Below are 110,612 nucleotides of genomic sequence, written 5' to 3'. Positions count from 1 at the left end.
CGTGGGCTTTTAATCCGTAGGTTCTGGGTTCGAGCCCCAGGCGGCCCACTCTTTCGAACATCCCCGCTGACCAGCCCGTCAGGCGAGGCGTGCCCGGTAGGCGGCGAGCACGGCCGGCAGTGGCTGGTAGAAGCTGACCCGGCTGTTCCCGCCGGACAGCACCCCGTAGCCGGTGGCGCCGGAGAACAGCGGGCCGCCGCTGTCGCCGCTCTCGATGGGGATGTCGGTGGCGATCGTGCCGATGACCTGCTTGCCGTCGCCGTAGTTCACGGTCTGGTTGAGGCCGAGGACCTTCCCGCACGTCTTCTTGGTGCTCATGCCGCTCTTGCACACTTCCTGCCCCACCCGCGGGGTGCCCGCGCGCAGGATCCGCTGGGTGCGGCCGTCGTAGAGGTCGACCCGGCCGGCCCCGGAGCCGGAGACGTCCCGGAGGCGCCCGTAGTCGGTGACCGGGAAGTGGGTGTCCACGTTGGGACCGATGTCCTTCCAGTCGAGCCCGTGCTCGGTGCAGTGCCCCGCCGTGAGGATGTAGCGGACGCTCTCGACGACGATCGCGAATCCCGCCGAGCAGTAGTACGGTTCGCGGCCGGGTCCCGGCGAGACGGTGTACATCGCGTCGCCACCGTTCACTGTGGACTGTGGTTCCGCTCCGGCTCTGGGCGAGGCCGACGCGATCGGGCCGGCCGGCAAAGTGACCGTGGCCAAGGAAAGCAGTACTGCGACCAGCCTGCGACCCGAGCGGTCGAACATGGGTATGTCCCTCCGTCGTGCGTGAGATCCGCTGTACCCGGACCAGTCCAGCCGCAGTCGGCGGTCGGCACAACGGGAGTCAGCCTGGTGAGTGACCCGATCGGTGCCGTTCGGCGAGCCGCTTGAAGTTGAGCAACTGCCGTCGCGCCATGACCAGGTCGCCGACGGAAACCCCGACGGCCACCAAGCGGTTGGTGCGCATGACGACCTTCAGCAGCAGCCGCGAAGTGTCGCGATCCCGCGGCACGACCACGTAGGACATGAAGGCGCCCATGATGGCGCCCGTCAACTGTTCCCCGGATGCGACCGAGACGATCCGGCCGAGTTCGCGCCCGCCGGCGGCGGTGAACTTGTCGCCGGCCTGAGGTTCGGGAAGGTCTCTGAGCTCGCGAGGTGAGCGGCGGCCGAGGTTGTCGATCCAGTCGTACGAATACGGCGCGAGCCTCAGTTGCACGACCCACGGCCACACGGCCTCGGCGGGCGCCTCGATGCTCACGCCCCGCCAGGCCCGAAGGGTGGGTGAGGTGACGAAGTCGTCGCACGGGTAGGGGCGCGCGATCTCGTCGTCGCTCACGCCCCAGCGGTCACCGATCATGCGCCCATTCTCCCGAAACCGCTGCCTTGACTTGGTCATAATATAACTAGTAATTTCATGACTATCAGGATCACTGGCTGACGACAGCGCAAAGATCCTTCGAAGGGGGAGACGCATGGCGGACGACGAACGGGTTCCGGTCTTGGTGGTGGGCGGCGGCCTGGTCGGGTTGGCGACCACCTTGTTCCTGGCTGAACAGGGTGTTCGTGCCTTGCTGGTCGACCGGCATCCGGGTGTTTCGATCCAGGGCCGGGCGCGGGGGATCAACCAGCGGACCATGGAGATCTACCGCGCGCTGGGTCTGGAGAAGGCCATCCGGGAGGTCGGCAAGCCCTTCGAGGACGACTGGGGCGTCGCCCGCTGCGAGACACTGGCGGGCGAATGGCATTGGCTGTTCGGTGACGCCGTGCCGCGGAGCTGGCCCGATCTCAGCCCCGGCGAGTTCTGCCAGGCCGACCAGAACGCGGTCGAGCCGATCCTGATCGCCGCCGCTCGTGAGCTGGGTGCCAGGCACCGCTTCGGCACCGAACTGGTCTCTCTCGCCACCGAAGACGACGGCGTGATCGCAGTCGTCCGCGACCGGGCGACGGGCGTCGAGCAGACCGTGCGGGCCGACTACGTCGTCGCCGCGGACGGGCACCGCAGCCCGATCCGGGAGCGGCTCGGCATCCACCGCACCGGCCCCGGCGTGATCCAGCATTCGGTGAGCATCGTCTTCCGCGCCGACCTGTCGGAGTTCGTGCCGAAGCCGGCGCTGTTCTGGATCGTCGTGAACGAGAAAGTCGGGGCCGGCCTGGTGACTACGGCCGAAAAGAACCGCTGGGGAATGAGCGTCGGTTACGAGCCGGCGGCGGGCGAGTCGATCGCCGACTTCACCACCGAGCGCTGTGTCGCGGACGTCCGGGCCGCGGTCGGCCGGGACGACCTGGCGGTGGAGATCGAAGACGTGGCCGCTTGGGAACAGGCCATCGGCATCGCCGACCGGTACCGCGACGGCCGCGTGTTCCTCGCGGGCGACGCCGCGCACGTGTGGCCGCCCGCGGGTGCGATGGGCGCCAACACCGGGGTGCAGGACGGCTACAACCTGGCGTGGAAGATCGCCGGCGTGGTGCACGGCTGGGCGGGCGAGGGCCTGCTCGACACCTACCACGACGAGCGGCACACCGTCGCCGTCGAACTGTCGGACCTCGTGGTGCACAGGCAGATGAAGCGCACCGGCGCCGAGAGCGAGGACGACGCCACGGACGATCGGCTGTGGACGCTGGGGCAGCGCTACTGGTCCTCGGCGGTCGTCGGCCCCGGGCACGACACCGCGTTCGGTGACACGCTGTGCAAGATGGCGGAGCCGGGGGTGCGCGCGCCACACCTGTGGGTGGAGCGCGACGGTACGCGGCTGTCGACGCACGACCTGTTCGGCCGTGGCTTCGTCCTGTTCGCCGGCGCGGACGGCGCCGCGTGGGTCGAGGCCGCGGGTGAGGTCTCGGATCGGCTTTCCGTCCCGCTCCAGGCGTTCCGGATCGGTGTGGCCGCCGACCTCACCGATCTGGAGAACTCCTGGGGCGAGCGCTATCCGGTCGGTGCGGGCGGTGCCGCGCTGATCCGTCCCGACGGCTATGTGGCGTGGCTGAGTCCGGCGACAGCCCGGCCTTCGGAGGCGCTGACCCAGGCGTTTCGCGCGATCCTGCGGAGAGGCTGAAATGATTACTTCGTGACCGGACAACCGAACGACGAGGAGACGGACACGGCGACCGTCCGCCGTTCTCCGTTGGCCATGGCCGTCCTGCTTCTCCTCGCCGTCGAACCCAAGCACCCGTACGGGCTGCGCCGGCGGATCGTCGAATGGGACAAGGACCGTGTCATCAATGTCAGTCAGCGAAACGCGATCTATCAGACGATGCGACGGCTGGAGCGAGACGGGCTGATCGCCGTGCACGAGACGGCCAAGGACGAGAACCGTCCGGAGCGCACCGTCTTCCGCACCACCGAGCGCGGTGTCCAGGTGTCCAGGGAATGGGTGCGCGACATGCTGCGTGTCCCCGCCATGGAGTATCCGGAGTTCCCCGCGGCGCTGGCGTTCCTGGCTTCGATCTCGAGATCCGACGCGGTGGCCGTGTTGCGCGAACGGCTCGAAACCCGCGAACGGAGCCTCGCCGGATTCGAGACCGAGATCGACGCCCGGCTGGCCGATTTCGACGGGCCGGTGGACCCGATCCACCTCGTCGACGCGGACTACCAGCGGGCCATGGCGAGCGCCGAGATCACCTGGTTGCGACGGACGCTCGAAAAGCTGGAAGCCGATCAGCTGAAAGGTTTCGCCGGCGGCACCTGATCGGTGAACAACCTTCGCGGCGGCCGGAACGTCTCTTGATCATGGACGTGAAGAACGCAGTTCGCCGTGTCGTCGCCCTGTCGGCCGCTCTCGGAGCCGCGACGGTGGTGGTCGCCGCGCCGGCGTCCGCTGCCGACGACCAGGTGGTGACGACGGTGAGCGAGGCCGACCGGGCGGCGGCGCTGGCGCACTGGACGCCGGAGCGGATGCGTCAGTGGGTGGGTGACGAGAACTTGCCGCCCGCGGAGAAGATCGGCCGCGAATGGGAGGGGCCGGTGCCCGCGGGGGTCGGACGGCTGTTCTTCACCGCCCAGCCCGGGGTCGACGGCTCCTGCACGGCGACGGTGGTTCCCAGCTCCAGCAAGGACGTGGCCTTCACCGCCGGGCACTGCGTGAACGGCGGGCTGGACCGGTTCGACAACCCGATCAAGATCGTCAACGTCGTCTTCGTCCCGGGTTACGACCACGGCGAAGCGCCGCACGGGGTGTTCGCCGCCCGGGCCTTCGCCTGGTCCAGCACGTATTCGGGGCCGATGAGCGGGTCGGACGACGACGCGGTGCTCGCCCTGGATCCGATCGACGGTCATCACGTCGCGGACGTCGCGGGCACCCAGGACATCTCGTTCGGGAAGCTTCCGTCCACTGTGGACACGACCATGCTCGGCTACCCCGTTTCGCAAGCGGCCGCCGGTGAGGCGTTGTTCTCCTGCGAGCGGCCCGCCACGTTCGAGGAGAACTCGGTCAACGCGACGTGGAACACCGATTGCGACCTCGCGGGCGGCTCCAGCGGCGGGCCGTGGCTGCGGGACTTCGATCCCGTGACCGGCAAGGGCACCATCTTCAGCGTCACGAGCCGGGGGACGATGAACGAGGACGGCGTGACGACGGACCTCAGCGGCGCCGCCTTCACCGAGCCCGTGCGGAAGCTGTACGAACGAGCCGGCGAGCTCTGACCGTCAGACCTTCAGCACCGAGAGGCCGTCCGCCACGACGACGCCGTCGTGCAGCACCGTGCGGTCCTTGCCGCGGTCCATCACCGCGCTCGTCGGGGTTTCGCCGTCCACCAGCAGCAGGTCGGCGCGGTCGCCCACGGCCACGCCGGGCCGGTCGGCGACGCTCGCCAGCCGCGGGACGTCGTGGCTCAGGATCGAAGCGCCGCCCATCGTCGCGACGGCCAGAGCCATCTCGATCAGGTCGTCGCGGCGGTAGCCGTGGGTGAAGGCCAGCTGCCAGGTGCGGTCGAGCAGGTCGCAGTTGCCGTACGGGCTCCAGTAGTCCCGCTGACCGTCCTCGCCCAGGCCGACGCGCACGCCCGCGGTCGTCAGGTCCGCCAGGGAAAGCTGGCCGTCGGTGGACGGCGCGACGGTCGCCATCGCGATGTCCAGTTCCGCGAACGTGTCGATCAGGCGGCGGCTGACCGATTCCGAGATCGACCCCAGCTCGTACGCGTGGGACAGGGTGACCTTGCCGCGCATGTCCAGCGCGCGGACCCGCTCGATCACCAGATCCGTCGAGAAGACGCCCAGGTGGCCGGGTTCGTGCAGGTGGATGTCGACCTCCACGCCGTACTTCTCGGCGAGGCCGAACACGACGTCGAGATGTCCCTTGGGGTCCTTGTCCAGCGAGCACGGGTCGATCCCGCCGACGACGGTGGCGCCCGAGCGCAGCGAGGCCTCCAGCACGTCCACGGTGCCGGGTTCGCGCAGGATCCCGGCCTGCGGGAACGCCATGATCTCGACGTCCGCGTGCCCGGCGAAGCGCTCCTTCGCGGCGAGGACGGCGTCGAGTTTCTCCAGCTTGCAGTCGACGTCCACCTGCGCGTAGGAGCGCACCCGCGTGGTGCCGTTGGCGATCATCCGCTCCAGCGTCCCGGCGACCCGCTCGGGCAGCGGGACCTCGGCGTCGCGCCAGTTCTCGCGGTCGTTCAGCATCATCGCCCACACGCCCGGCGCGCCGGTGTGCGGCCGGAACGGCAGGCCGACGCGGGTCGAATCCAAGTGGACGTGCACGTCGCTGAACGACGGGAACAGCAGCCGCCCGCGCCCTTCGACGGTGTCGGGCGCCGGAGCGGCGGCGGGGTCGTGCGGCCGTATCGCGGTGATCCGGCCCTCGGCCACTTCGACGTCACTGCGCTGTCCACCCCAGGGGCGGACGTCCCGGATCAACACTGAGGACACCTTTCTCGACAAGCCCTATTTGGTATACCAAAGCGACTTGCCTGGATGCAACGGTCAGGTGATCCGCGCCATCCGGATTCGAAGATCACCCCGCCGAATTCGGGTCTTGCCGTTCTGCTATGCGGAAGTTAACCTCCGCAGATCGAAATTGCCCGGCATCGCTCGCTTCTACCGAGAGGCGGATCCATGGTGAAGAGGACGCAGACGGCAGCGGCCGCGAGGGGTGGGCCCGAGGACGAACGGCTCGGGATCGGCAAGAGTTTCACCTACGGCTTCCAGCACGTCCTGACGATGTACGGCGGGATCATCGCGCCGCCGCTGATCATCGGCGGCGCCGCGGGCGTCTCGCCGTCCGAGATCGGGCTGCTCGTCGCGTCGTGCCTGTTCATCGGGGGTCTGGCGACGATCCTGCAGTCGTACGGCGTGCCGTTCTTCGGCTCCCGGCTGCCGCTGGTCCAGGGCACCTCGTTCGCCGGTGTGGCGACGATGACCGCGATCGTGGCCGACGGCGGACTCCCCGGCGTCTTCGGCGCGGTGATCGCCTCCTCGGTGCTCGGCCTGCTCATCACGCCGGTGTTCTCGCGGCTGGTGAAGTACTTCCCGCCGGTCGTCACCGGGACGGTGATCACGGTGATCGGGCTCAGCCTGATGCCGGTCGCGGCGAAGTGGGCGATGGGCAACAACGACAAGGCGCCGGACTTCGGCTCGGTCTCCAACATCGGGCTGGCCGCGCTGACGCTGACGATCGTGCTGGTGCTCAGCAAGGTCGCCGTCCCGGCGATCTCCCGGCTCTCGATCCTGCTGTCGATCGTGGTGGGCACCGTGCTGGCCGCCCTGCTGGGCAAGGCCGACTTCTCCAAGGTCACGGACGGCCCGATCTTCGCGCTGCCGACGCCGTTCAGCTTCGGGGCGCCGACCTTCGACATCGCCGCGATCGTCTCGATGTCCATCGTCGTGCTGGTGACCCTCACCGAGACCACGGCCGACCTCCTCGCGGTGGGGGAGATCGTCGGGACGCGCGTCGGCAGGCGCCGGATCGGCGACGGCCTGCGCGCCGACATGGCGTCTTCGGCGATCGCGCCGGTCTTCAACGGCTTCACCCAGAGCGCGTTCGCCCAGAACGTCGGCCTGGTCGCGATCACCGGCGTCCGGAGCAGGTTCGTGGTGACCGCCGGCGGCGTGGTCCTGCTGGTCCTCGGGATGCTCCCGATCCTCGGCCGCGTGGTCGCCGCGATCCCTTATCCGGTCCTGGGCGGCGCCGGTCTCGTGCTCTTCGGCACGGTCGCGGCGTCCGGCATCAAGACGCTGTCCAAAGTGGACTACGACGGGAACCTGAACCTGGTCATCGTCGCGGCTTCGGTCGGTCTGGGCATGGTCCCGATCGCGGTCCCGGACTTCTACCACCATTTCCCGGGCTGGGTCGGCACGATCTTCCACTCGGGGATCAGCTCCGCCGCGCTCCTGGCCGTCGTGCTGAACCTGGTGTTCAACCATCTGAAGCCGGGCAAGGCGGGCAGCGACCCGTCGGTGTTCGCGACGGCGACCCGGGTGATCGACTACTCCGACCTCAAGGCCTTCTCCCGGCTCGAAAACGGCGACAAGATCGTCGACGGCAAGATCGTGGACGCCGAGGGCAAGCCGGTCCCGGTCCAGGACGCGGACGGCCGTCCCGTGCAGTACCGGCTCGGCTCGGAACCGGAAGCGCACTGACGTCGCGAGGGCCCGCGGTCAGGCCCTCGCGCGGAGACCGTCGACCAGGATCGACAGCAGCCGCGGGCCGCGCGTGTCGAGTTCGGCGTCGTCCAGCCGGGTCAGCCAGCTGATGAGGACGATGACGTCGCGCGCCTCGGCGTCGGCGCGGAGGCTGCCGTCCGAGCGGCCGGCCGCCAGCAGCAGTTCCACCGCCTCGCCGATCGGGCCGAGGCTGTGGGCGGCGAGGTCGCGCCACGTCGCCGCCTCGACGGCCGCGAACACGTCGCGTTTCACCCTCGCGTAGGCGGCCACCCGGTCGAACCACGCCGCCAGCGCGTCCACCGGCCGGTGTGCCTCCAGCAGCCGCGGAGCCGCGGCGACCAGGTCCTCGACGTCGCGGCGGTACACCTCGGCGAGGAGGTCTTCGCGGGTCGGGAAGTGCCGGTAGAGGGTTCCCTGGCCGATGCCGCAGGCCTTCGCGACCGCGTTGAGCTTCAGCTCGCCCGGCTCGTGGACGAGCTCGCGTGCCGCTCGAAGGATCCGTTCACGGTTGCGCTGGGCGTCGGCACGTCGTGAAACGCCGTTCTCAGCAGAAGCGGACACGTGTCCGCTAGGGTGGTCGGGGTAACCGGACATGTGTCCACTCTAGGCGGAGGATGTTCATGACCCTTCACGGCAAGGTCGTCGCCGTCACCGGCGCCAGCAGCGGGATCGGCGAAGCGACCGCCCGTCACCTCGCCTCGCGCGGCGCGTCCGTCGTCCTCGGCGCGCGCCGCATCGACCGGCTGGACAGGTTGGTCGCCGAGATCGAGGCGGAGGGCGGCAAGGCGGCCGCCGTCCACGTGGACGTCACCGACCCCGGCGACCTGAAAGCCCTGGTCGACGTCGCCCTCGAACGGTTCGGCCGCTTGGACGTCTTCGTGGGCAACGCCGGGGTCGCCACGATCAGCCCGGTCGCCGACCTGGACGTCGAGGGCTGGGCGGCGATGGTCGACGTGAACCTCAAGGGGATCCTGCACGGGATCGCGGCCGCCCTGCCGGTGTTCCGCAGCCAGGGCGGTGGCCACTTCGTCTCCGTGGTTTCGACGGCCGGCCTGCGGATCGTCCCCACCCAGGCGGTGTACGCCGGGACGAAGAACGCGGTCCGGACGCTGATGGAGGGCCTGCGGCAGGAGAACACCGACGGGACGCTGCGGACGACGTCGATCTCACCCGGCTACGTCCGCACCGACTTCTCCGGCAACGCCGAGCTCGGGATCGACCCGAGGGCGGTCGGGAGGGCGATCGCCTTCGCGATCGAGCAGCCCGAGGACGTCGAGATCGGGGATCTGACCATCCGGCCGACTCGCCAAGGGTGACGTTGACCTGGGGATCTGTGGGAATTCGGCACGGGGAGGTGTGCAACGGGGCAAGACCTGCGAGAATGTTCGGCGAGATCTGGGCATCGAATGAGCTCAGACTCGCTATGAAGAGCAGGTAGAAAAGTATGGCTCAGGGCAGCGTCAAGTGGTTCAACGGCGAAAAGGGCTTCGGCTTCATCGCTCAGGACGACGGCGGACCGGACGTTTTCGTGCACTACTCCGAGATTCAGGGCAGCGGCTTCAAGACCCTGGACGAGGGGCAGCGCGTCGAGTTCGAGATCGGCCAAGGTCAGAAGGGCCCGCAGGCCCAGCGCGTCGTCGCCATCTGACTTTTTCCACGCCGAAGGCCTCCATCCGAACCGGGTGGGGGCCTTCGGGCGTTCCGGGGCCGGTCACGGTCATCCGGCCGCGGATCACAAAAACGCGAAAACGTGCGCTCAGTGAGCTGACAACGCTCGAAATCGCCGGTTGACGCCCTTCCCGGCTGCCTCCACTGTGGGTTCCTCTCGCCGATCCCGCGAGAGGAAACCGAACTCATCCGTGGAGTTCAGCATGCCTTTTTCCTGCCGGTTCCCCCGTCTGCGCGCGGTGACGTCCGGTGCGGTGACCGCCGGTCTCGCCGCCGCCCTGCTGTCCTTCGGCGCCGCGCCCGCCGTCGCCGATCCCGGTTTCTACGAGCCGCCGTCACCGCTTCCGCGGGGAGCCGACGGCGACGTGCTCAAGACGTTGCCGTCGCAGTTCACCGGAGCCAAGTCGACCAGGGTCATGTACCTGAGCCGGGACACCGCGAACCGCGCGATCCCCGTGACGGGCACGGTTCTGGTGCCGGACAAGGCATGGGGCGGGCCGGGGCAACGGCCGATCGTGGCGTACGCGCCCTTCACCGCGGGCATGGGCGACCAGTGCGCGCCGTCGAAGGCGCTGGCGGGCGAGGGCGGTGACTTCGTGTCGTCGTTCCAGAGTTCCTTCGTGACTTCCCTGCTGGACAAGGGTTTCGCGGTCGCCCAGACCGACTACCAAGGTCTCGGGACACCGGGCGAGCACACGTATGTGGTGCGAGAGGCCGAAGCGCACGCGGTACTCGACGTCCTGCGGGCGGCGCAGCGACTGCCCGGCACCGAGCTGTCGGCAGCGTCACCCGTCGGTGTCGCGGGCTATTCGGAAGGCGGCGGCGCTTCGGCTTCGGCCGTCGAACTGGCGCCCGCGTACGCGCCCGAACTCGACCTGAAGGGCGCTTATGTCGGCGCGGCTCCCGCGGACAAAGCCGTACTCGCGAAAAGCCTCGACGGCGGGATGTACGTCGGATTCCTGGGTTACTCGCTGATCGGCCTGAACGCGGCCTATCCGGAAGCCGGAATCCTCGACCTGGCCAACGACGCCGGCAAGCAGCTTTTCGACGAGGCGCGCACCACCTGCACGCTGGACGCCGTGTTCAAGTACATGTACAAGAACTCCAGCCAGCTGACGAAGGACGGGCGGCCGGTCTCGGCCTACCTGGAACAAGAGCCCTTCCGGGGGATCGTCGCGGCCAACCGCATCGGGACGCTGAAGCCCGCGGCGCCGGTGCTGGTGGAGCACGCGCCCAACGACGACGTCATCCCGTCGAGCATCGGCAAGCAGCTCGGCAAGGACTGGTGCGGCAAGGGCGCCGACGTGCGCTTCCAGGACATCCCGTCGTTCAGCCCGGTCTTCTCCCACGTCCTGGGCATCACCGCCGCCCAGGGCAACGCGGCGAACTGGCTGGCCGAGCGTTTCGCCGGGAAGCCGGCGGCGGGGAACTGCGGCCGGTTCTAGCGGGGCGGGCATGGGCGTCCCGGACGCCCATGCCCAGCCCGTTACCGTCTTTCCAGCTGTTCGGCCAGGCGATCGATCTGAGCGGTCAGCTCTTGCTTGCGCTTCGCCCGGCCCATGCGTTCCTCGTTGTCCATGTCGCCGGTCTTGGTGCGGAGCTTCTGTTCGGTGCGTTGCGCCAGGATGTCGAGGTCGACGCTGTCCCGGCGTTCGTAGAGTGAGACGTGCTTCGTGTGCAGGCGTTTCGCCGACTCCAGCTGCCGTGACACGAGGGTGTCGTAGCAGGTGGTGCCGCCCATGAGCTTGCTGAAGACCGGCATGCAGTCGATCGCGATCAACAGGAGCCGCAGCACCCATCCGGCGACGGACACGGCCGTGCTCTCGTCCGAGAGCCGGTCGAGCGCGTCGATCTCGTCGAGCAGACCGCGGTCGTCGAGGTTCGCCCGTTTCGCGTCGACCTTCGCGGTGATCGCCCGGCTGATCTCGGTCTCGCTGGTGGCTCTCGCGGTCGACAGCTGCCCGTTCAGCGCCGTCACCTTGTTGTTCAAGGCGACCAGGTCGGCGTGCTGCTTGTCGAGCTGGTTGTCCGTCCGGAACTGATCGGCCTTCTGCCGGTTTCGGAGGCATTCGCCGCCTTCGCCGCGATCCCCGGTCAACCCCGGCCCGGATTTACCGGCGCATTCGTCCCTCGCGAGTTGTTCGAGCTCCGCGTGCCTGCCGTCCAGCTTGCCGAGGGTGTCCTGCGTGTCGTTGCGCAGCCGGGTCGTGTCACCGAGTTCGGCCTGGATCGCGGCCGGGCTGTTCGGGATGTTCACCAGGTAACCGGCGCAGTCCGGGGTCCCGGTGGGTTCGCCGGTCGGCGGATTGCACCGCCGCAGCACGCCCTCGTAGTCCTCCACCACCTTCTTCCGGTGGTCATCGATGTTGTTGTGGATCGACGGCTGGAAGACCCACAGCACGAGCGGTTCGGCGATGGCCGCGCCGAGCAGCAGCGAGATGAGGATGCGCGGCAGGAACAGCCGGAGCTTCGAGACGTGCTGCACACCGTGCGTACTGGAGATCAGCCAGCCGTCGAAGGTCATGATGAGGTAGCCCCACAGCACACCGATCGGCAGCAGCAGCCACCAAGCGCCGTTCGTGACGCTTTGCAGTGCGACCACCAGGGACAACCCGGCGATCAGGCCCGTGTTCAGCACGATCGCGCCGAGCCTGGTGTACCTGGACCGTTCTTCCGGTACCCAGTCGAGGATGTCCTCGCGGATCCCGGCGAGCTTCCGCAGCCGCCTGGCGACGCCGAGAGCGGGCCGGACCGGCCGGTAGAGACCGACGGCGGAGTCGTTCGGCAGGGAGGACCGCGCCGCCGGATCACCGGTCGCGACGGGCGGGTCGGCGAGGTCAGTCGGCATCTTCTTCCCTCACCTCGACGTCGTCGACGCGGTCGTCGTCGGTCGGCTGCTCGGGCTTCGGCGGCAACTCGCCCGCCGTCGGACCGCCCTCCTCGTTGCGGAGAAGCTTGTTGACGACCTCTTCGAGCCTGAGGTTCGCCGTGTCCAGGGCTCCTCGCTGGGCGAGTTCCTTGATGATGGTGAGGTTCGCTTCGAGCTGACGGTTCTTGTCCTCGCGAGCCCACTCTTCGAGCCGTCGTTCGTCCTCGCGTTCGATGTCCATCCGGTGCGCGTGCAGACGTCGGGACTCCCGTTGGTCCTCGCGCTCCACCTCCCACTGGTTCCGGGTCTTCTCCTGCTCCCATTCCCGCTTTTCGCGGGAGTCCTCCCGATCCCATTCCCGCTTTTCGCGGGACTCGGCCCGGTTCGCTTCGAGCTGCTCCTGGTCACGGCGGACCATTTCGTCGGCGAAGTCCTTGGCGCTGATGTCGCCCCGGGAGAAGGCGAAGATCAACGCGCTTTCGGGCCCCGATTCCAGGGTTTCCCGTTCCTTCTCGTACTGGTATCGCTCGAAGTCGCGTTGGGTCGAGTCCATGTTGAGCGTGTGCCGCTGGGAACGGACCTCGTCGAAGTGCTTGTACTTCGTCTCGTCGTTCTGCAGCGTGTGCTGGTTCTCCTGCTCGCGCAAAGACTTGTGCAGCGCCGAGATCTCTTCCGGGGTCAGCAGTTCGACACTGGCGAGGTTCGCGCCGACTCCCACGAAGACGGGTGGGTAGATCGTCGTGAACGCCTTCACCTGGGCGTTGAGCTTCAACCGGGCCGAGTTGATCTCGGCGAGGGAGAAGTCGAGCCCGAGTTCGAACAGCCGGTGGTGTCCCTTGAGGTAACCGCGAAGTGAGGACCGAAGGTCCGGTGAGCCTTCCCTGACCACCGCCGCGGCGTCGTTGACCGAACAGACGAAGGTGACGCGAAGCGTGAACATCCCCGCGTCCTTCGACGGGATTTCCAGCTCCACCACCACTTCGACGTTCTGGGCCACGTCGACGAGGCTCACGTGCGAAGCGGCGATCACGTCGGGCGAGTCGAGCGGCAGCGCGGCGTTGTCCAGCACGTACTCCCCGCTGATGCGATAGACCAGGCGGTGGTTCGCGCTTCCCACCGGGATCTCGTCGAGGGTCCGGGTCCGTTTCGGACCGAACAGCCGCCGAGGTGCCACCGGCGTCAAGGTCCGCTGCTCGACAACCGGGTAGGGGACGTTCATCGGGTTTCCTTCCTGACCGTGTCTTCAGGGATGAGTGCTTTGAGCAGGGCGGTGAACAGGACGGTCACGACCTCGTCGTTCCCGGCCCGCTCCCGGTTCGTGATCCGGCGCATCTCCGCTTCGAGGCGGACCCGTTCGTCCGCGGTCATTTCGGCGGCGAGCGCGCCGCCGAGCCGCGCCGCCTCCCACGCCGGGTTTTCGTGATGGTCCGAGATGTCCTCGACCGCGTCGCGCAACGAGCGGATCGCGTTCCGTCGCGTCGGTGAGTTGCCCAGGACGGCGACCCACAGCTTCGCGACCACGCCGATGCGGCCGGGGGATTTCTCGAGGTAGCGCAGGAACGCGCGACGGTCTTTGGCGTCGTCCTTGATCGACAGCACGGCGAGCGCCGCCTTCATCGCGACGGCCTGCATGACGACGTTCCCGCCAGGGCCCCGGAAGCGCCTGAGCTTGCCCTCCAGCGACGTCAGCACGATGCCGGCGTCCGGGGTGTTGCTGGCCAGCGAGCTGAAGAGTCTCGCGAGCGCGAACGAGGGGTCGCCCGAGGACGTGTGCGGCTGGGTGCAGAGCTGCCACAGCCGGTTCATCGCCTCATGCGGGAATCGCCTGCCGAGGTCACCGCTGAAGGCCACCGCCGCGGTCCAGCGTTGCGCGGCGTTGCCGCTGTTGATCCATCTCGTCGAGGTCTGCAGCGCGGCGGGAGCCAGCTCGTTGCTGACGGCCATGGTGGACAGGACCAGGATGGCGACCCATTGGCCCCGTAGGCCGCGGTCGCCACGGGACCACGGTTCGAGGAGCGTGCGGACCTCGGCGAAGGCGACCTCGGCCAGGCGTGCGAGCCCGAACCCGACCCCGACGTCGAGGACGGCCATGCGGTTGAGCCAGTCGCGGACCGCGTCCCAGAACGCGACCTCCATCCGCTCCCACAACACGGCGAGGACGTGCCGGTGCAGTGAGTTCGAGGCGAAGGCCAGCTCGGTGCGCTGCCCGAGCTCCGAGGTGACCGTCCGTCGCACGATCAGGCTGTCCTCCCCGGTGAGCTGGTGCCGCCGCTGCGGGAGACTGATCTCCTGCGGGACGTCCTCGGTGCTTTCCGGCTCGGGCATGTGGGTGAGCAGATGCCGTTCGAGCGAGGCGAGCACCGATTCGAAAAGCCGGTCGTCGGAGCCGAGCGCGAAGGCCAGCGCGGTCACTTCGGCGATCTGCCGACGGCTCGGGCGCCGGTCGAACCACGCGTTCACCTTGCTCCGCGCGGTCTGGTCGAGATGCCCGACGGCGTTCACCATGGATTCGCCGTCGGCCAGCCGGGCCGCGAGTTCGACGACGTCCCGCATGCGGATCGAGCCGGCGAGTGCCTTCGTGAGGGTGTCCAGGTCGTCTTCGGACAGCGGCGCCGAGGTCCGCTTGGCGAGCACGTCGTCCGGTTGCGGCGGCTTCCACCCGACGTGCTGGACCGCGGCGATCGGCAGGGGTGGCGCGGTGGTCGTCGTGACCACCAGGTACGCGCCCGCTTTCACCAGCCGCTCGCGGACCACCCGCCACTCGAACTCCTGCTCGCTGGTGGAGGGAACGGCGATGTGGTCGACGAGGGCGTAGCCGGATCCCTGGTCGTAGTCCCGGTCACCGAGGTCGGCGAGGCGCAGCTGTGGCGAAAGGAGGATCAGGGGGCCGTCGGTCCGCTCCCTCAGCAGCACGATGGCGCTGGCCCGCTTCCCGACGTCCGCCGGGCCGTGGAGCACGACCGCGTTCTCGTTCTTCAGCGCCTTCGAAGCCATCGGGTAGCAGTCCGGGACCGCGTAGGCGGTGATGGCCTCGGCGATGTCCTGCTCGGTGACCCGCCCGGTCGCCCGGGCGCGGCTCGAGGAAGTCCTGTTGTCCACTCCGAACAGGGCGTTCTCGATGAACATCTTCGACGGCGAGAGGTAGGTCTGGACGTTGTTGACGGTCTCGGCGTCGAAGGTCGTCGCCGCGGGACCCTCTTCCTGGTCGGGGGGTTCCGGGTCGGCCTCGTCCGGCTCGATGGTCACCGGGACCTCCGGTTGTCGACGCCGAAGAGGATGTAGTCACCCGTGATCGATCCGCTGACGTTGTTGACCACCTGCGGTGCGGGGGCGGTCCGGTCCTGCTCGGTCTCGTCGGGGCGTTCCGTCGCGTCGGGCTTCTCGCCGACGTCGGGATCGCTGTCGGTGAAAGGGAAATCCTTGGGCTCGGGCACGAAGTCCTTGTCGTCACGCAATATTCTGGTTTGCAGGTCCAGCATCTTTTGAGGTACGTCCAAACCGTCCTCCTGCCGGCTCTTCTGGTACCGGTCGAAGGTGGTGAGCGCGTCCTGCTGCCGCCCCATCGTGTGCAAGGCGTACATCGTGAGACTCGCGATCTGGGTGTCGATCGGCTTTTCCTCGAAGAGCCGGATGAGATCCGGGATGTGGTGCTCGGCCCGGCCCAGCCGGGTGTCGGTACGAAAGAGCATCAGCTCCGCCCTTCTGCGCAGTTCGGACAGCGACTGTCGATCGGGGTCCAGCCGGTGGTCTCCCAGGCCGGACAGGGGTTCACCGCCGCAGCGGGCGAGGTGTTCGCGGAGCAGGTCGGCCGCGGTCCGCTCATCCAGTGTCTTGGCTTCGTTGAGCAGTTTTTTGAGCTGCCGAGAGTCCACTGCCTCGGCCGGGACCTTCAGCTGGCAGACGCCGTCGCGATTGACCAGGGCCGCGCCGAGGCCGAGCGAGGTGAGGTTCTGGCGAAGAAGCGTCATCGCGCGATGGAAGAGGTTCACCGCGGATTTCGGCAGTTCGTCCCACAAGTAGTCCAGCAGCGCGTCGCGTGAGACCGGTTTTCCGTCCGCCAGCAGCAACCTGGCCGCCAGGGCACGCTCCCGTTCTCCGCCGAGTGAATGGGTTTCCCCGTCGAGGCTCACCTCCACGTGCCCGTAGAGGTGGAACATGACGGCACTTCCCCGCCAGATCTCGAGCTCTTTCGTCATCTCTCGCCTTCGGCTTCCGTTGACACGAACGATCGCGGAACGGGATCGGATCGGCCGGATATCCAGCCGATCGTGCAGCTGGATGTGCAGTGGTCAGTGCGGCTGTTCGTACAGTTCCAGGGGCCAATCTGACTTCGTACGGCGGCAACGGGTCGCCGGAGAAATCAGGAGGATCTCATGAACGGGCACATCGAGGACTGGATCCGGGCGAACGCCACTTTCCAGAAGAGTAACCGTTGCCAGGAAGGGAAATGCGTGGAGGTGGTGAAGACCGAGATCATCGGTGTCCGCAACTCCGGCGATCCCGAAGGTCCGCTGGTGTTCTTCACCCGCGCCGAGTGGGAGGAGTTCGCCGCCGGAATGTTCGCCGGCGACTTCGACCACATTCTCTAGCGCGGGAAGAGATGGCCGGGATGGTCCGATCAGGGCCATCCCGGCCACTTTCCTCTCCCTCCCCGGCGAGGTCTTCGTTTTTCGAAAACAACGAGCTTGAATTCTATTGATTCGTATCTGTTCGAAGGTTCGAGGCGATGGAATCCAGGAATTTCCGTGCCTCGTCGTCGAAAATCGCCATCTGTCGGAGAAGCTGCCAGCGGGAGCGGTAGATCTGCACGTGCTTGGCCGTGCCGGTCCTCATCTCGCCGTGGATCATCTCGGCCACGACCGACGTGTCCTGATCACCGTCGTCGCCCTCGTAGATGTCGAAGCCGTGGGTCGTGAGCGTGGTGGCCGTCGTGTCGAGGGGGATCAGCCCGATCCTGACATTGCCCAGGGTGCTGAGCGACGCGATGCGGTCGAGCTGGGCCAGCAGCAAGGTGGTCGAACCCGGCCGCCAGCGCAGGGCCGACTCGGTGATGAGGAATTCGAAGTGGCGCTTCTCGTCGTAGAGGGCGAGCTGCCGGTGCACCCGTCTCGCGACCTCGGCACGGAGATCGTTGTCGGCGTATTGCCTGTGGAACAAGGTGATCACCCGGCGCGCGTACTCCGCGGTCTGCAGCAGCCCGGGGACGACGGAAGGCTGGAAGACCAGGATCCGGGTCGCCACTGATTCGTATTCTTCGGCGCCTTCCTGGAGGACGCCGGGTTCCTCGAGTGCTGAATGCCAAGGGTGCACCTCGTTGTAGGCCGCCTCGGTCAAGGCCGTCAACCTCTTCTGGGTCTCGACCGGCACGCCCAACTCCTTTCCCCACGCCGTGACCTCCGGAAGCGACGGGACGACGGCACCCGCTTCGATGCGGGACACCTTGGACTGGCTGATGCCGACCCGTTGTGCCAGATCCCGGCCGGAAACACCGGCGAGATCCCGCAGGCGCCGCAGCTCGGCAGCCAGTTGCTCTCGTCCTGTCGGCGCCGGGCCCAACTCGTCAGAGAAGTCCATGACGCTCTGAAATCTCCCGTCGGTAGGGCGACGGGGCGACTCGAAATGATTCGGTACGAGTCATTTCAGCAGTCCCGTCAGGCGGTGTCAAGCTTCGACGCGAGGCCAAGATCAACCACCGTTGGGCTACTCGTGGGTACGCGTATGCCTCAGTCGGCGCAGCGATCTTGGTGCTCGTTGACACACTGTAGCACAGATGATTCACTTTGATTCGAAATGATTCATCAAGGGTGACGGAGGAACTGATGCGCGTCTGGTTCACGCTCTCGTATGTCGCCAAGCTGATGTTCGCGGGATTCATGCTGGGACTCTTCCTCGGCCTCGCCCTCGCGGGGTAGGGCGGCCGGGGTGTCCCGTACGAGAGCGTGGCCGGGCTCATTTCGGGCCAACGGCGACGCGTCCCGCCACTACCGATATCGTCGTTGCATGCTTGTGATCGTTCGTGAGCACCCGTGCGGCCGGACGCGGTGAGCCACTCCGCCCCGGAGCCCGAGCAGGTCGGGCGGAAGGTGCGGTTGCGCGAGGTCGGCCTCCGGGACCGGCGGGTCCTGATGGGCTTCGACCGCGACATGGCCCGCGAGGCGTCGACGCTGCTCGGCGGCGGGCACCGGCACTGGGCCTCGCACCGTTCGGGTTCCGCGGGCGACGACATCCACTTCGGCATCGAGACGGTCCGCGGCCGGATGCTGGTCGGGTCGGTCTGCACCATCGGCGCCGACCCGGTGACCGGCCACTTCGGCTACGGCATCGGGATCGCCCCGCGCCACCAGCGCTGCGGCTACGCCACGGACGCGATCACCGTCCTCCTGGCGCATATGTTCGAGCAACGCGGCTTCCGCAAATGCGAGGTCAGCGTGTACGGCGGCAACCTGGCGTCGCTTTCCCTGCACGGCGGCCTCGGCTTCCGCGAGGAAGGCAGGCTGCGCGACACCGAAGTGGTGCGCGGCGAGATCAAGTACCTGGTGCGGATGGGCATTACGGCGGAGGAATTCGCCGCACGCCCGGTGGACGCCCTCGCCGACCTCGGGCGGCGCGGTCAGCACCGGCGGCCCCGGCGCGGCAAGCACTGGCGCGCGCCCGCCGCCGTCACCGGCTGATCAGCCCGGACTCGTAGGCGAAGACGACGGCCTGGACGCGGTCGCGAAGGCCGAGTTTCGTGAGGATGCGGCCGACGTGGGTCTTCACCGTCCCCGGTGAGAGAAACAGCTTTTCGGCGATCTCGGCGTTGGACAGGCCGCGCGCCAGCTGGTGCAGCACCTCGTTCTCCCGGCCGGTGAGCAGGGCGAGCCGGTCGTCCGGATCCGGGGCGGGCAGGCCGGTGACGACGCGGTCGAGCAGCCGCCGGGTGACGGTGGGCGCGAGGGTCGCCTCGCCGGCCGCGACGACACGGACGCCGGAGAGCAGGTCCGGCGCCAGAGCGTCCTTGAGCAGGAAGCCGCTGGCCCCCGCCTGGAGCGCGGCGTAGACGTATTCGTCCAGGTCGAAGGTGGTCAGGACCAGAACGCGGGCGCGATGGGCCGCGGCGATCGCGGCGGTGGCCTCGACGCCGTCCATCTCGGGCATCCGGATGTCCATGAGCACGACGTCGGGATCGAGGTCCGCCACCAGGGCGATGGCCTCCGCGCCGTCCCCGGCCTCGCCGACGACGTCGATGTCGTCCGCGTTGTCCAGGATCATCCGCAGGCCGGTGCGCACGAGCGCCTGGTCGTCGGCGATGACCACCCGGATCGTCATGACGGCAGGGTCGCGCGGACGGTGAAGCCGCGGTCCGCCCGCGGTCCCGCGTCGAAGGTGCCGCCCAGCACGTTCACCCGTTCCCGCATCCCTTCGAGGCCGTGCCCGGTGCCGGGCGGCGGTTCCGCCGGGACGCCGTCGTCGGACACCTCGATCGCCAGCACCCCGGGGTCGTACCGCATCACGATAGTCGCCGACGCGCCCTGGCCGGCGTGCTTAAGCACGTTCGTCAGCCCCTCCTGCACGATCCGGTAGGCAGCCAAGTCCACTGTGGACGGAAGTGGCCGGGGTTCCCCTTCGACCCGGAAGTCGACCGGCGTGCCCGCGGCGCGGACGTCGGCGACCAGCCGCGGCAGGCGTTCCGCGCCCGGCTGGGGTTCCCAATCCGGCTCGTCTCCCCCGAGCGCGCCGAGCAGCCGCCGGATCTCGCTCAACGCGGTCCGCCCGGTGCCGACGACGGCGTCCAGCGCCTCCCGGGATCGCTCGGGCCGCTTGTCCAGTTCCGCCTGGGCGCCCTGGGCCTGCAGCACCATCACGGAAAGCGCGTGCGCGACGACGTCGTGCAGTTCGCGGCTGATCCGGCCGCGTTCGGCGACCACGGCCAGCGCGGCCTGGGTGTCGCGCTCGCGTTCGAGATCGGCGGCCCGCTGTTCCAGCACCGACAGGCGGATCCGGCGCTGCCGCGTGTTCAGCCCGGCCAGCCATGCCACCGCGAGCGACAGCCCGATGCCCGGGAAACCGCCCCAGTCCTGGACTTGCCGCACGTCGGTCTCGGTGTCGAAGGGCGCCAGCGGATCGATGATGATGATCCGCGGCGGTCGCGGGCCCGGTTCCCGGGAATTCGCCTGGGACGCGTGGAACGACCATGCCGCGGCGACGAGCAACGCCGCCGCCAGCAGCGCCAGGGAGAGCCGCCGCGAGCCCCAAGCCGCCACGGAGAAAAGGCCGATCAACGCCACGACGTCGACCGGGCGGAGGTCGTTGCCCATGGCCAGATGAAGGAGGGAGACCGCCACGCCGGTCGAAAACGTGATCATCGGATTGCGATGGCGGACCAGCACGGAAGCCATGGCCACCAAGGAGGTCAGCCACCACTCGAAGCCCTCGGGGTCATCGGCGGAGACCACAGTGGACAGTCCGATGAGTACGGTCAACCCGAGGTCGACGGCCTTGGGGTGAATCCTGAGGTTGGCCAGCACCAGCCGAGCGTAAACCCGGATCGGACGCAGGGGATCCACCTCGCGGCAGACATCGGGATACGACCTGCGGCAGACGCGCGGATACGACATCCGGTCCCAGGCTGGGCGGAGCAAGATCCTCGACAGAACGGAATCCTCATGAGAAGGCTTCTCGTCGCAGTGGCCGCCCTCGCCGGCCTGGTGTCCCTCGCGAGCCCGGCTTCGGCGGTCCCGCGGCTGACGTTGCCGCCGCCGACCGGCTCGTATCCCGTCGGCTCCACCGACCTGTACCTGGTCGACCAGGCGCGCAAGGACCCCTGGGTGCCGACCGGGCCGCGCGAGCTGATGGTGTCGATGTTCTATCCGGCGCTGCTGCCGGTCGGCCCGAAACGGCCGTATCTCACGTTGGCCGAGGCCAAGATGTTCCTGACCGGATCGGGCCTGCCCGACATCGACCCCGCGCGGGTCGCCGGGATCCGGACCAGCGCCCGCGTCGACGCCCCGCCCCTGCCCGGGAAGCGCGCGCTGGTCGTCCTGTCGCCGGGGTTCAACAAGCCGCGCACCACGCTCACCGGACTGGCGGAAGAACTGGCGAGCAAGGGTTTCGTCGTCGCGGTGGTCGGCCACAACTACGAAGCCTTCGGCACCGCCTTCCCCGACGGCCGCGTCACCGACTGCGTCGCGTGCGGATCGGACTCGAAGCTGCTCCCGCCGGTGCGCGCCGCCGACGTCTCGTTCCTCCTCGACACGGTGACCAAGCCTTCGTCACCGTGGTCCCGGCTGATCGACCGGACCCGGATCGGCATGGCCGGGCATTCCATCGGCGGGTACAGCACGCCGGCCGCGATGGTCGCCGACCAGCGGATCCGGGCGGGGGCCGACCTGGACGGCAGGCTGTGGTCGCCGATCCCCGCGTCCGGGATCGACCGGCCGTTCCTGTTGCTCGGCCGCGAAAGCGAGTACACCCCGACCGGTCCGGACACGACGTGGGCGGGCAGTTGGCCGAACCTCACCGGCTGGAAGCGCTGGATCAGCTTCGCCGCGGCCGATCATCCGTCCTTCACCGACGTCGGGGTCCTCGGCGAGCAGCTCGGCCTGGGGGAGCCCGGCCGGCTCGGGGGTGTGCGCGGGATGCAGCTGACCAGGGCTTATGTGTCCGCGTTCTTCGGCAAGCACCTGCACGGTGGACGTCAGCCGCTGCTCGACGGACCGGTGGCGGCCAACCCCGAGGTCAAGTTCTGGAACTAGAAGGGGGAGACACCGGTGAGGTCGGCGGACAGCTTCCACAGGCGCGCGGCCTCACCGGCGTCGATCGCGTACGGGCGCACGCCGGCCCACTCGCCTTCCTCCTCGGCGATCTCGGCGACTTCGCAGTCCTCGCAGTACAACCCGCCCAGTCCGTCGAGCAGCGGGGACGTCGCGGCCCAGACCTGGGTGGCCGCGCCCTGCTCCGGCGACTTGAAATCCGGGTCGGCCTGGTTCCCGTGTTCGTCGATCCAGCCGCGCTCGACCATCTCCTCCGGCCGCAGATGCCGCTGCAGGGGAGTGAGGATGGCGCCCGGGTGCAGACTGAACGCGCGGACCCCGTGTTCGGCGCCGAACCTGTCCAGGTGCACCGCGAACAGCACGTTCGCGGTTTTGGCCTGGCCATAGGCGAGCCACCGGTCGTAGCCGAGCTCGAAGTGGACGTCGTCCCAGCGCATCGGCGAGGAATGGTGCCCGGAGGAGGCCACCGTGACGACGCGGGCGCCGCCGGACGCCGTCAGCGCCGGCCAGAGACGGCCCACCAAGGCGTGGTGACCGAGGTGGCAGATCGCGAAATGCGACTCCCAGCCGGGGCCGACCCGCCGTTCGGGCGCGGCCATGATCCCGGCCCCGGCGATCAGGAGGTCGATCGAGCGTCCCGTGTCGAGGAAGCGGCGGGCGAAGGTCTCGACGCTCGCCAGGTCGGCGAGGTCGAGCTCGCCGACCTCGGTGCCGGGGATCCCGGCGAGCGCGGCCTCCGCGTCGGCCGGACGGCGGGCGGGGACGACGACGTGCGCGCCGGCGTTCGCCAGGGCGCGGGTGGTTTCCAGGCCCAGGCCCGAATAGCCGCCGGTGACGACGGCGAGTTCGCCCGAGAGGTCGATCCCGTCCAGGACTTCCGCGGCGGTGCTGCGCGCGTCGAAGCCGGACCCGATCTTGTGCTGTGCGGTGCTCATGCGGCGAACGCTAGGAGCTAGAGGGCCCTCTAGGTCAACAGCTATCGTCGGCGAGGTGACGGAACTCGCGATCGGCCAGGTCACCGACCGGACGGGCCTCAGCGTGCACGCGCTTCGCTTCTACGAGAAGGAAGGGCTGCTCGCGGCGCCGGTGAAACGGGACTCGAACGGTCGCCGCGTGTACACCGAGTACGACGTCGAATGGCTGGTGAACTGCACGAAGTTCCGGGCGTCCGGAATGCCGCTCGCCACCATCCGCGAGTTCGCCGAACTCGTCCGGCAGGGGCCGGGAAACGAGGAGGAGCGGCTGGAGCTGTTGCGGGCGCATCAGGACACCGTTCGCGACCGGATCGCCGAACTGGCCGACTGCCTGGAAGTGATCAGCAGGAAGGTCGAGGTCTACGAAGAGCACGTCGCGCGGGGGACGGCGGACACGCTCTGGCGGTAGCTGTCAGTCCATAATGGACAGACGACACCACTCGATCGGTGCAACGTTTCGCCTGGCGACGGTCCCGAGCGGCCCCTAGAGTTTGCCGCTCGTGACCTGCGAGGTGAGACGATGAGGTCCTTCGGCGCGGTGGATCCGGTCAAGACGGCGCTCGCCGGTCTCACCACGATGGCGCTCGGGATGGCGGCCGCGCTCAACGCCGACGCCCTGCCGGTGATCGGCGGCGGCACGACCTATTCGGCCGAATTCTCCGACGCGGGCGGCCTGCGCGCGGACAACGACGTGCGGATCGCCGGGGTGAAGGTCGGCAAGGTGTCCGAGATCGACCTCGAAGGCGATCGCGTGCTCGTCTCCTTCCGGGTGAAGGACGCCTGGGTCGGCGACGCGACGAGCGCGTCCATCCGGATCAAGAACGTGCTGGGCCAGAAGTATCTGGCGCTCGATCCGCACGGCGAGGCGATCCTCGATCCCGGCGACGCGATCCCGCTGCGGCGGACGACCGCGCCCTACGACGTCCTTGAAGCGTTTCGGGATCTGTCGAAGACCGTCGACGCCGTCGATGTCGACCAGCTCGCGAAGAGCTTCGACGCCATCTCGGCCACCTTCGCCGACACGCCCGCCGACGTCCGCGCCGCGCTCGACGGGGTCTCGAAGCTGTCCGGCACCATCGCCTCCCGCGACCGGCAGCTCCGGACGCTGGTGGCGAACACGCGGCAGGTCTCCCAGACCCTCGTCGACCGCGACGCCGAGGTCCAGCGGCTGATCCAGGACGGCAACGCGCTGCTGCGCGCGATCTCCACCCGGCAGCAGGCGATCAAGGACCTGCTCGACGGCTCGAAACGGCTCGCGACCGCCCTCGACGGCATCATCGCCGACAACGACGCGCAACTCTCGCCGGTGCTCGAACAACTCGACCGGCTGACGTCGATGCTCCAGCGCAACCAGGATTCGCTGGCCAAGGGGATCGCCGCGTTCGCCCCGGCGATCCGGGTGCTCACCAACGTCGCGGGCAACGGGCGCTGGATCGACGGCTACCTGTGCGGGCTGATCCTGCCCTCGTTCGGCCCGCTCAACGAAAAGGGCTGCTTCGAGCAGTGACCGCAAGTCGTGACTCGCGTGCTTGAAGACGTGACTCGCGTGTTTGGAGGCGGAACTCGCGTGTGCGGCTTCTGAGCACGCGAGATCCGCCTCCAAACACGCGAGATCCGTGTTCGATCACACGAGTTCGGTGTCGCGGCACCCTGGCCTGTTCCGTCAGGGCTTGGTGCGCCGCAGCCAGAACAGCCCGATCACCGGCAGCACCAGCGGGATGAAGAGGTAGCCCTGCCCGTACACCGACCACACGGTGGCGTGCGGGAAGGCCTCGCGGTCGAAGAGGCTGAACGTGCCGACGGTCAGCACGCCGAGCAGTTCGATCCCACAGGCGACCAGCGCGATCCGCCACCAGTTCGCGCCGCGGCGCGCGAGGGCCACGGTGGCCAGGAGATAGACGATGGCCGCGAACGCGGAGAGCACGTAGGCCAGCGGGGCCTCGTGGAACTTGGTGCTGATCTGCACGGCGGCGCGCGAAGTCGCCGCCAGCGCGAAGATCGCGTACACGGCGACCAGGATCCGTCCCGGGCCGGAGGTCTTCTCCGGGTGGGTGTCCACCGTTCGCTCCTCGGTTTCTTCAGGCACTGGCGCCCGCCCAGACCTCGTGCAGCCGGAGCACCATCACCGGGATGGCGAGGCAGGCGATCCCGAGGATCGCGGTGCTCGACCGCGAGCGTTCGGCCAGCGCCCAGAACGTCCCGAGCGGGAGCACGACCAGGCTGCCGATCAGGTAGGCGAGATAGGTGGCCATGCTGCCCGGGCGGCCGCCGCCGATCAGCAGGACGACGCCGATCACGAGCTGGGCCACCAGGAGGAGTTCGACGACGGCGAGGCCGGCGAGCAGTGCGTTGTCCGGGAGCTTCTTGCGTGCGGACTGCACGAAACTCCATACCGCGACCAGCGTCGCGCAGATCGCGACGGTCATCGCGAAGCCTGTGATCACGCCCGCCTCCTTGCCTGCTCCACCGGCGACAACGTACCTCCGGGCCGATCACCGCCGACGGGCGACCGGTGGGGTGCGTGGCGGGGGCCACGGAGCGAGCAGTGGTCCAGACCTCCCGTGAATAGATCACGAAGCGCAGCGGATTGGCGCTCCGTCAATTCCGCCGCGCTCAATTGTGATCGGTGGCGCCACCTGGGATTACGTCGCACGTCCGTTCGTGTTACACACCGACCGGGTGGTTGAAATCCCTGGTGATCTTACGCTGGGTACCCCTACCATTCGGTAGGTTTCGAATTCACGTCCCTGAACAGCCCATCCGAACCCCCGGTATGGCGGATTGGCCGTTCGGTTTCCGGCGGGTGGAATATTCTCCATCGCGATGGTGCACATGGCCCATCCGATTGGTGCCGAAGGAGGGGGCGCTCGATGGACGTCCGGTACGAAGCGTATTGCTTCGCTGATCCACTGTTCTTCGACGAACAGCGGGAAACCGGGAACTCCGCCGATGATTTCGCCTCCCTGTTGCCCGCTCCCGAGTCGGGCTGGCGTTCCGGGGTGCGCGGAGTGTGGCGGATGATGCACCCTGTTGATCGCAACCTTCCCTTGCAGGGCTGGAAAATCCACGTTTCGGCCGGGTTGGGCAACGCCGAGCGAGTGCTCGTGAAGGTGCATGATCATTGTGTCGAGCACGACGTGTCCTACAAGCACCTGCGTTCGCGGACCACGCTGCTGGCAAGGAATTCTAAATACGCTCCGCGTGACGGAAGCGGGAAGTTACTGACTCTTTATCCAGCTGACAACAACGAGCTCGAACGCGTTCTCGCCGAGCTGTCCGTGAAGCTGGACGGGGAGCCGGGGGCTTACATTCTCAGTGATCTTCGGTATGGTGCCGGCCCGCTCTACGTCCGCTATGGCGGATTCGCAGAGCAATGGGTCGAACTCGACGGAAAACGTGTCCTGGCGGTGCGCAAACCGGACGGAACGTTGGTCCCGGACAAGCGGGAGCCGACCTTCTCCGTACCCGACTGGGTGACCATTCCGGAGTTCCTCGCGCCTCATCTCGCAGCTCGCAAGGGCGGCGGCGCGAACCAGTTCCCCTATCAGGTGAAAAGTTCACTGCACTTCTCCAACGGTGGCGGCGTGTACCTCGCCGACCGGAACACCGACGACGAGCGGGTGGTCCTCAAGGAGGCCAGGCCGTTCGCCGGCCTGGACCGCGATGAGATCGACGCCGTCGAACGCCTCCGCCGCGAGCACGAGGTGCTGGAGCGGCTGAAGGGCGTCGAGGGCGTCCCCGCCGCCTTCGACCGGTTCACCGTCTGGGAGCACCACTTCCTGGCGATGGAGTACATGCCGGGCCTTTCGCTCGGCAACTGGCTCGCCCGCAACTACCCGCTCACGCGGCGGGAAACCACCGAGACCGACATCGCCGAGTACACCGAACGCGCGCTGGCGCTGGTCCGGCGGGTGGAGAAGACGGTCGGATCGGTGCACGACCGCGGGATCGTCTTCGGTGACCTGCACTCCCTGAACATCCTGGTCGACGGGGACGACGACAAGATCTCGCTGATCGACTTCGAAATGGCGGCCGACGTCGAAAGCGGCAAACGGCCGGCGCTCGGCGCGCCCGGTTTCCGCGCCCCGCGCGACCGGAAGGGTTTCGAGGTCGACGAGTACGCGCTCGCCGTCCTGAAGCTGTGGATCTTCCTGCCGCTCACCACGCTCCTGGAGCTCGCTCCGGCGAAGCTGCGCGGGCTCGCGGACTTCGTCCAGAAGCGTTTCGCCGTCCCGGAGGGGTACGCCGACTCGATCGTCGAGGTACTCGCGCCCCGGAACGGCCCGCCGCTGAGCAGCGCGACCGAGCTGGATCAGGACGAACCGGACTGGGCGCTGGTCCGCAAGCAGATCACCGAGGCGATCCTCGCCAGCGCGACCCCCGAACGCACCGACCGGCTGTTCCCCGGCGACATCGAGCAGTTCCGCGTCGGCGGCGCGTGCTTCGGTTACGGCGCGGCCGGCGTGCTGCACGCCCTGAACGTCGTCAGCGGCGAGCGTCACCCCGAACACGAACGCTGGTTGCTGGACTCGATCCGCCGCGATCCGCCGAAACGACCGGGGTTCTACGACGGTTCGTACGGGATCGCGTACGTCCTCGACGAGCTCGGGTACCGGGACGAGGCCACCGAACTGCTGGCGTCGTCGGCGACGCTGGTCGAGCAGACCACCGACCACGGCCTGGAAGGCGGCCTGTCCGGGATCGGGCTCACCCAGCTGCATTTCGCGGTGACCCGCAAGGACAACGAGTTCGGCAGGCAGGCGCTCGCCACCGCCGTCCGGCTCGCCGAAGCGCTCGAGACCGCCGACCCGCCCGGCGACTTCGCCAGGGCCGGGTTGCTCAACGGCTGGTCGGGCGCGGCGCTGCTGTTCGTCCGGCTGTTCGAGCGGACCCGCGAAGAGGGCTGGCTCTCCTTCGCCGACCAGGCGCTGGAGCGCGACATCGAGGAGTGCGTCGAGTCCAACGACGACTCGCTGCAAGTCCGTGACGGCGAGACCAGGACCTTGCCCTACGCGGGTGTCGGCAGCGCCGGGATCCTCATGGTCGCCGAGGAGCTCGCGAAGCACCGTCCCGACGCGAAGGCGTTGAAGAGCCTTCACGGCCTGCGCGAAGCGTGCCGCGGCGAGTTCGTCATCCACCCCGGGCTGCTGTTCGGCCGGTGCGGGCTGATGACCGCGCTGGCCATGGGCGCCGAACCGGACCGGAAGATCCGCGACGCCATCGACCTGCATCTTTCCCGGCTGGCCTGGTACGCGGTGCCGTACAAGGGCGGCCTGGCGTTCCCCGGCAACCAGCTGCTGCGGCTGTCGATGGACGTCGTCACCGGCGGCGCGGGCGTCCTGCTCGCCCTCGCCGCGACCCTGGACGGGAAGGCCGCGCTGCCTTTCCTGTCCTCCCGAACTGCCGTCCACTGAGGACGGCGGACGTAAGAGAAAACTAGTGAAAGGGAACACCATGGAACTGGTTCTCGACCTGCAGGCCCTGGAAGCCCCCGAGGTTCTCGACGGTGGCCACGGCGGCGGCAGCCACGGCGGCACCAGCAACCTGAGCCTGCTCGCGTCCTGCGCGGACAGCACCGTCAGCCTGCTGACCTGCCACTGATCCAGGTCTGATCGACGAGGGCGCGGGAGCGGCACAGGCCAAGTGCGCCGCTCCCGCGCTCTTCATTTTGCCTTTTGCATCGTCTCGATGGGATCACGGATTGAGGAGTGGGACGCGGAGCCGAGGGTGGGTCACCTGAATCGGCCCACGCGTGCCCCCCGGCCGGAGGCCCCGCTATCGCGGTGGCAGGGCGCCCTGCTCGCTCACCTCGGCTGTTCGGATCAACTGCCCTGCCGACGTCGATCGCGGACGCGGGGTCCCGGGAACTAAGGAGTGGGATGCGGGGTTCCGCCGATCGGCTGGTGGTCGCGGTGATCGCGCTCGATCGTCCCCGCCTGATCGCGCTGATCCTGTGCGCGCTCGTCGGGACGGCGTCCGGGCTGCTCCTGCCCGGCGCGCTCGCGGCCGCCGTCGACGTGGTCGTGGCCGGACGTCCCAGCCTTCCCGAGGTCTCCTGGCTGATCGTCCTCGGCGTCACCGAGATCGCGGTCGCCCTGATCGGCGGGATCGTGACCGCGCGGATGACCAGTTCCGCGACGGCCTGGCTGCGCCGGCGGCTGACCGACCGGTACCTCGCGCTCGGCACCCGCTCGACGTTCGCCGACGGTGACGCGATCAGCAGGCTCACCGGTGACTGCACCGGCGCCGGACTGGTCGCCTCGGTCTTCGTCCAGCTCGGATCGACCACCGTGATCTCCGGCGGCTCGGTCGTCCTGCTCGCGCTGATGGACTGGCGGCTCGCGCTCGTCTTCCTCGGCAGCATCCCGTTCGGCCTGATGTTCGCGCGCACCCACCTGAAGAACACCGCCGACGACGTCCTGACCTACCAGGAGGTGTCCGGCGAACTGGCGGCGAGGATGGTCGACGCCGTCGCCGGGCTCCGCACGATCGCCGCGTCGGGCACCGCCGACCGCGAAGCCGAACGCGTGCTGCGGCCGCTGCCGAAACTGAGCCTCGCCGGTCGCGGGATGTGGCGTACGCAGGCCCGGATGGTGTGGCGGTCCGGTCTGCTGCTGCCCGCGGTGGAGCTCGCGGTGCTCGCGGCCGCCGGGTTCGGCGTGATGGAAGGCAGGCTGACCGTCGGCCAGGTCCTCGCCGCGCTCGGCTACGTCGCCCTCGGCATGGGCCTGGTCACCCAGATTCCTTTGCTGACAACACTTTCCCGCGCGCGATCGTGCGCGCGGCGGATCAACGAGGTACTGGACGCGCCGGTCCCCGAACCGGGTGATCTCGGCGTCGTCCCCGGGCGGGGCACGCTCGAACTGCGCGGGGTCACCGTCGAAGGCGCGCTGCGGGACGTCGACCTGCTCGTGCGCGGCGGCCGGTTCACCGCCGTCGTCGGGCGGTCCGGCTCGGGGAAGTCCGCGCTGGTCAACGTCCTGGGCGGGCTGCTGCCGCCGGATGAAGGAACGGCGACGCTCGACGGCCGTCCGCTGGAGAAGCTGCGGCCGTACGAACTCCGTGCCGTCGTCGGGTTCGCGTTCGAACGGCCCGCGCTGCTCGGCGCGACCATCGGTGACGCGGTCGGGTACGGCTCGTGGGCGGGAGAGGCCGCCGTACGCGGCGCGTGCCGGTCCGCGCAGGTCGACGACCTGATCGTCCGGCTGCCGGACGGCTACCGGACGCCGCTTTCGGAGACGCCGCTCTCCGGCGGGGAGGCGCAGCGGATCGGGCTGGCGCGCGCGATCGCGCACGCGCCGCGCGTGCTCATCCTCGACGACGCCACCGCCAGCCTCGACACGGTCACCGAAGCCGCCGTCGAGGAAGCGATCGAACGCACCCTGCCCGGCCGGACCCGGGTCGTGGTGACGCATCGCGCGGCCACCGCGTCGCGGGCGGACGTCGTGGTGTGGCTGGAGGACGGCCGCGTCCGCGCGGTCGGACCGCATCAAGAGCTTTGGCGAAAACCGGCTTATCAGGCCGTTTTCACCGAGGGTGAGCAGTGAGCGTCTGGGGGCTCTACCGCTCGGCGCTGGCCGGGCAGTGGAGAGGCGGGCTGGTCCTGCTGGCCTGCTCCGTGCTGGAGAGCGCGCCCGCGTTCTTGTCCGGTCGCCTGGTCGAACTCGCGGTTGACGAGGGGTTTGCCGCGGATCGGCCAGGCACCGGACTGCGTTGGCTCGCGGTCTTCGGCCTGGTCGCCGTGCTCGGGGCGTTCGGCTCGCGGCTGGTGTGGCATCAGCTCGGCAAGGTCGTCGAGCCGTTGCGCGACGCGCTGGTGACCGCCGTCGTGCGCGGCGTCCTGCACGATCCGTCACCGCCCCGGAACCAGCCGGACGCCAGCGGCGTCGCCCGTATCACCCAGCACGTCGAAGTGGTCCGCGACGCGACGGCCGGACTCCTGGTGCAGGCGCGCGCGATGGTCGTGACGACGGTGGCGGCGCTGGCCGGGCTGTTCACCGTCGCCGGTTCGCTGGCGCTGATCGTCGCGATCCCGGTGGTGGTCTCGGTGGTCGCGTTCGCCTGCCTGCTCCCGTCGCTGGCCCGCCGTCAGCGGGCGCTCGCGCTGGCCGACGAACGGACCGCCGAGGTCGCGGGCGCGTCGCTGTCCGGGATGCGCGACATCGTCGCCTGCGGCGCGGAACCCCTTGCCTCCCTTGAGCTCTACGACGCGATCGACACGCAGGCCAAGGCGGCCGTGCGGGTGGCGCGGTCCGGGGCGGCGCGGGCGGTAGTGATCGCGACCGGCGGGTTCGTGCCGCTGCTCCTGGCGTTGCTGGTGGCGCCGGGGATGGTCAAGGACGGCGTGCTCACCGCCGGGGCCGCGCTCGGCGCGCTCGTCTATCTGGCGACGACGATGCGGCCGGCGTTGCGCGGCCTTGCCTCGACCGCGAGCACCGTGGTGCTGCGGCTGATCGTCGCGCTGCGACGGCTGGCGGAGACCGCGGAGGCCGAACCGGAGCCGGACGGCACCGCCGAACCCGACGGGACCGCGATCTACGTGCGAGACCTGAGCTTCAGCTGGGGCGCGGCGGCGCAACCGGTGGTCCGCGGTCTCGACCTGCATCTGCGGCCCGGCGAACGGCTCGCGGTGGTGGGGCCGAGCGGGATCGGCAAATCGACTTTGGCCGGGCTCCTGACCGGGATGCTCGAACCGCGGGCGGGCCGGGTGCTGCTCGGCGGGGTCCCGGTCCGGGAGGTCCCGGCGGCGCTGCGCCACCGGATGGTCGCACTGATCCCGCAGGAGGCCTACGTCTTCGCGGGGTCCGTGCGGGACAACGTCGGGCTGTTCGCGCAGACCGCGATGGACGGTGAACTGCTCGCCGCGGTGGCGGCCGTCGGCGCGGAACCGCTGGTCACGCGGCTGGGCGGGCTCGACGGCGAGATCGGGCACGGCACGTTGTCCGCCGGTGAGGCGCAGCTGATCGCGCTCGCGCGGGTGTACGCGAGCGACGCGGGCGTCGTCGTCCTCGACGAGGCGACGTCGCATCTCGACCCGCCCGCCGAAGCCCGCGCGGAACGGGCGTTCGCCGACCGCGGCGGGGTGCTGGTGGTGATCGCGCACCGGCTGACGTCGGCGTTGCGCGCGGACCGGGTCCTGGTGATGGACGGCAAGGAGACCGCCCTGGGCACCCACCTCGAACTCATGGACCGGTCCACGCGCTACGCCGAGCTCATGCACGCATGGTCGCCGCGGCTACCCCAGCCCAGTGGCCAGTTCTTCGAGCGCGCTCCTGAGTAGACCCTCGACGGGGACCGGCCTCCGCGAAGGACGATCGACGAAGACGTGCACGAAGTGCCCCTCCGCGATCACCGTCTCCTTCGAGTACATCCCGACCTCGTAGCGGACGCTGGACCGGCCGAGGTGCCCCACCCGCAGACCGACCTCGAGTTCTCCCGGGAACGAAACCGAAGCGTGGTATTTGCACTGCGATTCCACGCACAGCCCGATGACGCCGCCGGTCTCGATGTCGAGCCCGCCGCGTTCGATCAGCCAGGTGTTGATCACGGTGTCCATCACCGAGTAGTGGACGACGTTGTTGACGTGTCCGTAGACGTCGTTGTCCTTCCACCGCAACGGAACCGTCTGCCAGTGCGGGTACTCGGCGTTCACCACAGCGTCACCGAGTCCCGCAGGATGCCGGCGAGATCCTCTTCGGACGCTTCGCGCGGCGCCGTCGCCAGCAGCCGTTGTTGTTTCACCGTGCCGGAAACCAGGGAGTCCACATCGGACTCGGTGTAGCCGACGGCGCCGATCCCGTTGGGGATGCCGATCTCCCGCATGAGCTGCCGCAGCACCGCGGGCAGGTGGTCCCGCAGGTCGCCCGGCCATTCGAAGTCCGGCGCGAGCAGCCTGGCCACCCGTTCGTGCCGGTCCGGGGCGGCGTCGAAGGTGAACCGGAAGGCCGCGGGCGCGGTCAGCGAGACGGCCATCCCGTGCGGCACCATCGCCTCGTCGCCCGGATACCCGGCGGGATGGAACTCCCGCACCTGTCCGGCGATCGGATACGCGTTGGCGTGCGGGATGTGCACGCCGGCGTTGCCGAAGCCGAGCCCGGCGAAGGTCGCCGCGAGCGCCATCGCCTCGCGCGCCTTCATGTCCGAGCCGTCCCGCACGGCCGCGGGCAGCGCCCACGACAGCAGCCGCAGCGACTGCTCGGCGAACATGTCGGCGAGCGGATTCGAGCCACAGTAAGGAACCCGGTCCTCCGGTCGTTTCCGGTCGAACTCGGTGTACGGCTTGGCCGTATAGCTTTCCGCGGCGTGGCAAAGGATGTCCATCCCGCTCGCGGCGGTGACCTCCGGCGGCTGCGAGACGGTCAGCCTCGGGTCGACCACGGCGAGGCTCGGCCGCAGCCGGAGATGGCTGATGCCGCTCTTCACCCGCAGTGACAACACGTCCAGCACACAGACCGTGGTGCTCTCCGAGCCCGTTCCGGTGGTGGTCGGGACCGCGACCAGCGGTTTCAGCGGCGCGCTCGGCGCGCGGCCGCCGCCGACCGGGGCGTTGACGTAATCCATCAGGTCGCCGTCGTTGCTGGTCAGCAGGTTCACCGCCTTGGCGGTGTCGATGGCCGATCCGCCACCGACGGCGACGAAGGCGTCCCACTCGCCCTGTCCGCGGGCGAAGTCGACGGCCTTCCGCATGCTGACGTCGGTCGGCTCGACGTGCACGCCGTCGAAGACGACCGCTTCGATGCCGTAGCCCTCGATGCCTTCGGCGATCCGTTGTGGCCAGCCCGTCGCGGCGACGGCGGGGTCGGTCAGGACGAGCACCCGGCGAGCGCCGTACTGCGTGAGGTCGTAGCCGATCTCGTCACTCGATCCGGTGCCGTATTTCAGGGCCGGGGCACCGTAGGTGAAAACAGTTTCACGTCCGGCGGTGGTTGAGGTCACGTTTTCGTGCTCCTTTGCTCGAACACGTTCCGATATCGGACATTCCACCGCTCCGGGATTGCCGGAATCGGAAGATCGCTTGACGGCACCGATCACCGCCCGCCTAAGCTCATCCCATTAGATACCAACCGGGAGCGTCCGTCGCCCAGACGGCCGTGCGGATCCTGACCGAGGCGCAGATCCACCGCGTGTACGCGGTGGTGGGTGAGTCCTTCCTGGATCTGCTCGACGCGCTGCAACGCGAGCGGTCGATCACCTTCGTTTCGGCGCGGCACGACTCCGGCGCGGCCTTCATGGCCGAGGCCGAAGGCAAGCTCACCGAGCACCCGGCGGTGCTGCTGGCAGGCCGCGGCCCGAGCGCGGCGAACCTCGCGATCGGCGTGTCCACGGCGTACCAGGACGAGAGCCCGATGGTCGTCCTGCTGGAGAACCCGCCGTCCAGTCCCGGCCCGACCAGCGAACTGCCCACCGCGGACCTGACCGCGATGTTCGAGCCGATCGCCAAGTGGACCGGCCGCGCGGAATCCCCGGACGAGGTCCCCGGCCTGCTAGTCGAGGCGCTGACCCGCTGCCGCGAAGGACGTCCCGGGCCGACCGTCGTCGCCGTCCCCGCCGACTTCTGGGGCGTCCCGTTCGACTCGGCCAAACCGGTCGCCTCCGTCAAGGCGCCCGCCACCGGCGCGCTCGGCCGCACCGCCGAGGCGGTCGCGCAGCTGGTCGACGAGGCCCGCTACCCGGTGGTGATCGTCGGCGGCCGGGCCCGCGCGGCGCGCGACGAGCTGATCGCCGTCGCCGACGAGCTCGCGCTCCCGGTGTACAACGCGTTCCGCCGCCAGGACGCCTTCCCCGAGAACCACGCGCGCTACGCCGGCCACCTCGGCATCGGCATCCCCGCGCGGCAGCTCGACGCGCTGGAGCGCGCGGACCTCGTGCTCGCGCTGGGCACTCAGCTCGACGAGGTCACCACGCAGTCCTACCGCTACCCGACGCCGTCGCAGACGCTGGTGCTGGTCGGCACCGGGATCGAGCCCGCGCGGCGCGGCGGCCTGACCTTCCGGGTCGACTCCGAGGTGGAGCCGTTCCTGCGCGAACTGCGCGACGTCGCCTCGCCGCGGACCCGCCGCGCGTCGGCCGCGAACGCCGCCGTGCACACCTTCATGACGCCGCCCGACACCAGCGGCGCCACCCGCGTCCACCCCGCCGACGTCATCCGCGCGGTCCGCAAGCTCGCGCCCGAAGACGCGATCGTGACCAGCGACGCGGGCAACTTCGCCCAGTTCATGCACCGCTACTGGTGTTTCACCGCGCCGCGCAGCCAGCTCGGCCCGAGCAACGCGGCCATGGGCTACGCGGTCCCCGCGGCGGTCGCGGCGAAACTCGCCGAGCCGCGCCGGACGGTGATCGCGATGGTCGGCGACGGCGGCGCGCTGATGACCGGGCAGGAGATCGAGACCGCCGTCCGCTACCGCGTGCCGGTGACCGTCCTGGTGTTCCAGAACGGACTCCACGGTCCGCTCGCCGTGCGCCAGGCGCGCAAGCACGGAAGGCTGTCGGGTGTCACCGTCCCCGTCACCGACTTCGCGTCGTGGGCGCGCGGGCTCGGCGCCGCCGGGTACACCGTGGACGACCGCGAGGAACTGGAACCGATCATCGCGAGCGCGCTGGTCCGGCAACGGCCGTGCGTGATCGACATCAGGACGGATCCGGACGTGGTGACCCCGGACATCCGGCTGACGAGCCTGCTGGGCGCCGCGAGGCCGCAGCAGGGCCAGCAGTAGCGGCGCGGTTTTCTCAGGGGATACACAGAAACCCTTGTGGCGCCGCCTTCACCTGCTCCAAAGGGTGGGAACGAGATGACGACTCGGCCGACTTTCGGTCGCGGAGACCGGATTTTGTCGGTCGGCCGTGGCACAATCGCCCGCAACACCGAGAGTCCGATATGGACCGGAATGATCACCGGTGGGTTGTTGGCACGCGAGTACCTGAAACATTGTGTTGACACTGGGAGAAAACATGGCTGACGAGACGAAGCCACAGGACAAGTCCGTTTCCGGCGTGGTGCCGGTGCTGTTCAGCGCGGACGCGGAGACCCACGACATCGCCGTCGTGGCGACGAACCGGGAGGCGTTGCGCCGTTCGCCGTTCGGCGCCGAAGTACCGCTGCGCGCGGCCAGCGGGGAATGACCGGGCGGTAGAGGGCCGGGCAGTGGAGAGCCGGGCGGCAAGGGGTACAGTGCGGCTGCGCACACCCGGGTGAAGGCGCTTGTCGGCCTGCGTGCGGTGTGCTTTACTGCTCCAGGTCTCGATTTTTGTGTTCGTGTTGGTTCACGCTCGCAGAACTCAGCGGGCGTAGTGTCTCCTCGTGTTTCCGGGGAAGCAAACCGTCTGGTCAGGACCCGGGCTGCCGACGTGGCTTCCTGTTTGTTTGTGTTGCATATGGAGATTTTATGACTCAGGGCACTGTGAAGTGGTTCAACTCCGAGAAGGGGTTCGGCTTCATCACTCCCGACAACGGCGGCGGCGACGTCTTCGTGCACTACAGCGAGATCAAGGGCAACGGCTTCCGTACCCTCGAGGAGAACGCCCGCGTGGAGTTCGAGATCGGGCAGGGCGCGAAGGGTCCGCAGGCCACCTCGGTCACCGTGATCTGATCCAGGTTTTCCAAGCAGGGCCGCCATCCCCACGGGGAGGCGGCCCTGCTGCTTTTCCCGGATGCGAACCCTCGCGAAGTGACCAAAATGGCCGTGTTCGCACAGCGAGTCGCGATGCAACCCCGTGCAACTCTTTCTTTCGCGGCCCGGACGTCGTTTCCTTGTAGAGACTTGGCGCGGCAGCGGAGGACATGTGGGCGAAACGGTTGCGGGGATCGTGGCGAACCCCGCTTCGGAGCGTGACATCCAGAGCCTGCGCTCGGCACTCCGCGTGGCCGGGGTCGGCCGGGTGATGGTGTGGACCGAGGCGGGGAAGATCATCGGCACCGTCCGCCGGATGGTGGACGCGGGTGCCAGTGTGCTCATCTGCCTGGGCGACGACGGCCTGATGCGGGCCGCCGCGGCCGCCTGCGGTGACGTCCCGCTGCTCATGCTGCCCGCCGGGGGTGCCGACGAGTCCACCGTCGCCGGGCTCGCCGCCGGACTGCTCGCCACCCACCAGGTCGACGCGGACCTGGTCACGAACCGTGCGACCATCCTCGAAGTCGTCACGAAGGCCCGCCGCGAGATCGCGCTGACCGACGTCAGCGTGTGTTCGGAGAGCCGTTGGGATTCCGCGTCGCTGACCGAGCTGTACTGCACGTTCGCCGTCCCGGACGGGATCGGCCTGTCGAGCATCCCCGGGCGGCTGTGCCCCAGCCCCAAGTCCACTGTGGACGGTATCGCCGTCTCGCTCGGACCGGTCGACGAGACGCCGTACGTCGTGCAGGCGCCGATCGCGCCCGGCGAGGTCCGGTCGGTCGGCGTCCGGGGCTGGAGCGTGCTGCATCCCGGGGTCCGTGTCGATCTCGCCGCCGCCGGCGGTTCCATCGCGCTGGACGGCCAGCCGCACTTCGTGCTGAAACAAGGAGAGAGCGCTTTCGTCGAGCTCAAGCCCGACGGGCCGTGGTGCGTCGACGTCCGGGCCGTGATGGCCGAGGCCACCAGGACCGGTCTGCTCCTCGGGCGACGGCCGAAGGGGGCCTTTCCCCGGTCCCACCTGGCGGACGCGCCCTTCGGCGGGTAAGCCCGCCCAGGCCACAGAGACCTTCCGAACGCCGCTCCACCCGGGCACACTGGCCGAAACGGACCAAAGGAGTGGGCCAGGTGCAGCTGGAGGCGGCGTTGCCGGTCGGCGCGGATCCGCGGCGGCACGCGCGCGTCCTCGCCAAGGTGCACGAGGCCGCCCTCGCCGGGACCGTCCTCCCGGGTCGTCCGCGCGCGGTCATCGGCGCTTCCTGGCGGCGCATGCGCCGCCTCGGCCTGGACCCGGATCGCGGTGCCCCGGTGCCCGTGCTCGCCCCCGACCAGCTGGAGGCCCGCCGTCGCCAGAGCGGTCTCGCCGCCGTCCTGCCCGCGCTGCGCGGCGGTCTGATCAGCCTCGCCGAGCAGGCCGCGCACATCATGGCCGTCGTCGACGCCGACGGGCGCGTCCTCTGGCGCGACGGCAGCACCGCGGTCCGCCGCCGCGCCGACGCGCTCGGGTTCGTCGAAGGCGTCGACTGGCACGAGAACTCCGTCGGCACCAACGCCATCGGGACGGCGCTGGTCGCCCGGCATCCGGTCCAGGTCTACTCCGCCGAGCACTACGTCCGAAACCAGCACGACTGGACCTGCGCCGCCGCGCCGCTCCACGATCCACGGGACGGCAGGCTGCTCGGCGTCGTCGACCTCTCCGGCCCGGCCTCCACCGTGCATCCGACGACGCTGGCCCTGGTCGACGCGGTCGCGAAACTCGCCGAAGCGCATCTGCGCACCACCCATCTGACGGAACTCGAACGGCTGCGCGGGCTGGCGTCACCGCTGCTCACCAAGGTGAAGGGCCGGGCGGTCATCGCCGACCCGCACGGCTGGGTCGCGGCCTCGGCCGGTTTCGTCCCGGTCGGCCGGATCGCGCTGCCGAACGATCCGGCCCCGGGCCGGACCTGGCTGCCCACCTACGGGAACTGCCTGCTGGAGCCGCTGCCCGGCGGCTGGCTCGTCCGGGTCGCCGACGAGGAGGACGCGCCGCCGACCCGCGTCGTCCTCGACCTGAAGTCGTCGCGGGAGAGCACGCTGCGCGTCTCGGGTGCGGCGGGCACCTGGTCGCAGCGGCTGAGCCCGCGGCACGCGGAGATGCTGTACGTCCTCGCTCTCCACCGGGAAGGGCGATCGGCGTCGGAACTGTCGTTCGACCTCTTCGGCGACGCGGGCCGCACCGTCACCGTCCGCGCGGAGATGTCCAGGATGAGGCGGCATTTCGGCGGGATCCTGCTGGCCAGGCCGTACCGGTTCGACGACGGCGTCGAGGTCGTCGTCGAACGGCCCGCCGACGGTGGCGAGGTCCTCCCGCACTCCGTCGCGCCCGCCGTCCGCGCCTGAAACCTCCACCCCCGGCTCAACCCGGCGACGGTCCCGGTCCACCCCTCGGCGTGCCTAACGTTCGAGTCATGGGAAAAATGAACGTGAAAGGCCTGTTGGGGCTGGTAGTGGTAGGTGTCGTCGTCCTGCTGGGGTTCCTGGCGTACCGCCTGATCCTGGTCGAGATGATCACGAGGCTGAGCGATCACTGAGGGGGCACATGGGGAAGCGTGAGAGGCCGCTGCTCCCGGACACGATCGCGCCGAGCTGGCTGGTCGTCCAGCTGCTCGGCACGGCCGCGGTCGTGGTGGTGCTGCTGACCGCACGCGAGTCCAGTGCGTGGATCTGGACGGCGTACGGCGTCAGCGGGGCCTGCTGGCTGGGTTTCGTGGCGGCCTCTCCGCGGTTCCCCCGGGTGGCGACCGTCCTGCTCGCGGTGGCGAGTGTCGCGCCGTCGATCGCGCTCGGCTGGGCGGAGGACTCCTCCGCCATCGTGCTGGCGGTGGTCACGGTCAGCCGGTTCGCCACCCTCACCGAGCCGTCGGTGGCCGCCATCCTGGGGGTGGTGGGGCTCGACGCGAGCCTCGCGGCGGTCACCGGCCTGGTCGCGGGCGCGTCCGCGCCGCTGGTGTTCGGCAACGTCGGCGTGCTGCTCGTGCTGATGCTGCTGGGGTTGAACCGGCGGCAGTACGAGGTGCAGGCGGCGCAGGCGGCCGCGTTGCTGGAGCAGACCAAGCTGGCGCAGAGCGAACACGCGCGGGCGGCCGCGCTCGACGAGCGCACCCGCATCGCCAGGGAGATCCACGACGTCCTCGCGCATTCGCTGGGGGCGCTGGGGATCCACCTGGAGGTCGCCGAGGCGCTGCTGGCCGAGAAGTCCGATGTGGACGGTGCGCTCGGCAGGGTCCGGCTGTCCCGGCGACTGGCGGCGGACGGACTCGCCGAGGCGCGTGACGCCGTCGCGGCCTTGCGCAGTGACGTCCCGTCGTTGGCCGAAGCCTTGCGCCACTTGGCGGACGCGCACCACGACGGGGTGTCGTTCGAGGTCTCGGGGGAGCAGCGGCCGCTGCCGTCCGCCCAGGTGGTCTCGCTGGTGGGGGTCGCGCGGGAGGCGTTGACCAACGCGACGAAACACGCTTCCGGGCGACCGGTGTCGCTCCGGCTGCTCTTCACCCCTTCGGAGGTCCGCTTGCGGGTGTGGAACGAACTCGGCGAAACCGCCCGATCGGAGGAAACCGGCGGGTTCGGGCTCACCGGGATGAGGGAGCGGCTCGCGCTCGCCGGTGGCACGCTGACCGCGGGTCCGGACGACGGGCGCTGGACGGTGGAGGCGGTGGTGCGGGCGTGATCCGGGTGGTCGTGGTCGATGACCAGCAGGTCATGCGCGAAGGGCTCGTCGCGTTGCTCGGGCTGATCGACGGGGTCGAGGTCGCCGGCTCCGCGGGCGACGGACGGCAGGCGCTCGACCTGCTCCGCCACACCGCGGCCGACGTCGTGCTGATGGACCTGCGCATGCCCGTCCTGGACGGGGTGGCCGCGACCAGGCTGCTCAAACGCGATCACCCGGACATCGCGGTCGTCGTCCTCACGACGTACGCGGACGACGCGTCGATCGCCGACGCGCTGCGCGCCGGGGCCCGCGGCTACCTGACCAAGGACGCGGGCCGCGCGGAGATCGGCGCGGCCGTCCGCTCCGCCGCCAACGGCCAAGCGATCTTCGCCGCCGAAGTCTCGGACAGGCTCGTCGCCGCGCTCGAATCGAGAACGGTCACCCGGGCGAAGACCGAATTCCCGGACGGTCTCACGGTGCGCGAAGCGGAAGTGCTCGGGCTCATCGCGCGCGGGCTGTCCAATCCGGAAATCGCCGCCGAGCTGTTCATCGGCGAGGCCACCGTGAAAAGCCACATCAACCACGCTTTCGCCAAGATCGGTGTGCGCAATCGTGCGGAGGCCGTGCGGTACGGCCTGGAAAAAGGCCTTTGACCCGGCCGGGAGATCACGTGCCGATGACACACGCCGGTGTCACTGGCTGCGCCGATCCCGACTCGGATACCTTCTTTGCGGGTAGAGCCAATGGGGAGGATCGGCGATGACGAGCACTGTGACCCGGCCGGGGCCGCCGGGCAGCCCCGCGCCGCCCCCTGCGCCGGAAGGCCGCAGCGGGATCGCCGGGCTGCTCGAACTGCCGGGGAACGGGATCCGCGCGATCATCCGGTCCGCGGCGACCACGCCGGGCAGACTCTCGGTCATCGCGATCGGGCTCGTCCTGCTGTCGCTGGTCGCGGGCCTGTTCGGCGCGCTGGCGGCGCAGGACAAGAAGGACACGATCAACGGCCTGATCGACCACCGCGAACCCCTCGCCGCCGCCGCGCAGCAGGTCTACCGCGCGCTTTCGGACGCGGACGCGACGGCGGCCAGTTCGTTCCTCTCGATCGGCACCGAGCCGCTCCCGATGCGCCAGCGGTACGAACGCGACGTCGCGGAGGCCGGTGCGGCGCTCGCGAAGGCGGCGTCGGACTCCACCGGCGTCGGCGAAGCGGCCGAACAGATCAACACCCTCGGCCGTGAGATCCCCGTCTACACAGGACTGATCGAGACGGCGCGCACCTACAACCGGCAGGGTTTTCCCGTCGGTGCCTCGTACCTGCGTGAAGCGTCCGAACTGATGCGGGCGAAAATCCTTCCCGCCGCACAGGATCTGTACCGCATCGACACCGACCGGCTCGCCGCCGAACAGGACGACGCGACCGGATTCCCTTGGCTGGCAACGGCTTTGCTCCTCGCCCTGCTCGCCGCGCTGATCGTCACGCAGGTGCACCTGACCCGGAAGACCAACCGGCTGCTGAACGTCGGGCTCGTCGTCGCGTCGGTGTCGGTGGTGGTCGCCCTGCTGTGGGGCGCGGTGGCGCTGATCGTGCAGAGCAGCCTCGTCGGCAGCGGTGAGGACGACGGGTCGCACCAGGTCGACGTCCTCGTCCGCGCCCGGATCGCGGCGCTGCAGGCACGAGCCGACGAAACGCTGACCCTCGTCGCCCGCGGCGACGGCGCGGCGTACGAAAAGGACTTCATCGATCTCGCCGGGCAGCTCGGCGGGGCGGACGGCCAGGGCGGTCTGCTGGGCGAGGCCAAGGGGCTCGCGGCGGGCGGCGCGGCCGCGGACAAGGTGGACGCGGCGATCCAGGCGGCGTCGGCGTGGTTCAAGGCGCACGGGCAGGTGCGGCGCCAGGACGACGACGGCGCGTACCAGGACGCCGTCGACACGGCCATCCGTGACGACAAGAAGGACGGCGCGGCCGGAGCGTTCCTGCGGCTGGACGAGAGTCTGGTGGCCGCGATCAACGTGGGACGACAGGAATTCCTCGACGACACCCGCGGCGGAGAACGCGCGCTGACGCTGCTCGCGCCGGGGATCGCGGTGCTGGCGTTGATCGCGGCGGCGGGGTCCGCGTTGGGAATCCGTGAACGGCTGAGGGAGTACCGGTGATGCGGAACGGTCTGCGAACGGCCGTGCTCGGCGCGGTCTTGGTGCTGGCGACGGCTTGCGGCAGCGCGGGGGCGCCGGTCGAACCGGCTCCCGTCGGCGACGTCGCCCCGCCGCAGCCCGCGAACGTCGGCGGCGCCGACAACGCCGGGAGCGGCGGAACGACCGACACGAGCTGCAACCCGCTGGCCAGCCTGCGGCCGACCAGCGGCACGTCGATCACGAGCGGCTCGACGATGGCGAAGATCAAGGAAAACGGCAAACTCGTCGCGGGCGTCGACCAGACGACGTTCCTGTTCGGTTTCCGGAATCCGACGTCGGGCCAGCTCGAAGGCTTCGACATCGACATGGTCAACGAGATCGCGAAGGCGATCTTCGGCAGCGCGGAAGGTCGCGTGCAGTTCCGGGCGATCCCGTCGAAACTGCGGGAAGACGTGCTGGAGAAGAAGCAGGTCGACGTCGTCGTCCGGACCTACAGCATCACCTGCAGCCGGCTGAAGAAGGTCGCCTTCTCGACGGCGTATTACCAAGCGGGGCAACGGATCCTGGTCGAATCCGGATCGAAGGTCAACCAGCTCTCGGACCTCGGCGGGCGCCGGGTGTGCGCGACCAAGACGTCGACCTCGCTGACGAAGATCGCGGCGGACCCGTCGAAGCCGGTGCCGGTCTCGGTGGACAACTGGTCGGACTGCCTGGTGATGCTGCAGCAGAAGCAGGTCGAGGCGGTGTCGACGGACGACGTCATCCTCGCCGGGATGCTCGCGCAGGACCCGACGCTGAAGATCGTGGGGGACCGGTTCAGCGAGGAGAACTACGGCATCGGTGTCCCGAAGGAGAACGAGGACATGGTGCGGTACGTGAACGCCGTGCTGGAGAACGTGCGCGGTGGCGCGTGGCAGGCGAGCTACGCGAAGTGGATCGGGAACAAACTCGAAGGCGGGACGCCGCCCCCGGCTCAGTACAAGTGAGAACGGGCCGTTCGGGATCGCTCCCGAACGGCCCGTTTCGCGTTACTGGGACTTCTCGCCGATCACCGGCGGCACCGGTTTCGTGGTGCCGTCGTAGCCGCCGAACAAGACGTCCGCGTCTTCCTCTTGCAGGTAGTTCGGGGCCTTCTTTTCCTTGTCCTCTTCCTTCTTGCCCTTGCCGCCCGGACCGCCGGCGCCCATCGGACCCTGGCCGCCGTTCTTGCCCGCGGCCGCCGCGCCGCCCCGGGTGACCCGCTCCTCGGGCAGCTTGCCCGAGCCGGACCCGCCACCCTTGCCCGCCAGCTTCTCGGCCTCACCGGCCGAAACCTTGCCGCCCGCGAGCCGCTCGGCGACGTTGCCCGATCCGCCGTTGCGCCCGAACCCGCCGCCACCGCCGCCGGTCAACCGGCTCGCCGCGCTACCGCCCGGCCCGCTCGGCGTCCGGCCGGGCTTGCCGCGGTACTGCTCGCTGCCCAGCCGTCCGAGGCCGGAAGGTCCGGGACCGTTCATGGCCGCCAGCCCCGGGTTCGGCCCGGGCCGGAACGACCCCGGCGGCCCGCTGAGCGGCTGCCCCGGATTCGGCACCCCGGTGTGCCCGCCGCCCGTGGTGATCCCGGGCCCGGGCCCCGACGTCGGCCCTGGTCCGCCCGTGTAACCCGGACCGGAAACGCCCGGCCCGGATCCGGGCCCAGGCCCCGGGCCGCCGCTGAAGCCCTTGGCCTCGGTCCCGCCGGAGAATCCGGACGCCGTCGTCGAATCGCCCATTTCCGGCGGGGGTGCGAACGTGGGCTGCTTGGAATTGACGTCGAAGAGCGACTGGTCGTAGGTGTGCATCACCTGCGCGGCCTGCTGATGCGCCTGGAACGACTGCTCCTGCTTGGCCGAAATGTTGCCGACCGTCTCCACCGCGCCCGCGAAGTTCCCCTGCCCGAGCTGCTGCATCGCGTTCTTGTACTCGGCGTTGCGGTCGAAGGGCACCTCCTCGGGCATGGAGTTCTTCGCCGTCGTGGCCGCGGCCGCCGACTGGGAGAAGCGGTTGGACGCGAGATAGGCGCCGTCACCCGCGGTGTCGGCCCACTTGCTGACGTTGGAGAAGAAATCCGTGACGGCTTTGGCGCCGTCTCCCTGCCAGTGCTCGCCTTCTTTGCCGATCGCGGCGTTGACGGCGCTGCTGAAGGTGTTGAGGGAATTGCCCTGGTTGTTCCAGAGCTCACCCTTTTCGTCGATATCGCGCGGATCGAGGTCCTGGGTGACCATGTTCTTCAGGTCACCATGAGGGATCGCTTCATAGCGCTGTTCCGAGGGGGTGAGGCCAGTGCGGAACTGCTGTCCTTGCGCGAGAGTCGTAGCCTGCTCGCCTGAATACTCGCCCGCCTTCGCTTCAGCCGTCAGCTTCGCGGTCAGGGAATTCCCGCCGGGGCCGGCGTTGGTCTCGTTGTAGGTGTCGGAGTAGCGCTTGCCCTCGTAGTCACGGTTCGCCTTACCCGTCGCCGACAACGCGCTGTTGAAGTCGTCTTGCCCGACGTTGACCATGGTCCCTCCCCGTTCCGGGTCAGTTGCCTCTAGGCAGTTTCGGTTCAGCGGCTGTGGCAAGCTCTCGGGCCAGCACGCAGGCTTCTTCGTTGGTGCCCCTGTTCAAGGACGTCGACGCCGTCATCCGGGACGTCGGCGTGACGGCGATCGCCACCGTGCACGCTTGTGTGCCGGAGTCGCCCGGGATTTCCACGGCTTCTCGATCGCCGACTTTGGTCGGAACCTTCGTTCCCTGCCCGGCCGACAACTGGTCGATCCCGGCCTTGGAGACGAGGTAGATGCTCACGGAGGCGAACCCGCTCTTTTCGGTCGCGCAGCCGTTGTCGCTTTCGTAGGTCTCGACTTCAGGGGGGTCAAAGCCTTTGGGAGTCGTGGTCGGCTCGAGTAGATCGCAAGCCTTCAAGCCGCCGAATACATCCACGGGACCAGTGCTTTGTGATTGCGAGGACGGTTTCGATGGCGTCGATTCAGGGGTGGCATTCCCAGGCTTTTCCTGAGAGCAGCCGGCCACTGTGACCGCGAGCGCGACCGGGAGGGCGGCGAGTTTCAACAACCTTGATTTGGTGATCATGGCGAGTTCTGTCAGTTCCGTTTCAGAGAATTGAGGTGGTCGGCGCCGCCTGTGTCCTGTTGTTTGTACTTGGACTTGGCCAGGTCGATCGCATCCATGGCTCGGTTGAGCACGTCTTGGAGCGTGTCCAGTTGAGTTTTGGCCGATAGCTCATCGCCGTCGGCGACCAAGGTCGCATGGTGTCCGACCTGCTGTGCGAAAGGACCGGTGCCGAGCATCGGTTTTTCGGAAAGACGTTGGAAGGCTCGCTGGTTTTTACGCCAGTCATCGACGTACTCGGTGATGGCGGTCTTCAGCGCTTCCCCGGCCTCCTCGCTGACCGCGAACTTCCCTTCCTTCGCCGCCGTCACCATCAAATCGGCCTGCGCCGAGAAGTCGCCCAGCATCTTCGAGAAGTCGCCCGGTGGTCCGCCGGTGCCGTCAGTCATGGTCTCTCCCCTGTACCAAGTCCCGGTTACTCGTAGCGCTCGTCAGGTCACGATATCAGCGGAAACGGTCACGAAGGCCGCCTTCCGGCGAGGATCACGCGCTGCCGACGCGGGCGGCTTCGACCAGGTCGTGGATCCATCGTGCCAGGTGAGAGCCACTCGTCGGGGTGAACGTGCGGCGGACTTCGCCGTCGGGGAAGCGGTCGGTGGTGAGCATGAAGCGGCCTTGGACGCTGTCGAACCACTGGACGCTCTTCTGCTGCGGTTTGCCCCGGTCGTCGCGCAGGGTGATGCCGAGCGTGCCGAGGCGCGCGAGCGGGAACTCGAAGAAACGGCCGGCCGCGCCCAGGCGGAGGTTGCCGGGGTCCTTGCTGAACGGGTCGTCCGGTCGTTTGGACGGGGGGAGGGTGCTCGACGTCGTCACTCGTCCGGGGAAGGGTGGCAGCGACGGCAGGTAGCCGAGGAGGGTCGCGACGACCTGTTCGGGGTAAACCGGCTCGAAGAGGATGTCGGATCCGCGTTGCTCGCTCACGACGCCCAGGCGCTGGTTCCAAGCACCCCGATAGAGGTACTCGGCGTCCTGCTCGACCTCGTGCGCCTCCAAGGTGACGACGAAGTCGCCCGTCGCCCAGAGCCGGAGCGCCTGTTCGTAGTCGCGCAGGAGTTCGCGGCCGCGCGCGAAGCCGCGGTCGGCCAGGTCGGCCCAGACCTCGTCGCAGATCCGCTCGCGTTCCGTGACGGTGGTTCCGACGGTCGGGATTTCGAAGGGCAGCACGAATCTGCCGAGCCCGAGTTCTTCGAGTACGACGTCGAGCTGGGCCATCGACATCGAAAATGACGCAGGCACCCGGTCCTCCCCCTCATCACCTGCTGAATCGGTTCTCTCCCGAACCGTAGCGGGTTCGACCCGGTGCGGGCAGGACCTGCCTGCTCACCACTAGGATCAGGGACGACGCCGTCGCGGGGATTCGGGAGGTACCAGTGTCGGAAGAGCCGCGCCGTCCTCGGCACGCAGCGCCGGATGACGCCACACCGGAACGCGAGGCGGAGCCCGCCTCGTGGACACCGCCGGCGCCGGTCCGCTGGGAAACGCCCGAACCGTCCATTTCCGGCAGGCTCGACCTCAACGAGCCGCCGAAGCCGAAACAGCGACCCCAGCCGGAGACCGACGCCGAGCGCACGGTCTATCACGCGCCGGTCCAGCGTCCGCAGACTCCGCCGCGCGGCCAGCAGCGGCCGATCCCCGGCGCCGACGACCCGACGCGGCCCCCGGGCGACATGGCCCCCGTGAGCCCGCAGACCCAGATCGTCCGGCCCGCCTGGCAGGCCCCCGCGGACGTCCCGCAGCCGACCAGCGTGCTCTCCTCGCCGACGCCGGAGACGCAGAGCATCATGCCGCCGACGCCGCGCGTCGACAACGGACCCGGCCCGCTGCCGGACCCGGGCACGGAGAGCGTCCTGCCCGAACGATCGAGTGAAAGCCGGGGCACCGGGACAGGAACCGGTACCGGCTCGGGCAGCCGGGGCACCGGCACCGGAACGGGGTCTTTCCCCGGTACCGCCCGCCGGACGTCGTCGCGCACCTCCCGCCGCGGCCGTCTCGGCGCCGGGCTCGTCGACGTCCCGCAGGTGCCGTACCGCGACCCGGCGTCCGCCGTCCTCGACAACCCGATGGTGTCGGAGGAGAAGCGCTTCTGCGGCAGCTGCAGCGCCAAGGTCGGCCGCGGCAAGGACGGCGAACCCGGCTCGCCGGAAGGCACCTGCGAGAAGTGCGGGAACCCGTTCTCCTTCGTCCCGAAGCTGCGCCCGAACGAGATCGTCGGCGGCCAGTACGAGGTGCTCGGCGCCCTCGCGTACGGCGGGCTCGGCTGGATCTACCTCGCGCAGGACCACAACGTCAGCGACCGCTGGGTGGTGCTCAAGGGCCTGATCGACACCGGTGACGCCACCGCGATGGCGGCCGCCGCCAACGAGCAGCGGTTCCTCGCCGAGGTCGAACACCCCAACATCGTCAAGATCCACAACTTCGTGCAGCATCCGGACGGCGACACCGGCAACTCCGTCGGCTACATCGTCATGGAGTACGTCGGCGGCCAGTCGCTGCGCCAGCTCGCGCTCGCGCACCACCGCGAGACGAAGCGCCCCGAGCCGCTGCCGATCGGCCAGGTGATCGCCTACGGGCTCGAGATCCTGCCCGCCATGGGCTACCTGCACAGCCAGAACCTGCTGTACTGCGACCTCAAGCCCGACAACGTCATCCAGACGCACGAACAGCTCAAGCTGATCGACCTCGGCGCGGTCCGCCGCACGGACGACTACGAGAGCCCGCTGTTCTTCACCACCGGCTACAGCGCGCCCGAACTGGCGACCCACGGCGCTTCGGTGGCATCGGACCTGTACACGGTCGGCCGCACGCTCGCCGTCCTCAGTTTCGAATTCTCCGGCTACACCAGCAAGTACAAGGCCACCCTGCCCGGTCCGGACGTCGTCCCGCTGTTCGCGCTCTTCGGTTCGTACTACCGATTCCTGAAGCGCGCGACGCACACCGACCCGGACCGCCGGTTCATCGCGGCCGAGGAGATGGGCGACCAGCTGACCGGTGTGCTCCGCGAGATCATGGCGCTGGGCACCGGGAAACCGCGCCCGGGCGCTTCGACCGTCTTCGGCCCGGAGACCCGCACGTTCGGCGTCGACCTGGTCGTCCCGGAGCACGGCGGGAGCGTTCCGCTGCCGGATCCGGGCGAGGTCGTCTCGGGCCTGCCGATCCCGCAGGTCGACACGGACGACCCGGCCGCGGGCGTGCTCGCGTCGACCGTCGCGCTCGATCCCAAGGGCGCGATCGAGTCGCTGGCCGGCGCACCGCGCGAGTCGATCGAGGTCCGGCTGCGCATCGTCCGGGCCCGGATCGAGCTCGGCGAGCTCGTCGAGGCGCAGCGGCAATTGCAGGCCGCGCAGTACCTCGCGATCAAGGCCGGTTTCCCGCACGACTGGCGGATCGACTGGTACCGCGGCCTGATCGAGCTCGCGGGCGGCCGGTCCCGCGTCGCGCACGTCGCGTTCGACGCGGTGTACGACGACCTGCCCGGCGAGATCGCGCCGAAGCTGGCCTTGGCCGTCAGCGCGGAAGGCGTCGGGGACTACTTCGGCGCCGCGCGTTACTACGAGCTGGTGTGGCGAACGGACCGGTCATACGTCAGCGCCGCCTTCGGGCTCGCTCGCGTGTACCTCGCGCAGGGCGCCAGGGCCAGCGCGATCGAGGTGCTCGAGGCCGTCCCGGCGTCGTCCTCGCACTACGTCGCCGCGCAGGTGGCCGCGATCAAGATCAAGACCAGGATCAACGGCGGCGGCAAGGACCCGGTCATGGTGTCCGAGCGGGATCTCGTCGACGCTTCGACGCGGCTCGAGCGCCTTCAACTCGACGCCGAACGCCGCACGCGGTTGTCGGCGGAGGTGCTCGAAGCCGCGCATGGCTGGCTCAACGCGCAGAACCGGCCGACGCCGGGCGCGAAGGTGCTGGGCTGCGATCTGGAGGAGCGGGATCTGCGGTTCGGTCTCGAACGCTGCTACCGGACGCTGGCCCGGCTGGCGGGATCGGTCGATCAGCGCGTCGAACTCGTCGACAAGGCCAACGCGATCAGGCCTAGGACCCTGACCTAGGACGCAACGCGTCAGGGGTTGATGTCCCACTCGCGTTCGCGCTTGGCCTTTTCGTGCGCCGCGGCGAGCTTCTGCAGCGCCTCCGGGTCCCCATGGGTGCTGAAGTGATCGAACTCGACCCGCACGAACAAAGCCCGCGCCCGCATGGCGACAGGGCCGTCCTCGGCGTCCAGCCGGCCGTCGGCGCTCACGTAGATCTTCCGGCCGGCGACGCCGTCCAGTTTGGTGGCGATGTACAGCGTCGACCCGACCGGAACGGGCCGGAGGAAATCCGTCTCCAGCTTCCCGGTGACGGCGGGGCGACGCAGCAGGTTGCCGACGGTCGCGCCGAGCGCCTCGTCGAAGGCACAGGCCAGCAGACCGCCGTGCGCGAGGCCGGGCGCACCCTGGTGGGCGGAGGTGACGGTGAACTTGGAGTACACCGTCGTCCCTTCGCCCACCGTCGAATGCAGGTGGAGCCCGGCCTCGATCTCGTCGCCGCACCCGAAGCACTCACCGAAGTGGATGCCGAGATGGCTGCCCGGCTGAGGGGCTTTCGGGTGGACGGTCGCCGGTTCGACTTCGACCGGCGGCCACGGCTGCGAGATACGGCTCATGGAAAGACGTTAACTCGCGGGTAGCTCCGAGGCGCCGCCGGGAGTGGTCGTTTCCGGCTTCCGGCGCCGCGCGATCCGGGAGTTCACGATGCCGCGCAGCGAAACCCCGGCCGTCTCCGGCAGCAGCAGGATCGGGATGGCCGCGATCGCCGCCGAACCCATCAGGTAGTACGCGGGCCACAGGTCGTCGCCGGTCGAAGTCACCAGGCTGCCGATGACGTACGACGCCGTCCCACCGAAGAGCGCGGTGGAAACGCTGTACCCGATGGAGAAACCGCCGTAGCGCTCCTGCGTCGGGAACATCGCCGGCAGCGTCGCCGCGAGCACGGCGAGGATCAGCACCAGTGGCACCGCGATCATCACCAGGCCGAGCATGAGCTGCCCGGCGTTCTGGTCGTCCGCGGCCGCGCCCATCAGCGAGAACGCCGGGATCGGGAACACCAGGAAACTCGCGCAACTCGCGATCAGGATGGGTTTTCGCCCGATGCGGTCGGACAGCATGCCGACCGGCACGATCAAGATCAGCATCAACGCGATGGTCGCCAGGATGATCAGCAACGGCACGTGCCCGCTGAAGCCGACCACGTCCTTGAGGTAGGTCTCCAGGTACGTGATCACGATGTAGTCGGCCACGTTCAGCATCACCACGATGCCGATCAGGTGCAGGATCGACGTCCAGTGCTTCTTGAGCAGCGCCTTCAGCGGCGACTTCTCGACCTGGTCCTTCTTCTCGATCTCCTGGAACAGCGGAGTGTCCTCCAGCTTGTTCCGCAGGTAGAGACCGACGATGCCGAGCGGACCCGCGATCAGGAACGGCAGGCGCCAGCCCCACTCGCGCATGGCGTCGTCGCCGAGGACGACGGTGAAGATCGTGACGAAGCCGGCGCCCATCGCGAACCCGACGAGCGTGCCGAACTCCAGCCAGCTGCCCCAGAAACCCCGGCGCCGGGCGGGCGCGTACTCGGCGATGAACGTCGCCGCGCCGCCGTACTCACCGCCAGCCGAGAAACCTTGGATGGTCCGCAACAGGATCAGCAGGACCGCCGCGGCCGGGCCGATCGTCGCGTAGGACGGCAACAGCCCGATGATGAACGTCGAGCCGGACATCAGGATGATCGTCAGCGCGAGAACCTTCTGGCGCCCGATCTTGTCCCCCAGCGGACCGAACACGAAGCTGCCGAACGGCCGCACGATGAAGGTGATCGCCAGGACCGCGAAGGTCGCCAACGCGCCTTCGGAAGTACTGGAAGCGTTGAAGAAGACCTGCCCCAGGATGGCCGGCATGAAGCCGAAGACACCGAAGTCGTACCACTCGATGCAGTTACCCATCGCCGCTCCGGCGACGGCCTTTCTGATCTGTTCAGGCGGGGCCTCCGCGGGTTCCCCTTTTTCCTGATGTGACGCACTCAGCGCCTCTTCGGCCATGGGTTTGACCTCCCGACCCACCCGTTTACTTACCCATCGTCGAGGGTTTGTTCCCTCGACCGTAGGTGTTCAAACGTCCGGACTCAGCGCTTTGGATCGATCGCGCGAGCGCCGTTCCCCCAAAACGGTGACGAACCACCAGGTGAAACCGGTGTCGGAGAATTTCCGATTACTTTGGGTGACACCTCGGGATTCGGGCGTTCCGGGCGCGAGCTCATCGCGTCGTGGCCGCGGTCGGCGGTGTCTCGCCTGGTGTCTTCGTCGCGCTGGGCGCGCGGGGAGGCACGACCGTCGTGCGTCCGGGCGAAGGGGTTTTGGGTGTCGCGCGAGTCTGACCCGGCTTCGAGGAATTCTCGGGAGTGACCGGTGGCTCGTTCGGGGCGACCTCGGGACTCGAAGGCGTCTCGGAGGGAACAGGCGTCACCGGCGAGGGAGAAACGGTGGACAGTCCCGGTCCGGCGGGTTGCACCGGCGCGGACCCCTCGCCGCCGTGACCGCCGACGGCGATCGCGCCGAGCACGATCACCGCGGCCGTCGTCAGCGAACTCCCCGCCACGGCCAGCCGCTTGCGTCGTCGCCGGATCCGGCCACCGCGCTCGATGATGTCCGCCGCCCGGATGCCCAGCGGGGGACCGCTCGCACCGTGCGAAAGCACGCCTTTGATGTCCTCGTCCATCTCCTCACCTCCCATCGTCGTGCGCTCCGCTCAAGGCCAGTTCACTGAAATGCGGTCCGAGTCGCTTGCGCAGGGTCGCGAGACCCCGCGCACCCTGGCTCTTCACGTTCCCGGTGCTACAGCCCAGTGCCGCGGCCGTCTCGTCGACACTGAGATCTTCGAAGTAGCGCAGCACCAGGACGGCCCGCTGCTTCGGGGCGATACCGGACAGGGCATGCCTGACCAGCATCTCCTGTTCCGTGCCGCCCGTTTCGCCCGGGACCTCGGGAAGGGCGTCCGTGAGCTTCTCCCGTTTGCGCCAGACCCGCCGATGCTCGGAGAGGAACGTCCGCAGCACGATCTTGCGCGCGTAGCCGTCGAGCGCGTCGTGCCGCGAGAGCCTCGGCCAGGCCAGGTACAGCTTCAGCAGCGCGGCCTGGGTGATGTCCTCGGCCTGGTGCCAGTCCCCGCACAGGAGATACGCGGTGGCACGCAGGCTGTGCGCGCGCTCGTCGAAGTACCGGGCGAACTCGCCGTCCCACGGCGAGCCCGTCCCGGTCTTCGACGAGCGGCTCAAGGACACCTAGTTACCGGCTCCTTCGACGATGGCGGGGAGGTGCAGGTCCCCGGTCGGCCCGGCTGGGACGGCCTTGGGCACGCGGTGCTCGCCCGGCGCGGCGACCGCCGGGGTCCGCGAGACCTCACGCGGCGGCGCGGTGGTGGCACGGGTCGGCGCGGGCGCCGGCTTGTCGGTGGTGGGGGCCTTGGTGGGCGGCTGGGGCGCCGGGGTGACCGTCGACGACGGGGCGCTCTGGTCGGCCGACGCCAGCGACGTGGTCGCGAAGGCGGCGCCGCCCGCCAGCAGCAGCGCGCCGAGGGAAAGAGCGATACGAGTACGCAAGAGTGTCTCCTCGATCCGGGCGCCGCTCATTGGCCGCGGCGCCTCACGTCGTTAGACATGCGCCTGGCCCCGCGCCGGGTTGCATCGAGTTTCCCCGCTTGGGAAACACGAACGGCCGGAGACCACCATGGGTCTCCGGCCGCCCGGTCTCATGGAAGTACCTCAGCTCGCGAGAGCGGAAAGCTTGGACCACTCGGCCCAGTCGTAGGTCCAGTCGCTGTAGTCGCGCGCCCGGTTGATCTGCTGGGTGCTGCCCTCGATCTCGACGGGGTCCCCGACCAGGGCGCCGTCCATGTACGCCTTGGCATTGGCCGGCGCCAGGTTCACGCAGCCGTGCGAGATGTTCTTCTTGCCCTGCGCCCAGATCGACGGCCCGTACCCGTGGATGAACTCGCCGTTGGTGGAGAACCGCACCGCGGACGGTACGACGATGTCCTGGTAGTTGTAGCGCTCGTTGGTCATCGAGTACGTGTCGTGCTTGGACATCACGACGTGCGTGCCGCTCGGCGTGACCCGGCCCGGGTCGGCGTCGAGGCCGTAGCTGGCCGGATAGTCCGCGATCTGCTGACCATCGCGGATCACCAGGAGCCGGTGGGTCTGGGTGTTGCCCTTGACGACCTGCGAGCGGCCGATCGTGAAGCTCGCCGAGCGGTCTTCCTTGCCGTACACGCCGTCGCCGATCTTGACGCCGTAGATCTTGGCGTTGAACTTCACCGTGGTGCCGGGCTGCCAGTAGGCCTTCGGCCGCCAGTGCACCGAGGTGTCGTCGTGGACCCAGGCCCAGGAGCCCTCGGTCTTCGGCGTGGTCTCGACCGACAGCGCCTTCTCGACCGAGGCCTTGTCCGTGACCTTGCTCGGGAACGTCAGCGTGATCGGCATGGCGATGCCGTATGTCTGCCCGTCGAAGACATTGATGTTCGCGCCCACCTGCTTGCGCGGCTTGACCGTGGTGAAGGCCCCGCCGATCTGGACGGGCTTGCCGTCGGTGCCGGTGGCCTTGCCGGACCACGTGTAGCCCTTGCCATAGCCGAGCTGTTCGGTGGTGGACCAGCTCTTCTTGTCTTCGGACGGCTGGCCCGCGACCTGCTTGCCGTCCGGGTTGGTCAGCACGACCTGGTCGAGCGTGCCGTCGGCGACGCTCACCTTGATCGGCTGGCCCGGCGCGACGTCCTGCGCCCCCGCGGCGGGCTCGTAGGTCAGTTTGGCGGGCGCGGCCGCCTTGTCGCCGGTTTCGCTGCTGACCGGGCCGCCGCCTTCCGGCCCGCTGGCCGACACGGTCGGCTCGCTGCTGCACGCCCCCAGCGTCAGAACGGCCACCAGCCCCAGTGCCGCGATCGCCGCCCGGCGGCGTGCGGATTCCGTGAACCTCAAAGCTTCCCCTTTGCTCCCCTGTACACCGACCATGACGTCCGGACCACCCCGTAAGTTGATCCACCCGCGAGTGATGCGAGTCACAATCGGGTGGATCATAGTTCACGATCGGGGCATGACCGACTTCGGTCCGTGTCCGACGAAGACCTGAGGTCGGCGTGCGGCGACAGGGTAGCGAGAGGGTCCGACAGAAGACGGATCGGTATACGACGTTCCGGTGACCTTGGTACTTGGGGGTGCCCAGAGTCCGATCACGGGCTTCAAATATGGCCAGATCCCGGTACTCTGCCATCAGGCCGTCGTTTTGCGTGTTCGTGGCTTCACACTCGCGGAACTTCTGACGCGAGCCATGAGCCGGTGACGCGCTCTTCGCTCGACTCGTTGGAACCGCCCGGGACGGTCTGGGTGTCGCTTCGGCGGCACTCGAAGCGGATGTGCAACGAGGAGTAAAGCGGTGGCGCAAGGCACTGTGAAGTGGTTCAACGCGGAGAAGGGCTTCGGCTTCATCGCGCAGGATGGCGGCGAGGGCGACGTCTTCGTTCACTACTCGGAGATCGAGGGCCGCGGTTTCCGCACCCTCGAGGAGAACCAGCGAGTGGAGTTCGAGGTCGGTCAGGGCCAGAAGGGCCCGCAGGCCCAGAAGGTCCGCGCGATCTGAGTCCGCCCTTCAGGCGTTGCTCAGACTGATCAGAAAAGCCCCCGGCGTTCTCGCCGGGGGCTTTTCTCTGTCTTGAAGACTTCTTCGCTTGTGCTGTTCCGTTCCGGGGCGACGGTCAGCGGGGGACGGGCTGCTGCTCCCACGCGTCGGCGTCGAAGTGGAATTCGTCGGTGTGGGCTTCTTCGTGGCGGCGCTGCTGGGCCGAGTTGGCCTGCGATTCCCACGAGAGGCGCTCGAGGATCCATTCCTGCGCCAGCGCTTGCGGCGACAGGTTGCGCTCGGCGGCGGCGTCCTTGAGTTGTTCGCAGGCGATGAGGTTCATCCGCAGCTGGAACACCTGCGCTTCGCCGAAGCGCTTGCCGGTGCCGGTGCTCTCCGGGTCGTTGTCCGGGGCGAGGGCGCGAAGGTAGCTGGTGAGCTCCGTGTCTTCGACGACCGCCTCGGCCTCCTTGGTGGGGGAGTTGCGGTGACGACCCGGGTTGACCGGCTTCATGTTCGTGCGGCTGCCGCTACGACGGCTCAGGGAAGGAAGGGGCACCGGGCCACGATAACGGTTCGGTCTCGGCAAACCAACCACAGTGAGCCACGACACACCCACTTTTCTGTCCCATTCGGCCCAACCCCGACAGGAAAACCTTTTCCCGTGATCACAAACCGCAACCAATGACCCGAATGAGAACCATTCGCGGAGTGAAAACGAGGTGTTCGGATCTGGACCGAGCATGGGCCGCCAACCGCCACCAAACGGACCCTGGGGGTTTGGGGGGTGGCCCCCCAAATAACGGAGCGACCCCCGCGCCAGGGGGAGGAACGCGGGGGTCGGAGGGGATCTCCACAGGCGCTGACCGGGGGTGTGTCAGCAAATCGATTGTTGCACGGTTTGCTGAGAAGGGCGAGTGGGCGCGGGCAGAATTCCGGTCGGGCGGCCACCTGTGGTTCGCCTGTGGTTCATGTGGTGACGGTGTGCGCGTGATTGCTCTGCGTTGTGCGGAGCGTGTCGACAGGTTCACTCTCCGGGGGGCTGTGTGTCGCGGCCGGCTCTGGCTAGCCTCGCGGCCAAGCTGTTCGTTGGCCGTCTGGAGGAACCATGGGTGGGTCTGTGGAAGTTCGACAGTTCCTCCTTCGGTACGAAGGTGCCGATGGGGGAAGCTCGACGACGTTGGCCGGTGGTCTGCCGGCGCAGCGCACGGGTCAGGGGGATGCCCAACGGGTGTCCGACGACCAGGTGCGGCGTGCCAGGTTGGCGGTGGCCAATGGCGCGCTGGGCGTCGATGACTGTGTTCAGTTGCTGGACATGCTGGGTTTGACGTTGGACGAGGACGGGCAGGCGCCCGTCCAGCGCTGAGGTCGTTTCGCGAAGCCCGGTCGTGCGGTGTCCGCCGCTCGGCCGGGCTTTCGTTCGTTCACGACCTCGCCGAGGCGGGCCTCCGAGGGTGTTCGGTAGTGCCGCGCGACCCGTTGCCGAAGCCGTTCGGGATCTCCCGTCGTGACTTTTCGAGTTCGCTCCGCCGCCCGAGACGAAGGCTCTCGGCGCGGCCTTCGAGGCGCGTGCCTACTCGCGGTCATCGGCGCGATGGGCTCGCGTCAGTCTTTCGGGGGCCGACTACCCCGGCTGTCCGGCCGATCCGCTCTTACGCCTCGTCGGCGCTGCGGACGCCGGTGGTCTCGCATTGTTCGCCGGATGGCAACTTGCCGAACGCCCGGCGGACCGGGTGTGTGGCCGCACTCCTCGCCGTCACTCTTCCGGACGACGAGCGGGAAGAGCTCCGGCGGCGTCTCGGCGCCCTGCGGGACGCGTCGGCCCTGATATCCTGACCGCACCGCGTTCTCGCAGGTCCCAGCCCTGCGATCACTTAGGGGACCCCCTGTGTGGGAGCGAAAACAGGGGTGTCCTATAGTTATGTTCGCTCCCGGGGACACCGGAGAGCGCGGGTCGGTCGGTTCGCCGAAACCGAACCGGGCTCCCATCGTCCAGCGGCCTAGGACTCCGCCCTTTCAAGGCGGCAACGCGGGTTCGAATCCCGTTGGGAGTACGCAGTACAGTAGTAAAGCAGTATGCAAGGCCCTGTGGCGCAGTTGGTTAGCGCGTCGCCCTGTCACGGCGAAGGTCGCGGGTTCGAGTCCCGTCAGGGTCGCAAGATCGTTCGGCTCCTCGCCGGCGTTCCCGGCCAGGTAGCTCAGTTGGTACGAGCGTCCGCCTGAAAAGCGGAAGGTCGCCGGTTCGACCCCGGCCCTGGCCACCGCTCTTGAACCGCCTCGATGCACATCGGGGCGGTTTTTTCATGCCGCGGCCGAGGCCGGAGGGTGCGATCCCCAGGGAGCGATACACAGGCGGCTCACAGGCAATCAACAGGTCATTGCCAAGCAACGGCAGCAGTGTCACCGCATGACGCGAGCTCGCCCCTCCAAGGCCTGGGTGCTCAACGGTGTCCTGATCGTGCTGCTGGCCGGAGCAGGTTTCGGGATATATCAGGCATTCAGTCCCGGACAGAACACAGCGCAGGCCCAGACCCGCAGTACGCCGGTCCGCCGGGCCACGGTCACCGAGACCGTTTCCGCCGCCGGGACGCTCGCCAGCGGGTACACCGGCACCGCGAACTTCGCCACCGCCGGCAAGGTCGCGTCGATCGACGTGAAGGTCGGCGACGTCGTGTCGGTGGGCCAGAGGCTCGCGACCATCGACAAGGCGCAGGCCGCGAAGGCGCTTCAGGTCGCGAAGGCGAATCTCGTGGTCGCGCGGGACAACCTCGACACCGCCGAGACGGCGGAGGCCACCCCCGCGACCGGCCAGAACACGACCCAGAACGCGCAGAACAGCGTCGCCTCGGCGCAGGCCAAGGTGGACCAGGCCGAGCTCGACGTCCAGAACGCGCAGACCGCGCTCGACAACACCACGCTCGAAGCGCCCGGCGCGGGGACGGTCACCGCGATCAACGGCACCGTCGGACAGCAGTCGTCGAGCGGGTCTTCCGCGAGCTCCCAGCAATCGACGTCGAGCGGGAACCAGGGAAACTCGAACGCTTCGACGTCGTCTTCGTCCAGTGGCGGCAGCGGGTTCATCACCATCACGAACATGACCGACCTGGTCGTCGACACCTCGATCGCCGAGATCGACGTCAGCAAGGTCAAGGCGGGCCAGAAGGCGACGGTGACGCTGAACTCGTCGCCCGACAAGCCGGTCCAGGCGACCGTCTCCAGCGTCGACCTGACGCCGACGACCAGCGGCAACGTCGTCTCCTACAAGACGAAGCTGGCGCTGACCGCTCCGCCGGAAGGTCTGCGCCCCGGCCAGTCCGCGAGTGTCGTGGTCACCGTCGCCGAGGCGCAGAACGCCCTGAGCGTCCCGGCCGCCGCCGTGCGGACCACGGGCAGCACGAACGTCGTCACCGTGCAGGAGAACGGCCAGGAATCCCAGCGTCAGGTGCAGGTCGGGATCCGCGGCGAGTCGACGGTGCAGATCACTTCGGGGCTCACCGAAGGGGAGAACGTCGTGCTGACCGCGACGGTCGCCACCGGCACCGGGGGCACTGGACGGACGGGCGGCACGGGAGGGCTTCCCGGTGGTGGGACGGGCGGCTTCCCCGGCGGCGGCCAGCGCGGCACCGGTACCGGAGGCGGATTCGGCGGTCGGGGATGAACCCGGTGATCGCGGTCTCCGGGCTGCGCAAGACCTACGGCGAAGGGGAGACCGCCGTGCACGCGTTGCGCGGCGTCGACCTCGCCGTCCTGCCCGGTGAGTACGTCGCGATCATGGGCGCGTCCGGTTCGGGCAAGTCGACGCTGCTGAACATGCTGGGCTGCCTGGACGTGCCGACCTCCGGCAAGTACCTGCTCGACGGTTTCGGTGTCGGGGACCTCAACGAGCGTCAGCTGGCGTTGCTGCGCAATCGCAAGATCGGCTTCGTCTTCCAGTCCTTCAACCTGGTCCCCCGCACCTCCGCCGTGTCCAATGTGGAGCTACCGCTTGTCTACAGTGGACTCCGAAGGTCGGTGCGGCGCGAACGCGCGCTCGCCGCGCTGGAGATGGTCGGCCTGTCCGACCGCGCCAGGCATCTGCCGAGCGAGCTGTCCGGCGGGCAGATCCAGCGGGTGGCCGTGGCGCGGGCGCTCGTCACCGGACCGGCGATGCTGCTGGCCGACGAACCCACGGGCAACCTCGACAGCCGCAGCACCGCGGACGTCCTCGGCGTCTTCGACCGGCTGAACCGCCTCGGCCGCACCATCGTCGTGATCACGCACGAGGACGAGGTCGCCGCGCACGCCCGCCGGGTGGTCCGCGTCGAAGACGGGCTGATCGTCTCCGACGAGCCGACCCGCGCCGTGGGGGTGGCGTCGTGAACTTCCTGGAGATCCTGCGGTTCGCGATCCGCGGTCTCACCGCGAACAAGCTGCGCTCGGCGCTCACGACGCTGGGCATCACCATCGGCGTCGCGGCGGTCATCCTGCTCGTGGCGGTGGGGAACGGCGCTTCCGCCGCCATCGCGGCGAGCATCCAGGGACTCGGCACCAACGTCGTCAACGTCTCCCCGGTACGCGGCGGCGGCCAGAGCGCGACGGCGAGACCGCTGACGGTGCAGGACGCGCACGCGCTCGTCGACCCGAACGGCGCGCCGGACGTCAAGGCGGCGTCGCCGGTGGTCACGACGACGGCCACCGCGACCCGCGGCCAGACGTCGTACGACATCCCGAGTGTGGTGGGCACCGAACCCGCGTACTTCACCACGACCAACAAGGAGATCGCCGACGGCGCGGCGTTCACCGCCGAGGACGTCACGGCCGCGCGGAAGGTCGTCGTGCTCGGCGCGACGACGGCCCAGTCGATCTTCGGCACGGCCGAACCGGTCGGCGGGAACGTGCTGCTCAACGGCATCCAGTTCACCGTCGCCGGGGTGCTGAAGGCCCAGGGGAGCACCGGGCCGCAGAACGCCGACGACGTCGCGATCGCGCCGATCTCGGCGGTGCAGAACTCCTTGGCGGGCTACGGAAGCCTGAGCCAGATCGCCGTGCAGGCGGCGGGCGCGGACTCGGTTTCCCTCGCCCAGGCCGAAATCACCGCGATCCTGAACGCGAGGCACGGGATCCGCGCCGGCGGCACCGCCGACTACCAGATCCAGAACTCCGAACAACTGCTCGCGACCCGCACTTCGGCCACCGAGACGTTCACCGTGCTGCTCGCCGCCGTCGCGGCGATCTCGTTGCTGGTCGGCGGGATCGGCGTCACGAACATCATGCTGGTGACGGTGACCGAACGGATCCGCGAGATCGGCATCCGCAAGGCCGTCGGGGCGCCGCGTTCGGCCATCCTCGGTCAGTTCCTCGCCGAAGCGACCATGCTCAGCCTGTTCGGCGGGCTGCTCGGCGTCGCGATCGGGCTGATCGGCAGCCGGTTCACGATCTCCGGGATCCAGCCGGTCGTGGTGCCGTCCTCGATCTTCCTCGCCTTCGCGGTCTCCGCCCTGATCGGGCTGTTCTTCGGGGTCTTCCCAGCGAACCGGGCCGCGAAACTGCGGCCGATCGACGCCCTGCGTCACGAATAGGAGTTTCGATGCCGTCTACTGAACCGACCGCGGAGGAGATCGTCGCCGGTCCGGCGGTGACCGGTGATCTCCACGGCGAGATGCGCCGCGCCGCCCGGCCGTTCTCGCGGACGACGCAGGTGCTGGCCGGGCTGGTCGCGCTGGCGGCGGTGTTCGCGCTCGGCGCCTGGACGCACGCGGCGTTCGGCTCGGCCTCGACCCCGACTCCCGCCAGGCAGGCCGCGGCGCCGAACGGTCAAGGACAAGGACAGGCGCGAGGCGCGAACGGGCGTGGCACCACGGGAACGATCGACCGCGTCGGCGGGACGAAGGTCTACGTCAAGAACGCGCAGGGCGGCGAGATCACGGTGTCCACAACGGACGCCACGACCATCGGAGTGACGCAGGCAGGCAAGCTCGCCGACCTGAAACCGGGCTCGACGGTCGTCGTCCAAGGGCAGGCGGGTGACGACGGGACGGTGGCCGCGCGGTCCATCACCCAGGAGGCCGGAAGGTAGGGCAGACCCCAATATCGGCTCGGTGGCGGACCGGATGGTCCGCCACCCGCCGCTCTCACTGATGCCGGCGCTGGTCTGCGGTGACACCCCCGCGTCGCGGAGCCGCGAGCACTACTGGCGCACCGTCCAAAAAGCCCGTGCGACGCAGCCGACCTTCGGTCCGTTGCACGGCAACGCCCTGCCCGCGCTGATCGTCCAGGCGACGAAGGACACGGATCGAAACTGGTGAGCGTCCCGGTCCGGTCGCACGGGATCTTCGGCGCGTACCCGAACAAGTGCGTGGAAGCCGCGGTGAACCGCTACCTCCTGGACGGCACCCTGCCCGCCGAGGACACCTTCTGCGCTTCTTGATCTTGACCTCGATCTAGGTGGAGGTGTCAGGCTGGAGCCATGACACTCGCACCTGAGCAGGTCGACGAATGGACCGTCGGCACCCTCGATCTCGACGCGTACCTCGGCCGGATCGGCCAGGACCGCGCCCAGCCCTCCGCCGCCGCGCTGCGTGAGCTGGCGAAGGCGCACGTCCTGGCCGTTCCGTTCGAGAACGTCGACGTGGTTTTGGAACAGCACAAGGGAATCGCGCTCGAAGACGTGATCGGCAAGCTCGTCCGCCGTCACCGCGGCGGCTACTGCTACGAGCACGGAAGCCTGTTCGCCGCGGCCGCCGAGCAGCTCGGCTACCCCGTGCGCCGCCTGGTCGCGCGGGTGCAGCCACAGAAGAACGGCCCGTACACGCATATGACGCTGGCGGTCGAGGCCGACGGTGTCCAGCACCTGGTCGACGTCGGTTTCGGCGCCGGGATGCTGGTGCCGATGCCGCTGGTCGACGGCGCCGTGGTGGACCAGGCCGGCTGGCCGCACCGGCTCGTCGCCGACGGCGACTGGTGGCGTCTGCAGAAGCAGGAAGGCGACGACTGGACCGACCTGCACGCCTTCACGCTCACGCCGATGCACCGGATCGACTACGAGGTCTACCACCACTACACGTCGACGCATCCTCGGTCGCCGTTCACCGGGCAGCTGGTGGTCATGCGGCTGGAGGAAGGACTCAGCCGCAAGCTGGTCGGCACCGAGCTCAGCGTCGAGCGCCCGGACGGGACCAAGGAGACCACGCCGGTCCCGGCCGAACGGCTCGACGCGACGCTGCGCGAGCTGGACGTCGTCCTCACCGAAGACGAACTCGCGAAGCTGCTGAAGATCTACCCGGGCTGAGCGCTCAGAGGTCGAACTCGGCGCGCTTGTCCTCGGGGACGAGGTCCTCGTACTCGCGGTGCTTCGCGATGTACGAGCGCACGTACGGGCAGTAGGGCAGGACGGACTTGCCCCGCGAACGGACGTCGTCGAGCGCGGCGGTCACGAGTTTGCCCGCCAGGCCCTGGCCCGCGAAGTCGTCGGAGATCTCGGTGTGCAGGAACAGGATCGCGTCCGGGCGGGTGCGGGTGTCCAGGAACCCGGCGGCCTTCCCGTCCACGACGATGTCGTAGCGGTCTTCTCCGGCTTTGATCTCGACACTCATTCAACGGCTCCGAAAAGTTCGTCCGGGGGCGCGGGGCGGCCCAAGTGGAAGCCCTGCGCCTGATCACAGCGCAGCTCGCGCAGGACCGCGAGCTGCTCTTCGTCCTCGACGCCCTCGGCGACGACGATCAGGTCGACGGCGTGTGCCATCGCGATGATGCTCTTGACGATCGCGGCCGCGTCGCGCGATTCCGCGATGCCGGTGACGAAGGTGCGGTCGATCTTGAGCGTGTCCAGCGGGAGCCGTTGCAGCTGCGCGAGCGACGAATAGCCGGTGCCGAAGTCGTCGATCGCCAGCGAGACGCCGAGATCGCGCAACGACGTCAGGACCTCGGCGGCCGCGGCCTGGTCCCGCATCAGCGCGCTCTCGGTGACCTCCAGGGTCAGCGCGTGCGGCGGGAGCCCGGTCGTCTTCAGCGCGTCCTGCACTCCCGCCACCAGCTGCGGGTCGTCCAGCTGCCGGGCCGACAGGTTGACCTTGAGGTTCAGGTCGATGCCGAGGTGTTCGCGCCGCCGGGCGATCTCGCGTGTGGTTGTGCGGAGGACGTACATGCCGATCAGGTTGATCAGGTCGCTTTCCTCGGCCAGCGGGATGAACTCGGCGGGCGAGATCGTGCCGTGCGCCGGATGTTTCCAGCGCAGCAACGCCTCCACGGCGACCATCTCGCCGGATTCGATGTCCACGACGGGCTGGTACGCGGTCCAGAGTTCCTCGTTCTGCAAGGCGTCGCGCAGGTCCTGTTCCATGCGGAGCCGCCGCTGCATCCGTTCGCGCAGCTCGACGTCGAAGAACTCGTAGCGCGCCCGGCCGAGCGTTTTCGCCTGGTACATCGCGACATCCGCGTCCCGCAGCAGGTCTTCGGCGGTCCGGGTGTCGTCGTTGGCCGCGGTGACGATCCCGATGCTGGCGTCTATGTGCAGCTGCCTGCCGTTGACCGTGATCGGTTCGGTCAGCGCCTCGCGCAGATGCTCGGCCAGCGCCTTGATCTCGTCCGGTTCGGTGATCTCCGCGGTGACGACGACGAATTCGTCGCCGCCGAGCCTGCCGACGAGATCGCTCTCGCCGATGCCCCGGCGCAGCCGTTCGCCCGCGATGCGGAGCACCTTGTCGCCGACGGAATGCCCTAGGGAATCGTTGATCACCTTGAACTTGTCGAGGTCGATGAACAGCAGCGTGGTCAGCTCGGCGCGGCCGGCGCCGGACAGCGCCTCGGCGAGGCTGTCGAGGACCAGCGTCCGGTTCGCGAGTTCGGTGAGCGGGTCGTGCGTCGCCTCGTGGGCCAGCCGCTCGCCGATGGCGCGGCGTTCGGTGATGTCGGTGAACGAGGTGACCACCGCCATCGCCGACGGGTCTTCCGGGGTCAGCAGCCGTGAGGTCAGCGAGATCCAGACGTCGTCGCCGTCGGGCCTCCGCAGCCGCAGCACGAGCCCGGTCTGCGTGACCCGGGTTCGCCTGGTCACCACCGACGGGATCCGGGCAGGCGGGATGCGGCCCTGCTCGTCGTACAGCTCCAGCGTCACGCACGGGACGCCGATGAGGTCGTCGTGCTCGATGCCGATGATCCGGCACGCCGCCGGGTTCGCCGATTCGATGAGGCCGCCGGGGCCGACCACGACCACGCCTTCGTCGAGCGACGCGACCACCGTGCTGTAGTGCTGCTCGGCGCGCCGCCGGGCGGTTTCGTCGGCGCAGACCAGGACGAAGCCGTCGTTCATCTCCGCGGCCGAGATGCGGATGGCCAGTGTCGAGCCGTTGCGGTGGCGGTGGGTCGTCCGCAGGACACCGCCCCGGCGCAGCACGGTCTCGGGGTCGAGCGCGGCGCCGACGAGGTCGCTGACCGTGCCGCCGATCGCCTCGCCCGCCGTCCATCCGTAGACGTTCTCCGCGGCGGGGTTCCAGCTGGTCACCATGCCCGCGCGGTCGGTCGCGATGATCGCGTCGCTGACGTGGCTGATCAGCGCGGCCTGGTAGCGCAGGGTCGCTTCGGCGGCCTTCTGCGCGCTGATGTCGCGCATGATGACCTGGAACGCGGGCCTGCCCTCCCAGGTCGTGCGCACCGAGATGCTCTGGACCAGGTATTTCGTGCCGTCGAGGCGGAGCATCACGGTGTCGGCGGGATCGGTCGACGCGCCCTGGCGGTGCAGCGACGCGATCCTGTCCAGCAGGGCCGGAAGCGATTCGTCGGCGACGAAGTCCATGATCGGCCGCCCGATCAGCTCGGCGGTCGAGGACGCGCCGAGCGCGGCGACGGCGGCCCGGTTCACGTACGTGACGACGCCAGCTTCGTGGACACAGACCGCGTCGGGACTCAGCTCGACCAAAAGCCGGTAACGGTCAGTGAGATCTTCGAGCGCTTGCCGGTTCTCGCGGACGTCGGTCACGTCCGTGGCGATCCCGAGCAGTCCGGACGAGCCGTTGTCGTCGCCGATGGTGCGGGCGCGCAGGCGGACCCAGCGGATCTCGCCCGCCGGGTCTCGGAACGACTGCTCGAGTTCGAACTCGCGCCACGGCGGGGAGGTGCGGGTGCCGGAGGTCAGCGGGGCGACCAGGTCGGCGAGCCGGGACTCGACGTCGGTCTCGGTGAGGGTGGCGCCACCCAGCAGGTTCTCCAGCCCGGGCAGCCAGGAGAGCCGTTCGCTCTCGAAGTCGTACGACCAGATGGCGGCGTCGTCGCCTGTGAGGCCGAAATCGCCGACCGGCTCGTTTCCGAGCGGAGTACCTGTCGGACGACCGGAATTTCCGGCTCCCGGCACGGCGAGGGCGTCAGCCTCCATGATCCGTCCGAACCCCCTCTACCGGTACTGGCACCGTCGATTACACCACCCGCGAAGGGCGCTGTATACGCGAACCGAAGGTGGGCCGCCGTAGATATGCACGAAAGCATATGAATACACGCTGTGTGACCGAGATACGCTAACGTCTTCCATCGGGTGAATAATTTTTGGTTAACTTCACCCATTCGGCGGTGAGTTGCGGTAAAACTACGGTCCGCTCGTTCCCGGGTGCGAAAGGTCTCAGCTGGTGGATGACGACGACGTTTCGGTCGCCGACCTGCTCATTCGCGAGGGCTGGGACGACCACGAGGAGTCACGGGCAAAGTCACGCTGGAGAGTTATCGCGGTGGTGATCGCCGTGGTCGTCGCCTGCGGCGCGGCCGGTGTCCTCGTCGGGTTCGATTCGGATCCCGAGCAGAACGCGCAGCCGAACAACATGAGCGTCATCGAGATGCCGAAGCGGCCTTCGGAGAACAGGGGAGCTGACGCGACGTCGGCCGCCCCGTCCACCGAGACGGTCGAAACCGGCGAAGGCGAGCCTTCTTCGCGGCCCAGCAAGACGACGTCGTCGAGCCGTCGCACGTCGAGTTCGGCCGCGTCGACTTCCGACACCCCGGACGAATCGACGACGACGCCCACTTCGCACGAGCCCGCCGACCCGCCGAAGCCGACGGGATCGACCGGGCCTCCGCACCCGCCCGGCCACACCCCGCCGCCGCCCACCACGACGCCGACCGAAGAGTGCAACCTGTGGCCGAAGTGGCTCTGGTGTTAAGGCGCCTGCAGTAAGTCCGGCTCCCGGCGTTTGCCGAGGTGGTTGAACAGCAGGTTGAGGGTGAAGGCGACGATCGCGGCGACCGTGATCGGGCTGCCGCAGATCGTCTGCAACCACGCCGGGAAATGCTGGAAGAAGATCGAGTTCCCGAACTGGTTCGTCGAGAACGCGGGCAGCAGGCCGACCCCGAACGACACCGCGACGATGAACGTGTTGTGGTTGCCGGAGAACTCCACCCTCTTCAGGTTCTGCACGCCGACCGCGGCGACCATCGCGAACATGACCACCGCGACGGCGCCGATCACCGGCTCCGGCACGGCCGCGACGAAGGCGCCGACCTTCGGCACCAGGCCCATCAGCACGAGCAGACCGCCCGCCATCGCGACGACCCAGCGGCTGCGCACCCCGGTCATCTGCACGAGGCCGACGTTCTGCGCGAAAGCCGTGTCCGGGAACGAGTTCATCGCGCCGCCGAGGATGGCCGAGAGGCCGTCGGTGGCGAGACCGCGCGCGAGGTCCGAGTCGGTCGCCGGCCGTCCGGTGATCTCGCCGACCGCGACCAGGTCCGCGGTGGATTCGGTATAGGTCACCAGCATCACGACGCACATCGAGAGCACGGCCGCGATCGGGAAGGTCGGCGGGCCGAAATGGAACGGCGACGCGAGGCCGAACCAGGCGGCGTCGGCGATGCCGTCGAACTTCACCAGGCCCATCGGGACGGCGGCGGCCAGGCCGATCAGCAGCGCCAGCAGCGGCCCGATCTGGTTCGCGAACCCGCGCAGCACCCGCGTGAACAGGATGATCACCGCGATCACGCCGAACGCGAGAGCGATGTCGGCGGGCTTCGCGTAGTCCGGCGAAGTGGTGTCGTGCCCGGCGATCAGGCCGACGCCCGGGCCGATGAGCGAGATGCCGATGACGACCAGCAGCGTGCCCGAGACCAGCGGCGGGAAGAACCGGATCATCTTCGCGAACGGTTTGGCAATGAGCAGGCCGAACACGCCCGACGCGATCATCGCGCCGTACACGGCCTGCATGCCGTACTGGGACGCGATCATGATCATCGGGTTGACCACGGTGAACGTCGCGCCCGCCACCACCGGCAGCCGGATGCCGAAGATCTTCCCGATCCCGATCGCCTGGATCAGGGTCGCGATCCCGGCGACCAGCAGATCCGCGTTGACCAGCAACGCGATCGTCGCCGCGTCGAGTTTCAGCGCGCTGCCCACGACGAGCGGGACGGCCACCGAGCCCGCGTACATGATCGTCATGTGCTGCAGGCCGAGCAAGGTCAGCTTCGGCAGTGGCGGGCGGGCATCGACCGGGTGGACCTCGGGCCGGCTCATGCGACCCTCCTCACGTGCGGGAACGCCAGTGGACTCGTCGGGCATGACCGTAGCGCTTCCGCCGCGTGAGGATCACGTGTCGAAACGGCCGGAGCTGTGTTGAATGGACACCGGGTACAACGGAAGGAGCGCCGATGGAGACCGTCCTCGTCGTAGGGGCCGGGCAGAGCGGGTTCGGAGTGGCGACCTCGCTGCGGGACAAGGGGTTCGACGGGCGGGTGGTGCTCATCGGCGACGAACCCGGGCTGCCCTATCAACGGCCTCCGTTGTCGAAGGGCTATCTCGCCGGGACCGCGGGTGACGCTCAGTTGCGCTTGCGGCCCGAGGACTTCTTCGCGGAGAAGAACATCGAGCTGATCCCGGGTCGCGTCGCGTCGGTGAATCGCGACAGCGCGAAGGTGGTGCTTGAGGACGGAAGCGCCCACGAGTACGACCATCTCGTGCTGGCGACGGGATCGGTGAACCGGGTGCTGCCGGTGCCCGGCTCCACTTTGGACGGTGTGTTCACCTTGCGCACCAAGGACGAAGCCGATGTCCTGCGTGCCGCACTGGAAAGCGCGGAGAACGTGGTCGTGGTCGGCGGCGGGTTCATCGGGCTTGAGTTCGCCGCGCACGCCGGACGGCCTGTGACGATCGTCGAGGCACAGGACAGGCTGATGGCCCGCGTCGCGACTCCGGAGGTCTCGGCGTACTTCGCCGCTCTGCACGAGGGGGCGGGTCACACGCTCCTGTTCGGTCAGGGCGTCGCCGCGTTGCGTGGAGAGGGTCGGGTGGCCGAGGTCGAACTGAGCGACGGCAGCGTGCTGCCCGCCGACCTGGTGCTGGTCGGGGTCGGGGTGCAGCCGCGGACGCGGCTCGCCGAAGAGGCCGGGCTCGCCGTCGCGAACGGCGTCGTCGTCGACGAACACCTGCGCACGAGCGACCCGAAGATCTCGGCGGTCGGGGACTGCGCGAACTTCCCGTGCGTCCAGGCGGGGACGGCGACGCGGCTGGAGTCGGTGCAGAACGCCGTCGACCAGGCACGGGCGGCGGCCGCCGTCATCACCGGCCAGGCCGCGCCCTACGACAGCCTGCCGTGGTTCTGGACCGACCAGCTCGGCGCGAAACTGCAGATCGCCGGGATCCTGACCGGGGCGGAGAAGACCGTCGTGACCGGGGACCGGGAGGGCGGGAAGTTCTCGGTGCTGTCGTTCCGGGACGGCGTGCTGGCCGGGGTCGAGTCGGTGAACCGGCCGCCGGACCACATCGCCGCGCGGCGGCTGTTCGCCGCGGATCCGGCGCCGCGGTTCGAAACGCTGGAAGCCAACGGCTTCGATCTCAAGGCGACCTTTGCGTCAACCCGTGATTGACGATTGAGGATCGTCAACCTAAAGTTGACGGCATGACCAGTCCAGTTCGTCTCGACGACCTCATCTCCCACATCAAGCAGCAGCATCCCGACGGGGACGTGCTCGGCCAGCTGTCCGACGCTGTCTTCCTCGGCGAGCACCTGGGCGAAGTGGCCGACCATCTGATCGGCCACTTCGTCGACCAGGCGCGGCGCTCCGGCGCCTCCTGGACCGAAATCGGCAAGAACATGGGTGTGTCCAAGCAGGCCGCCCAGAAACGCTTCGTCGAGCCCAGCGGCTCCTCGCTCGAAGACCTCGTGAAGGTGTTCAGCCGCTACACCGATCGCGCGCGGCACGTCGTAGTCGCTTCACGGGACGCGGCTGTCGCGGCGAAGAGCCCGCAGATCGAGCCCGTGCACCTGATCCTCGGCCTGCTGGCCGAACCCGCCGCGCTCGCCGCCGGTGCGATCGTGGCGCAGAAGGTGACCCTCGACGCCGTCCGGGAAGCCGCGACGGCGGCGCTGCCGGACCCCGCCGGCGAACCGGTGGAAGCGGCGAAGATGGCCTTCGGGTCGCAGGCCAAGAAGGCGCTCGAACTCACGATGCGGGAGTCGTTGCGGCTCGGGCACAACTACATCGGCACCGAGCACATCCTGCTGGCCCTGTTCGAACTCGGCGACGACCTGCTGACCGGGCTCGGGCTCACGAAGGACGCGACCGAGGCGGTGATCCTGCGGGCGTTGGCGGAGATCGTCGCGGCGCGCGGGGAGTGACCAGGATCGTGCTCACTGTCCTGGTGTTCGTCGCCCTCGTCCTCTTGGCCGTCTGTACATGAAGGCCCCCTTCCTTGCGCCTAGGTACATAAAGGGGGCCTTCATGTACCTCTGTCAGGCGGAGGACTCGGGACGGCCGTCGGCGGCCCAAGCGGTGTGGAACGAACCTTCCCGGTCGACCCGGCGGTACGTGTGGGCGCCGAAGTAGTCACGCTGCCCCTGCACCAACGCGGCGGGGAGCCGCTCGGCGCGCAGACCGTCGTAGTAGGCCAGCGCGGTCGAGAAGCCCGGCGTCGGGATGCCGAGCCGCACCGCCGTGGAGATCACCGAACGCCAGGAGTCCTGGGCGTCCTCGACGGCCTTGCGGAAGCCGCCGGAGGTCAGGAGGGTCGGCAGCGCGGGCTCTTCGGCGTACGCGGCCGTGATGTCGTTCAGGAACTTCGCGCGGATGATGCAGCCTCCGCGCCAGATGGACGCGACCTTGCCGAGGTCGATGTCCCAGCCGTACTCGGCGCCGCCCGCCTGGATCTGGTTGAAGCCCTGGGCGTACGCCACCACCTTCGACGCGTACAGCGCCTGCTCCACGTCGTCCGCGAAGGTGTCCAAAGCGGACCCGGTGAGCGGAGCGCGCGAAGGACCGCCGAGGCCGCGAGAAGCCTCACGCAGGTTCGACGAACCGGACAGCGAGCGCGCGAAGACGGCTTCGGCGATCCCGCTGATCGGCACGCCCAGGTCCAGTCCGATTTGGACGGTCCAGCGGCCGGTGCCCTTCTGCTCCGCCTGGTCCGCCACGATGTCGACGAACGGTTTGCCGGAAGCGGCGTCGGTGTGGGCCAGCACCTGCGAGGTGATCTCGATCAGGTACGAGTCCAGCCGTCCGGAGTTCCAGTTCTGGAAGATGCCGGCGATCTCGGCGGGGGAGTAGCCGCCGGCGCCGCGCAGCAGGTCGAACGACTCGGCGATCAGCTGCATGTCGGCGTATTCGATGCCGTTGTGCACCATCTTCACGAAATGCCCGGCGCCGTCCGCGCCCACGTGCGTGCAGCACGGTTCGCCGTCGACCTTCGCCGAGATGTCCTCGAACAGCGGCCCGAGCGACTGGTACGACTCCTGGGAACCGCCCGGCATGATGCTCGGCCCGTGCAGCGCGCCCTCTTCGCCGCCGGACACACCGGTGCCGACGAAGTGGATGCCCTTCTCGCGCAGCGCGGCTTCGCGGCGCCGGGTGTCCGCGAAGTGCGCGTTGCCCGCGTCGACGATCACGTCGCCCTTCTCCAGCAGCGGGACGAACTCGTCGATCACGGCGTCCGTCGGCGCACCGGCCTTGACCATGATCACGACCTGGCGCGGCCGCTCCAGCGCGTCGACGAACTCCTGCGCCGAGTACGCCGGGATGAAGTCGCCTTCGTCGCCGAACTGCTCGACCAGTTCCTTCGTCCGCTGCTCGGAGCGGTTGTGCAGGGCCACCGTGTGCCCGTGCCTCGCGAGGTTCCTGGCCAGGTTGCGGCCCATGACCGCCAGGCCGGTGACCCCGATGCTCGCCTTCTTGCTCATCCGCACCCTTCCGCTTCGATTCCCGTGCCGAGCCTATCCCCGTTGAGGGATACGGCGCCGGGGCGAGAAGGGATCAACGCCGAGTTGTCCACAACCTGACCGGCCTGTGGACAACTCGGCTCGACCACCCCTGACCGACCGGGGGCGCCGGTACGCTGGGTGCGGGGCCGTCCCCCAGGGACGGGTGGGGGGCTGGGTTTCGGGGCGAGGGTGTCTTGAAAGGGTCGTTCAAGACGAAAAGTGTCCTGAACGACCCTTTCATGACATTCGGGGGCCGAGGGCCGGCCGGGGAAGCCTGGGTCAGCTAGACGCCTCGCCTCAGGAGAAGCAGCGGATCGGGGCGCCGTTGAAGGTGACCATGTCCGTCATCGCGGCCCCCAGGTCGATCGGCCCGCCCCACTCCAGGCCGTCCAGTTCGGCGTAGGCCCGGTGCAGGTTCGCGGGCAGTCGTTCCTGTTCGGACAGTGCCTCGTAAGGCCCGAGATCCGCTTCGCGCGCGGCCTGGAGAGGTGTCAGGCCCGCGGCCTTGCCGTGGGACGCGAGCTTCTGCAGGAAGCCCAGGTAGCCGTCGACGACGTCGATCGCCTCGGGCCCGCACACCGGGCCGTGGCCCGGCACGATCGTCTCCGGCTCCAGCTCGCGGACCAGGTCCAGGGCCTTCCGCCAGCCGGCGGGCGAGCCCATCAGCGCGAACGGGCTGCCGCCGTTGAAGATCAGATCGCCGACGAACAGCACCCGCCGTTCCGGCAGCCAGACCAGCACGTCGTTGGTGGTGTGCGCGGCGTGCCCGGGGTGGATCAGCTCCAGCCGGACGTCGCCGGCGTGCACGGTCAGCCGGTCGTCGAACACCACTTCGGGCGGCCGCAGCTCCAGATGCCCCCAGTCGCTTCCCGTGAACGAGTTGTCGTAGGTGGTGATCCCGGTCGCGACCATCACCTCGCGCGTCTTCCGGTGCCCGACGATCGTCGCGCCCGCCGCCAGGTAGTTGCCGTTCGTGTGGTCGCCGTGGTGATGCGTGTTGACCACGGTCGTCACCGGCGCCCCGCCGGTCGACGCCGCCGTCTCCAGCAGGGCGCGCGTGCGCCGTTCGGTGGAACAGGTGTCGATGACCACGGTGTGATCACCCGCGGAGACGAAGCCGCAGTTGTTGATCCACCAGGAGCCGTCGGGTTGCACGTACCCGAAGACACCGTCGGAGAGCTGCCGGGCGAAGGGGGATTGGTCCACCTGGTCACTATGCCCGGACAACGTGCCCGAAATGTGACGAGATCGATCCGCTACCAGGGTGACGTGCCAGGTGACTGGTGTTTTCGGCCGTTTCCTGGAACGCTGCGCAATGTCATCATCGAACCCCGCAAGGTGAAGTACCCTGGGTGGGTTCGAGTATTCGCGCGCAGGACGGCGGGCAGCCGCGGTCCTGATTATGTGGTCCGGGAGAGCAAGGCGATGGCCAGCACCGTCACCTCGCGCCGGAAGCAGCTCGGGAACGAGCTCCGGCATGCCCGCAACGCCGCGCGGATGACACAGCAGCAGGTCGCCGAGGTTCTCGGGTGCACCCAGGGCAAGGTCAACAAGATCGAGTCCGGTGCCGTCGGGGTCAAACTCGGGGATGTGCGATCGATGCTGAACGCGTTCGGGATCAACGGCGACGAGGCCGACACGCTGATGAACCTGGCCCGCGCCGCGGCCGGGCAGCGCGGCCACTGGTCCGGCTACCGATCCGTGGTCCCGCATTGGTTCCGCACATTCACCGACCTCGAACCTGCGGCCGCGGAGATCCTCACCTGGCACGGCGAGCGCATCCCCGGCCCGCTGCAGTCCGAGCACTACATGCTCAAGCAGTTCACCGAAGCCGGCGCCACCGACGTCACTTCGCTGGTCCGCAACCGGCTGGACCGCAAGGCCGTCTTCGAGCAACAGCAGCCGCCCTACTACCGGTTCATCATCAGCGAAGGCGCCCTGCGCCGCGCCCCCGGCGGCTCCGCCCCGGCCGTGATGCTGGACCAGGTCGAGCATCTGCTGGCGCTGGACAAACATCCGCGCGTGTATGTGCACGTGTTGCCGTTCGGCGCCCGCCTCGCCGCCGTGCCCAACGACTTCACCATCATGCGCTTTCCCGATCGCACCAGGGATTTCGTCTACATCGAGCATTCCGCGGGCGGGTTGTACCTCGACGACGTCAAGGACTTCAACATTTTCGTAGACTCCTGGGACAGGCTGCGCGGAGCCGCGCTGGAACGCCAGGAAACCCGGCAGTTCCTCAAGGAACTCGCCGAGCTGTACCGCAATCAGATGCAATCCTGAGAGCTCGCCGCCGTCCTTCGGTAGGGTTGTCCGCACAGGCGCGGTCGAGTGGACAGGGGCTGGACGTGGACCCGCAGTTCCTACCCGAGGGCGTGGACCTCGAGCGCCCCAACGCCGCCCGTATCTACGACTGGGCGCTCGGGGGAACCGCGAACTGGGCGGTGGACAGGGAATTCGGCGAGCAACTGGTCAAGGCCTTCCCGCTCATCCGGTCCCTCGCCAGGGCCAACAGGGCCTTCCTCGGCCGCGCGGTGCGGCACTGCGCCGAACACGGCGTGAACCAGTTCCTCGACCTCGGCTCCGGCGTGCCGACGGTCGGCAACGTCCACGAGATCGCCGGAGAGGCCGACGGCGACAGCCGCTGCGTGTACGTCGACAACGAACCGGTCGCCGTCGCGCACGCCAGGATCCTGCTGGAGAAAGACGGGGATCCCGCCAGGCACGCGGTGATCGGCGGCGACCTGCGCAACCCCGACGACATCTGGGAGCGCGCCTTCGACACCGGCGTGCTCGACCCGGCCCGGCCGGTGGCCCTGCTCACCGTCGCGGTCCTGCATTTCTCGCCCGGCCCCGAACTCGCGTCCGTCATCGCGAGGTACCGAAGACTCCTGCCTGCGGGCTCCTTCTATGTTCTTTCCCACGTCACGATGTCCGATGTGGAAGGCGACGAGCTCGAACAGATCAAGCGCGTCGTGAAGCAGTACGAACAGTCCAGCACCCCCGCCTCCTTCCGGGACAAGGAAGAGATCAGGGGCTTCTTCGGGGATTTCGACCTCGCGGCGCCGGGGCTGGTCCCCGTCGGAGCCTGGCGGCTGGACGATCCCCGCTCTCCTGCGCTTAACTGCGCCATCGGCGGGGTCGCCCGCAAACCGGTTTCCGACGAGGTGTGACGGTATGACGACGCAGCAGGACCCCAGAGACCCTGAAGCCCCCGAAGGCGTCGACCTCGAACGCCCCAACGTGGCCAGGGTGTACGACTGGTTCCTCGGGGGTTCCGCCAACTGGGCCATCGACCGCGAGTTCGGCACGCAGGTGCTCAAGCAGTTCCCGGAGGTCAAGACCTTCGCCCGGGTCGGCCGCGACTTCCTCGGCCGCGGCGTGGGATACCTGGCGCGCCAGGGGATCACCCAGTTCCTCGACATCGGCTCCGGCGTGCCCACCGTCGGCAACGTCCACCAGATCGCGAGCGCCGTCAACCCGGACAGCCGCGTCGTCTACGTCGACATCGAGCCGGTCGCCGTCGCGCATTCCCAGCTGCTGCTGGAACGCGAGGGCCTGCTCGGACGGCACGCGGTCCTGCAGGGAGACGTGCGCGATCCCGCCGACGTCTGGAAGCGCGCCCTCGAAACCGGGGTGCTCGACCCCCGGCAGCCGATCGGGCTGGTCCTCGTCGGCCTGCTGTACTTCCTCGGCCCGGACGAACCCGTCCACGAGATGGTCCAGCGCTACATCGACTTCCTGCCGCCGGGTTCGTACTTCCTGTCCTCGCACCTGACCGAGGACGGCGTCACCCGCAAGGAAGGCGACAACCGGGAGAACGTCCAGGAGCTCTACAAGAAGACCAGCGCGCCGTTCCACCTGCGGTCCCGCGCGGAGTTCACCGCGTTCTTCGACGGTCTGGAGCTGGTGGAGCCGGGCATCGACTGGATGGCCACCTGGCATCTGGACGAGGCGGCCTCCCGGGCCAGCGACCGGTTCGCGGACGACCCGACCTTCACCGGCGGACTCGGCGGCCTGGGCCGCAAGCCCTGATCCCTCAGGCCCGGCCGGTCAGATGCCCGATCAGGGGCGTCAGCTCGAACTGACCTTCGAGCGGCCGGCCGGTCCTGATCAGGTCCCGGTGCGCGTCGCGCTGGACGGGGAAATCGACTTCGGAGTTCCACGGAGGCTGCTTGCGCAGCGGGGCCTGGATGAGGCTGAACCCGAACCGCTGACGCAGTTCGAGCCCGATGTTGCGGCGCTTCGTCGATGCCAGGCGTTCGTCCTCACGGCGGAACAACAGCGTGGTGAGGCGGACGGCCATGACGTCACACTCCCCGGCTCGGGCGGGGCAACCGCGTCTGGTCGACCGAACCGGCGAGACCGAGACAACGCTCACACGGCATCCCCGAACCGACGGGGACCCATTCCAGGTGGTCGTAAGGCATCGCGGCGCCGCAACGGGCGTGCAGGAATTCGGGGTGCGAGCCCCCGGAGTGCAGGTCGAAGAGATGCGCGGAACGGCGGCTTTCGCCCGCTGTCCCGGCCATGAGCCTGCCGACGGCGAGTACCGTCGCAGGCATCGTGTCCTGAATGATCACGCTGATCCTCCCCCACGAGGTCGGCGGTGGGTGGTCGTGCGCCCCGGGGATCGTGTCCAGGCCGGTCACCTGCCGTCGGTGACCAACCGGAATGGGCGAAGTCCCTGGTGAGCGCCCCCGGTGACGGCCGTCGCCGAGGTTTCCGCATACTGCGGGCGAATCACCAACAACCGAGCCCCGGCCGCTGCGATTAATCCTACTCCTGGAATAATCTTCATGTCGAGAGTGGGCGGAGTTGATCACCCACTTGGCCGTGCGGGATAGTCCCGTTGAGGCAAGGAGAAGCTGGGGCCGTGACGGTTCGCGCAGGTCGCGACTCGCACCCCCGACCGACGTTCGGAGGTACGACCAATGGCCGATTATCCATCGGCGGCGGATTACGATCCGACCACGGCCGTGTCGCTGTTCGACGACTCCGCGTGGGAGAAGTCCTTCGCGAGCGAGCCCAACGGGGGCAACTGTGTCGAGGTCAATCTCGCCAACGAAGGCCTGGTCGGGGTCCGTGACACCAAACTGGCCAATAGTCCCGTCTTCGTCTTCGATTCCGGTGAGTGGAACGCCTTCCTGAAGGCGGTCAAGGCCGGACAGTTCGATTTGAGCCCTTGACGGAAGGCTCGCGTGCCCATCGGGACACGCGAGCCATCCGATCTTCGGTCACTTCGAGTCACACCGTCGCCGGGAGCCCGCTCCCGCGCAGTCTCGCCTTCGTGCGCCGCCAGGCGATGACGATCAGGACGGCCAGGACGATCAGCGGGATCAGGCTGATCGACCAGCTCACCGCCATCGGCGGTCCCGGCTGTTCGAGCACCGTCAGATCGCGGAGTTCGCCCGTGCCCTTGCCGGCAGGCCCGTCGATCTCGAACCGGAACGTCCACGAGCCCTGCGTCTGCAAGGCCCGGATGTCCAGCCCCCACACCTCCAGCTTCCGCGGATGTTTCGCCAGCGGCTGAGCGCGGCCCAGCCTGCCGGTCTCCGGATTGACGAACGCGAGCGTCCCCGACTTCCCGGCGATCCCGTCGTCGGGGATGAACGTGAAGTCCAGCGATTGCATGGCGCGCAACGGCCACGTGCTGAACCCGACCGTCATCCCGTACGGGCCGACCTGCACCCGCTCGGTGTGGACGATGTTGACCGGTTCGTAGGCGTTCGCCACGGGCGTGGCCGCGAACAGCAACCCGATCGCCGCCGCCAAGGCCAGCAGTGTCTTACGCATGCGCGCCGTCCCCCTTCGCTGGGGCCAGCAGCCTCAGCATCCCGCCGAACCGCCACCCGGCGAACCCGCCGAGCAGCCCGACCACCGCGCCGGCGGCGCCCGTCCCGAACACGAACGCCCACTCGACGTGCGAGGCCCCGTACACGATCACGTTCTGGATCGGCATGCTCGCGCCGATCAGGAACCCGCCGATCCCGCCCGCCAGCACCGAAACCCGGCCGGTGGACCAGCCGCGCCGCGAAAGCAGGTAGACCGCTTCGAGCACGGCCGCGATCGGCAGCAACGCCATCGGCATCATCGCGGGCATCGCGGGCACGCCGTCGATGTAGTCCCGCATCGGCAGTCCGACCGCGCTCGCGTACGCCTCCGCCGCCCACGGTGAGAACCACCAGGTGGCCGCCTGGATGACCGCCAGTGCCGCGGCGACCCGGACCGCGCCGCCCGGGCGTCCCCAGAACGCGGCGCCCGCCGAGACCAGCAGCACCGAAAGCAGCGCGATCCCCACGGAGATGACGTCGACCCCGTCGAGGTCGATCTGCTGCAGCCCCAGCACGGTCACCGTGCTGAACGCGATCAGCACGCCGAGGCTGCCGACCACGCCGACGCTGCCCCAGCGGTGCTCCCGCGCGGCCGCGAACACCATGACCGTGCCGATGATGCTCAGCGTGATCGACAGCAGCAGCCCGATGTGCGGCGGCGAGTCGATCACCGCGTCGAAGCCGTACAGCCCGTGCCACCACTGGTCCCACAAGCCGTACAGCAGGAACATCGCCGCGCCGGTCCCGGCCACCAGGTAGCCGGCCGGTGCGGCGAAGAGCCTGCCGAAGACGTTGATCGCGCGGCCGCCGACACGGGCGTCGACCGGGCGGCCCGCCCGGCGCGCGGCCGTGGTCATCAGCACGACCACGAGGCTCGCGAGCCCGGAGATCGCGCTGCCCGAATACAGGAACAGGTGCGGCAGCGTGAAGAACGTGTCCGGGCCGACGTCGCCGTGCCACTGGATGTCCCAGGTCAGCCCGATCAGTGAGATCACCGATCCGGCCAGCACCGTGCCCGCCGGCACGAGCCCGGCGCGTTCGCTTCGTGTCACCGAGGCGGCCCTCGCCCCTCCCGCGGTGAGATCCATACCCCCGACCTCCCTCTCTTTACTTGACCAGCAAAGGAAAAACGTGCTGCGTCGAACCGGACGGCCCGCGCAGTGAAACGGTGATCTCCCATTGGCCCGACATCGGCAGCAGGACGTCGCCGGTGCGGAACCGGCCCGGTGCCTCCGCGATCGCGGGCGACGGGGCGAGCGCGTGCCCCATCTGCGGCATCACCGGTTCGACGGTGACGACGTCCGGCGCGGCGCCGGTGACGGTCAGGGCGAAGACATTCCCGCCCTGGTGCGGATCCACGACCGAAAGCCGCACGGTGTACGGGCCCTGGGTCGAGCGCTGAACCTGCTCCCCGCCGCCGCTCGGCCACACCAGCCAGGCCACGATCGCCGCCACGAGCACGGCGACCACGGAGATGAGCAGGACCGGCCTTTGTCTGTCCACTGTGGAACTCACTGTGGTGCTCCTCCGGTCGGGACTTCGATCTGCATGGGCACGGTCAGCACCGTGTAGTCGCGTTCGGCCTGCAGCCAGACCCGGTACTTGCCCGGTGCGGCGAAGGTGTAGGTGAACGGGACGTCGGGGCCGTACGCGGCGACGGTCTCATCGGGCTTTCCCGGCATACCGGGCGATTGCGGGATCATCGAGTGCACATGGGCCCAGGTCGGCGCGGCAGCGGCATCCGCGCCGACCCGGTGGTCGCCGGTTATCGGGCCGACGACGATCAGGTGGCCGAGCATGCCCAGCCAGGGTTGGAGATCCGCTTTGCCGAACCGCGCGGTGATCGTGGCCGGCGTCCCCGGCTTGACCTCGACGTCGACCGGATTCCCGTGCACGACCCGGCGTCCGGCGCCCGGCGGCACGGGTTCGGCGGCCGACGTGGTGCCCGCCGCGACCTCCAGCGTGGCGCGGACCAGCTGCACGCCGCCCCCTCGCCGGGCGACCTCCGCGGCGACGGCGTAGGTCCCCGCCTCGGGCGGCGTGAACTTCACCCGGTAGTCGCCGGGCGCGACGCGCACCGGATGCAGATGCCAGAGCCTGCCCGTCGGCGAGATGACGACGAGATGCACCAAGGCGTTGTCGTGTACCAGAAGATCGTCGACCGCCCGGCCGGTCGCGCCGTCCGCGAAGGCGAGCCGGACCTCGGTGAGGCCACCCGATCGCGCGTTCGGCGATTTCACGGCCAGGTTCACCGGCGGCCGCGAGAAGTCCACAGAGGACATCTGCGCGTTCGCGTACGGATCCTGGACGTTGTCGCTCGTCGGGTCGAGCGCCGCGCCCGGCGCGGGCGGTGCCGGTGTCGACGCGGAGAGCAACGCGCCGGTGACCGCGACCGCGAGCGCGGCGACCATCCCGCCGGCGGGGATCAGCGCGAGCTGCGGCCGCCGGACGCGCAGCGCGACCACGAGACCGATCACCAGGAACACGCCCGCGGCGACGAATCCGCCGAAGGTGGCCTTCTCCCAGGGCGGAATGACCCTGGCCGGGACGAGGAACGGGATCGACGCGGTGTCCGTCCCGTCGTCGAGGCCGAGCTCCCACGGTCCGGGCTGGTCGACCTTCAGCAGCGCCGGATGGGCGCCGGGCTTCCCGTCCAGCTGGACCGTGGCTTCCGAAAACGTCGTCCCGGCCGTCGACGCGCGCAGCTTCAGCGTTCCCGGCGCGCTTCCGGCGTGCGTGACGACGTCGACGTGCAGCGGGCCGGGCGCGATGTCCATCCGCCGCAGCACGACCGTGAGGTCGCGAGTGCCGAGCGTCTGCGCGACCTGGACGTCCGCCCCGCTCGACACGCCGTCCGCCCGGGCGGTGCCGCCCAGCAGGAACGACGCCAGCGCGCAGAGCACGAGTACGCGGGCGATGACCAACGGCGCCGTGCGCCGCCCCCTCGGTGATTTCCCCATCCTGCCCGAAGTTAACGACGAAAGCCGGGGAAAGCGTCACGGTGCGGGGTGAACTGGGGTCCCTCGTGAAGGGGACGTCGGCCCTTACTCCGGTAGGGGAGCACCCAGAGGACTAAACGCGTGAGCCGCCGGGGCCATCGGCGCCGCCCAGGAAGCGGTAAGCGCGCGGATGCCCCCGGAACCAGACATTCAACCTGCCGATCCGGCGCACGAGCGAGGACCGCAGCGTCACCGGCACGAGCCCGCCCGCCACCTTCACCACCGTGCGGAACCGGTCGAACCGGCGCTGATCCCGATCTGTCCACTGGAGACCGAGGCGGTCGCGCAGTTCCGGCGGAAGGGCGCCGCGGAGGACGAACATCTGGCCCCGATGCTGCCATCGCTGAAGCCGAGCCCAGCGTTTGTCGGGCAGCCATCGCCACGGCTTCTTCACCGTCCGGATCGTTTCGAACAGCGTCGAGATCGTCCCGTTCGGACCGAACCCGTCGATGGTTTCCGCGTAGTACCGCTCGAATTCCGGCCACGTCGGCGGCATGTCCCGCTCGCGGAGCCCGAGAAGCCGTCCGACGTCGCACATCTGCGCGTAATACTCGTCCAGTTCGGACGCGGTCATCGGCTTACCGTAGAACCGTTGCGTGTCAACGGGAACCATGACGAGCGTGGCGTGCACCCACGCGTACGCGCGCGGGTTCAGCGCGCTGTAGCGGCGGCCGTCGGTGTCGACCCCGGTGAACTCGCGATGCAGCGCGCGCAACCGGTCCGCCTCGTAGCGGGCGCCTTCCGGGCCGCCGTAGATGTAGATCGACAGCGACGCGGCCGTGCGCATCAGCCGCGTCCACGGATCCGCGACGTAGTCCGAATGATCCCGCACCCCGGCCGCGACGACCGGATGCGCGACCTGCAGCACCAGCACCTGTCCCGCCAGCAGCCCGGCCCGGAAGTCGCCGAAGTACCGCCACGCCGCCGTGCCCTTGATGATCGGCGGACCGCTCACGACGCGCCGCGGACGAGCATCATCAACGACTGCGCGACCCCGACGCCGTCGTCGCCGGTGGCCAGCCTGCGCAACTGCAGCCCGGCGATGATCGCCACCACCGGACCGGTCAGCCGTTCCGGCGACGGCACGCCGAGCGTCTTCAGGATCACCAGCGCGAGCTCGTCGTAGGCGGCGAAACACCGCGCGGCCGCGTCCTGGAGCCCGGGGTCGCGCGCGGCCTGGAGGTACAGCTCGTGCGCGCCGAGCTCGTCGGTGCCGAACGGGAGCTGCGAGATGACCTGCTCGACCACCGACGCGGCCTGCTCGACGCTCAAACCCTGCTCGCGGTAGGCGTCCACGAAGCCGGTCAGCTTCGTGGTCTCCTCCTCGACGAACAGCAGCATCGCCTCGCGCAGCAACGCGGTCTGGCTGGGGAAGTGGTAGGTCAGCGTGCCGAGCGAGACCTCGGCCTGCCGTGCGATCCGGCGGTTGGTCAGCCCTCCGACGCCCTGTTCCCCGACCACCTTGAGCGCGGCGTGGAGGATCGTCTCGCGGGTGTTCACCAACCGGTCTCGGGCTTGCGGTCCTGCCACCGTTCGACCTCTTCCAGTTGCGCGGCCAGCGAGATCAGCCGTTCCTCGGCGTGCGAGGGGCCGAGCAGCTGACCGCCGAGCGGCAGGCCCTCCGGGCTCAGCCCGGCGGGGACGTTGACGCCCGGCCAGCCCAGCACGTTCCACGGCCAAGCGTACGGACACGCGGCGATCATGGCCTGGTCGGTCTGCCAGCCGGTGAGCTTGTCGAAGGTGCCGATCCGCGGCGGCGGGGTCGCGGTGGTCGGCGTCAGCACGACGTCCACCCGGCCGAACACCGAGCCGATCTGCCGCTGCAGCAACGGTTCCGTGGCGCGGGCCAGCCGCAGCGCCGGTCCGGCCAGTGCCGAGCCCTGTCGCGCGTTGGCCCGTGTGCGCGGGTCGAGCCGTGCCTGGTCCGGGACGCGACGGGACCAGTCACGCACGCCGACGAGCGAACGCGGCAGGAAGGTGAGGCCGATCAGCCGGTAGTCGGGTTCGATCTCGACGATCTCGTGGCCGAGTTCGGCGAACCGCTCCGCGAGCCGGACGACGGCCGCGTGTGCCCGCGGGTCGAGCCGGGTTTTCGTGGCGGTGAAAGGGATCCTGGTGGACAGGCCGATCCGCATCCGGCCCGGTTCGCGGCGCGCGGCCGACTGGAACGCGGTCCCGGTCCCCGCCGCGACGTCGAGCAGCAGGGCGGCGTCGGCGACCGTGCGGGCGAGCGGGCCGACCACGGTCAGGCCGTGGAAGAGCTCGCGTTCGGTCGGGACGCGGCCGCGCTGCGGTTTGATCCCGACCAGGCCGGTCCACGCGGCCGGGATCCGGATCGACCCGGCCCCGTCGGAACCCAGCGCGGCGGCGATCACCCCCGACGCGATGGCCGCCGCCGCGCCGCCCGAGGAACCGCCCGGGGTGCGTTCGGTGTCCCACGGATTGCGGGTCGCGCCGAACGCGGGGCCTTCGGTGAACGGCCACTGGCCGAGTTCCGGGGTGTTGGTCTTGCCGATGAGCACCGCGCCCGCTTTGCGAAGCGCGGCGACAGGCGGGGAATCCGTTGTGGCGAGGGAGAAGTCGCCTTCGCAGCCGAACGCGGTCGGCAGCCCGGTGACGTCGAGGTCGTCCTTGATCGCGGTGGGAACGCCGAGCAGGGGAGCGGTCTCCCCGGCGGCCAGCCGCCGGTCGGCCTCCTCTGCCTCGCGAAGGGCCTCTTCGGAGCGAAGGCTTTTGAAGGCGTTGAGACTCGGCTGGCTGGCCTCGGCCTTTTCCAGCGCCAGACGCGTGAGCTCGACCGACGTCGTCGCCCCGGCGGCGAGCATCGAGGCCTGTTCGGCCAAACCGGTGAAGGCGAGTTCGGGTTTCGACGTGGTCATGGTTCCCCCTTGCCGCTCTCGTTCGTTCAAACGAACGATACCACCGGGTAACCTCGATCGCGCGTCCTCGGTGTGGTTACGTGACCTGCATGAACCTTGATCGCTTCCCCCGTGTGGACCTCGGTGGTTACCCGACGCCGCTGCATCCGGCGCCCCGGCTGGGCGAGGCCCTCGGTCTGCCGAACCTGCTGCTGAAACGGGACGACGTGCATCCGCTCGGCGTGGGCGGCAACAAGCTGCGCAAACTCGAGTTCCTGCTCGGCGCGGCGATCGAGAACGGCGCCGACACGGTGATCACCTTCGGCGCGCTGCAGACCAACCACGGCCGCCAGACCGCCGCGGCCTGCGCGAAGCTCGGGCTCCGGTGCGAGCTCGTGCTCACGGCGAAGGTCCCTCGGGACGGCGACGCGTACGAAAGGTCCGGCAACGTCTCCCTCGACCATCTCTTCGGCGCGAACGTGCACGTCTGCCGGGACGGCGAGGAGACCGGGAGGACGTACGACCGGCTGATCACCGAGGCCGCGGCCGAGGGCCGCAAGGTGGCCACGTTCCCGGTCGGCGGCTCCGACGGCGTCGGGGCGCTCGGGTACGTGGCGGCCGCGCGGGAGATCGCCGGGCAGCTCGCCGAGCTGGGCGTCACCAAGGCGCGGCTGGTCGCCCCGCACGCCAGCGGCGGGACGTCCGCCGGCCTCGTCGTCGGGACGGCGGACCTCGACTGGCTGACGCTCGACATCGCCTGCGTCAGCCATCCGGTCGACGAGGCCCTGGACAACCTGGCCGATCTCACCATCGCGGCCTCCGTGCTGCTGGGAACCGAGCCGCCGTCACTCGACGGTCTGCACCTCGACGACCGCGCGATCGGCCCCGGCTACGGCGTCCCGACCCCTGGTACGTGGGACGCGGTGCGGCTTTTCGGCCGCACGGAAGGAATCGCGCTCGATCCGGTGTACACCGGCAAGGTGGGCGCCGCGCTGATCGAGTGGGCCGCCGAAGGCCAGTTCGCGGCCGACGAGCACGTTGTCTTCCTGCACACGGGCGGGCTTCCCGGTCTCTACGGATACGCCCCCGAATTCACCGACGCGGTGGGCCGCTGACGCGACCTTCAGCATCCCGGCGATCAGGATCACGTGCGCGACAAGGGAAAGCCGTTGTGTGACACCGACCGGCACGATGTCGGTCAGCGTCTTGAAGAACGGGATGTCGGCCAGGCGCACGAAAATGAAGCTGAGTCCGAACACGACCAGGCCGGTCGCGCTGCCCCAGGCCAGGCGGCCGATCTGCCTGGCCGCGGGGGTGCCGCGCAGGTTGTCGCGCAGGGTGAACCCGGCGGCGGGCAGGCTGAGGAACGCGATGAGGCACGCGTACAGGTGGATCTCGCCGCTGACCGGGTCCGGGTATTCGGGGTAGCTCGCCGGGAAGATCGCGGCCGCCGCCAGTCCCAGTGACCACAGCACGAACAGCAGTTTCGTGGTGCGGCTCAGCGGGATCCCGGCCGCGGCCAGCGCCCCGAGCGCGGTGAGCGAGCCGATCGACAGCGAGAGCACGCTGGCGCCGAGCATGCCGGTGCCGCGGTCGACGTAGGCGTAGCTGGACAGCGTGTCGAACACCGGATCGCGTGAGCTGATCAGGTGCAGCACCACCATGGTGAACAGGGCCCATCCGATGGCCGCGCCCGACGCGAGCAGCCAGGGTCTGGCCCGCGATCTCTCCCCAGGGAACGTCATGCGTCCAGCCTGCTCGCGCGGGCGCGGATTTCCGATCCGGGAAGCCCCCGGTTCTACCCTGGGGCTACCCCGAACTCGACCAGTACCAGTAGCTGGTCATCGTGCCTTTTCGCGCGGGGCCAGCGGACGCCGTCCGGGTCCTGTTTCTCGGCCGTGCGCACCGCGTCGAGGACCGCGTCCGGGCCGCGCTCCCGGCTGAGGGCGAGCACTTCCGGCCAGCCGAACAGCCCGTACTCGTCGACACCGATCGCGACCCCGTCCGTCGCCAGCAGGAGGGCTTCGACCTCCGAACGTGGCCAACTGCGGCGCACGGCCTCCCTGGCCGCCTTCGGTTCCGCTTCGGCGACCCAGAAACCGTCCGGCGCGTTGCGTTTCGCGCGGACGTCGGCGCCCGTGCGGAGCTGACCGCTGTCGCGGAGCGAGACCAGCCTGTCGTCGGTGAGCGGGTCCGCGCCGGAGGGGCCGAAGGCGATGATCGGGCTGTCGGCGAGCACGAGCGCGTCGACGGCGTCATCCGTCCAGCGCGCGATCGCGACCGTGCTCGACGGTGATCGTCCCGGTTCGAGGCCTTCGCGGCTCGCGACGTCGGCGATCGACTCGGCCAGCAGGACCGCGAGATCCGCCTGCGGCTCCGCGGTCAGCGCCCGCGACAGGCTGCGCACGAGCAGGCTCGCGTACCAGCCGCCGGACGGCAGATCCGGTCGCGGCGCGGTCGCCCCGTCGAGCACCACCACGGCGTTGCCTAGTACGGCGACGTGGTCTTCGGTCGGGCGCGCCGCTCCGTCCGCGCCTACTCCGTCCCTTTCCGCCACTGTGATTGCGACCATGGCCAGACCCTAACTGTCAACTGAGGTTGACGTGGGCGAGATGTCAACGTAGGTTGACGTCATGACCGAAGCGACAGATCTGGCCGCGCGAGCCGGCGACCGCGATCCCCGGGTGGGATTGCGCGCCGTCGCCGCCTTGCGCCGGCTGTTGGAACAACTCGAAGCCGTGCAGGTCCGCAGCGCGCGGGTGCACGGCTGGTCCTGGCAGGAGATCGCGGCCGAGCTGGGGGTCAGCAGGCAAGCGGTGCACAAGAAGTACGGGAGGCACTGATGTTCGAACGGTTCGGCACCGAACTCCGCGAGGTCGTCATGGGGGCCCAGCGCGTCGCTTCCGACGAGGCGGCCGCGAACGTCGACCCGCTGCACCTGCTGACTTCCCTCGCCCGGCACACCGGCGTGCTGACCACCCTGGGCTGCCCGGCGGACGAACTGGCCGACGACGTCGGGCGGGTACGCCGCCGGGGCGGCATGAGCGACGCCGATGTCGAGGCCCTGAGCGGGTTCGGCATCGACGTCGAGCACATCGTCGAGCGGGTCGAGCAGACCCACGGACCCGGCGCGCTGACCGGGGGGCAGCGCGGCGGGCGCGGGCATCGGCCCTTCACCCAGGAGGCGAAGAAGGCGCTGGAGAAGAGCCTTCGCGAGGCCGTCGAAGTCGGCAGCAAGCGCATCGACGGCGAGCACCTCCTGCTCGCGCTGACGGCGCTTCCGGGCGTGGCCGCGGACGTCCTCGCGCAGCGGGGGATCGACTACCTCGCTGTCCGGCGGCTGGTGGAGCAGCGCGAGGCCAGCTGATCGCCACTCACGCCCCACTTGACCCCGCGCTCACGAGCCGGAGCGCTCCCGCCACACGACGTACGGCAGGAAAGCCTGCGTCAGCGGTCCGATGGCCAGCGCGTAGAGCACCGTGCCGACGCCGACGGTCCCGCCGAGCAGCCAGCCGGCGGCCAGGACGGTGATCTCGATGAAGGTCCGGACGAGGCGGATCGACTTGCCCGTCCGGGCCGCGAAACCGGTCATCAGGCCGTCGCGGGGACCGGGGCCGAGCCGCGCGCCGACGTAGATCGCGGCGGCGAGGCCGTTGAGCACGACACCGGCGACCAGGTTGAGGATCTGCCAGCCGAGGACGTCCTGGTCGGGCAGGAAGAGCCGGACCAGGTCGACGGTCAGCGAGATGACCACGATGTTGGCGAGCGTGCCGATCCCGGGCCGTTGCCGCAGCGGGATCCACAGCAGGAGCACCAGGACCGAGGCGGCCGCGGTGACCGTGCCGAACGACAGGCCGGTGAGCTTCATCAGGCCTTCGTGGAGCACGTCCCACGGGTCGAGGCCGAGTCCCGACCTGGTCAGCATGGCCATGCTGCCGCCGTAGAGGGCGAGCCCGCCGACGAGCTGGATCGAGCGGCGGACGGTGTCGTGCGAGATGCCGACGGGTTTGAGGTCGAGTGAAAGTGCCACGGATGCACCATCAGGGGTAAGTGGCTACCTTGACCATGGCCAATCTGGAACAATTGGCCTTATGGAACCGCTGATTCCGCTGACTGGACGCGTTTCGGGCTCGAAATTGGCTCTTTTGCTGGGGAGTTGGCGCCAGAGTGGTTCTCGACACGGTGCCGTGGATCTCGCGGCGGCGGTCGAGCTGCTGGTCCTCGACGGCAGGCTCCCGCTCGGCACCAAGCTCCCGGCCGAACGGGAGCTCGCCGACGCGCTGGACGTCAGCCGCACGCTGATCGGCGCGGCGCTGGACAAGCTGCGGGCCGACGGGCTCGTCGCCAGCCGTCGCGGTGCGGGCTCGTGGATCGCGTCTCCCGGCGGCCGGGGGCGGGACACGATCCTGCCGTCCGGGGAGGACCTCATCGACCTCGCCCAAGCCTGTCCGCCCGCCATCCCCGGCCTGGTCCCCGCCGTGGACGCCGCGCGCAAGGCGCTGGTCGACCACCTCGGCGAGAACGGCTATCACGTACGCGGCCTGCGGATCCTGCGCGAGCGGATCGCCCGCCGCTACACCGAACGCGGACTGCCGACCAACGCCGACCAGGTGATGATCACCAACGGCGCGCATCACGCGTTCGTGCAGGTCTTGCGGATGCTGGCCGGACCGGGCGACCGGGTGCTGGTCGAGCAGCCGACGTACCCGAACGCGCTCGAAGCCATCGCCGCCGCGCACGCCATCCCGGTGCCGGTGCCGCTCGACCCGGCCACCGGCTGGGACGTCGTCGGGATCGAGGCCGCGCTGCGGCAGTCCGCGCCGAGGCTCGCGTACTTCGTCGCGGACTTCCAGAACCCGACGGGCCTGCGCATGAAGGCGACCGACCGGGAGCGGCTCGCGGTCGCGCTGAGCCGCGCGCGGACGCCCGCGATCATCGACGAGACGCTGGTCGAACTGGATCTCGAAGGCGACCCGGCCGACGGGCCGCCGCCGTTGGGCGCGTTCACGGGCGACCTCGGCATCACGATCGGTTCGGCGTCGAAGTCGCATTGGGCCGGGTTGCGGCTCGGCTGGATCCGCGCTTCCGAGGACGTCATCGGCAGGCTGATCGCGGCCCGGTTCGCCGTCGACCTGGGCTCGCCGGTCTTCGAGCAGCTCGTCCTCGCCGAACTCCTCGACGACGGCGGTGCCGCGCTGACTCATCGTCGCGAGGAGACACTGGCCCTGCGCGACGCGCTGACCGGTGCGCTGAACTGGTACTGCCCCGAGTGGACGTTCACCGTGCCGCCCGGCGGGCTGTCGCTGTGGTGCCGCCTCCCGGAGCCGATGAGCACGCGCCTGGCCGTCGCGGCGGCGGGACACGGCGTGCAGGTGGCGCCGGGTTCGCGGTTCGGTGTCCACGGTGGACTGGAGCGCTGGCTGCGGCTGCCGTACTCGCTCCCGGCCGACAGGCTCTTCGAGGCCGTGCGGCGGCTGGGCGCGGCCGCCGCTTCGGTCGCCGCGACCCCCGCCACGGCCGCCCCCGTGGCCGTCCAGGTCACCTGATGCGTAGCGCGTGAAACGGAAATAGCCGGTGCGCCGGCGGGGCGGCCGATGCTCCAGGGAGGGCATCGGCGCCGCACGACCAGCGCACCGGCTATCCGGCCCGCCCCGAGGCCGAAACCTCGGGACGGGCACCGCGGCGGTTACCCGGCACAGCCCCTCGACGTGCCGGGAACCGCCCGCGGTTCAGGCGGACTTCGAGCTTGGCCGGCTCCTGCTCGGCGCGGTGAGCAGAAGCCCCCGAAGTCCACCCGGTGCTGGTCCCGGCGCCGCAGGGGCAGCGCGGCGCCGGGGCCCGGGATCCGAACCGGCCGGGCGCGGTCGGCCGTTCGGGAAGACTGGGGTTGCCTGAAAGAAGGGGCAGGCGAAAGAGACTCAAGCCGAGGACTTCAAGGGACGTCGAAACCAGAAGTTGATCTTGGTTTGGACGTGGTTCTCCCCGGCGACCCGGTCAGATCAGTCGGGAGAGGTGGCCGGAAGCGCGGCTTCCCGGCCGGTGCGCTCGCCTTCGTGGTCGCAGCCGGCTCCGATGAGCTTCAGCTGCGTGGCGGGCATTCCGGAGTCGAGCACGGCGAGCGGCCCGCGGCCGCCGCCGGAGTTGTCGTGCCCTGGCTGCGCGGTCGTCGTGGGCGCGACCGGGGTCGCCGGGGTGTTCGGCAGTCCGCCGCCGCCCGAGCCGCCGCCGTCCGGGGACGCGTGCGTGCCGGAAGCGGCGGGCCCGGCCGGTGCGGGCTTCGTGTCGGTCTTGAGCTGCACGGGCTGCGTGACGACGCGGTGGTTCTGGACGACCGGCGCCGGAGTGGGCGTCGTGGCCGGGACGAACGGACGCGGGTCCGGCGTGGTCGGCTCGGACGCGGGCGTCGTGACGGTCTTGGCCGGGACGGCGATGGTGACCGAGCCGCCCGCCGACTGACCCGATCCGCCGCCGAAGACGGGGTCGAGCACGTCGCCCGCGCCCGGGAGGAGCCCCGGAGTGCCCGATCCGCAGCACGGACCCGGTTTGACGATCGGTTCGACGACGTGTTCGCTGATTCCGCCCACGACCCCGCCGACGGTTTCGACCACTCCGCCGACCGTGTTCGTGACGAGGTTCAGCACACCGCCGATGAGGCCGCCCAGCAAACCGCCGGACGCCTGAGGCTTCGCGGTCTTCTTTTCCGGTTCCGGAGAAGAACTCTTCTCGACGGAACTCGCGTTCGAAACGGTCTTTTCCTCGACTGCGCTCTCGGAAGACGTCTTCTCGGAAGACGTGGCCTCGGGCTCTTCCTTCGGCGATTCGGTGTTCGGCGTTTCGGTGGCTTTGGTGGTCTCGACGGGTTTCGTGGTCTCGGTCGAGCTGGAGTCCGAAGTGGATTCCTTGGGGGTGGCCGATTTCCCGGATCCCGCTTCCTTCGCGGGCTGGACCACGGAAGTCTCCGGCGTCACGGGGGTGTGCTCGTCGGCGGAGGCCGGAGTGGACAGGACTGCGCCGAGAAGCCATCCCGTGAGCGCGAGCCCGCCCGCGAAAAGAATTCGCGCGCCGGCCTTCGGAGAGGTGAGGCCGTGACGGGACACGACTGCCGCACCACTCACAGCAATCACCACCGTCCGCGCCTGAAACCCACGTTCTCGGCGTGAGTTCGATCTTTCTTGGGGTCTCTTCCGGTCAGGTCGCAGTTCCCCCGGGGCTGCACCAGTTTTAGCACCGGAGGGGAGTGTTTCACCTAAGTCGCCGCTGATCCAGCCCGTTAGGCGGAACGACGCAACCGGCTCCGGTGCATGGAGTACCGAAGTTGATCACTCTCAGTGTGTGCGTGACGGCCATCCGAGCCCGGGTGGAACTACTCAAATCCTTGGTGACCTGACCTTTTCCGGATCCCCGCTGCGGTGTGTGCCGTCGAAGTCGCGTTCGGTGATCGACGCGGCGGTCATGGGCCGTCCGGAGAGGAGAGTCCGGGATGTGGGACGTGAAAGCGGTTTCGGCGGCGGTGCTCGGCGCGTTGAAGACCTATCGGCTGACCGAATCGGACGCCAGGGACGTCTGCCAGGACGCTTGGCTGGAACTGCTCCGCGCGCCGGGCGCGCTACGCGACGAAGCGAAACTCGGGGCTTGGCTGACGACCACCGCGCGGCGCCGCGCGCTCCGGATGATCACCAGGACCAGGCGCGAAAATCCGCGCGCTCTCCCGGATGCCGAGATGACCCCGGCCACCGAGCCGACGCCGGAGGCCAAGGTCGTCCGCGCCGAACTCGACCGCGCGCTCTGGGCGGCGGTCGACCTCCTGCCGGACGTCCACCGGCGGCTCATGTGGCTGCTCGCGCACCGGCCGGAGCTGTCCTATGTGCAGCTCGCGAGCGAGCTGGGGATCAGTCCGGCCAGTGTGGGCAGGCTGCGAAGACGGTGTCTGGACAGGCTCAGACGGGTGCTCGAAAAGGGCGGCTGGGCGTGACGGACATCGGACGAGTCACTGGAGTTTGCGCAATCGGGTGACCGCTTCGTCGATGACCTCGTTGCGCTTGCAGAACGCGAACCTCAGCAGATGTTTCCACTCTTCCGGGTGATCGGTGAACACCTTTACGGGCACGGCCGCCACCCCCACCCGTTCGGGGAGCTGCCAGGCCAGTTCCGCGGCGTCGTCGAAGCCGAGCGGGCGCACGTCGACGCAGATGAAGTACGTCCCCGCGGTCGGCCGGACGGCGAACCCGGCCTCCGCGAGACCGGCAGCGAGCCTGTCCCGTTTGGCCTGCAGGCTCACGCGCAGCTCCTCGGCCCACGGCACCTCGTGGTCCAGCGCGTGGGCGACGGCGGGCTGGAACGGTCCGCCCGAGACGAAGGTGATGAACTGCTTCGCCGCCTTCACCGCCGCGACCAGTTCCGGGCTCGCGCAGACCCAGCCGATCTTCCAACCAGTGCAGTTGAACGTCTTGCCCGCGCTGGAGATCGAGACCGTGCGGTCGCGCATGCCGGGGAAGGTCGCGAGCGGGACGTGCTCGGCGTCGTCGAAGATCAGGTGCTCGTAGACCTCGTCGGTGATCGCGATCAGGTCGTGCTCGACGCAGAGCGCGGCGACGGCCTCCAGCTCGGTGCGCGTGAACACCGTGCCGGTCGGGTTGTGCGGCGAGTTGATCAGGATCGCCCTGGTCCGGCCGGTCACCGCGGCGCGCAGGCCCTCGATGTCCAGCGCGAAGCGGCCGTCGCGTTCCACCAGGCCGACGACACGCCGCTCCGCGCCCGCCATGGCGACCGCGGCCGCGTACGAGTCGTAGTACGGCTCGATGACGATGACCTCGTCACCCGCCTGCGTCAGCGCGATCAGCGAAGCCGCGATGGCCTCGGTGGCGCCGGCGGTGACCAGGATCTCCGTGCCGGGGTCGTACTCGACGCCGTAGCGGAGACGGTGGCGCGCGATCGCCGCGCGCAACTCCGGCCGTCCCGGCCCCGGCGGGTACTGGTTCGCGCCCCCGAACAGCGCGTTCTTGGCGGCTTCGAGCATCCCGGCGGGCCCGTCGGTGTCGGGGAACCCCTGGCCGAGGTTGACGGCTTCGTGGCGGACGGCCAGTGCCGTCATCTCCGCGAAGATGGTCGACGTGAAGGGCTGGAGGCGGGGTACGAGGAGAGGTTCGCGCACGATCACCCATCCTCACGGACAATGGTGGTGTGGAGCAACTGACGCCCGCCAAGGTGACCCCAGCCGATCCGCCAGGTGGCACAGCCGCCGAGGAGGAGAAGCGCCGCGGCCTGCGCAAGATGAAGATGGTCGCGCTGTCGTTCCTGCTCGGGGCGACGGTGATCTTCCTGCTGACCAGCTGGGCCGAGGCCGCGGGCTGGCCGGGCTGGGTCGGCTACGTCCGCGCCGCCGCCGAAGCCGGGATGGTCGGCGCGCTCGCCGACTGGTTCGCGGTGACGGCGCTGTTCCGGCATCCGCTGCGGATCAAGATCCCGCATACGGCGATCATCCCGAACAAGAAGGACGCGCTGGGCAGCAGCCTCGGTGACTTCGTCGGCTCGAACTTCCTGTCCGAGTCCGTGGTCCGCGAGAAGCTGAGCCGGGTCGAGGTGTCCAAGCGGCTCGGCGGCTGGCTTGCGCAGCCGAAGAACGCCGAACGCGTGACGTCCGAACTCGCGACCGTCGTGCGCGCCGCGGTCAAGGTGCTCCGCGACGAAGACGTCCAGGCGATCATGGAACAGGCCGTGGTCAAGCGGATCGTGGACAAGCCGTGGGGCCCGCCGCTCGGCAAGATCCTGGAAGGCGTGTTCGCCGACGGGGCTCACCACAAGCTGGTGGACCTGATGTGCGACCGCGCCTACGAGTGGGTGCGGGACAACCACACGACGATGCTGCGCGTGGTCTCGGACCGGGCGCCGAGCTGGTCGCCGAAATTCGTCGACGAGATGCTCGCGGACAAGGTCTACGGCGAGGTCCTGTCCTTCGTGTGGGCGGTGAAGACCGACGTCAACCACCCCATGCGGCTGGCGCTGGACAAGTTCCTCGACGAGTTCGCCCAGGACCTGCAGACCGACCCCGAGGTGATGGCGCGCGCCGAGCAGGTCAAGGCCCAGATGCTGGGGCACGACGAGGTGCAGAAGCTGATCGGCTCGGCGTGGGCGACGGCGAAGGAGATGCTGCTCAACGCCGCCGAGGACCCGTCGAGCGAGCTGCGGCGCCGCGTGCGCACCGGACTGGAGACCCTGGGCGGGCGGCTGGTCTCCGACGACCAGATCCGGTCCAAGGTGGACACCTGGGTGGAAGGCGCCGCAGCCTACGTGGTCACGCACTACTCCCGGGAGATCACCACGATCATCACCGACACCGTGGAGCGCTGGGACGCCGAGGAGACCTCGCGCAAGATCGAGCTCCAGGTGGGCCGGGACCTGCAGTTCATCCGGATCAACGGCACGGTGGTCGGCGCGCTCGCCGGTCTGGTCATCTACGCGGTCGCGCAGCTGCTCTTCTGAGCCTTCGGCGTATACCACACTCCGGAGGCCCCACTCGGAGTTGTCCACAGGAAGTGGAGTCATCCCCAGGGTTATCCACAGCATTTCACGTCTTTGGCCTAACGCTGTGCACAACCCCTGGGGGTAACTCGGGGGTGGGTGACCCCAGAAGTTGTGGTCGTTCGGGTCCCGACGGGTCGAGGCGGCGGCTGTCACCAGTCTCGCCGAGATGTCATGAAAGGGTCGTTCAGGACAAATTTCGTCCTGAACGACCCTTTCATGACATACGCGGAGGATCCGGCCACGCCGCTCAGGTCGAGACGTCCGCCGTCCGCGCCCGCCAGGCCCGCGCCTTCTCCCGGTTCCCGCACGCCCGCATCGAGCACCACGTCCGCGACCGGTTGCGCGATTCGTCGTAGAACGCCCACAGACAGTCGTCCGCCGGGCAGATCTTGAGCCGGATCCACTCGCCGAGCACGGTCAGCCGGGTGGACGCGGCCATCACCGCTTCGCTGACCGTTTCCGCGACGAGAAGCGGGCCTTCCGGGCCGAGGACGATCTCCGCCGGCGCGCGCAGGCCGAGCCGGGGCAGTCGCGGGTCGCCGATGGCGGCCCGCAGCGCGTCCCGGGTTTCGCGCGCGGCCGCGGGGGTGTCCGCGCGCAGCCGGTGATCCCGGGCCCAGCGTTGCCAGGTCTCCAGATCGTCCAGGAGGTCGGTGCCGCGTTCGACGTTCACCGTGTTCAGAAACTCGACCACCAGGGACGCGTCGGTGTTCACCTCGCACAGTGTACGGGCGAGACCTGTTGTCAACGGCTCCGATAACCCGCATACTTGGTTCACTGGTTACTCGATCATTCTGGAGGCTGAACCATGGGTGCGGTACCGACCTTCGGCGCGGTGGCCCTCGACTGCCCGGACCCGGTCGCGCTGGCGGAGTTCTACCGCGAGCTGCTCGACTGGAAGGCGGCCGAAGTCGCCGAAGACGGCCATTGGGTGACCCTGCGGAACCCGCTGGGAGGCGCGCGGTTGTCGTTCCAGCGCGTGCCGGACCACCGGCCGCCCGCGTGGCCGTCCGCCGAGAACCCGCAGCAGGCCCACGTCGATCTCGACGTCACCGACCTCGAAGCCGCGCACGGGCGCGCGCTGGCCATCGGCGCGAAGCTGCTCGACGACTCGCCGGAGACCTTCCGGGTGTACGCGGATCCGGCCGGACACCCGTTTTGCCTGTGCGCCTGCTGACCTCGGACGCGAAAAATGCGTAATCTCTGATACGTGATTTGTCCGAAGTGTCAGAACGCCATGAAGACCGTCGACAAGAACGGCATCCACATCGACCAGTGCCAGGGATGCCGCGGCATCTTCCTGGACAGGGGCGAGCTGGAAGCCATCACCAACGCCGAGAGCTCGTACTACGGCGGGCACCAGCCCCCGCCGTATCAGGGAGGTGGGCACGCGCCGGCGCCGCACTACGGCCGCCCGGACTCCCCGAGGCCGCATCGCGGCGGGTACGCGGACTCGCCGAAGGGGTACCGCGGCGGCTACGCCGACTCGCCCAAGGGCTACCGCGGCGGCTACGCGGACTCCCCGCACGGGTACGGCCACCACGGCAAGCGTCGCAAGGGCGGCTTCCTCGAAAATCTCTTCGACTGACCGTGGTCCTCGATCTCAAGATCTGCCCGGCCTGCGGTGATCGCGCCGAACGGCCACACGTCGAGAACGGGCTGCTGGTGTGCGCGGAATGCGCGCACCGGTGGCCGTTCCGGCGGCTCCCGCTGTTCGCGCTGACCGGGCCGAGCGGGGCGGGCAAGTCGACGGTCGGGCCGCTGCTGGCGCGACGGCTCGGCGACCTCGCGCTCGTGGTCGAGCAGGACGTGCTGTGGACCGGGGCGTTGCGCGACGACGTCCCCGGGCATCCCGCGTTCCGCTCGACCTGGCTGCGGATGGCGGCGATGCTGCATCAGAACGGCCGTCCGGTCGTGCTCTGCGGCACCGTCGCGCCGCCCGAATTCGAGCGGCTGCCCGAGCGCGTCTTCTTCTCCGGCATCCACTACCTGGCGCTCGTCAGCGAGCCCGAAGCGCTGCGCAAGCGTTTGCTGGCGCGGCCCGCCTGGCGCGAGTGGGACGAGGAGCGGGTCGAGGAGATGCTGGAGTTCAACGAGTGGCTGCAACGGGAAGCGCCCTCGATGGACCCGCCGGTCGAGCTGTTCGACACCACCCGCCGCCCGGTGGACGCCGCCGTCGACCACGTCGAGACGTGGGTGCGAAGGCTGCTTTCAGGGGTGCAGGGGCCAACTGCGGCCGTCGGGTGAGTCCAGCCAGATCACCTGGTGCTCGCCGTCGAGGCTGAGCCCGAACCGGTCCCGCCACGGCTCGCCGAGGTCGAGCCATTCCTCGTAGGCGCTTTCGACGGTCTCCCACAGCCGCCGCGGACCGCCTTCGGCCACCTGGAACTCGCTGCCCGACTGGCGGTGCCGCACCCAGGAGCCGTCCGGGTGGACCAGCGCGGCACGTGAACCGTCCCGCAGGGCCGTCACGCCCGGGAGTTCGAGCCCGGCGAAGAACTCGAAGCGGCTGCGGATTTCCGTGATCACTCCCATCGGCAGTCGCGTCGGCCGCCAGGCGACGTCGCCCTCCGGCATCTTCGACGGCTTGAACCGGTGCGCGCGCAGCGGCATGAAGCGACCGTCACGGGACAGCACCCGGCCCTGGCCCGTCGCGCCTTCACCCGCGACGATCCGCACCAGCCCGCCGCCGATCGGCCGGTTCAGCGTGGTGACGATCAGTCCGCCCGGCACCGTCTGTTCCAGCCACGCGGGCGGGATCGACGACACCGAACACGTACAGATCACCCGGTCGTAGAGCACGCCCGCCGGAAAACCCCGGGCGCCGTCACCCGCGGCGCACGACGGCGCGTACCCGGCCTCCGCGAGCCGCTCGCGCGCGGCGTCGACCAGTTCCGGGTCGATGTCCACGGTGTACACGAGCCCGGAGCCGAGCCGCTGGCAGAGCAGGGCGGCGTTGTAGCCGGTGCCCGTGCCGATCTCCAGGACGCGGTTCCCGTCGGCGACCCGGAGCTCCTCGAGCATGATCGCCATGATCGTGGGCTGGCTGGACGAACTCGTCGGCGTCCCCGGCTGCGCGCCGAGATAGCGCGCCCGTTCCCAGAGCCCGGAGTCGTCGTCGAGCTGGACGACCAGCACGTCGGGGGAGTAGACGCGGGCGAGCCATTCTTCGTCGCCGGTCTCCATCGCGGCCCAGCCGTTCGCCGCCGGGACGAAGAACCGCGGCAGGAAGACGTGCCTCGGCACGGTGCGGAACGCGGTCATCCAGCGCGCGTCGTGCAGCACGCCCTCACCGAGCAGATGCTCGACCAGGCGCCGCCGCAGCCGCGTCGCGTTCGACATCCCCCCACGGTAGCCGGGTGAGCACCGACACACTCGATGGTTGCAAGCAGAGTGCTTGCAATTGCTAGCACTCGCGCGTAGCGTCGATGACGTCGCGAGGAGGTGACCGATGTCAGACACCAACCGGGATCAGCCCCCATCGGGCGGACCGATGGAGAAGGTCGCGGACATCGCTTCCGACATCGGCGAGTACATCCGGCAGCAGCGCAGCAACGCGAAGATCTCCTTGCGGCAGCTGTCGAAACTCGCCGGCGTGTCCAATCCGTACCTGAGCCAGATCGAGCGCGGGGTCCGCAAACCCAGCGCGGAGATCCTCCAGCAGATCGCCAAGGGCCTGCGCATCTCGGCCGAGGCGCTCTACGTGCAAGCGGGAATCCTCGATCTGCCCACGGGCGGCCCGGTCGGCGACGCGATCCGCGCCGACACCGAGCTGACCGAACGGCAGAAGCAGGTCCTGCTCGACGTCTACGAATCGTTCCGTCGCGAGAACGCCGCCGCGACGCCGGCACAGACAACGCAGGCGGCGGACGCGAAACCCGAAGACCAAGCCGCAGAATCCAAGGAGTCAGCATGACCACGGCCACCAAGACCGAACGCAAGCACACCGCCCTCGACCAGGTCCGCACTCCGCTGCTGGCCGCGCTGGGCGCCGGCAACCTGGCCGGACAGGCCGTCGTCGACGCCGTGTCGAAGGCCAAGGAGCGCGTCGTCGAGAGCGGCGAGTCCGCCCGCAAGAACATCGAGGAGCTCCCGCACGACGTCGAGGGCCTCCGCGAGAAGCTGGACCCGGCCGAGCTGCGCAAGGTCATCGACGAGTACACCGAAGCCGCGCTGAAGCTGTACAACAAGCTGGCCGAGTCCGGCGAGCAGGCGTGGGACAAGATCGCCGCGCAGCCGCAGGTCAAGAAGGCCATCGAGCAGCTCGAAGACGCGCTGAGCACCGCGCAGGACCGCGTCGAGGGCGCCACCACCGACGCCCGTGAGCGCATCGACACCGTGCTCGGCAAGGTCACCAAGGGCACCCGCTCGGTGGGCGAGAAGACCGCCCGCAAGGTGACCGAGGTCGCCGGCGAGATCGCCGACGAGGTCGAGGAGATCGGCGACGACCTCGCGCACGAGACCCGCTCGGCCTCGCGCAAGGTCGCCAACAAGACCGCGCCGAAGACCACCTCCCCGGCCGCGCGCCGCACCGGCACCACCACCGCGGCCGCCAAGAAGCCGGCCACCGCGCCGAAGACCACCGAGAAGTAAGGTCCGCGCGCGCTCTCCAGGGCCCCTGGCACCCGCTTCGGTGCCAGGGGCCCGGGTCATTCGCCCGGTTTGACGTAAGCTGAGTTCGTGCTCGTTGCCAACTGGATCCTCATCGCCATCCATTGGGGCGGCGCGCTGACGGGGCTGTTCGCCTTCGTGCACGCGCTCCGCCAGCGCTCGGACGCGTATTCGGCCGCCGATCGGAAGACCAAGCCCATCTGGATGCTCATCACCGGCGGGTCCACCGTCGTGATGACCTTGTTCCAGTTCTACGGCGGCGGCATGATCCTGTGGCTGCCCGCCCTGGTCGCGGTCCTGGTCTACCTGGTGGACGTCCGACCCAAGCTCATCGAGGTGCAACGCGGCGGCCGCAACTGGTGACTAGGGTGGCGAGGTGACCACCTGGACCATCGCCGGAAGCCTCACCGTCGTCCCCGCCCCGTCGCGCACGGACCTGCTCGCCGAGCCCGTCGCCAAGGCCCTCGCCGCACTTTCCGATCCCGACGCCCTCGGCGTCGCCGAGATCGACGCCGAACTGGCCGACACCGCCGCCTTCTGCGAGGCGTACGGTTCCCCGCTTTCCGCGTCCGCGAACTGCGTCGTCGTCGCCGGCAAACGCGGCGGTGAGGTCCGCTTCGCCGCCGCCCTGATCCTCGCCACCACCCGCGCCGACGTGAACGGCGTGATCAAACGCCGTCTCGACGTCCGCAAGGCGTCCTTCGCCCCGATGGACGAGGCGGTCTCGATCACCGGCATGGAGTACGGCGGCATCACACCCGTCGGCCTGCCCGAGTCGTGGCCGATCCTGATCGACCGGCGCGTCGCCGACGAGCCGGAGCTGATCATCGGGAGCGGGATCCGCGGCAGCAAGCTGCTGATCTCGGGTTCGGCGCTCGCCTCGCTGCCCGGCGCCGAGGTGATCGACGACCTCGCGCGCCCCGTCGAGTGAGGCTGTCCACAAAGGACTTCTCCCTGGCTTCGGCGTTCGAAGCGGGCTTTCTCGAGATCGATCCCGCGTTGCTGGCGAGGCTCGGTGAAAACCGCGCCCGCGTCCTCGGCGCGCTGACCGGCCGCCCCGTCTACGGCGTGAACACCGGCATGGGGCGGCTCGCCGGGATCGCGGTGGACGCCTCGGCCGATCGGCAGCGGAACCTGCTGATCGGCCGGGCCGTCGGCGGCCCGCCCTGGCTCTCGCCCGCGGAAGCGCGCTGGCTCCTGCTGGTGCGTCTGCGGGATCTGCTCGCGCCGGAGGCGGGCGCGAGCCCGGAGCTGGTGACGTTCCTCGTCGACAGGCTCAACGAGGGGTTCACGCCCGCCGTGCCGAGGACGGGGCTGGGCAGCGCGGGCGAGATCATCCCGCTGGCGCACGCCTTCCAGACCTTTCTCGGCGTCGGGACCGTGCTGGTGGACGGCGTCGAGACGCCCGCGTCCGAAGTGCTGGCGAAGCCGTACGAGCCGGGGCTCAAGGAGGGCACGACCCTCATCCAGGGCTCGCCGCTGGCCGAGACGCTCGCCGCCTTCGCGCTCGCCGAGGTCCGGCGGCTCGTGGACCTCCAGACGCTGGCCGCGGCGATCGCGATCGACGTTCTCGGTGCGCCGCAAGCCATCTACCGTCCCGCGCTGGCGGGAGACGACCGGGTTCTCCGTGCGGTCCTGGCCGAGGTGAGTGAACTGATCCACGGTTCCGCCGAACGGCCGGATGTCGTGCAGGCGCCCGTTTCCGTCCGCGTCGCTCCGCGCGCGATCGCTCATCTGACGCGGGTCGCCGACGACCTGGACGACGTCCTGCGCCGCTCGATGCCGGCCGACTCCCCGGCGTTCCTCGACGGCGAATTCGTGTCCACGACGGGTTTTCACGCCGTCGAACTCGGGCTGCGGATGGACGCCGTGTCGGCGGCGCTGGCGCATCTCGGCGAGGTGAGCGTCCAGCGGGCGCACCGGATGCTGGACGAGCGGTTCAGCGGTCTGCCTCCGCAGCTGGCGGCGGATCCGGGGCCGCAGGCGGGATTGGTGCCGCTGCACAAACGCGCGGTGGGGGAACTGCACGCGTTGCGCCGGCTCGCCACACCCGCCACGTTGGGCTCCGTCGACACTTCCGCCGGGCAGGAGGACGTGCAGGCTTTCGCTTGGGCGGCGGGGAATCAGCTACGCGACGCGTGCGCGCGGATGGCCGCTGTCACGGCGTGCGAGCTGATCACGGGTTCGCAGGCGCGGTGGCTGGCGTCCGGGGAAGGGGCGCCCGGACTGCGGGCCGTCTATGAGTGGCTGCGGGAGCTGGTGCCGCCGGTCACCGTCGATCGGTCGCTGGGGCCGGAAGTGACGATGTTGGTTTCGGCGCTCACGCACGGGCCTCCGCGCGGGACTGGATCGCCAGCCCGCGCGGAGTCACCCAGCGCGTGATGAGCGCGAAGACGCCCTCGCACACCAAAGCCAGGACGACGACGGCGATACCGCCCGCAAGGATCTCGCCGTGGCCCGGATCCCCGAGCGCGAAACCGTCCACAATGTACCGTCCGAGCCCGCCGCCGTCGTTGACGATCGCGCCGATCGCGACGGTCGCCACCAGTTGCAGGAACGCGACGCGGGTACCCGCGAGGATGACCGGTGACGCGAGCGGCAGCTCCAGTCGCAGCATGATCTGCCACTCACGGTGACCGGTTCCGCGCGCGGCGTCGACGGTTTCCTGCTCCAGCTGGATGACGCCCGCGTAGGTGTTGGTGAACAACGGCGGCAGGGCCAAGGCGACCAGCGCGAGCATCAGCGGCCAGAACGTCGTGTCGACTTCGAGCCGGGAAGCCAGGAACCAGAACAGGATCACCAGCCCGAAGCTGGGGATCGCGCGGCCGATGTTCACCGCGCTCGTCGCGAGGAACTGCGCGCGGCGGTAGTGCGCGAGCCACAACGCGGGCGGGATCGTCAGCACGGCCGAAATCGCCAGCGCCAGCAAGGAAAACTGAAGGTGCTCGACCGTCCGGTACGGCACGCCCGCCGGATCCGTCCAGCTCCAGCGGTTCGGTTCGCCGAACCATGCGATGGTCTGGTCGATGATGCTCATCGCGACGCCGCCTTCCGCGACCACGGCGCGAGCGCGCGCCCACCGAGCCACAGCAGCAGGTCCACCACCACGGCGAGCACCACGGAAAGCCCGACGCCGACGATGATCGACGTCGGGTTCGGCGTCGCGGTCTGGATCCCGTTGCGGATGAAGTAGCCGAGCCCGCCCTTGCCGAGCATGGAAGTCACCGTCACGAGCCCGATCGTGGTCACCGCGGCGACGCGCAGGCCCGCGATCACCACCGGCAGCGCGAGCGGCAGTTCGACCTGCCACAGCAGCCGCGCGCGCGTGAAACCCATGCCTATCGCGGCTTCGCGGACTTCCTTGGGTACCTGCTCGACTCCCGTGACGATGTTGCGGATGAGGATCAGCAACGTGTACGTCGCCAACGGGATCACGGCCGTGGTGAAGGACGTCAAGCCGGTGAAGGGCACCAGAACGGCGAAGGCGCCGAGACTCGGGATGACGTACAGCGAACCGGCCGTGCCCAGCGCGAGGGCGTAGAACCACCGGCGACGCAGCGAAACCACGGAAACACCGATCGACACCACCAGCCCGATGGCGAGCGCCGCCGCGGTGAGCGTGACGTGTTCGCCGAGCCGCTCGAAGATCTCGTCGAGGTTGCGGTCCACCCACCGCCATTCGAACAGCGGCCGCCCGCCTTGGGCGGGTACGGGGAACACGGAGGATGCTCGCACCGGCCGACCTTACCCCGTTCGGGCGGCCGGATTCCGCTCTCTGAGAGCACACGGGGCGGAACTCTCAAAATGTGGATTCTGTCGTGACCCGGAGATACGGTTCATTCCTCTGAACGAGTCATAGGAGTGTGCACGTGCGCTGGACACGGAATGTTCGAGTGGGCGCGGTGCTCGCCGCCGCCGTCCTCGGTATGACCGCCTGTGGGGGTGGCGACGACGCGGCGGCCCCGGCCGCGCAGAGCAAGGGCGGCGCGCCGATCGTCGTCGCCTCCTTCAACTTCACCGACAGCCTGGTCCTCGCCGAGCTGTACGCGAACGCCTTGGAGGCCAAGGGCTACCCGATCACCCGCAAGCTGAACCTCGGTTCGCGCGAGCTGATCTACCCGGCGCTGAAATCCGGCGAACTCCAGTTCATCCCGGAGTACCAGGGCGCCGCGATCACCACCGGTTTCGGCAAGGACGCCGCGAAGGACGCGGCCGGCGAGCACGAGCAGCTCAAGAAGCTGTTCGAGGCCGACGGCATCGGACTGCTGGACTACTCGCCGGCGGAGGACAAGAACACCTACATCGTGAAGGCCGACCTCGCCAAGGAGAAGGGCCTCGCGAAGATCAGCGACCTGTCCAAGGTCGACAACGTCGTCGTCGCGGGCGGGCCGGAGTGCGAGAAGCGGCTTCCCTGCTTCAAGGGCTTCACGGACGTCTACAAGTTGAAGGCGACTTTCCAGACCGTGCAGGAAGCGGGCCCGCGCGTCGAGCAGCTGCGGTCCGGCAAGGTCACCGTCATCCCGGTCGACTCGGTGAGCCCGCTCGTCGGCGATCCGCAGTTCGTGGCGCTGGAGGACGACCTCGCCATCGTGCCGACCGAGAACGTCGTTCCCGCGGTGAACAAGAAGGTCCTCGACGAACGCGGCGCCGACTTCGCGGCCGCCGTCAACGCCGTGAGCAAGGCCCTCGACACCGTGCAGCTGCGTGAGCTGAACAAGCGCGTCGACTCGGACGGCGAGAAGCCCGCCGACGTCGCGAAGGACTGGCTGAAGGAGAAGTCCCTCATCTAGCCCCAGCTTGAAGTACATGAAGGCCCCCTTCCTTGCGCCTAGGTACAGGAAGGGGGCCTTCATGTACTTCAGCCGGGGCGGGGGGCGCTCGCTCCTCCTGCGCGCGGCGGTGGAATCGTGGACGCTGTCTTGCAACACGGGTGAAAGGGAGTGGGATGGGAAAGGTCACGGCCATCGCGGAGCGCACCATCGAGGCGCCGGCGGACAAGGTCAGGGCGCTCGTCGCGGACTACGCCGAAACCCGACCGAAGCTGCTGACCGAGCACTACCGCGACTACGAGGTCACCGAAGGCGGCGTCGGCGCGGGCACGAAGGCGAGCTGGAAGCTGCAGGCGACGTCGAAGCGTGTGCGGGACGTCGCCGCGACGGTGACCGAGCCGTCCGAAGGCACTCTCGTCGAGACCGACGCGAACTCCAGCATGGTCACCACATGGACCGTGCGTGAGGTGCCGGAGGGCAGCCTCGTCCGCATCGAGACGTCCTGGGACGGCGCGGGCGGCATCGGCGGCTTCTTCGAGAAGACCTTCGCGCCCGGCGGGCTCAAGCGGATCTACGAGGGAGTGCTCGGCAAGCTCGCCGAGGTCGTGTAGCGCTCACCACAATCGGAATGGTCGCCCCGGTTAGCCCGTTGTACCAGTCATGGATACGGGGCGATCGCCCCGCTTCGGCTACAGACTTTGGAGTTACCTCGTGAACGCAACCGAGATCCGGCTCGCCTCCCGTCCGCACGGTGTCCCGACGCTGGAGAATTTCGAGATCGCCGACGTCGAGATCCCGGTGCCGGGCGAGGGCCAGATCCTGGTCCGCAACCAGGTGCTGAGCGTGGATCCGTACATGCGCGGCCGGATGAGCAGCGCGAAGTCCTACGCCGAGCCGTACGAGGTCGGCAAGGTCATGCACGGCGGCGCCGTCGGTGAGGTGCTCGAGTCCACCGTGGACGGTTTCGAGCCGGGCGACATCGTGCTGCACGGTCTCGGCTGGCGTTCGCACGCCGTCGTCGACGCCAAGCACGCGGTGAAGGTCGACCCCGAGGCCGCGCCGGTCACGGCGTACCTCGGCGTCCTCGGCATGACCGGGCTCACCGCGTACGCCGGGCTGCTCGACGTCGCGGAGTTCAAGGAGGGCGACACCGTCTTCGTGTCCGGCGCGGCAGGCGCCGTCGGTTCCGTCGTCGGCCAGCTCGCGAAGCTGAAGGGCGCGAAGCGGGTCATCGGCAGCGCGGGCACGGACGACAAGGTCAAGTGGCTGACCGACGAGCTGGGCTTCGACGCGGCGTTCAACTACAAGGACGCCCCGGTCATCGAGCAGCTGCGCGCGGCGGCGCCCGAGGGCATCGACGTGTACTTCGACAACGTCGGCGGCGAGCACCTCGAAGCGGCCATCGACTCGATCAACCTGCACGGCCGGATGGCGATCTGCGGGATGATCTCGGTCTACAACAACACCGAACCCGCCGCGGCGCCGCGCAACCTCGCGTCGATCATCGCGAAGCGGTTCACCATGCGCGGCATGCTCGTGGGCGATCACTTCGCGCTGCAGCCGCAGTTCGTCAAGGAGGTCGCGCCGCTGGTGTCCTCCGGCGAGCTCAAGTACTCCGAGACCATTGTGGACGGTATCCGCAACGCGCCGCAGGCCTTCCTGGACCTGTTGGGCGGGGCGAACACCGGCAAGATGCTGGTGCGCGTCTGACCCGCTTCCCGATGTCATGAAAGGGTCGTTCAGGACGAAAAACGTCCTGAACGACCCTTTCATGACATTTGCGCGCGCGGAGCTCAGTACTGCGTAGTGAGCGCGCCTTCGGTCAGAGCGGCATCAAGGGCCTCCGCAGTGACGTCCAGCTTCATCTGGTCCCGGAAGATCTGACCCGCGCTCGGCAGGCTGGAACGCTCCGGCCAGGTGTCCGGCTTCCACAGCGACGACCGCAGGAAAGCCTTGGCGCAGTGCATGTACAGCTCCTGGACCTCGACCAGGATCGCCAGCGCGGGCCGCTTTCCCTTGACCACGAGGTCGTCGAAGAACGGCGCGTCCGCGACCAGTTTCGCGCGGCCGTTGATCCGCAGCGTCTCGTTCATGCCCGGCACGAGGAACAGCAGTCCGGCGTGCGGGTTGTCGATGATGTTGGTCTGGCTGTCGAGCAGCTTGTTGCCCGGCCTGTCCGCCAGCACCAGCGTGGTGTCGTCGAGCACCTTCACCGAACCCGCCGGATCGCCGCGCGGGGAGACGTCACAGGTCCCGTCGGACGACGCCGTCGCCAGCAGGTAGAACGGCGAGTGCTCGATCAGCGTGCGCGCGTGCTGGTCGATGAAGGGGATGATCTTCCCCCGCGTGCGCTCGGCCGGATGGCCCAGGTGCTCACGCAGCGCATCGAGCGTCTCGATCGTTTTGATCTCTGAAGTCCCCATGACCTCAGTGAAGCATCAAAAGACGACGGTTCGGTTACCGTGCACCAGCACGCGGCCCTCCAGGTGCCACCGCAGCCCGCGCGCGAGCGTCACCTTCTCGATGTCGCGGCCCTTGCGGACCATGTCCTCGACCGAATCCCCGTGGTCGACGCGGATGACGTCCTGGTCGACGATCGGGCCCGCGTCGAGGTCCGCGGTGACGTAGTGACAGGTCGCGCCGATGAGCTTCACCCCGCGCGCGTGGGCCTGGTGGTACGGCCGCGCGCCGACGAACGACGGCAGGAAGCTGTGGTGGATGTTGAGCGCCCGCCCGGCCCACGCTTCGCACAGCTCCGCGGGCAGGACCTGCATGAACCGGGCGAGGACGATGGCGTGCGGGTCGTGCTCGTCGACCAGTTTCCGCACCTCCGCGAAAGCGTCCGCTTTCGCCGAGGCGTCGCCGGCGGGGAACGGGACGTGGTGGAACGGGATGCCGTGGGCGCGCGTGATGTCGCCGAGCGACGAGTGGTTGCCGATGACGGCGGCGACGTCGACGTCCAGTTCCCCGGACGCGACGCGGCCGAGGAGGTCGTAAAGGCAGTGCCCCGCCTTGGAGACGAGGATCACGGCGCGACGTCGCTCACCTGTGTCGGTGACTTGCCAGCTCGACTCGGCCGAAAGCGACTTCGCGACGTCGGCGAAGCGCGTGCGGAGTTCGGTGGCGTCGAACGGGAGCGAGTCGGCGCGGACGACCTGGCGGGTGAAGAACCAGCCGGTGTCGGGATCCGTGTGATACGCCGCTTCGACGATCCAGCCGCCGTGCTCGGCGAGGAAACCCGAGATCCGGGCGATGATGCCGGTGCGGTCCGGGCAGCCGAAGGAGATCACGTAGCGACGTTCAGGGTTCGACACAGACACCATTGTCGCCGGTCTCGGCCACCGCGCGGCGCCGGGTCAGGATGCGGACGCGGACCCGCCTGCCGATCTCGATCGCCGCGACCAGCAGCAGTCCGATCGCGAAGGACAGCAGAAGGCCCTTCTCCGGTTCGTCCGCGAAGGCCGCTCCGCCGATGAGACCTATCAGGACGCTGTACACCGCCCAGATGCCCGCGCCGAGGGCGTCGAGCAGGACGAACTTGCGCGGCGGGTAGCCGAGACTGCCGTTGGCGAGACCGCTCGCGACGCGGCCGCCGGGCAGGTAGCGGGCGGCGAGGATCAACAGGACGGCGTTGCGCCGCACCTGGATCTTCGCCCATTCGTAGCGCCGGACCCCGTCCGGACCGCGCTGCAGCCGGGCGAGCGCCCGCGGGCCCGCGGCGGCGCCGACGGTGTAGCCGAGGCAGTCGCCCAGCCAGGCCCCGAGCGCGGCGACCACCGCGAGCAACGCCAGCTGCGGGAAGTCCGGGCCGATGAGGACGGCGACGGTGATGACCGTCGTCTCGCTCGGCATGAACGGCAGGAGCGCGTCCAACCCGGACACGAGGAACACGATCACCCACAGCCAGGGTGATCCCAGCGTGCCCCGAAGCAGTTCGGTGACGTACTCCAGCAGTTCCACGGTTCCATGGTGATCACCGCAGGTCGCTACGGGGTGACGGAGTGGGGTTATACCGGTGAATTCCTCGGCGCGACGGCGGACCAGGGCACGGTCAGCTCGCCGAGCCGCCAGCGCGAAGGCCGGTTCAGCACCGGCCAGCCCCGGCCGGTGAGCAGGTGCACGGTATGCGCCCAGCGGGCGCGGACGCCGAAGTTCTGATGCGGCGCCGCCGTCGCCCAGCAGACGTCCAGAGCGGACAGTAGTTCGTGGACCCGTTCGCCGGGAACGTTGCGGTGAATGAGGACCTTCGGCAGCCGTTCGGCCACTGTGGACGGACGTTCCAGGCTCGCGAGATGGACCGACAGGGTGAGCGTGCGCGGTCCGTCGTGACCGACAGCGACCCAGGTGCTCAACCGCCCGATCTCGTCACAGGTCCCCTCGACCAGCAGCCCGTCGGGCGCCATCGCGTCCAGCATCAGCGACCAGGCGCCCGGGACCTCGGCCTCGTCGTACTGCCGCAGCACGTTGAACGCGCGCACCAGCAGCGGCCGCGTCCCGGCGAGTTCGAAGCCGCCGCGCCGGAAGTCCAGCCACGGCTTGTCGACGGCGGCCTGCGCGACGGCGACCCGGTCGGCGTCCAGTTCCAGGCCCAGCACCCGGACGTCGCGGCGCACGGACCGCAGCCGGCGCGCCATCTCCACGGTGGTCACCGGGGAGGCGCCGTAGCCGAGGTCGACCACCAGGGGTTCGTCCGCGCGGCGCAGCAGCCGCGTCACGCCCGCGTCGCTCGCGAGCCACCGGTCGACGCGGCGCAGCCGGTTCGGGTTGGTCGTCCCGCGTGTCGGTGCCCCGACCGGCTTCAGCGCTCGGCCAGCCACTTCGCGACGAACTCCGCCTCGCGTTCCAGCAGTCTGGTGACCTGTTCGGCGATCACGCTCTCCAGCTTCCCGCCGACGAACGGGATCCGCACCTTGACCTCGCCGCTGTTCACCAGCGTCGTCCGCTCGCCTTCGCCGGTCAGGGACGTCTTCGCGGTGATCTCGCCCGGCACGCCCGACACGGAAGCCGTCGCGGTGCCGGCGTAGCCGGTTCCGGAGGTCTTCCAGGTCTGCTCGCGCTCGACGATCAGGTCGCCCCGGTGCAGTGTCCGCACGGCGGACGGGAGCTTGTCCGAGCTGATGCCCTGACGCAGCTTGTAGCGCACGCCGTCCTCGGCCGGGGCGTACTCCAGCAGTTCCGCGTCGTCGCCGCCGATCTGCTCCAGCCTGGCCCGCAGCGCCGGCTCGCCGGCGACCGCGTCGAACGTGGTCGCGAGGTCTGCGGAGAACGCTGAGCGGTGCTCGATACGGGAGGCCATGGCGCCAGACAGTACCGTTCACGGGCGTGAGCACTGCCGAAACTCCCACCGAGCACGCCGCCCTCGCCGACCACACCACGCTGCGCCTCGGCGGCCCGGCGCGGCGCTATGCCGAGGCGAAGACCGTGCAGGCCCTGGTCGACGCGGTCCGCGAAGCCGACGACGCGGGCGAGCCGGTCCTCCTGCTCGGCGGCGGCTCGAACCTGGTCGTCTCCGACGACGGCTTCGAGGGCGCGGTGCTGAAGGTCGGCAACACCGGCTGGACGCGTGACGGAGATCTCGTCGAGGTCGCGGCGGGACAGAACTGGGACGAGTTCGTCGCGGAGCTGGTCGCCGAGGGCGTCGGCGGGCTCGAATGTCTCTCCGGGATCCCCGGTTCGGTCGGCGCGACGCCGATCCAGAACGTCGGCGCGTACGGCTGCGAGGTGGCCGAGTCCCTGGTCTCGGTCGACCTCTACGACCGCACCGCTCGCGAGATCCGCACGCTGACCGCGGAAGAGCTCGGCTTCGGCTACCGCACGTCGATCCTGAAGGGGACCGACGCGGGCGTAGTCCTCACAGTGCGCTTCAAGGTCAACGAAGACGGCCTCTCCGCGCCGATCCGCTACGCCGAACTCGCCCGCACGCTCGGGGTCGAGATCGGCGACCGAGTCCCGGTCGCCGAAGCGCGCGAAGCGGTCCTCGGGCTGCGTCGCGGCAAGGGAATGGTCCTGGACGCGGACGACCACGACACGTGGAGCGCGGGCTCCTTCTTCACCAACCCGATCATCGGGGAGGCGCAGCTGGCGAAGGTGCTGGCGGGGATCGTGGACGTCGTGGGCGAGGACGTGCGCGTGCCGCAGTACCCGGCGCCCGGTGGCACGAAGCTGTCCGCGGCGTGGCTGATCGAGCGGGCCGGGTTCGGGAAGGGCCACGAGGGTCCCGGCGGCAGGGTCTCGCTGTCGACGAAGCACACGCTCGCGCTCACCAACCGGGGCAAGGCGTCCACGGAGGACCTTCTCGCTCTGGCGCGCGAAGTGCGCGACGGCGTCGAGGCCCGCTTCGGTGTCTCGCTGCACCCGGAGCCCCTGCTCATCAACTGCTCGCTCTAGCCGCGACCCGCTCGCCAGGCGTTTCGTTATGCAAACCGGAAAATCCCGAACAACCCCACGTCACCTCCGTGCGTCTATCACTCCGAGGGGCGAGGGTGAGTTCCGTCGCCACGGGTAACGTCGGAGAGGTCCTCAGCGCTGAGCGGGTAGAAGCTCGCGGGGGGCTCATGGGAGGTACACGGTGATCGAACGGCGCACGGTGTTCAAGGCCGCGCTCGCCGCGGGGGCGGCCATGCTGGCCGCGGCCTGCTCCAGCGAGGAAGGCGGCAACGCCAAGCCGGAAGGCGGTAGTGGCGGCGGCGAGCAGGAAGCCGCGCCGGTGGCCAAGATCACCGCCGAGCCCGCGGCCGACGCCAAGGACGCCCCCGTGGTGACCCCGATCGTGGTGAAGGTCGCCGACGGCAAGCTCACCGAGGTCAAGGTCACCGGTGACGGCGGCAAGGACGTCAAGGGCGAGCTGTCCGCCGACGGGCTCACCTGGACCAGCTCCGAGGTCCTCGGCTACGGCAAGACCTACACCTACGCCGCGAAGGCCACCGGCAGCGACAACAAGCCCGCCGAGTTCAAGGGCAGCTTCACCACGCTCAAGCCCGTCAAGGAGGTCCGCGCCACGCTGAACCCGGCCGACGACGCCGAGGTCGGCGTCGCGATGCCGATCAGCGTGAAGTTCGCGTCCCCGGTCAAGGACAAGGCGGCCGCCGAAAAGGCGCTCAAGGTCAAGACCGACAAGGACGTCGAGGGCTCCTGGGGCTGGCTGTCCGACACCCAGGTCGACTGGCGGCCCAAGGAGTACTGGCCCGCCAACATCACGGTCAACGTCGAGGCGAAGCTCTACGGCGTCGCGCTCGGCGGCGGCGCGTACGGCAAGGCCGACGTCACCACCAAGTTCAAGATCGGCCGCAACCAGGTGGTCAAGGTCAACACCCCCGACCACACGATGAAGGTCTACCGCGGCGGCGCGGAGTCGGCGAGCTACCCGTGTTCGAACGGGCTCGACGGCGACGTCCAGCGGAACACCCCCAACGGCACGTTCATCGTGATGACGAAGGAGCCGACGGCGCGGTTCGACAACGCGCGCTACGGCTACACCAACGTCAACAAGAAGTGGGCCTGCCGGATCTCGAACAACGGCGAGTACATCCACGAGAACCAGGACAACGCGGCGAACATCGGCAAGTCCAACACCTCGCACGGCTGCGTGAACCTGCTGGAAGCGGACGCGAAGAAGTACTTCGACTCGGCGCTCATCGGCGACCCGGTCGAGGTCACCGGGTCCAAACTGGGCAGTCCGACCAAATCGGACGTCAAGAACTGGTTCTACGACTGGAAGTCCTGGAAGGCCCTGTCGGCCATCAAGTAGTCGCGAGTCCGTGAAGGCCTCCTTGAGGGACCCAGAGTCCCTCAAGGAGGCCTTCACGGACTTCTGGCGGGTAGGGGAGACCACGCGACAGCCCA

Annotated in this window: 116 protein-coding genes, 3 tRNA genes and 1 pseudogene; 65 read left to right on the top strand and 55 right to left on the bottom strand. The window is 69.1% G+C overall.

Annotated elements, in window-relative coordinates:
* Positions 1-78 precede the first annotated feature (78 nt).
* Positions 79-750: a S1 family peptidase gene (locus tag AB0N89_RS06025; protein ID WP_364200672.1), complete on the bottom strand. Its 672-nt coding sequence runs from the start codon at positions 748-750 to the stop codon at positions 79-81.
* Positions 751-829: 79 nt separating this feature from the next.
* Entirely contained in the window at positions 830-1,345 is a 516-nt protein-coding gene (locus tag AB0N89_RS06020) for a polyketide cyclase (protein WP_364200670.1), read from the bottom strand.
* Positions 1,346-1,460: 115 nt separating this feature from the next.
* Between AB0N89_RS06020 and AB0N89_RS06015 the strand changes: the two genes are divergently transcribed.
* The 3 genes from AB0N89_RS06015 to AB0N89_RS06005 are packed head-to-tail and all read left to right on the top strand — an operon-like array spanning position 1,461 to position 4,627.
* Entirely contained in the window at positions 1,461-3,041 is a 1,581-nt protein-coding gene (locus tag AB0N89_RS06015) for an FAD-dependent monooxygenase (RefSeq protein WP_364200668.1), read from the top strand.
* A 12-nt stretch (positions 3,042-3,053) separates the two neighbouring features.
* A complete protein-coding gene (locus AB0N89_RS06010) occupies positions 3,054-3,674 on the top strand; it encodes a PadR family transcriptional regulator (protein WP_364200666.1) in 621 nt (206 codons plus the stop codon).
* Between the two features lie 41 nt (positions 3,675-3,715).
* Entirely contained in the window at positions 3,716-4,627 is a 912-nt protein-coding gene (locus tag AB0N89_RS06005; protein ID WP_364200665.1) for a hypothetical protein, read from the top strand.
* Positions 4,628-4,630: 3 nt separating this feature from the next.
* Here the strand turns inward: AB0N89_RS06005 and AB0N89_RS06000 are convergent, their stop codons facing one another.
* The gene (locus tag AB0N89_RS06000; RefSeq protein WP_364200663.1) at positions 4,631-5,842 is read right to left on the bottom strand and encodes an amidohydrolase family protein; all 1,212 of its coding nucleotides are present in this window, start codon (positions 5,840-5,842) and stop codon (positions 4,631-4,633) included.
* Between the two features lie 195 nt (positions 5,843-6,037).
* On the opposite strand from AB0N89_RS06000, the gene AB0N89_RS05995 reads away from it, so the two are divergent.
* On the top strand, positions 6,038-7,561 hold the full coding sequence (locus AB0N89_RS05995; protein WP_364200662.1) for a nucleobase:cation symporter-2 family protein: 1,524 nt from the start codon (positions 6,038-6,040) through the stop codon (positions 7,559-7,561).
* An 18-nt stretch (positions 7,562-7,579) separates the two neighbouring features.
* Here AB0N89_RS05995 and AB0N89_RS05990 read toward each other — a convergent pair whose 3' ends face one another.
* Positions 7,580-8,146 carry a helix-turn-helix domain-containing protein gene (locus AB0N89_RS05990; protein WP_364200660.1) on the bottom strand — a complete coding sequence of 189 codons (567 nt, stop codon included), beginning with the start codon at positions 8,144-8,146 and terminating at the stop codon, positions 7,580-7,582.
* A gap of 59 nt (positions 8,147-8,205) precedes the next feature.
* On the opposite strand from AB0N89_RS05990, the gene AB0N89_RS05985 reads away from it, so the two are divergent.
* The 3 genes from AB0N89_RS05985 to AB0N89_RS05975 all read left to right on the top strand — a co-directional run bounded on the left by AB0N89_RS05985 (position 8,206) and on the right by AB0N89_RS05975 (position 10,698).
* Positions 8,206-8,901, top strand: a complete 696-nt coding sequence (locus AB0N89_RS05985) for an SDR family oxidoreductase (protein WP_364200658.1) — start codon at positions 8,206-8,208, stop codon at positions 8,899-8,901.
* 128 nt (positions 8,902-9,029) lie between these two features.
* Positions 9,030-9,233 (top strand): cold-shock protein, encoded by a 204-nt coding sequence (locus AB0N89_RS05980; RefSeq protein ID WP_364200656.1) that lies wholly within the window; start codon positions 9,030-9,032, stop codon positions 9,231-9,233.
* A 211-nt stretch (positions 9,234-9,444) separates the two neighbouring features.
* Complete coding sequence (locus tag AB0N89_RS05975) at positions 9,445-10,698, top strand: lipase family protein (protein ID WP_364200654.1); 1,254 nt, start codon at positions 9,445-9,447, stop codon at positions 10,696-10,698.
* A 41-nt stretch (positions 10,699-10,739) separates the two neighbouring features.
* Here AB0N89_RS05975 and AB0N89_RS05970 read toward each other — a convergent pair whose 3' ends face one another.
* Genes AB0N89_RS05970 through AB0N89_RS05955 form a run of 4 tightly spaced genes read right to left on the bottom strand, consistent with a single transcriptional unit; the run spans position 10,740 to position 16,318 of the window.
* Positions 10,740-12,101 (bottom strand): DUF4407 domain-containing protein, encoded by a 1,362-nt coding sequence (locus AB0N89_RS05970; RefSeq protein ID WP_364200652.1) that lies wholly within the window; start codon positions 12,099-12,101, stop codon positions 10,740-10,742.
* Entirely contained in the window at positions 12,091-13,341 is a 1,251-nt protein-coding gene (locus AB0N89_RS05965; protein WP_364200650.1) for a hypothetical protein, read from the bottom strand. The genes AB0N89_RS05970 and AB0N89_RS05965 overlap by 11 nt, the downstream gene beginning before the upstream one ends.
* Positions 13,338-15,368: a hypothetical protein gene (locus tag AB0N89_RS05960; RefSeq protein WP_364200648.1), complete on the bottom strand. Its 2,031-nt coding sequence runs from the start codon at positions 15,366-15,368 to the stop codon at positions 13,338-13,340. Before AB0N89_RS05960 ends, AB0N89_RS05965 begins: the two co-directional genes overlap by 4 nt.
* Positions 15,365-16,318: a bacterial transcriptional activator domain-containing protein gene (locus AB0N89_RS05955; protein WP_364200646.1), complete on the bottom strand. Its 954-nt coding sequence runs from the start codon at positions 16,316-16,318 to the stop codon at positions 15,365-15,367. The genes AB0N89_RS05960 and AB0N89_RS05955 overlap by 4 nt, the downstream gene beginning before the upstream one ends.
* 177 nt (positions 16,319-16,495) lie before the next feature.
* Between AB0N89_RS05955 and AB0N89_RS05950 the strand changes: the two genes are divergently transcribed.
* A complete protein-coding gene (locus tag AB0N89_RS05950; protein ID WP_364200644.1) occupies positions 16,496-16,711 on the top strand; it encodes a DUF397 domain-containing protein in 216 nt (71 codons plus the stop codon).
* A 103-nt stretch (positions 16,712-16,814) separates the two neighbouring features.
* Here the strand turns inward: AB0N89_RS05950 and AB0N89_RS05945 are convergent, their stop codons facing one another.
* A complete protein-coding gene (locus AB0N89_RS05945; protein WP_364200643.1) occupies positions 16,815-17,696 on the bottom strand; it encodes a helix-turn-helix transcriptional regulator in 882 nt (293 codons plus the stop codon).
* Positions 17,697-18,148: 452 nt separating this feature from the next.
* On the opposite strand from AB0N89_RS05945, the gene AB0N89_RS05940 reads away from it, so the two are divergent.
* Complete coding sequence (locus AB0N89_RS05940; protein WP_364200641.1) at positions 18,149-18,793, top strand: GNAT family protein; 645 nt, start codon at positions 18,149-18,151, stop codon at positions 18,791-18,793.
* Here the strand turns inward: AB0N89_RS05940 and AB0N89_RS05935 are convergent.
* Complete coding sequence (locus AB0N89_RS05935) at positions 18,783-19,430, bottom strand: response regulator transcription factor (RefSeq protein ID WP_364200639.1); 648 nt, start codon at positions 19,428-19,430, stop codon at positions 18,783-18,785. The two genes, AB0N89_RS05940 and AB0N89_RS05935, sit on opposite strands and share 11 nt — an antisense overlap.
* Positions 19,427-20,629, bottom strand: coding sequence for a sensor histidine kinase (locus AB0N89_RS05930; RefSeq protein WP_364200637.1), 1,203 nt, complete (start codon positions 20,627-20,629; stop codon positions 19,427-19,429). Before AB0N89_RS05930 ends, AB0N89_RS05935 begins: the two co-directional genes overlap by 4 nt.
* A gap of 138 nt (positions 20,630-20,767) precedes the next feature.
* On the opposite strand from AB0N89_RS05930, the gene AB0N89_RS05925 reads away from it, so the two are divergent.
* Positions 20,768-21,856 (top strand): alpha/beta hydrolase, encoded by a 1,089-nt coding sequence (locus tag AB0N89_RS05925; protein WP_364200635.1) that lies wholly within the window; start codon positions 20,768-20,770, stop codon positions 21,854-21,856.
* On the opposite strand, the gene AB0N89_RS05920 is transcribed toward AB0N89_RS05925, so the two are convergent.
* Positions 21,853-22,809, bottom strand: a complete 957-nt coding sequence (locus tag AB0N89_RS05920; RefSeq protein WP_364200633.1) for an SDR family NAD(P)-dependent oxidoreductase — start codon at positions 22,807-22,809, stop codon at positions 21,853-21,855. The two genes, AB0N89_RS05925 and AB0N89_RS05920, sit on opposite strands and share 4 nt — an antisense overlap.
* Before the next feature lie 55 nt (positions 22,810-22,864).
* Here AB0N89_RS05920 and AB0N89_RS05915 point away from each other — a divergent pair, with 55 nt between their 5' ends.
* Together AB0N89_RS05915 and AB0N89_RS05910 are read left to right on the top strand one after the other, a co-directional pair.
* Positions 22,865-23,257: a MerR family transcriptional regulator gene (locus AB0N89_RS05915; protein WP_364200631.1), complete on the top strand. Its 393-nt coding sequence runs from the start codon at positions 22,865-22,867 to the stop codon at positions 23,255-23,257.
* Between the two features lie 111 nt (positions 23,258-23,368).
* The gene (locus AB0N89_RS05910; protein WP_364200629.1) at positions 23,369-24,355 is read left to right on the top strand and encodes an MCE family protein; all 987 of its coding nucleotides are present in this window, start codon (positions 23,369-23,371) and stop codon (positions 24,353-24,355) included.
* A gap of 156 nt (positions 24,356-24,511) precedes the next feature.
* On the opposite strand, the gene AB0N89_RS05905 is transcribed toward AB0N89_RS05910, so the two are convergent.
* Both AB0N89_RS05905 and AB0N89_RS05900 read right to left on the bottom strand, forming a co-directional pair.
* Positions 24,512-24,934 carry a hypothetical protein gene (locus AB0N89_RS05905; RefSeq protein WP_364200627.1) on the bottom strand — a complete coding sequence of 141 codons (423 nt, stop codon included), beginning with the start codon at positions 24,932-24,934 and terminating at the stop codon, positions 24,512-24,514.
* Positions 24,927-25,292: a hypothetical protein gene (locus tag AB0N89_RS05900; RefSeq protein WP_364200625.1), complete on the bottom strand. Its 366-nt coding sequence runs from the start codon at positions 25,290-25,292 to the stop codon at positions 24,927-24,929. The genes AB0N89_RS05905 and AB0N89_RS05900 overlap by 8 nt, the downstream gene beginning before the upstream one ends.
* Positions 25,293-25,718: 426 nt before the next feature.
* Here AB0N89_RS05900 and lanKC point away from each other — a divergent pair, with 426 nt between their 5' ends.
* From lanKC to AB0N89_RS05880, 4 genes are all read left to right on the top strand, one after another.
* On the top strand, positions 25,719-28,262 hold the full coding sequence (lanKC, locus tag AB0N89_RS05895) for a class III lanthionine synthetase LanKC (protein ID WP_364200623.1): 2,544 nt from the start codon (positions 25,719-25,721) through the stop codon (positions 28,260-28,262).
* A gap of 40 nt (positions 28,263-28,302) precedes the next feature.
* On the top strand, positions 28,303-28,449 hold the full coding sequence (locus AB0N89_RS05890) for a SapB/AmfS family lanthipeptide (protein WP_364200621.1): 147 nt from the start codon (positions 28,303-28,305) through the stop codon (positions 28,447-28,449).
* 278 nt (positions 28,450-28,727) lie between these two features.
* Positions 28,728-30,395, top strand: coding sequence for an ABC transporter ATP-binding protein (locus tag AB0N89_RS05885; protein WP_364200619.1), 1,668 nt, complete (start codon positions 28,728-28,730; stop codon positions 30,393-30,395).
* Positions 30,392-32,128, top strand: coding sequence for an ABC transporter ATP-binding protein (locus AB0N89_RS05880; RefSeq protein WP_364200617.1), 1,737 nt, complete (start codon positions 30,392-30,394; stop codon positions 32,126-32,128). Before AB0N89_RS05885 ends, AB0N89_RS05880 begins: the two co-directional genes overlap by 4 nt.
* On the opposite strand, the gene AB0N89_RS05875 is transcribed toward AB0N89_RS05880, so the two are convergent.
* Together AB0N89_RS05875 and AB0N89_RS05870 are read right to left on the bottom strand one after the other, a co-directional pair.
* Positions 32,084-32,503, bottom strand: coding sequence for a thioesterase family protein (locus tag AB0N89_RS05875; RefSeq protein WP_364200615.1), 420 nt, complete (start codon positions 32,501-32,503; stop codon positions 32,084-32,086). The genes AB0N89_RS05880 and AB0N89_RS05875 overlap by 45 nt on opposite strands.
* Complete coding sequence (locus AB0N89_RS05870; RefSeq protein WP_364200614.1) at positions 32,497-33,783, bottom strand: hydroxyacid-oxoacid transhydrogenase; 1,287 nt, start codon at positions 33,781-33,783, stop codon at positions 32,497-32,499. The genes AB0N89_RS05875 and AB0N89_RS05870 overlap by 7 nt, the downstream gene beginning before the upstream one ends.
* 116 nt (positions 33,784-33,899) lie before the next feature.
* Between AB0N89_RS05870 and AB0N89_RS05865 the strand changes: the two genes are divergently transcribed.
* The 10 genes from AB0N89_RS05865 to AB0N89_RS05820 all read left to right on the top strand — a co-directional run bounded on the left by AB0N89_RS05865 (position 33,900) and on the right by AB0N89_RS05820 (position 43,262).
* On the top strand, positions 33,900-35,561 hold the full coding sequence (locus AB0N89_RS05865; RefSeq protein WP_364200875.1) for a thiamine pyrophosphate-dependent enzyme: 1,662 nt from the start codon (positions 33,900-33,902) through the stop codon (positions 35,559-35,561).
* A 235-nt stretch (positions 35,562-35,796) separates the two neighbouring features.
* A complete protein-coding gene (locus tag AB0N89_RS05860; RefSeq protein ID WP_005163371.1) occupies positions 35,797-35,967 on the top strand; it encodes a hypothetical protein in 171 nt (56 codons plus the stop codon).
* A 263-nt stretch (positions 35,968-36,230) separates the two neighbouring features.
* Positions 36,231-36,434, top strand: a complete 204-nt coding sequence (locus AB0N89_RS05855; protein WP_005163378.1) for a cold-shock protein — start codon at positions 36,231-36,233, stop codon at positions 36,432-36,434.
* A 193-nt stretch (positions 36,435-36,627) separates the two neighbouring features.
* On the top strand, positions 36,628-37,500 hold the full coding sequence (locus tag AB0N89_RS05850; protein WP_364200611.1) for an ATP-NAD kinase: 873 nt from the start codon (positions 36,628-36,630) through the stop codon (positions 37,498-37,500).
* Between the two features lie 71 nt (positions 37,501-37,571).
* The gene (locus tag AB0N89_RS05845; protein ID WP_364200609.1) at positions 37,572-38,834 is read left to right on the top strand and encodes a GAF domain-containing protein; all 1,263 of its coding nucleotides are present in this window, start codon (positions 37,572-37,574) and stop codon (positions 38,832-38,834) included.
* Between the two features lie 68 nt (positions 38,835-38,902).
* Positions 38,903-39,025, top strand: a complete 123-nt coding sequence (locus AB0N89_RS05840) for a hypothetical protein (protein ID WP_255432399.1) — start codon at positions 38,903-38,905, stop codon at positions 39,023-39,025.
* An 8-nt stretch (positions 39,026-39,033) separates the two neighbouring features.
* On the top strand, positions 39,034-40,161 hold the full coding sequence (locus tag AB0N89_RS05835; protein WP_364200607.1) for a histidine kinase: 1,128 nt from the start codon (positions 39,034-39,036) through the stop codon (positions 40,159-40,161).
* A complete protein-coding gene (locus AB0N89_RS05830; protein WP_364200605.1) occupies positions 40,158-40,796 on the top strand; it encodes a response regulator transcription factor in 639 nt (212 codons plus the stop codon). The genes AB0N89_RS05835 and AB0N89_RS05830 overlap by 4 nt, the downstream gene beginning before the upstream one ends.
* 106 nt (positions 40,797-40,902) lie before the next feature.
* A complete protein-coding gene (locus tag AB0N89_RS05825; RefSeq protein WP_364200603.1) occupies positions 40,903-42,297 on the top strand; it encodes a hypothetical protein in 1,395 nt (464 codons plus the stop codon).
* Positions 42,297-43,262 carry a glutamate ABC transporter substrate-binding protein gene (locus AB0N89_RS05820; RefSeq protein WP_364200601.1) on the top strand — a complete coding sequence of 322 codons (966 nt, stop codon included), beginning with the start codon at positions 42,297-42,299 and terminating at the stop codon, positions 43,260-43,262. Before AB0N89_RS05825 ends, AB0N89_RS05820 begins: the two co-directional genes overlap by 1 nt.
* A 42-nt stretch (positions 43,263-43,304) precedes the next feature.
* Here AB0N89_RS05820 and AB0N89_RS05815 read toward each other — a convergent pair whose 3' ends face one another.
* The 4 genes from AB0N89_RS05815 to AB0N89_RS05800 all read right to left on the bottom strand — a co-directional run bounded on the left by AB0N89_RS05815 (position 43,305) and on the right by AB0N89_RS05800 (position 46,641).
* Positions 43,305-44,795, bottom strand: a complete 1,491-nt coding sequence (locus AB0N89_RS05815) for a hypothetical protein (protein ID WP_364200599.1) — start codon at positions 44,793-44,795, stop codon at positions 43,305-43,307.
* Between the two features lie 19 nt (positions 44,796-44,814).
* The gene (locus AB0N89_RS05810) at positions 44,815-45,366 is read right to left on the bottom strand and encodes a DUF3558 family protein (protein WP_364200597.1); all 552 of its coding nucleotides are present in this window, start codon (positions 45,364-45,366) and stop codon (positions 44,815-44,817) included.
* Positions 45,367-45,377: 11 nt separating this feature from the next.
* Positions 45,378-45,794 carry a hypothetical protein gene (locus AB0N89_RS05805; RefSeq protein WP_364200595.1) on the bottom strand — a complete coding sequence of 139 codons (417 nt, stop codon included), beginning with the start codon at positions 45,792-45,794 and terminating at the stop codon, positions 45,378-45,380.
* 94 nt (positions 45,795-45,888) lie between these two features.
* Entirely contained in the window at positions 45,889-46,641 is a 753-nt protein-coding gene (locus tag AB0N89_RS05800; protein WP_364200593.1) for an ESX secretion-associated protein EspG, read from the bottom strand.
* A 134-nt stretch (positions 46,642-46,775) separates the two neighbouring features.
* Here AB0N89_RS05800 and AB0N89_RS05795 point away from each other — a divergent pair, with 134 nt between their 5' ends.
* Entirely contained in the window at positions 46,776-49,451 is a 2,676-nt protein-coding gene (locus tag AB0N89_RS05795) for a tetratricopeptide repeat protein (protein ID WP_364200591.1), read from the top strand.
* 11 nt (positions 49,452-49,462) lie between these two features.
* Here the strand turns inward: AB0N89_RS05795 and AB0N89_RS05790 are convergent, their stop codons facing one another.
* The 6 genes from AB0N89_RS05790 to AB0N89_RS05765 all read right to left on the bottom strand — a co-directional run bounded on the left by AB0N89_RS05790 (position 49,463) and on the right by AB0N89_RS05765 (position 54,432).
* Entirely contained in the window at positions 49,463-50,047 is a 585-nt protein-coding gene (locus tag AB0N89_RS05790; protein ID WP_364200589.1) for a PaaI family thioesterase, read from the bottom strand.
* Positions 50,048-50,056: 9 nt separating this feature from the next.
* Positions 50,057-51,472 carry an MFS transporter gene (locus tag AB0N89_RS05785; protein WP_364200587.1) on the bottom strand — a complete coding sequence of 472 codons (1,416 nt, stop codon included), beginning with the start codon at positions 51,470-51,472 and terminating at the stop codon, positions 50,057-50,059.
* A gap of 214 nt (positions 51,473-51,686) precedes the next feature.
* Complete coding sequence (locus AB0N89_RS05780; RefSeq protein WP_364200585.1) at positions 51,687-52,148, bottom strand: hypothetical protein; 462 nt, start codon at positions 52,146-52,148, stop codon at positions 51,687-51,689.
* Positions 52,149-52,152: 4 nt separating this feature from the next.
* Positions 52,153-52,710, bottom strand: a complete 558-nt coding sequence (locus tag AB0N89_RS05775) for a SigE family RNA polymerase sigma factor (protein ID WP_364200583.1) — start codon at positions 52,708-52,710, stop codon at positions 52,153-52,155.
* Entirely contained in the window at positions 52,711-53,058 is a 348-nt protein-coding gene (locus tag AB0N89_RS05770) for a hypothetical protein (protein ID WP_364200581.1), read from the bottom strand. It abuts the gene before it with no gap.
* A gap of 132 nt (positions 53,059-53,190) precedes the next feature.
* Complete coding sequence (locus AB0N89_RS05765; RefSeq protein ID WP_364200579.1) at positions 53,191-54,432, bottom strand: Ig-like domain-containing protein; 1,242 nt, start codon at positions 54,430-54,432, stop codon at positions 53,191-53,193.
* A gap of 421 nt (positions 54,433-54,853) precedes the next feature.
* Here AB0N89_RS05765 and AB0N89_RS05760 point away from each other — a divergent pair, with 421 nt between their 5' ends.
* Positions 54,854-55,057 (top strand): cold-shock protein, encoded by a 204-nt coding sequence (locus AB0N89_RS05760; protein ID WP_003097368.1) that lies wholly within the window; start codon positions 54,854-54,856, stop codon positions 55,055-55,057.
* A gap of 115 nt (positions 55,058-55,172) precedes the next feature.
* On the opposite strand, the gene AB0N89_RS05755 is transcribed toward AB0N89_RS05760, so the two are convergent.
* Positions 55,173-55,595, bottom strand: coding sequence for a hypothetical protein (locus AB0N89_RS05755; protein ID WP_093936857.1), 423 nt, complete (start codon positions 55,593-55,595; stop codon positions 55,173-55,175).
* 549 nt (positions 55,596-56,144) lie between these two features.
* On the opposite strand from AB0N89_RS05755, the gene AB0N89_RS05750 reads away from it, so the two are divergent.
* The 11 genes from AB0N89_RS05750 to AB0N89_RS05700 all read left to right on the top strand — a co-directional run bounded on the left by AB0N89_RS05750 (position 56,145) and on the right by AB0N89_RS05700 (position 62,303).
* The gene (locus AB0N89_RS05750) at positions 56,145-56,402 is read left to right on the top strand and encodes a hypothetical protein (RefSeq protein WP_020633070.1); all 258 of its coding nucleotides are present in this window, start codon (positions 56,145-56,147) and stop codon (positions 56,400-56,402) included.
* A 615-nt stretch (positions 56,403-57,017) separates the two neighbouring features.
* Positions 57,018-57,090, top strand: a tRNA-Glu gene (locus AB0N89_RS05745).
* 28 nt (positions 57,091-57,118) lie between these two features.
* Positions 57,119-57,192: transfer RNA gene (locus AB0N89_RS05740), tRNA-Asp, on the top strand.
* Positions 57,193-57,223: 31 nt separating this feature from the next.
* Positions 57,224-57,297 (top strand) — tRNA-Phe (locus AB0N89_RS05735).
* A 146-nt stretch (positions 57,298-57,443) separates the two neighbouring features.
* The gene (locus AB0N89_RS05730) at positions 57,444-58,694 is read left to right on the top strand and encodes an HlyD family efflux transporter periplasmic adaptor subunit (RefSeq protein ID WP_364200577.1); all 1,251 of its coding nucleotides are present in this window, start codon (positions 57,444-57,446) and stop codon (positions 58,692-58,694) included.
* A complete protein-coding gene (locus AB0N89_RS05725) occupies positions 58,691-59,395 on the top strand; it encodes an ABC transporter ATP-binding protein (RefSeq protein ID WP_364200575.1) in 705 nt (234 codons plus the stop codon). Before AB0N89_RS05730 ends, AB0N89_RS05725 begins: the two co-directional genes overlap by 4 nt.
* The gene (locus AB0N89_RS05720; RefSeq protein WP_364200573.1) at positions 59,392-60,594 is read left to right on the top strand and encodes an ABC transporter permease; all 1,203 of its coding nucleotides are present in this window, start codon (positions 59,392-59,394) and stop codon (positions 60,592-60,594) included. Before AB0N89_RS05725 ends, AB0N89_RS05720 begins: the two co-directional genes overlap by 4 nt.
* Before the next feature lie 8 nt (positions 60,595-60,602).
* Positions 60,603-61,091 carry a hypothetical protein gene (locus tag AB0N89_RS05715; RefSeq protein ID WP_364200571.1) on the top strand — a complete coding sequence of 163 codons (489 nt, stop codon included), beginning with the start codon at positions 60,603-60,605 and terminating at the stop codon, positions 61,089-61,091.
* Positions 61,092-61,113: 22 nt separating this feature from the next.
* Complete coding sequence (locus tag AB0N89_RS05710) at positions 61,114-61,320, top strand: hypothetical protein (protein ID WP_364200569.1); 207 nt, start codon at positions 61,114-61,116, stop codon at positions 61,318-61,320.
* Complete coding sequence (locus AB0N89_RS05705; protein WP_364200567.1) at positions 61,317-61,442, top strand: alpha/beta hydrolase; 126 nt, start codon at positions 61,317-61,319, stop codon at positions 61,440-61,442. Before AB0N89_RS05710 ends, AB0N89_RS05705 begins: the two co-directional genes overlap by 4 nt.
* A 39-nt stretch (positions 61,443-61,481) precedes the next feature.
* Complete coding sequence (locus AB0N89_RS05700) at positions 61,482-62,303, top strand: arylamine N-acetyltransferase (protein ID WP_364200565.1); 822 nt, start codon at positions 61,482-61,484, stop codon at positions 62,301-62,303.
* A gap of 4 nt (positions 62,304-62,307) precedes the next feature.
* Here the strand turns inward: AB0N89_RS05700 and AB0N89_RS05695 are convergent, their stop codons facing one another.
* Together AB0N89_RS05695 and AB0N89_RS05690 are read right to left on the bottom strand one after the other, a co-directional pair.
* Positions 62,308-62,607 (bottom strand): GNAT family N-acetyltransferase, encoded by a 300-nt coding sequence (locus AB0N89_RS05695; protein ID WP_364200563.1) that lies wholly within the window; start codon positions 62,605-62,607, stop codon positions 62,308-62,310.
* Positions 62,604-65,381, bottom strand: coding sequence for an EAL domain-containing protein (locus AB0N89_RS05690; RefSeq protein WP_364200561.1), 2,778 nt, complete (start codon positions 65,379-65,381; stop codon positions 62,604-62,606). Before AB0N89_RS05690 ends, AB0N89_RS05695 begins: the two co-directional genes overlap by 4 nt.
* 247 nt (positions 65,382-65,628) lie before the next feature.
* Between AB0N89_RS05690 and AB0N89_RS05685 the strand changes: the two genes are divergently transcribed.
* Positions 65,629-66,156 (top strand): serine/threonine protein kinase, encoded by a 528-nt coding sequence (locus AB0N89_RS05685; RefSeq protein ID WP_364200559.1) that lies wholly within the window; start codon positions 65,629-65,631, stop codon positions 66,154-66,156.
* Here the strand turns inward: AB0N89_RS05685 and AB0N89_RS05680 are convergent.
* Positions 66,153-67,502 (bottom strand): nucleobase:cation symporter-2 family protein, encoded by a 1,350-nt coding sequence (locus AB0N89_RS05680; RefSeq protein ID WP_364200558.1) that lies wholly within the window; start codon positions 67,500-67,502, stop codon positions 66,153-66,155. The genes AB0N89_RS05685 and AB0N89_RS05680 overlap by 4 nt on opposite strands.
* A gap of 134 nt (positions 67,503-67,636) precedes the next feature.
* On the opposite strand from AB0N89_RS05680, the gene AB0N89_RS05675 reads away from it, so the two are divergent.
* Positions 67,637-68,851 (top strand): FAD-dependent oxidoreductase, encoded by a 1,215-nt coding sequence (locus tag AB0N89_RS05675; protein WP_364200556.1) that lies wholly within the window; start codon positions 67,637-67,639, stop codon positions 68,849-68,851.
* A 32-nt stretch (positions 68,852-68,883) separates the two neighbouring features.
* Positions 68,884-69,603, top strand: coding sequence for a Clp protease N-terminal domain-containing protein (locus AB0N89_RS05670; protein ID WP_364200554.1), 720 nt, complete (start codon positions 68,884-68,886; stop codon positions 69,601-69,603).
* A gap of 114 nt (positions 69,604-69,717) precedes the next feature.
* Here AB0N89_RS05670 and gndA read toward each other — a convergent pair whose 3' ends face one another.
* Positions 69,718-71,157, bottom strand: a complete 1,440-nt coding sequence (gene gndA / locus AB0N89_RS05665) for an NADP-dependent phosphogluconate dehydrogenase (RefSeq protein WP_364200552.1) — start codon at positions 71,155-71,157, stop codon at positions 69,718-69,720.
* Positions 71,158-71,475: 318 nt separating this feature from the next.
* Entirely contained in the window at positions 71,476-72,384 is a 909-nt protein-coding gene (locus AB0N89_RS05660) for an MBL fold metallo-hydrolase (RefSeq protein WP_364200550.1), read from the bottom strand.
* Between the two features lie 219 nt (positions 72,385-72,603).
* Here AB0N89_RS05660 and AB0N89_RS05655 point away from each other — a divergent pair, with 219 nt between their 5' ends.
* The 3 genes from AB0N89_RS05655 (at position 72,604) to AB0N89_RS05645 (ending at position 75,213) form a co-directional block, all read left to right on the top strand.
* On the top strand, positions 72,604-73,461 hold the full coding sequence (locus AB0N89_RS05655) for a helix-turn-helix transcriptional regulator (protein ID WP_005163455.1): 858 nt from the start codon (positions 72,604-72,606) through the stop codon (positions 73,459-73,461).
* 65 nt (positions 73,462-73,526) lie between these two features.
* Positions 73,527-74,351 carry an SAM-dependent methyltransferase gene (locus tag AB0N89_RS05650; protein ID WP_364200548.1) on the top strand — a complete coding sequence of 275 codons (825 nt, stop codon included), beginning with the start codon at positions 73,527-73,529 and terminating at the stop codon, positions 74,349-74,351.
* Between the two features lie 4 nt (positions 74,352-74,355).
* Entirely contained in the window at positions 74,356-75,213 is an 858-nt protein-coding gene (locus AB0N89_RS05645) for an SAM-dependent methyltransferase (RefSeq protein ID WP_364200546.1), read from the top strand.
* A 4-nt stretch (positions 75,214-75,217) separates the two neighbouring features.
* Here AB0N89_RS05645 and AB0N89_RS05640 read toward each other — a convergent pair whose 3' ends face one another.
* Positions 75,218-75,484 (bottom strand): hypothetical protein, encoded by a 267-nt coding sequence (locus AB0N89_RS05640; RefSeq protein WP_364200544.1) that lies wholly within the window; start codon positions 75,482-75,484, stop codon positions 75,218-75,220.
* Positions 75,485-75,488: 4 nt separating this feature from the next.
* Positions 75,489-75,743: a hypothetical protein gene (locus AB0N89_RS05635; RefSeq protein ID WP_364200542.1), complete on the bottom strand. Its 255-nt coding sequence runs from the start codon at positions 75,741-75,743 to the stop codon at positions 75,489-75,491.
* A gap of 369 nt (positions 75,744-76,112) precedes the next feature.
* Here AB0N89_RS05635 and AB0N89_RS05630 point away from each other — a divergent pair, with 369 nt between their 5' ends.
* Positions 76,113-76,367, top strand: coding sequence for a DUF397 domain-containing protein (locus tag AB0N89_RS05630; protein WP_364200540.1), 255 nt, complete (start codon positions 76,113-76,115; stop codon positions 76,365-76,367).
* A 58-nt stretch (positions 76,368-76,425) separates the two neighbouring features.
* Here the strand turns inward: AB0N89_RS05630 and AB0N89_RS05625 are convergent, their stop codons facing one another.
* The 7 genes from AB0N89_RS05625 to AB0N89_RS05595 form a co-directional block, all read right to left on the bottom strand.
* A complete protein-coding gene (locus AB0N89_RS05625) occupies positions 76,426-76,974 on the bottom strand; it encodes a hypothetical protein (RefSeq protein WP_364200538.1) in 549 nt (182 codons plus the stop codon).
* A complete protein-coding gene (locus tag AB0N89_RS05620) occupies positions 76,967-78,100 on the bottom strand; it encodes a hypothetical protein (protein ID WP_364200536.1) in 1,134 nt (377 codons plus the stop codon). Before AB0N89_RS05620 ends, AB0N89_RS05625 begins: the two co-directional genes overlap by 8 nt.
* A gap of 19 nt (positions 78,101-78,119) precedes the next feature.
* Positions 78,120-78,527 carry a FixH family protein gene (locus tag AB0N89_RS05615; protein ID WP_364200534.1) on the bottom strand — a complete coding sequence of 136 codons (408 nt, stop codon included), beginning with the start codon at positions 78,525-78,527 and terminating at the stop codon, positions 78,120-78,122.
* Entirely contained in the window at positions 78,524-79,972 is a 1,449-nt protein-coding gene (locus AB0N89_RS05610; protein WP_364200532.1) for a hypothetical protein, read from the bottom strand. The genes AB0N89_RS05615 and AB0N89_RS05610 overlap by 4 nt, the downstream gene beginning before the upstream one ends.
* A gap of 112 nt (positions 79,973-80,084) precedes the next feature.
* Positions 80,085-80,966: an oxygenase MpaB family protein gene (locus tag AB0N89_RS05605; protein WP_364200530.1), complete on the bottom strand. Its 882-nt coding sequence runs from the start codon at positions 80,964-80,966 to the stop codon at positions 80,085-80,087.
* A complete protein-coding gene (locus AB0N89_RS05600) occupies positions 80,963-81,511 on the bottom strand; it encodes a TetR family transcriptional regulator (RefSeq protein ID WP_364200873.1) in 549 nt (182 codons plus the stop codon). The genes AB0N89_RS05605 and AB0N89_RS05600 overlap by 4 nt, the downstream gene beginning before the upstream one ends.
* Positions 81,508-82,890, bottom strand: coding sequence for an amidase (locus AB0N89_RS05595; RefSeq protein ID WP_364200528.1), 1,383 nt, complete (start codon positions 82,888-82,890; stop codon positions 81,508-81,510). The genes AB0N89_RS05600 and AB0N89_RS05595 overlap by 4 nt, the downstream gene beginning before the upstream one ends.
* Positions 82,891-82,979: 89 nt before the next feature.
* Between AB0N89_RS05595 and AB0N89_RS05590 the strand changes: the two genes are divergently transcribed.
* Positions 82,980-83,984: a D-cysteine desulfhydrase family protein gene (locus AB0N89_RS05590; protein ID WP_364200526.1), complete on the top strand. Its 1,005-nt coding sequence runs from the start codon at positions 82,980-82,982 to the stop codon at positions 83,982-83,984.
* A 78-nt stretch (positions 83,985-84,062) separates the two neighbouring features.
* Here AB0N89_RS05590 and AB0N89_RS05585 read toward each other — a convergent pair.
* Both AB0N89_RS05585 and AB0N89_RS05580 read right to left on the bottom strand, forming a co-directional pair.
* Positions 84,063-84,533 (bottom strand): annotated as a pseudogene (locus AB0N89_RS05585) (DUF998 domain-containing protein); the annotation flags it as partial.
* Between the two features lie 134 nt (positions 84,534-84,667).
* Positions 84,668-85,441: a hypothetical protein gene (locus AB0N89_RS05580; protein WP_364200524.1), complete on the bottom strand. Its 774-nt coding sequence runs from the start codon at positions 85,439-85,441 to the stop codon at positions 84,668-84,670.
* A 61-nt stretch (positions 85,442-85,502) separates the two neighbouring features.
* Between AB0N89_RS05580 and AB0N89_RS05575 the strand changes: the two genes are divergently transcribed.
* Positions 85,503-85,712, top strand: a complete 210-nt coding sequence (locus tag AB0N89_RS05575; RefSeq protein ID WP_004559389.1) for a sigma factor-like helix-turn-helix DNA-binding protein — start codon at positions 85,503-85,505, stop codon at positions 85,710-85,712.
* Complete coding sequence (locus AB0N89_RS05570) at positions 85,712-86,236, top strand: Clp protease N-terminal domain-containing protein (RefSeq protein WP_364200522.1); 525 nt, start codon at positions 85,712-85,714, stop codon at positions 86,234-86,236. Before AB0N89_RS05575 ends, AB0N89_RS05570 begins: the two co-directional genes overlap by 1 nt.
* A 30-nt stretch (positions 86,237-86,266) precedes the next feature.
* Here AB0N89_RS05570 and AB0N89_RS05565 read toward each other — a convergent pair whose 3' ends face one another.
* Positions 86,267-86,899 carry a hypothetical protein gene (locus tag AB0N89_RS05565; protein ID WP_364200520.1) on the bottom strand — a complete coding sequence of 211 codons (633 nt, stop codon included), beginning with the start codon at positions 86,897-86,899 and terminating at the stop codon, positions 86,267-86,269.
* A gap of 61 nt (positions 86,900-86,960) precedes the next feature.
* On the opposite strand from AB0N89_RS05565, the gene AB0N89_RS05560 reads away from it, so the two are divergent.
* Entirely contained in the window at positions 86,961-88,415 is a 1,455-nt protein-coding gene (locus AB0N89_RS05560) for a PLP-dependent aminotransferase family protein (RefSeq protein WP_364200518.1), read from the top strand.
* A gap of 453 nt (positions 88,416-88,868) precedes the next feature.
* Here AB0N89_RS05560 and AB0N89_RS05555 read toward each other — a convergent pair whose 3' ends face one another.
* Positions 88,869-89,966, bottom strand: coding sequence for a hypothetical protein (locus AB0N89_RS05555; RefSeq protein WP_364200517.1), 1,098 nt, complete (start codon positions 89,964-89,966; stop codon positions 88,869-88,871).
* A gap of 383 nt (positions 89,967-90,349) precedes the next feature.
* On the opposite strand from AB0N89_RS05555, the gene AB0N89_RS05550 reads away from it, so the two are divergent.
* Positions 90,350-90,841 (top strand): sigma-70 family RNA polymerase sigma factor, encoded by a 492-nt coding sequence (locus tag AB0N89_RS05550; protein WP_364200515.1) that lies wholly within the window; start codon positions 90,350-90,352, stop codon positions 90,839-90,841.
* A gap of 15 nt (positions 90,842-90,856) precedes the next feature.
* Here the strand turns inward: AB0N89_RS05550 and AB0N89_RS05545 are convergent, their stop codons facing one another.
* Positions 90,857-92,020, bottom strand: coding sequence for a pyridoxal phosphate-dependent aminotransferase (locus tag AB0N89_RS05545; RefSeq protein ID WP_364200513.1), 1,164 nt, complete (start codon positions 92,018-92,020; stop codon positions 90,857-90,859).
* A 29-nt stretch (positions 92,021-92,049) separates the two neighbouring features.
* Between AB0N89_RS05545 and AB0N89_RS05540 the strand changes: the two genes are divergently transcribed.
* Positions 92,050-93,348, top strand: a complete 1,299-nt coding sequence (locus AB0N89_RS05540) for a DUF445 family protein (RefSeq protein ID WP_364200511.1) — start codon at positions 92,050-92,052, stop codon at positions 93,346-93,348.
* Between the two features lie 289 nt (positions 93,349-93,637).
* On the opposite strand, the gene AB0N89_RS05535 is transcribed toward AB0N89_RS05540, so the two are convergent.
* Positions 93,638-94,105, bottom strand: a complete 468-nt coding sequence (locus tag AB0N89_RS05535) for a CGNR zinc finger domain-containing protein (protein ID WP_364200509.1) — start codon at positions 94,103-94,105, stop codon at positions 93,638-93,640.
* Between the two features lie 93 nt (positions 94,106-94,198).
* Here AB0N89_RS05535 and AB0N89_RS05530 point away from each other — a divergent pair, with 93 nt between their 5' ends.
* The 3 genes from AB0N89_RS05530 to AB0N89_RS05520 are packed head-to-tail and all read left to right on the top strand — an operon-like array spanning position 94,199 to position 95,637.
* Complete coding sequence (locus AB0N89_RS05530; protein ID WP_364200507.1) at positions 94,199-94,567, top strand: VOC family protein; 369 nt, start codon at positions 94,199-94,201, stop codon at positions 94,565-94,567.
* A 33-nt stretch (positions 94,568-94,600) separates the two neighbouring features.
* Positions 94,601-94,978, top strand: a complete 378-nt coding sequence (locus tag AB0N89_RS05525; protein WP_364200505.1) for a zf-TFIIB domain-containing protein — start codon at positions 94,601-94,603, stop codon at positions 94,976-94,978.
* A 2-nt stretch (positions 94,979-94,980) separates the two neighbouring features.
* Positions 94,981-95,637 carry an AAA family ATPase gene (locus AB0N89_RS05520; protein WP_364200503.1) on the top strand — a complete coding sequence of 219 codons (657 nt, stop codon included), beginning with the start codon at positions 94,981-94,983 and terminating at the stop codon, positions 95,635-95,637.
* On the opposite strand, the gene AB0N89_RS05515 is transcribed toward AB0N89_RS05520, so the two are convergent.
* Positions 95,602-96,732, bottom strand: coding sequence for a methyltransferase domain-containing protein (locus tag AB0N89_RS05515; RefSeq protein WP_364200501.1), 1,131 nt, complete (start codon positions 96,730-96,732; stop codon positions 95,602-95,604). The genes AB0N89_RS05520 and AB0N89_RS05515 overlap by 36 nt on opposite strands.
* 109 nt (positions 96,733-96,841) lie before the next feature.
* Between AB0N89_RS05515 and AB0N89_RS05510 the strand changes: the two genes are divergently transcribed.
* The 5 genes from AB0N89_RS05510 to AB0N89_RS05490 all read left to right on the top strand — a co-directional run bounded on the left by AB0N89_RS05510 (position 96,842) and on the right by AB0N89_RS05490 (position 100,383).
* Positions 96,842-97,306 (top strand): helix-turn-helix transcriptional regulator, encoded by a 465-nt coding sequence (locus AB0N89_RS05510; protein WP_364200500.1) that lies wholly within the window; start codon positions 96,842-96,844, stop codon positions 97,304-97,306.
* Positions 97,303-97,983 (top strand): hypothetical protein, encoded by a 681-nt coding sequence (locus tag AB0N89_RS05505; protein ID WP_364200499.1) that lies wholly within the window; start codon positions 97,303-97,305, stop codon positions 97,981-97,983. The genes AB0N89_RS05510 and AB0N89_RS05505 overlap by 4 nt, the downstream gene beginning before the upstream one ends.
* An 87-nt stretch (positions 97,984-98,070) precedes the next feature.
* Complete coding sequence (locus tag AB0N89_RS05500; RefSeq protein ID WP_364200495.1) at positions 98,071-98,364, top strand: DUF2516 family protein; 294 nt, start codon at positions 98,071-98,073, stop codon at positions 98,362-98,364.
* A gap of 13 nt (positions 98,365-98,377) precedes the next feature.
* Entirely contained in the window at positions 98,378-98,932 is a 555-nt protein-coding gene (locus AB0N89_RS05495) for a YbaK/EbsC family protein (RefSeq protein ID WP_364200493.1), read from the top strand.
* Complete coding sequence (locus AB0N89_RS05490) at positions 98,929-100,383, top strand: aromatic amino acid lyase (RefSeq protein WP_364200491.1); 1,455 nt, start codon at positions 98,929-98,931, stop codon at positions 100,381-100,383. The genes AB0N89_RS05495 and AB0N89_RS05490 overlap by 4 nt, the downstream gene beginning before the upstream one ends.
* Here AB0N89_RS05490 and AB0N89_RS05485 read toward each other — a convergent pair.
* Positions 100,322-101,038 (bottom strand): ABC transporter permease subunit, encoded by a 717-nt coding sequence (locus AB0N89_RS05485; protein WP_364200489.1) that lies wholly within the window; start codon positions 101,036-101,038, stop codon positions 100,322-100,324. The genes AB0N89_RS05490 and AB0N89_RS05485 overlap by 62 nt on opposite strands.
* Entirely contained in the window at positions 101,035-101,721 is a 687-nt protein-coding gene (locus tag AB0N89_RS05480; RefSeq protein WP_364200871.1) for an ABC transporter permease, read from the bottom strand. The genes AB0N89_RS05485 and AB0N89_RS05480 overlap by 4 nt, the downstream gene beginning before the upstream one ends.
* A gap of 149 nt (positions 101,722-101,870) precedes the next feature.
* Between AB0N89_RS05480 and AB0N89_RS05475 the strand changes: the two genes are divergently transcribed.
* From AB0N89_RS05475 to AB0N89_RS05465, 3 genes are all read left to right on the top strand, one after another.
* Entirely contained in the window at positions 101,871-102,791 is a 921-nt protein-coding gene (locus AB0N89_RS05475) for an ABC transporter substrate-binding protein (protein ID WP_364200487.1), read from the top strand.
* A 155-nt stretch (positions 102,792-102,946) separates the two neighbouring features.
* Positions 102,947-103,381, top strand: a complete 435-nt coding sequence (locus tag AB0N89_RS05470) for an SRPBCC family protein (protein WP_364200485.1) — start codon at positions 102,947-102,949, stop codon at positions 103,379-103,381.
* A 100-nt stretch (positions 103,382-103,481) separates the two neighbouring features.
* Positions 103,482-104,480 (top strand): NADP-dependent oxidoreductase, encoded by a 999-nt coding sequence (locus AB0N89_RS05465; RefSeq protein ID WP_364200483.1) that lies wholly within the window; start codon positions 103,482-103,484, stop codon positions 104,478-104,480.
* 83 nt (positions 104,481-104,563) lie between these two features.
* Here AB0N89_RS05465 and AB0N89_RS05460 read toward each other — a convergent pair whose 3' ends face one another.
* From AB0N89_RS05460 to AB0N89_RS05440, 5 genes are read right to left on the bottom strand one after another with little or no spacing between them, the layout of a single operon-like run.
* Positions 104,564-105,193 (bottom strand): pyridoxamine 5'-phosphate oxidase family protein, encoded by a 630-nt coding sequence (locus tag AB0N89_RS05460; RefSeq protein WP_364200481.1) that lies wholly within the window; start codon positions 105,191-105,193, stop codon positions 104,564-104,566.
* Positions 105,194-105,208: 15 nt separating this feature from the next.
* Positions 105,209-106,093, bottom strand: coding sequence for a formyltetrahydrofolate deformylase (purU, locus tag AB0N89_RS05455; RefSeq protein ID WP_364200480.1), 885 nt, complete (start codon positions 106,091-106,093; stop codon positions 105,209-105,211).
* Positions 106,071-106,730 (bottom strand): DedA family protein, encoded by a 660-nt coding sequence (locus AB0N89_RS05450; protein WP_364200478.1) that lies wholly within the window; start codon positions 106,728-106,730, stop codon positions 106,071-106,073. The genes purU and AB0N89_RS05450 overlap by 23 nt, the downstream gene beginning before the upstream one ends.
* 47 nt (positions 106,731-106,777) lie before the next feature.
* The gene (locus AB0N89_RS05445; RefSeq protein ID WP_364200476.1) at positions 106,778-107,587 is read right to left on the bottom strand and encodes a class I SAM-dependent methyltransferase; all 810 of its coding nucleotides are present in this window, start codon (positions 107,585-107,587) and stop codon (positions 106,778-106,780) included.
* Entirely contained in the window at positions 107,569-108,066 is a 498-nt protein-coding gene (locus AB0N89_RS05440; protein WP_364200474.1) for a DUF2505 domain-containing protein, read from the bottom strand. The genes AB0N89_RS05445 and AB0N89_RS05440 overlap by 19 nt, the downstream gene beginning before the upstream one ends.
* Positions 108,067-108,092: 26 nt before the next feature.
* Here AB0N89_RS05440 and AB0N89_RS05435 point away from each other — a divergent pair, with 26 nt between their 5' ends.
* Entirely contained in the window at positions 108,093-109,157 is a 1,065-nt protein-coding gene (locus AB0N89_RS05435) for a UDP-N-acetylmuramate dehydrogenase (protein WP_364200472.1), read from the top strand.
* A gap of 181 nt (positions 109,158-109,338) precedes the next feature.
* Positions 109,339-110,517: an Ig-like domain-containing protein gene (locus AB0N89_RS05430; RefSeq protein WP_364200470.1), complete on the top strand. Its 1,179-nt coding sequence runs from the start codon at positions 109,339-109,341 to the stop codon at positions 110,515-110,517.
* Positions 110,518-110,612 lie beyond the last annotated feature (95 nt).

This window comes from Amycolatopsis sp. NPDC089917, assembly GCF_040684635.1.
GTDB lineage: Bacteria > Actinomycetota > Actinomycetes > Mycobacteriales > Pseudonocardiaceae > Amycolatopsis.
Note: the sequence above shows the minus strand (reverse complement) of the source record. Positions and strands in the feature narration are given on the sequence as shown.

Bases quoted from the DNA above. Each gene is read 5' to 3' on its own strand.
- AB0N89_RS06025 (WP_364200672.1), bottom strand. From the start codon at position 750: ATGTTCGACCGCTCGGGTCGCAGGCTGGTCGCAGTACTGCTTTCCTTG.
- AB0N89_RS06020 (WP_364200670.1), bottom strand. From the start codon at position 1,345: ATGATCGGTGACCGCTGGGGCGTGAGCGACGACGAGATCGCGCGCCCC.
- AB0N89_RS06015 (WP_364200668.1), top strand. From the start codon at position 1,461: ATGGCGGACGACGAACGGGTTCCGGTCTTGGTGGTGGGCGGCGGCCTG.
- AB0N89_RS06005 (WP_364200665.1), top strand. From the start codon at position 3,716: ATGGACGTGAAGAACGCAGTTCGCCGTGTCGTCGCCCTGTCGGCCGCT.
- AB0N89_RS05995 (WP_364200662.1), top strand. From the start codon at position 6,038: ATGGTGAAGAGGACGCAGACGGCAGCGGCCGCGAGGGGTGGGCCCGAG.
- AB0N89_RS05985 (WP_364200658.1), top strand. From the start codon at position 8,206: ATGACCCTTCACGGCAAGGTCGTCGCCGTCACCGGCGCCAGCAGCGGG.
- AB0N89_RS05980 (WP_364200656.1), top strand. From the start codon at position 9,030: ATGGCTCAGGGCAGCGTCAAGTGGTTCAACGGCGAAAAGGGCTTCGGC.
- AB0N89_RS05970 (WP_364200652.1), bottom strand. From the start codon at position 12,101: ATGCCGACTGACCTCGCCGACCCGCCCGTCGCGACCGGTGATCCGGCG.
- AB0N89_RS05965 (WP_364200650.1), bottom strand. From the start codon at position 13,341: ATGAACGTCCCCTACCCGGTTGTCGAGCAGCGGACCTTGACGCCGGTG.
- AB0N89_RS05955 (WP_364200646.1), bottom strand. From the start codon at position 16,318: ATGACGAAAGAGCTCGAGATCTGGCGGGGAAGTGCCGTCATGTTCCAC.
- AB0N89_RS05950 (WP_364200644.1), top strand. From the start codon at position 16,496: ATGAACGGGCACATCGAGGACTGGATCCGGGCGAACGCCACTTTCCAG.
- AB0N89_RS05945 (WP_364200643.1), bottom strand. From the start codon at position 17,696: ATGGACTTCTCTGACGAGTTGGGCCCGGCGCCGACAGGACGAGAGCAA.
- AB0N89_RS05935 (WP_364200639.1), bottom strand. From the start codon at position 19,430: ATGACGATCCGGGTGGTCATCGCCGACGACCAGGCGCTCGTGCGCACC.
- AB0N89_RS05925 (WP_364200635.1), top strand. From the start codon at position 20,768: ATGAGAAGGCTTCTCGTCGCAGTGGCCGCCCTCGCCGGCCTGGTGTCC.
- AB0N89_RS05920 (WP_364200633.1), bottom strand. From the start codon at position 22,809: ATGAGCACCGCACAGCACAAGATCGGGTCCGGCTTCGACGCGCGCAGC.
- AB0N89_RS05910 (WP_364200629.1), top strand. From the start codon at position 23,369: ATGAGGTCCTTCGGCGCGGTGGATCCGGTCAAGACGGCGCTCGCCGGT.
- lanKC (WP_364200623.1), top strand. From the start codon at position 25,719: ATGGACGTCCGGTACGAAGCGTATTGCTTCGCTGATCCACTGTTCTTC.
- AB0N89_RS05890 (WP_364200621.1), top strand. From the start codon at position 28,303: ATGGAACTGGTTCTCGACCTGCAGGCCCTGGAAGCCCCCGAGGTTCTC.
- AB0N89_RS05885 (WP_364200619.1), top strand. From the start codon at position 28,728: ATGCGGGGTTCCGCCGATCGGCTGGTGGTCGCGGTGATCGCGCTCGAT.
- AB0N89_RS05860 (WP_005163371.1), top strand. From the start codon at position 35,797: ATGGCTGACGAGACGAAGCCACAGGACAAGTCCGTTTCCGGCGTGGTG.
- AB0N89_RS05855 (WP_005163378.1), top strand. From the start codon at position 36,231: ATGACTCAGGGCACTGTGAAGTGGTTCAACTCCGAGAAGGGGTTCGGC.
- AB0N89_RS05840 (WP_255432399.1), top strand. From the start codon at position 38,903: ATGGGAAAAATGAACGTGAAAGGCCTGTTGGGGCTGGTAGTGGTAGGT.
- AB0N89_RS05835 (WP_364200607.1), top strand. From the start codon at position 39,034: ATGGGGAAGCGTGAGAGGCCGCTGCTCCCGGACACGATCGCGCCGAGC.
- AB0N89_RS05825 (WP_364200603.1), top strand. From the start codon at position 40,903: ATGACGAGCACTGTGACCCGGCCGGGGCCGCCGGGCAGCCCCGCGCCG.
- AB0N89_RS05820 (WP_364200601.1), top strand. From the start codon at position 42,297: ATGCGGAACGGTCTGCGAACGGCCGTGCTCGGCGCGGTCTTGGTGCTG.
- AB0N89_RS05815 (WP_364200599.1), bottom strand. From the start codon at position 44,795: ATGGTCAACGTCGGGCAAGACGACTTCAACAGCGCGTTGTCGGCGACG.
- AB0N89_RS05810 (WP_364200597.1), bottom strand. From the start codon at position 45,366: ATGATCACCAAATCAAGGTTGTTGAAACTCGCCGCCCTCCCGGTCGCG.
- AB0N89_RS05805 (WP_364200595.1), bottom strand. From the start codon at position 45,794: ATGACTGACGGCACCGGCGGACCACCGGGCGACTTCTCGAAGATGCTG.
- AB0N89_RS05790 (WP_364200589.1), bottom strand. From the start codon at position 50,047: ATGAGCCGTATCTCGCAGCCGTGGCCGCCGGTCGAAGTCGAACCGGCG.
- AB0N89_RS05785 (WP_364200587.1), bottom strand. From the start codon at position 51,472: ATGGCCGAAGAGGCGCTGAGTGCGTCACATCAGGAAAAAGGGGAACCC.
- AB0N89_RS05780 (WP_364200585.1), bottom strand. From the start codon at position 52,148: ATGGACGAGGACATCAAAGGCGTGCTTTCGCACGGTGCGAGCGGTCCC.
- AB0N89_RS05770 (WP_364200581.1), bottom strand. From the start codon at position 53,058: ATGAGCGGCGCCCGGATCGAGGAGACACTCTTGCGTACTCGTATCGCT.
- AB0N89_RS05765 (WP_364200579.1), bottom strand. From the start codon at position 54,432: ATGGTCGGTGTACAGGGGAGCAAAGGGGAAGCTTTGAGGTTCACGGAA.
- AB0N89_RS05750 (WP_020633070.1), top strand. From the start codon at position 56,145: ATGGGTGGGTCTGTGGAAGTTCGACAGTTCCTCCTTCGGTACGAAGGT.
- AB0N89_RS05730 (WP_364200577.1), top strand. From the start codon at position 57,444: ATGACGCGAGCTCGCCCCTCCAAGGCCTGGGTGCTCAACGGTGTCCTG.
- AB0N89_RS05725 (WP_364200575.1), top strand. From the start codon at position 58,691: ATGAACCCGGTGATCGCGGTCTCCGGGCTGCGCAAGACCTACGGCGAA.
- AB0N89_RS05715 (WP_364200571.1), top strand. From the start codon at position 60,603: ATGCCGTCTACTGAACCGACCGCGGAGGAGATCGTCGCCGGTCCGGCG.
- AB0N89_RS05700 (WP_364200565.1), top strand. From the start codon at position 61,482: ATGACACTCGCACCTGAGCAGGTCGACGAATGGACCGTCGGCACCCTC.
- AB0N89_RS05695 (WP_364200563.1), bottom strand. From the start codon at position 62,607: ATGAGTGTCGAGATCAAAGCCGGAGAAGACCGCTACGACATCGTCGTG.
- AB0N89_RS05690 (WP_364200561.1), bottom strand. From the start codon at position 65,381: ATGGAGGCTGACGCCCTCGCCGTGCCGGGAGCCGGAAATTCCGGTCGT.
- AB0N89_RS05680 (WP_364200558.1), bottom strand. From the start codon at position 67,502: ATGAGCCGGCCCGAGGTCCACCCGGTCGATGCCCGCCCGCCACTGCCG.
- AB0N89_RS05675 (WP_364200556.1), top strand. From the start codon at position 67,637: ATGGAGACCGTCCTCGTCGTAGGGGCCGGGCAGAGCGGGTTCGGAGTG.
- AB0N89_RS05670 (WP_364200554.1), top strand. From the start codon at position 68,884: ATGACCAGTCCAGTTCGTCTCGACGACCTCATCTCCCACATCAAGCAG.
- gndA (WP_364200552.1), bottom strand. From the start codon at position 71,157: ATGAGCAAGAAGGCGAGCATCGGGGTCACCGGCCTGGCGGTCATGGGC.
- AB0N89_RS05655 (WP_005163455.1), top strand. From the start codon at position 72,604: ATGGCCAGCACCGTCACCTCGCGCCGGAAGCAGCTCGGGAACGAGCTC.
- AB0N89_RS05645 (WP_364200546.1), top strand. From the start codon at position 74,356: ATGACGACGCAGCAGGACCCCAGAGACCCTGAAGCCCCCGAAGGCGTC.
- AB0N89_RS05640 (WP_364200544.1), bottom strand. From the start codon at position 75,484: ATGGCCGTCCGCCTCACCACGCTGTTGTTCCGCCGTGAGGACGAACGC.
- AB0N89_RS05635 (WP_364200542.1), bottom strand. From the start codon at position 75,743: ATGCCTGCGACGGTACTCGCCGTCGGCAGGCTCATGGCCGGGACAGCG.
- AB0N89_RS05630 (WP_364200540.1), top strand. From the start codon at position 76,113: ATGGCCGATTATCCATCGGCGGCGGATTACGATCCGACCACGGCCGTG.
- AB0N89_RS05625 (WP_364200538.1), bottom strand. From the start codon at position 76,974: ATGCGTAAGACACTGCTGGCCTTGGCGGCGGCGATCGGGTTGCTGTTC.
- AB0N89_RS05620 (WP_364200536.1), bottom strand. From the start codon at position 78,100: ATGGATCTCACCGCGGGAGGGGCGAGGGCCGCCTCGGTGACACGAAGC.
- AB0N89_RS05610 (WP_364200532.1), bottom strand. From the start codon at position 79,972: ATGGGGAAATCACCGAGGGGGCGGCGCACGGCGCCGTTGGTCATCGCC.
- AB0N89_RS05595 (WP_364200528.1), bottom strand. From the start codon at position 82,890: ATGACCACGTCGAAACCCGAACTCGCCTTCACCGGTTTGGCCGAACAG.
- AB0N89_RS05590 (WP_364200526.1), top strand. From the start codon at position 82,980: ATGAACCTTGATCGCTTCCCCCGTGTGGACCTCGGTGGTTACCCGACG.
- AB0N89_RS05580 (WP_364200524.1), bottom strand. From the start codon at position 85,441: ATGGTCGCAATCACAGTGGCGGAAAGGGACGGAGTAGGCGCGGACGGA.
- AB0N89_RS05575 (WP_004559389.1), top strand. From the start codon at position 85,503: ATGACCGAAGCGACAGATCTGGCCGCGCGAGCCGGCGACCGCGATCCC.
- AB0N89_RS05570 (WP_364200522.1), top strand. From the start codon at position 85,712: ATGTTCGAACGGTTCGGCACCGAACTCCGCGAGGTCGTCATGGGGGCC.
- AB0N89_RS05560 (WP_364200518.1), top strand. From the start codon at position 86,961: ATGGAACCGCTGATTCCGCTGACTGGACGCGTTTCGGGCTCGAAATTG.
- AB0N89_RS05550 (WP_364200515.1), top strand. From the start codon at position 90,350: ATGTGGGACGTGAAAGCGGTTTCGGCGGCGGTGCTCGGCGCGTTGAAG.
- AB0N89_RS05530 (WP_364200507.1), top strand. From the start codon at position 94,199: ATGGGTGCGGTACCGACCTTCGGCGCGGTGGCCCTCGACTGCCCGGAC.
- AB0N89_RS05515 (WP_364200501.1), bottom strand. From the start codon at position 96,732: ATGTCGAACGCGACGCGGCTGCGGCGGCGCCTGGTCGAGCATCTGCTC.
- AB0N89_RS05510 (WP_364200500.1), top strand. From the start codon at position 96,842: ATGTCAGACACCAACCGGGATCAGCCCCCATCGGGCGGACCGATGGAG.
- AB0N89_RS05505 (WP_364200499.1), top strand. From the start codon at position 97,303: ATGACCACGGCCACCAAGACCGAACGCAAGCACACCGCCCTCGACCAG.
- AB0N89_RS05485 (WP_364200489.1), bottom strand. From the start codon at position 101,038: ATGAGCATCATCGACCAGACCATCGCATGGTTCGGCGAACCGAACCGC.
- AB0N89_RS05470 (WP_364200485.1), top strand. From the start codon at position 102,947: ATGGGAAAGGTCACGGCCATCGCGGAGCGCACCATCGAGGCGCCGGCG.
- AB0N89_RS05460 (WP_364200481.1), bottom strand. From the start codon at position 105,193: ATGGGGACTTCAGAGATCAAAACGATCGAGACGCTCGATGCGCTGCGT.
- purU (WP_364200480.1), bottom strand. From the start codon at position 106,093: ATGGTGTCTGTGTCGAACCCTGAACGTCGCTACGTGATCTCCTTCGGC.
- AB0N89_RS05440 (WP_364200474.1), bottom strand. From the start codon at position 108,066: ATGGCCTCCCGTATCGAGCACCGCTCAGCGTTCTCCGCAGACCTCGCG.